58 protein-coding genes (1 of these 58 running past the window's edge) are annotated in these 115,343 nt (G+C 70.8%); 40 read left to right on the forward strand and 18 right to left on the reverse strand.

Features of this window, described 5'->3' with window-relative positions:
* Positions 1-372: 372 nt before the first annotated feature.
* The 7 genes from IE302_RS00005 to IE302_RS00035 are packed head-to-tail and all read right to left on the reverse strand — an operon-like array spanning position 373 to position 7,077.
* Positions 373-1,326: an NAD(P)H-dependent flavin oxidoreductase gene (locus tag IE302_RS00005; RefSeq protein WP_191250449.1), complete on the reverse strand. Its 954-nt coding sequence runs from the start codon at positions 1,324-1,326 to the stop codon at positions 373-375.
* On the reverse strand, positions 1,323-2,924 hold the full coding sequence (locus IE302_RS00010; protein ID WP_191250451.1) for an AMP-binding protein: 1,602 nt from the start codon (positions 2,922-2,924) through the stop codon (positions 1,323-1,325). Before IE302_RS00010 ends, IE302_RS00005 begins: the two co-directional genes overlap by 4 nt.
* Positions 2,924-3,688 carry an enoyl-CoA hydratase/isomerase family protein gene (locus tag IE302_RS00015; RefSeq protein WP_191250453.1) on the reverse strand — a complete coding sequence of 255 codons (765 nt, stop codon included), beginning with the start codon at positions 3,686-3,688 and terminating at the stop codon, positions 2,924-2,926. The genes IE302_RS00010 and IE302_RS00015 overlap by 1 nt, the downstream gene beginning before the upstream one ends.
* Entirely contained in the window at positions 3,689-4,876 is a 1,188-nt protein-coding gene (locus IE302_RS00020) for a CaiB/BaiF CoA transferase family protein (RefSeq protein WP_191250455.1), read from the reverse strand.
* Positions 4,873-5,598, reverse strand: a complete 726-nt coding sequence (locus IE302_RS00025) for an enoyl-CoA hydratase/isomerase family protein (protein ID WP_191250457.1) — start codon at positions 5,596-5,598, stop codon at positions 4,873-4,875. The genes IE302_RS00020 and IE302_RS00025 overlap by 4 nt, the downstream gene beginning before the upstream one ends.
* The gene (locus IE302_RS00030; protein WP_191250459.1) at positions 5,595-6,533 is read right to left on the reverse strand and encodes a hydroxymethylglutaryl-CoA lyase; all 939 of its coding nucleotides are present in this window, start codon (positions 6,531-6,533) and stop codon (positions 5,595-5,597) included. Before IE302_RS00030 ends, IE302_RS00025 begins: the two co-directional genes overlap by 4 nt.
* A 58-nt stretch (positions 6,534-6,591) precedes the next feature.
* A complete protein-coding gene (locus tag IE302_RS00035; RefSeq protein WP_191250461.1) occupies positions 6,592-7,077 on the reverse strand; it encodes a MarR family winged helix-turn-helix transcriptional regulator in 486 nt (161 codons plus the stop codon).
* 97 nt (positions 7,078-7,174) lie between these two features.
* On the opposite strand from IE302_RS00035, the gene IE302_RS00040 reads away from it, so the two are divergent.
* The 3 genes from IE302_RS00040 to IE302_RS00050 all read left to right on the forward strand — a co-directional run bounded on the left by IE302_RS00040 (position 7,175) and on the right by IE302_RS00050 (position 11,459).
* Positions 7,175-8,512, forward strand: coding sequence for an MFS transporter (locus IE302_RS00040; protein WP_191250463.1), 1,338 nt, complete (start codon positions 7,175-7,177; stop codon positions 8,510-8,512).
* Positions 8,513-8,617: 105 nt separating this feature from the next.
* The gene (locus IE302_RS00045) at positions 8,618-9,451 is read left to right on the forward strand and encodes a class I SAM-dependent methyltransferase (RefSeq protein WP_191250465.1); all 834 of its coding nucleotides are present in this window, start codon (positions 8,618-8,620) and stop codon (positions 9,449-9,451) included.
* A 49-nt stretch (positions 9,452-9,500) separates the two neighbouring features.
* Complete coding sequence (locus IE302_RS00050) at positions 9,501-11,459, forward strand: S9 family peptidase (protein WP_191250467.1); 1,959 nt, start codon at positions 9,501-9,503, stop codon at positions 11,457-11,459.
* Between the two features lie 117 nt (positions 11,460-11,576).
* On the opposite strand, the gene IE302_RS00055 is transcribed toward IE302_RS00050, so the two are convergent.
* Entirely contained in the window at positions 11,577-12,386 is an 810-nt protein-coding gene (locus IE302_RS00055; RefSeq protein ID WP_191250469.1) for an SDR family NAD(P)-dependent oxidoreductase, read from the reverse strand.
* A 304-nt stretch (positions 12,387-12,690) separates the two neighbouring features.
* Between IE302_RS00055 and IE302_RS42590 the strand changes: the two genes are divergently transcribed.
* The 6 genes from IE302_RS42590 to IE302_RS00125 are packed head-to-tail and all read left to right on the forward strand — an operon-like array spanning position 12,691 to position 51,250.
* Complete coding sequence (locus IE302_RS42590) at positions 12,691-27,480, forward strand: type I polyketide synthase (RefSeq protein ID WP_229907513.1); 14,790 nt, start codon at positions 12,691-12,693, stop codon at positions 27,478-27,480.
* Positions 27,477-32,633, forward strand: coding sequence for an SDR family NAD(P)-dependent oxidoreductase (locus tag IE302_RS00105; protein WP_373307916.1), 5,157 nt, complete (start codon positions 27,477-27,479; stop codon positions 32,631-32,633). Before IE302_RS42590 ends, IE302_RS00105 begins: the two co-directional genes overlap by 4 nt.
* On the forward strand, positions 32,630-37,288 hold the full coding sequence (locus IE302_RS43300) for a type I polyketide synthase (protein ID WP_191250473.1): 4,659 nt from the start codon (positions 32,630-32,632) through the stop codon (positions 37,286-37,288). The genes IE302_RS00105 and IE302_RS43300 overlap by 4 nt, the downstream gene beginning before the upstream one ends.
* Positions 37,289-37,343: 55 nt before the next feature.
* On the forward strand, positions 37,344-42,617 hold the full coding sequence (locus IE302_RS43305) for a type I polyketide synthase (RefSeq protein ID WP_444541935.1): 5,274 nt from the start codon (positions 37,344-37,346) through the stop codon (positions 42,615-42,617).
* Complete coding sequence (locus IE302_RS00120) at positions 42,614-50,413, forward strand: type I polyketide synthase (RefSeq protein ID WP_191250477.1); 7,800 nt, start codon at positions 42,614-42,616, stop codon at positions 50,411-50,413. The genes IE302_RS43305 and IE302_RS00120 overlap by 4 nt, the downstream gene beginning before the upstream one ends.
* A 15-nt stretch (positions 50,414-50,428) precedes the next feature.
* The gene (locus IE302_RS00125; RefSeq protein WP_191250479.1) at positions 50,429-51,250 is read left to right on the forward strand and encodes a glycoside hydrolase family 16 protein; all 822 of its coding nucleotides are present in this window, start codon (positions 50,429-50,431) and stop codon (positions 51,248-51,250) included.
* 572 nt (positions 51,251-51,822) lie between these two features.
* Here IE302_RS00125 and IE302_RS00130 read toward each other — a convergent pair.
* Positions 51,823-52,395, reverse strand: coding sequence for a PadR family transcriptional regulator (locus tag IE302_RS00130; protein WP_191250480.1), 573 nt, complete (start codon positions 52,393-52,395; stop codon positions 51,823-51,825).
* 78 nt (positions 52,396-52,473) lie between these two features.
* Here IE302_RS00130 and IE302_RS00135 point away from each other — a divergent pair, with 78 nt between their 5' ends.
* From IE302_RS00135 to IE302_RS00175, 9 genes are all read left to right on the forward strand, one after another.
* A complete protein-coding gene (locus IE302_RS00135) occupies positions 52,474-54,624 on the forward strand; it encodes a HelD family protein (RefSeq protein WP_229907514.1) in 2,151 nt (716 codons plus the stop codon).
* A gap of 153 nt (positions 54,625-54,777) precedes the next feature.
* A complete protein-coding gene (locus tag IE302_RS00140) occupies positions 54,778-56,295 on the forward strand; it encodes an FAD-dependent oxidoreductase (RefSeq protein ID WP_191250482.1) in 1,518 nt (505 codons plus the stop codon).
* Positions 56,295-56,936: an FMN-binding negative transcriptional regulator gene (locus tag IE302_RS00145; RefSeq protein ID WP_191250484.1), complete on the forward strand. Its 642-nt coding sequence runs from the start codon at positions 56,295-56,297 to the stop codon at positions 56,934-56,936. The genes IE302_RS00140 and IE302_RS00145 overlap by 1 nt, the downstream gene beginning before the upstream one ends.
* Before the next feature lie 280 nt (positions 56,937-57,216).
* Positions 57,217-59,922: a helix-turn-helix transcriptional regulator gene (locus IE302_RS00150; RefSeq protein ID WP_191250486.1), complete on the forward strand. Its 2,706-nt coding sequence runs from the start codon at positions 57,217-57,219 to the stop codon at positions 59,920-59,922.
* A 152-nt stretch (positions 59,923-60,074) separates the two neighbouring features.
* Positions 60,075-61,322, forward strand: a complete 1,248-nt coding sequence (locus IE302_RS00155) for a cytochrome P450 (RefSeq protein ID WP_229907516.1) — start codon at positions 60,075-60,077, stop codon at positions 61,320-61,322.
* Entirely contained in the window at positions 61,316-62,182 is an 867-nt protein-coding gene (locus IE302_RS00160) for a class I SAM-dependent methyltransferase (RefSeq protein ID WP_191250488.1), read from the forward strand. The genes IE302_RS00155 and IE302_RS00160 overlap by 7 nt, the downstream gene beginning before the upstream one ends.
* Positions 62,179-62,994: a hypothetical protein gene (locus tag IE302_RS00165; RefSeq protein ID WP_191250490.1), complete on the forward strand. Its 816-nt coding sequence runs from the start codon at positions 62,179-62,181 to the stop codon at positions 62,992-62,994. The genes IE302_RS00160 and IE302_RS00165 overlap by 4 nt, the downstream gene beginning before the upstream one ends.
* A complete protein-coding gene (locus IE302_RS00170) occupies positions 62,991-64,445 on the forward strand; it encodes a prenyltransferase/squalene oxidase repeat-containing protein (RefSeq protein ID WP_191250492.1) in 1,455 nt (484 codons plus the stop codon). Before IE302_RS00165 ends, IE302_RS00170 begins: the two co-directional genes overlap by 4 nt.
* Positions 64,442-65,641 carry a cytochrome P450 gene (locus IE302_RS00175; RefSeq protein ID WP_191250494.1) on the forward strand — a complete coding sequence of 400 codons (1,200 nt, stop codon included), beginning with the start codon at positions 64,442-64,444 and terminating at the stop codon, positions 65,639-65,641. Before IE302_RS00170 ends, IE302_RS00175 begins: the two co-directional genes overlap by 4 nt.
* Before the next feature lie 10 nt (positions 65,642-65,651).
* Here IE302_RS00175 and IE302_RS00180 read toward each other — a convergent pair whose 3' ends face one another.
* From IE302_RS00180 to IE302_RS00190, 3 genes are read right to left on the reverse strand one after another with little or no spacing between them, the layout of a single operon-like run.
* Complete coding sequence (locus tag IE302_RS00180; RefSeq protein ID WP_191250496.1) at positions 65,652-66,830, reverse strand: cytochrome P450; 1,179 nt, start codon at positions 66,828-66,830, stop codon at positions 65,652-65,654.
* Positions 66,827-68,464, reverse strand: coding sequence for a DHA2 family efflux MFS transporter permease subunit (locus IE302_RS00185; RefSeq protein WP_191250498.1), 1,638 nt, complete (start codon positions 68,462-68,464; stop codon positions 66,827-66,829). Before IE302_RS00185 ends, IE302_RS00180 begins: the two co-directional genes overlap by 4 nt.
* Positions 68,461-69,054, reverse strand: a complete 594-nt coding sequence (locus tag IE302_RS00190; RefSeq protein WP_191250499.1) for a PadR family transcriptional regulator — start codon at positions 69,052-69,054, stop codon at positions 68,461-68,463. Before IE302_RS00190 ends, IE302_RS00185 begins: the two co-directional genes overlap by 4 nt.
* A gap of 219 nt (positions 69,055-69,273) precedes the next feature.
* Here IE302_RS00190 and IE302_RS00195 point away from each other — a divergent pair, with 219 nt between their 5' ends.
* From IE302_RS00195 to IE302_RS00215, 5 genes are all read left to right on the forward strand, one after another.
* The gene (locus IE302_RS00195; protein ID WP_229907517.1) at positions 69,274-70,536 is read left to right on the forward strand and encodes a cytochrome P450 family protein; all 1,263 of its coding nucleotides are present in this window, start codon (positions 69,274-69,276) and stop codon (positions 70,534-70,536) included.
* Positions 70,533-70,898 carry a VOC family protein gene (locus IE302_RS00200; RefSeq protein WP_191250501.1) on the forward strand — a complete coding sequence of 122 codons (366 nt, stop codon included), beginning with the start codon at positions 70,533-70,535 and terminating at the stop codon, positions 70,896-70,898. The genes IE302_RS00195 and IE302_RS00200 overlap by 4 nt, the downstream gene beginning before the upstream one ends.
* A gap of 32 nt (positions 70,899-70,930) precedes the next feature.
* Positions 70,931-73,990 (forward strand): non-ribosomal peptide synthetase, encoded by a 3,060-nt coding sequence (locus tag IE302_RS00205; protein WP_191250503.1) that lies wholly within the window; start codon positions 70,931-70,933, stop codon positions 73,988-73,990.
* Between the two features lie 174 nt (positions 73,991-74,164).
* Positions 74,165-78,757 (forward strand): DUF6531 domain-containing protein, encoded by a 4,593-nt coding sequence (locus IE302_RS00210; protein ID WP_191250505.1) that lies wholly within the window; start codon positions 74,165-74,167, stop codon positions 78,755-78,757.
* Positions 78,758-78,768: 11 nt separating this feature from the next.
* Entirely contained in the window at positions 78,769-79,140 is a 372-nt protein-coding gene (locus IE302_RS00215; protein WP_191250507.1) for a hypothetical protein, read from the forward strand.
* Between the two features lie 500 nt (positions 79,141-79,640).
* Here the strand turns inward: IE302_RS00215 and IE302_RS00220 are convergent, their stop codons facing one another.
* Positions 79,641-80,261 carry a carbonic anhydrase gene (locus IE302_RS00220; RefSeq protein ID WP_191250509.1) on the reverse strand — a complete coding sequence of 207 codons (621 nt, stop codon included), beginning with the start codon at positions 80,259-80,261 and terminating at the stop codon, positions 79,641-79,643.
* 125 nt (positions 80,262-80,386) lie between these two features.
* On the opposite strand from IE302_RS00220, the gene IE302_RS00225 reads away from it, so the two are divergent.
* Genes IE302_RS00225 through IE302_RS00240 form a run of 4 tightly spaced genes read left to right on the forward strand, consistent with a single transcriptional unit; the run spans position 80,387 to position 82,668 of the window.
* Entirely contained in the window at positions 80,387-80,716 is a 330-nt protein-coding gene (locus tag IE302_RS00225) for a PadR family transcriptional regulator (RefSeq protein ID WP_191250511.1), read from the forward strand.
* Between the two features lie 2 nt (positions 80,717-80,718).
* Positions 80,719-81,105, forward strand: a complete 387-nt coding sequence (locus IE302_RS00230; protein ID WP_191250513.1) for a DUF1048 domain-containing protein — start codon at positions 80,719-80,721, stop codon at positions 81,103-81,105.
* The gene (locus IE302_RS00235) at positions 81,105-81,896 is read left to right on the forward strand and encodes an ABC transporter ATP-binding protein (protein WP_191250515.1); all 792 of its coding nucleotides are present in this window, start codon (positions 81,105-81,107) and stop codon (positions 81,894-81,896) included. Before IE302_RS00230 ends, IE302_RS00235 begins: the two co-directional genes overlap by 1 nt.
* 10 nt (positions 81,897-81,906) lie before the next feature.
* Positions 81,907-82,668, forward strand: coding sequence for an ABC transporter permease (locus IE302_RS00240; protein WP_191250517.1), 762 nt, complete (start codon positions 81,907-81,909; stop codon positions 82,666-82,668).
* A 16-nt stretch (positions 82,669-82,684) separates the two neighbouring features.
* On the opposite strand, the gene IE302_RS00245 is transcribed toward IE302_RS00240, so the two are convergent.
* Entirely contained in the window at positions 82,685-83,884 is a 1,200-nt protein-coding gene (locus IE302_RS00245; protein ID WP_191250519.1) for an agmatine deiminase family protein, read from the reverse strand.
* 461 nt (positions 83,885-84,345) lie between these two features.
* On the opposite strand from IE302_RS00245, the gene IE302_RS00250 reads away from it, so the two are divergent.
* The gene (locus IE302_RS00250) at positions 84,346-86,214 is read left to right on the forward strand and encodes a hypothetical protein (protein ID WP_191250521.1); all 1,869 of its coding nucleotides are present in this window, start codon (positions 84,346-84,348) and stop codon (positions 86,212-86,214) included.
* A 171-nt stretch (positions 86,215-86,385) separates the two neighbouring features.
* Complete coding sequence (locus IE302_RS00255; RefSeq protein ID WP_191250523.1) at positions 86,386-88,125, forward strand: pyruvate dehydrogenase; 1,740 nt, start codon at positions 86,386-86,388, stop codon at positions 88,123-88,125.
* 34 nt (positions 88,126-88,159) lie between these two features.
* Here the strand turns inward: IE302_RS00255 and IE302_RS00260 are convergent, their stop codons facing one another.
* On the reverse strand, positions 88,160-88,387 hold the full coding sequence (locus IE302_RS00260) for a hypothetical protein (protein WP_191250525.1): 228 nt from the start codon (positions 88,385-88,387) through the stop codon (positions 88,160-88,162).
* Between the two features lie 191 nt (positions 88,388-88,578).
* On the opposite strand from IE302_RS00260, the gene IE302_RS00265 reads away from it, so the two are divergent.
* Positions 88,579-89,727 carry a PucR family transcriptional regulator gene (locus tag IE302_RS00265; RefSeq protein WP_191250527.1) on the forward strand — a complete coding sequence of 383 codons (1,149 nt, stop codon included), beginning with the start codon at positions 88,579-88,581 and terminating at the stop codon, positions 89,725-89,727.
* Positions 89,724-90,860, forward strand: coding sequence for a PucR family transcriptional regulator (locus tag IE302_RS00270; RefSeq protein WP_191250529.1), 1,137 nt, complete (start codon positions 89,724-89,726; stop codon positions 90,858-90,860). Before IE302_RS00265 ends, IE302_RS00270 begins: the two co-directional genes overlap by 4 nt.
* Before the next feature lie 47 nt (positions 90,861-90,907).
* On the opposite strand, the gene IE302_RS00275 is transcribed toward IE302_RS00270, so the two are convergent.
* Entirely contained in the window at positions 90,908-91,402 is a 495-nt protein-coding gene (locus IE302_RS00275; protein WP_229907518.1) for a hypothetical protein, read from the reverse strand.
* A 413-nt stretch (positions 91,403-91,815) separates the two neighbouring features.
* On the opposite strand from IE302_RS00275, the gene IE302_RS00280 reads away from it, so the two are divergent.
* Positions 91,816-92,583: a dioxygenase family protein gene (locus IE302_RS00280; RefSeq protein ID WP_191250533.1), complete on the forward strand. Its 768-nt coding sequence runs from the start codon at positions 91,816-91,818 to the stop codon at positions 92,581-92,583.
* A gap of 246 nt (positions 92,584-92,829) precedes the next feature.
* On the forward strand, positions 92,830-93,627 hold the full coding sequence (locus tag IE302_RS00285) for a S1 family peptidase (protein ID WP_191250535.1): 798 nt from the start codon (positions 92,830-92,832) through the stop codon (positions 93,625-93,627).
* Between the two features lie 161 nt (positions 93,628-93,788).
* On the opposite strand, the gene IE302_RS00290 is transcribed toward IE302_RS00285, so the two are convergent.
* Positions 93,789-94,445 carry a DUF4231 domain-containing protein gene (locus IE302_RS00290; protein ID WP_191250537.1) on the reverse strand — a complete coding sequence of 219 codons (657 nt, stop codon included), beginning with the start codon at positions 94,443-94,445 and terminating at the stop codon, positions 93,789-93,791.
* Positions 94,446-94,586: 141 nt separating this feature from the next.
* A complete protein-coding gene (locus IE302_RS00295) occupies positions 94,587-95,930 on the reverse strand; it encodes an MFS transporter (protein ID WP_191250539.1) in 1,344 nt (447 codons plus the stop codon).
* A 46-nt stretch (positions 95,931-95,976) separates the two neighbouring features.
* On the opposite strand from IE302_RS00295, the gene IE302_RS00300 reads away from it, so the two are divergent.
* The 7 genes from IE302_RS00300 to IE302_RS00330 form a co-directional block, all read left to right on the forward strand.
* Entirely contained in the window at positions 95,977-96,327 is a 351-nt protein-coding gene (locus IE302_RS00300) for an ArsR/SmtB family transcription factor (RefSeq protein WP_191250540.1), read from the forward strand.
* A gap of 85 nt (positions 96,328-96,412) precedes the next feature.
* On the forward strand, positions 96,413-97,021 hold the full coding sequence (locus IE302_RS00305; RefSeq protein ID WP_191250542.1) for a DUF1345 domain-containing protein: 609 nt from the start codon (positions 96,413-96,415) through the stop codon (positions 97,019-97,021).
* Positions 97,022-97,404: 383 nt separating this feature from the next.
* Positions 97,405-100,842, forward strand: coding sequence for a beta-ketoacyl synthase N-terminal-like domain-containing protein (locus tag IE302_RS00310; RefSeq protein ID WP_191250544.1), 3,438 nt, complete (start codon positions 97,405-97,407; stop codon positions 100,840-100,842).
* Positions 100,839-104,300 (forward strand): non-ribosomal peptide synthetase, encoded by a 3,462-nt coding sequence (locus IE302_RS00315; RefSeq protein WP_191250546.1) that lies wholly within the window; start codon positions 100,839-100,841, stop codon positions 104,298-104,300. Before IE302_RS00310 ends, IE302_RS00315 begins: the two co-directional genes overlap by 4 nt.
* Positions 104,301-104,310: 10 nt before the next feature.
* Positions 104,311-109,656 (forward strand): type I polyketide synthase, encoded by a 5,346-nt coding sequence (locus tag IE302_RS00320; RefSeq protein WP_191250548.1) that lies wholly within the window; start codon positions 104,311-104,313, stop codon positions 109,654-109,656.
* A 224-nt stretch (positions 109,657-109,880) separates the two neighbouring features.
* Positions 109,881-112,919: a non-ribosomal peptide synthetase gene (locus IE302_RS00325; RefSeq protein WP_191250550.1), complete on the forward strand. Its 3,039-nt coding sequence runs from the start codon at positions 109,881-109,883 to the stop codon at positions 112,917-112,919.
* A protein-coding gene (locus tag IE302_RS00330) for a non-ribosomal peptide synthetase/MFS transporter (protein ID WP_191250552.1) crosses the window boundary here: on the forward strand, positions 112,916-115,343 show its 5' end (the start). Its footprint extends 3,008 nt past the window's final position; the window shows 2,428 of its 5,436 coding nt (coding positions 1-2,428); the start codon lies at positions 112,916-112,918; its stop codon lies off the right edge, out of view. The genes IE302_RS00325 and IE302_RS00330 overlap by 4 nt, the downstream gene beginning before the upstream one ends.

The following is a 115,343-nucleotide window of genomic DNA, read 5'->3' on the forward strand; positions in this document are numbered from 1 at the left end:
GGTCTCGCAAAACCCAGGCCTCACGAGTGCTCACCCGCCAGCAGCCACCACATCCAAGCCTGCCAAACCCGACTCGAACACACCCCATTAGGCCTCCTTGAGGGACCCAGGGTCCCTCAAGGAGGCCTTCACGGACTGCGGTGATCGCCACAATCGCCCCAGTCGCACCGGGAGTCACAACAGGCACAGGCGAGCCGCGTGAAGGCCCCCTTCCCTCGGCTCAGCCGAGGAAACTCGACCTTCACGCCTTGCCGCGGTAGCCGAAGTACATGAAGGCCCCCTTCCTTGCGATAGGCGCAAGGAAGGGGGCCTTCATGTACTTCAAGCCGCAGTGGACGCATTTAGAGGACGAAATGCGGGAAGCGGGGAGCGTCAGGGGCGGAGCCGGGCGACGGCGGCGTCGTACTCCTCGACGATCCGCCGCACGATGTCGGCCGCGGGCCGGATGTCGGTCACCAGCCCGGCCGACTGTCCCGCTTCGACCTTGCCGTTCTTCAGGTCGCCGTCGAGGGCGGCGTCTCGCAGGCTGGACGCCGTGAACGTGTCGCGGCGCCGTTCGAGGTCGGCCGCCGAGTTCTCGAGTTCGGTCATCCGGTCGGTGAAGTCGTTGGCCAGTGCGCGGATCAGGCCGAGGTCCCGGCCGACGGTGCGGGTCGACTCGATGCCGGCGGCGACGACAGCGGCCTTGTAGTCCGGATGGACGGTGGCTTCGGCGCTGGCGAGGAACCGGGTGCCGAACTGGGCGGCGCCCGCGCCGAGCGCGAGCATCGCGGCGAGACCGGCGCCGTCGGCGAGGCCTCCGGACGCCACGATCGCGGTGTCCGGCACCGCGGTGGCGACGGCGCGGGTGAGGATCAGCGTCGTCACCAGACCGGGCGGCGGATGCCCGCCGGCCTCGGCGCCGACCACGACGAGCCCGTCGACACCGGCGTCGACGGCCTTCTTCGCGTGCTCGGTTCCGGCGACCACGTGCAGGCAGGTGGTCCCGGCATCGTGGAAGCGGTCGAGGTAGCGCCGCGGGCCGCCCTGCGACGCGATCAGCACCGGCGGGCGGCGCTCGATGAGCAGATCGATCACCTCGTCGGCGCCCGCCCGGTACAGCGGCAGGTTCACCGCCCAGGGTGACTCGGTTCCGTCGGCCATTTCGTCGAGGGCGCGAGCGAGGTCCGGCAGTCGCATCGGCCCCGCGGCGACGACGCCCAGCCCGCCGGCGTTGCTCACCGCGAGCGGCAGGGCCGAACACGACGAGGCCCACGACATCCCCGCCTGCACGATCGGCAGATCGATGTCCAGCAGCGTGGTGACCGGGGTCGCGATCCGCCTCATCGGACGGTCCCGAGCAGGGTACGGGCGTGCTCCGCGAGCTGGTTCTTCCGTACCTTCGAACTCGCGGTCATGCCGATGTCTTCGAAGCCGTCGACGATGCGGAGATGGTGCGGCACCTTGAAACCCGCCATATTGTCCTTCGCCCACCGCAGCAATTCCTCTTCGGTGACCGCGCCGGGTTCGCGCAGCACGACGAACGCGAACGGGACCTCGACCAGCCGCTCGTGCGGCACCCCGACCACGGCGGCCTGCCGGACCGCGGAATGGCTGTGCAGGACGTCCTCGACGTCGGCCGGGGCGACGTTCTCGCCGCCGACGCGGATGATGTCCTTGGTACGCCCGCCGAAATGGAGCCTGCCGGAGTCGTCGAGGAGACCGATGTCCCCTGTGGACAGCCAGCCGTCGGCGTCGATCGCGGCGGCGGTCTGCCCGGGGTCGTCCAGGTAGCCCCGCATGACGTTCCAGCCGCGGACGAGGATCGCGCCCGCGATACCCGGCGCGCAGTCGTGGTCGGCATCGAGCGCGCGGATGCGGACCTCCACCCCGGGCTCGACGGCCATCGCGCCGGACGCCCGGAGCTCTTCGGGTTCCCACCAACACGACTGCGCGACGTTCGGCGAGGCCTCCGACAAGCCGTATCCGGCGACGCATTCGCGGGCGCCGAGTTCGTCGATCACCCGCCGGATCACCGTCGGTGACGCCGCGACCCAGGCGCCGCGCAGGTGGAGTTCCCGCGTCGCGCGATCGGGATGGTTGAGCAACATCATCGCGATGGTGTCATTGCCCGAAAAATGGGTGCAGCGTTCCTCTTCCAGGAGACGCAAGGCCTCCGCCGCCTCGAATTTCGCCATGGCCACCAACGTGATGGCGTGCTGCAGGCTCGCGAGCACCGACAGCGTGCTCCCGGCGACGTGGAAGAAAGGACGGGCGCTGAGGAATCGGTCGGCGGGGCGGAATCCGAGCCGGGCGCCCGAAAAGTACGCGTTGGCGCACATGCTCCGATGGGTGAGCAAAACGCCTTTGGGGCGGGAGGTCGTGCCCGAGGTGTACTGCACGAGCAGGACGTCGTCCGGTTCCGCGATGGCGGGGACGTCGGCACCGGCGGCGGCGAGGAAAGCGGACCAGGGCGTCACCCCGTCCGGCACCTCGGCGCCCAGCACCACCACCGAGGTCAGGTCGGGCAGCGAGGCACAGCGCCCGTCGGTGCCGAGGCCCAGCTCGCGCAGCATCGCGATGAAGTCGACGCGTAGCACACGGTCCGCGACGAAGAGCGTGGAAACCTTCGCCTTGGCCAGCATGTAGTGCACTTCGCTCGCGGTGCACCGGGTGTTGACGGGCACGGTGACGGCACCGAGCGAGCCGATCGCGACGAACAGCGCGACCCAGTCGGGGCCGTTGCCGAGGCAGACGCCGACGCGGTCGCCCCGCCCGACGCCGTGCGCGGCGAGCGCGGCCCTGATCCGCGCGACGTTCCCGGCGAGTTCGCCGTAGGTGACACGGGATCCGGCGGCGACGACGGCCTCGACGTCCGGCGCGGTCAGCGCGGCCCGCTCCAGCGCCTCGTGCGCGGTGAGCGGGCAGACGGTGCGCAGGTCCATCACTCTGCCTCCTCGGGAGTCGCGGCGGCGCGGAAGCGGTCGACGCCTTCACGCCAGTCGCCGGTGCCCAGATTCTGCTCGATCGCGGCCATTTCGATGCGGATGCCGCGGTCGAGGTCGGTCTCGGTGCCGAGATCCACCGCGCGTTTCGTCAGCGCGATGGCCCCGGGCGGCGCCTTGGCGATGTCCTGGGCGGTGGCGTCCCCGGCGTCGGTCAGCTCCGCCGCGGGAACGACGCGGACGACGAGCCCGAGATCGCGGGCTTCCTCCGCGCCGACGGGGCGATTGGTGAACAGCAGTTCCTTGGCGCGGCGCGGCCCGATCGCCCTCGGCAGCCGCTGGGTGGCGCCGATCGTGCCCCAATGCGGCTCGGGGAAACGGAACGTGGTGCCCTCGGCGGCGATCGCGAAGTCGGCGGCGAGGGTGATCTCGCCGCCCGAGCCGACGACGGCGCCGTGCACCAGCGCGACCACCGGACGGCGGCAGGCCGCGATCGCGGCGTAGGCGGCGAACGAGGCCGCACGCCGGCGGCGTACCCATGACGCGTCCTTGCCCGTGCGCTCCTTGAGGTCGGCGCCTGCGCAGAAGACCGGGCCCTGCCCGGAAAGCAGGACGACGCGGACCGACTCGTCGGCGTCGATCTCGTCGAACGCCTCACGCAACTGAAGGCACAGGGGCAGGTCCACGGCGTTGCGCGAGTCCGGGCGGGCGAGCTCCACCCGGGCGATCCCGGCGGTGACGTCGAGCCGGATCCGTTCGTCCACTCAGATCACTCCTTCACCGCGCAGGGCGGCGATCTCCGCGGGGCCGAAGCCCACCTCCGCGAGCATGGTCTCGGTGTCGGCGCCCAGCAACGGCGGGCTCGCCAGGTCGCCCGGCTCCGCCCCGGTGTCCCGCAGCGGCGTGCGGATCGCGGGGAACGCGCCCTCGGTCGGATGGGAGAAGGTGCCGACGACGCCGCGTGCTCGCGCGTGCGGGTCGGCCAGCGCGTCGCGGACTCCGCGCACCTCGCCCACCGGGACGTCGGCCGCGCGCAGTTCCTCGACCAGGCCGCCGCTTTCGCGTCCGGCGATCGCCGCGCGCAGCGCGTTCATCACCCGATCCCGGTGGGCGACCCGCCCGGCGTTGTGCCGGAGCGCGGGGTCGGAACCGAGTTCGTCGAGACGGAGCACCCGGCACAGCGGTGCCCAGTGCTGGTCGCTGCAGCTGACGTGCACCCAGCGGCCGTCCGCGGCTTCGAAGGCCGCCGACGGGACGCGGCCGGGGTGCTGGCTGCCGGTCCGCGCCGGATCCTCGTCGAGGGCGAACAGCCGGGCGGCGTTGAGCGCGTGCAGGCTGAGCTGGACGTCCATCATCGACACGTCCAGATGGCGGCCACGTCCGCCGGTGCCCCGGCCCGCCAGCCCGGTCAGCACGGCGATGACCACCCAGAGCCCCGAGGTCAGATCCGCCACCGGGACGCCGGTCTTGACCGGCGGGCCGTCCGGTTCGCCGGTCATCGCCATGATCCCGGACAGGGCTTGGAAGACGGTGTCGTACCCCTTGCGGGCACGGTCCGGGCCGGTCTGCCCGAACCCGGTGGCGGACACGTACACCAGACCGGGGTTGCCCTCGGCCAGATCCTCGTAGCCGAGGCCGAGCCGGTCCATGGTGCCGGGCAGGAAGTTCTCCACGACGACGTCGGAGCGGGCGGCGAGACGGCGGGCGGCGTCGCGGCCGCGCGGGTCCTTCAGATCGAGGGTCACCGAGCGTTTCCCCCGGTTGACGGCGAAGAAGTAGGCACTCTCCCCGGCGGGGAGCCGGGGTTCGAAGCCCCGGGTCTCGTCGCCGGTACCCGGCCGTTCGACCTTGATCACCGTCGCGCCCAGTTCGCCGAGGATCTGCGTGGCCATCGGCGCGGCCAGCACCCGGGAGAAGTCGAGCACGGTGAGGCCTTCGAGGGGCGGCGTCACGCGCGGAACCCCCGCATCAGGGCGTTCACGTCCTGGCCGGCACGCATGGCGGCGTCGGTCGGCAGGTCGGCGACCCGGTAGAACAGGTCTTTGGCGGCGCTCAGGGCCCGCGGCTCCACCGCAGTCCACTTGGTGGCGATCTCCAACGCGGCCGGGAGGACGTTTTCGGCCTCGACGACTTGGTTGATCAGCCCGTGTTCGAACGCTTCGGCCGCGGTGAGCAGCCTGCCGGTACTGATCAGCTCGAAGGCGAGTTTGCGGCCCAGGTGCCGCACGAGGCCGGTCATCACCAGGGCCGGGACGAGGGAGTGCCGGAGTTCCGGGTAGCCGAAGCGCAGGTCGGCGCCGGCGACGACCATGTCGGCGCCGATCGCGAGGCCCGCGCCGCCGCCGACCGCCGCGCCGCGGACCGCGGCGACGACCGGGGTGCCCATCCGCTGCATCCGGGTCTGGACCGCGGCGGTCAGCGCCGCCCGCTCCAGCACGGCACCGGGGTTTTCCGGGGTGAGGTCGGAGAACTCGGAAAGATCCGCGCCCGCGCAGAAGCCGCGGCCGTTGCCGGTCAGCACCACGGCGCGGACGCCGGGATCGAGGTCGGCGTCGTCGAGCGCGTCCCGCAGTGCCCGGGTCAGGGTGGTGTCGAGCGCGTTGAGCTTGGCCGGCCGGTTGAGGGTGAGGACCCGGACGCGGTCGTGGTCCTCGGTGAGCAGGGTTCCGGTCATCGTCGGCTTTCTCCTTGTGTGCGGGCGAAACCGGCTCGCGCGACCATGCTGTGCAGCGGGCGGCCGAGCGCTTTCTCGCAGGCGGCGGACGACTCGGCGAGCGCGTCGGGGTCCAGTCCGGTTCGGACACCCATCGCGTGGAAGAGGTCGACGAGGTCTTCGGTGCAGACGTTGCCGGTCAGCCCGGCGCCGTAGCCGATCGACGCCGGGTGGCCGCCGACCCCGCCCATCGCGCTGTCGAAATGGCGGCAGCCCGCGTCCAGCGCGGCCACCGCGTTGGCGATGCCCGCGCCCCGCGAATTGTGGAAGTGCGCGATCAACGGCAACCCCGGAAGCTCCCGGCCGAGCCGCTCGAACAGGGCGGCCACGGACTTCGGCGTCGCCACGCCGGTGGTGTCTCCCAGGGTGACCGCGTCGGCGCCGAGGTCGGCGAACCGCGCGACGTCCTCGGCGACCCGTCCCGGGTCGACAGCGCCTTCGAACGGGCAGCCGAACGCGACCGACACCACGCCGATCAGGCGGAAACGCTTGTCCGCCAACCGGATCATCTCGGCGATCCGCTCCCATTGGGCGGCGCGGGTGGTGCGCAGATTCCGTTCGGTGTGGCTCTCACTGGCCGAGACCAGCAGGCTCAGCTCTTGAGCCCCGGCGCCGCGATCCAGGTCGGCCAGCGCCCGTGTCACGGCACGGGGATTGGGGCACGTCGCCTTGAACGCCACGCCGGGCCGGCGGCCGAGTGAGGCGAGCACGTCGCTCGCGTCGGCGAACGCCGGGACCCGCTCCGGGTGGCTGTAGCTCGTGGCCTCGACGCGGGTGAAGCCCGCGCGCACGAAACCTTCCAGCAGGGCGACTTTCGTCGCGGTGGGGACGAACGACGGCTCGTGCTGCAGCCCGTCCCTGGCGAAGCACTCACAAATCGTGACCTCGTCGGTCATCGAGTCACCTCCTCCGGTGACTCCAGAACTACTAGCCGAGCGTTGATAATGTCAACACTTAGGGTTTCGTGTCACGTTCACGCTCCTCCTGTTCGATGACGAGTGCGGCGTCGGCGAGCTTGTCCAGGGCGCGTTCGAGGATCTCGGCCTCCGTGGAGCTCAGGAGGCCGAGGAAGGCGGCGTCGCGCTCGTTCGCCGCGACGATGAGACCGCGGTACACGGTGAGCCCGTCCTCGGTCAGTGCGAGGCGGGAAGTGCGTCCCGAGGCGGCCGTGCGGTTCACCAAGCCGCGCTCGACCAGCTTCGCCACCACCCGGCTCATCTGCGCTTTGTCCAAGCCGGCGCGGCGGGCGAGCCGGTTGAGCGTGAGCGTCGGGTCGGCGGCGATGAGGGCGATGGCCCGCCATTCGCCGAGGCTCACGTCGAACTCCCGGCGATAGCGCAACGCCGCCGAACGCGACAGCGCGGCCGACGTGCGGGAGAGTCGGTAGGAGAGCAGCTGGGAGATCGGGACGAGCTCGTGTCCGTCCGGCCGTTCGGTCATGCCGGGCATCCTACCCATCGAAACCCAAGTGTTGACACTATCAACACTAAAGCGCATGCTCGCGTGGTCCCCGCCGCCGACAAGGGAGTCGAAGCCCGTGGCCGATCCCAGCCCCGCCATCGAGCAGTCCGCCGTGCCGGTCGACCGCCCCGCCACCTACCGGACGATCGCGCTGCGGGTCATGCCCTTGCTCGTGATCTGCTACATCGTCAGCTTCATCGACCGGACGAACATCGGCATCGCGCAGGAGGGCCTCAAACGCGATCTCGGTTTCGGTCCCGCGGTCTACGGCCTCGGCGTGACGGTGTTCTTCGTCGGGTTCATCCTCTTCGAGGTACCGAGCAACGCGCTGATGGCGCGGATCGGCGCACGCAAGTCCCTGGTGCGGATCATGGCCTCCTGGGGTGTCGTGACCGTGGTGACGATGTTCGTCCGGGACGAGTACACCTTCTACGTGGCGAGGTTCCTGCTCGGCGTCGCCGAGGCGGGGTTCTTCCCCGGCGCGTTGTTCTATCTGTCGCGCTGGTTCCCCTCGGCGCGCCGGACCCGGATGACGGCGATCTTCTTCATCGGGGTGCCGATCTCCGGGATCGCGGGTTCGGTGATCTCCGGCGGCATCATGCACGGCCTCGGCGGTGTCGCGGGCCTGGCGGACTGGCAATGGCTGTTCCTCGTCGAGGGGATCCCGCCGATCCTGCTCGCCCTCGCCGTGCTGTTCTGGCTCGCCGACGAGCCCGAGCAGGTCCGCTGGCTGACTCCCGCGCAGAAGGCCGCGGTCCGGGCCGACCTCGACGCCGATCAGCGGCTCAAGGGAGGCGCGGGCGGTAAGCGGACCCACGTCGGCCTTCGCGAGGCGCTGAGCGATCCCAAGGTCTGGATCCTCGGGCTGTGCGCGTGCGGCGCGTACACCCTCGCGAACGCGGTTTCCTTCTGGGCGCCCAGGATCATCGCCGACGCCGGGGTGGGCGACGTGCTGAACCTCGGCCTGTTCTCGGCCGTGCCGCCGCTGGCCGGGATCGTCGCCATGCTGATCGTCGGACGGCATTCCGACCGCACCCTCGAACGGCGCTGGCACGCCGCGACGGCGTGGATCGTCGCGGCGCTCGCGATGTTCGCGATCTCCCTTTCCCACGGCAGCGTCTTCGCGGTCGTGGTGCTGCTCGCCGTCCTCGCGGCGGCGCACTACTCGGGGCTGACGGTGTTCTACTCGATTCCGTCGATCTACCTTTCGGACCGCGCTGCCGCGACCGGGATCGCCGTCGTGACCTCGATGGGCTCCTTCGCGGCCGCCGCGTCGCCTTCGCTGCTCGGGTTCATCCAATCCGCCACCGGGAGTCTCGCCCTCGGACTGCAGATCAGCAGCGGGATCGTGCTGCTGGCGGTGGTCGTCCTCCTCGTCGGGGTGCGGGCAGGCGACCTCAAGGAAAAGAAGTGAGGGGTGGGTCTTTTACGCCTTCCTGTACTTCAAGCGGGCAAGCGCCGGTGCCGAGGCCGGGATATTCCGGTGCGTCCACTGGAAAACGGCCGTAGTGTTCGTGCGGTGAACGAGCTACCGAGCGAGATCGTCGAGCATTACCGGTCGACCGACGAGGGAGCACGACTCACCGACGCGGCCGGCCGTCTCGAGTTCTCCCGGACCCAGGAGATCGTGCGACGACATCTGCCCGCCGAATCCCTGCGCGTGCTCGATATCGGTGGTGCCACCGGAGTGCACGCCGCCTGGCTGGCCGCGGACGGCCATCAGGTGACGTTGTTCGACATCGTCCCGGAACATGTCGTCGCTGCCCGGCGACTGGCCGAAAGGACACCGGGAATGACCGTGTCCATGGCCGACGCCCGCGCGTTGCCGGTGCCGGACGCGAGCTTCGACGCCGCGCTGCTGCTCGGCCCCCTTTATCACCTCACCGACCGCCAAGACCGTCTCGCGGCCTTGCGCGAAGCCGGCCGCGCGGTTCGCGCCGGCGGCTGGATATTCGTCGCCGCGATCTCGCGTTTCGCTTCGCTTTTCGACGGCCTCGCCCACGGCTTTCTTTCCGATCCGGAGTTCCGGCGAATGGTGGACGCCGATCTGGCCACCGGTCAGCATCGCAACGAAACCGACCGCCTCCAGTGGTTCACCACCGCTTATTTCCACCATCCCGAAGAACTGCGCCGGGAATGCCTCGACGCGGGACTCGGCGTGCGTGAAGTCGTGGGTGTCGAGGGACTCGCGGGCTGGCTGCCGGATCTCGCCGACCGCTGGGACCTGCCCGCGAACCGTGACGTGATTCTCCACTCCGCCAGAGCCGTCGAAAGCGAACCCGCCTTGCTCGGGCTGAGCAGCCATGTGATCGCGGTCGCCCGAACCCGTGGTGATGTCGTCGACGACGAGTGAGGTGGCGCGGTGTACCGGTCATGACCGCCGTCGGCAGGAGGAGAACACCATGGACGACACAACCGCCCACCGCGAGGTCACCGAACATCTGCGTGCCCTGCACGAACCCGCTTTCGGCCGTCCGCACGGTCTTCGCGAGCCCCACGTGACCCGGGACGGCGAACGTGTGGCGGTGACCGGCTCGGTCCTCGACGACCTCACCGGCCCGGTCAGGACCGCGCTGTACACCGCGGAGGACGGGGAACTGCGCGCGGTGTCGGCCGGGCCGGGATCGGCGCGGTGGGCGCGGTTCTCCCCGGACGGCGACGGGCTCGCGTTCCTCTCTGATCGCCACGAGGCCGGTGTGTTCCAGCTGCACCTGCTTTCGAGCGGCCTCGGTGAGGCGTCGCCCGCGCCGGAGGTGCCCGGCTCGGTTGAGTACGCCCAGTGGTCGCCGGACGGGCGCCGGATCCTGCTCGGGGTCGCCGGCCCTGGCGCGGACCTGTCCGGTGGCCAGGGCTCGGGTTCGGCCAGGCGGACGGAGCAGGATCGGCCGTCGTGGTTCCCCGAAGTGGAGGACGGCGGCGTGGACGAGGCCGCCTGGCGCACCCTCTGGATCTACACCCTTGCCACCGGCGGCCTGACCCGGTTGTCCCCGGACGGCCTCAACTGCTGGGAAGCCGGGTGGTGCGGGCCGGACCGGGTCGTCACGATCTCGTCCGGCGAGCCGGGAGAGGACGCGTGGTACGCCGCGCACCTGACCCTGCTCGACCTCGCGGGCGAGGCGCGCAAGCTGCTGGACAGCCTCGTGCAGCTGGCCCTGCCCGCCGGTTCGCCCGACGGGGCGCGGGTCGCGGTCGTCGAAGCCGCGTGCAGCGATCGCGGGGTGGTCGCCGGCGACCTGCTGCTGGTCGATCCGGACACCGGTGCGGTGCGGCGGATCGACACCGCGGGCACCGACGTCAGCCAGGTCGAATGGCTCGACGCGGACCGCCTCGGCTACTTCGGGCAGCGTCGGCTCGCCTCGGTCGCCGGGATCCTCGACGTGCCGGGTGGCTCGGTCCGGGAGGTGCTCGACACGGAATTGTCCTGTGGCGGCGGCACCTTCTACCCCGCGGGCGCGTTCACCGCGGACGGCCGGGTGCTGACCGTGCAGGACTCCTACACCGTGGCGCCCCGGCTCGTGCTCACCGGGGAGAGCGGCGACCGGGTGCTCGCCTCGACCGCCCATCCGGGTACCGACCACCTCCTCACCGTCGCGGGCGGGGCCGAGACGGTCACCTGGACCGCACCCGACGGCCTCGACATCGACGGGATCCTGTGCCGTCCGGCGGGGGAGGGGCCGTTCCCGCTGGTGGTCAACATCCACGGCGGACCCATCTGGGCGTTCCGGAACTCCTGGTCGATGCGCTACCCCTGGGTCCCGCTCCTGGTCGCGCGGGGCTACGCCGTGCTGAACCCCAACCCTCGCGGCAGCGGCGGCCGGGGACAGGAGTTCGCCGCCCGCGTGATCGGCGACATGGGCGGCGCCGACGCCCACGACCTCCTGTCCGGCATCGACGCGCTGGTCGGACGCGGGCTCGCCGACGAGGACCGGATCGGGCTGATCGGCGGCAGCTACGGCGGGTTCATGTCGTCCTGGCTTGTCACCCAGGACCGCCGCTTCGTCGCCGCGGTCCCGATCTCCCCGGTCACCGACTGGTACAGCCAGAGCTTCACGAGCAACATCGGGAGCTGGGGCACCAGCTACCTCGACGCCGACCCGGAAGACCCGGGCACCCTGGTGCACACCCGCAGCCCGGTCCTGCACGCGAGCAAGGCCCGCACCCCGTGCCTGAACGTCGCGGGCGCGCTCGACCGCGCCACGCCGCCGGGGCAGGCCCGGGAATTCCACCAGGCCCTGCGTGCCCATGGCGTGCCCTCGGCGCTGGTGATCTATCCGGAAGAAGGCCACGGCGTGCGGGCGTTCCCCGCGCAGATCGACCTCCTCACCAGGATCCTGCGGTGGTTCGACCACTACCTGCGCTGACGGGAGCGGTGCCAAGTCCGTGAAGGACTCCTTGAGGGACCCAGAGTCCCTCAAGGAGTCCTTCACGGACCGGTGCTCCGCGGGCGTGAGTCCATTGTGGACGCGGTTGGGGCGGTGCTAGCGGGTCGGTGCGGAAAGTAGCGCGCTGAAGTCGCTTTCCAGTGCCGGGAGGAAGTCGGCGAGGTTGGGCAGCACGTAGAACTGGTCCTCCTGGATGGCCGTGACCGCCATCCGGGCGACGTGCTCGGCCGCCATGCCCTCGTGATGCGATTCGCGCGCGTGCCGGGCCAGCGCGGCCGGGCCGTCGGCCAGCCGCTCGACCTCGCCCGGCCGTGGCGTGTGCGGGTCCATGTTGCTCACCACCGGGCCGGGGCACAGCAGGCTCACTCCCACCGCCGTCTCGGCGAGCTCGGCCCGGAGTGACCTCGTCAGCCCGACGACCGCGTGCTTGGCGGCGGTGTAGGGGGCGATGTAGGGCACTTGGGTCAGGCCGCCGACGGAGGAAGTGTTGATCAGGTGGCCCGGCTCCTCGTGCGCGAGCAGCCGGGGCACGAAGGCGCGGATCCCGTGCACCACGCCCCAGAACGCGACGTCGAGCACCCACTGCCAGTCCTCCAGTGGGACCTCCCAGGACAGGCCCATCCGTGAGACGCCCGCGTTGTTGCAGACCACGTGCACCGCGCCGAACTCGGTCTCCGTCGCCTCGGCGAACCGCTCCACGGCCTCGGGGTCCCGGACGTCGGTGGGCACGACCAGCGCCTGCCCGCCGAGGGCGCGCACCGCGTCGGCGGTGCCCGCGAGACCGGCGGTGTCCACGTCGGCGATCGCCACGCGCATCCCCTGTGCCGCGAGCTCGACGGCCAGTGCCCGCCCGATGCCGCTCGCCGCGCCGGTGACGGCGGCAATTCTTCCTCGCAATTCCCGCATGATTTCTCCCTGTATTGGCGCGAAGTCCCCGAGTGGCGATCCTGCCACAAGTGGCGAGGTGAAGTAATGGTTCGGCGGACCGAGGGGGTGGGGTTCCCGGTGACCGTTCCCTGGGGTGAAAGTGCTGGTAAGGGCGCTATGAGGGGGTCTTGTAGGGGCGCTCCAGCGGCGCTCTAGGGGTGCTTTGGGGGTGACGTTGGGGTGATTCCTCCCCCTTGTGCGCCAGTAGCCTCGAAATTCGGGAGCCGTGCGAGGACGCCTGGTGGCGGCATTTTCGCCAATTCGTTCCGAAAGACTGGGGAAGATGGACTTTCTGACGCAGGTCGGTGTCGGTACTGATGATTCGATCGCCCTTGTCGGCCTGTCCTGCCGGTTGCCCGGCGCGGCCGGGGTGAACGAGTTCTGGCAGCTGCTCCGCGACGGCGGGGACGCGATCTCCGAGGCGCCCGAGGACCGCCGGGCCGCCGATCCGGCCTCGGCGGGCCGTCGGGGCGGTTTCCTCGACCGGGTCGACGAATTCGACCCGGCGTTCTTCGGTATCTCGCCACGGGAAGCCGCGGCGATGGACCCCCAGCAGCGGCTCATGCTCGAACTGAGCTGGGAGGCGCTCGAGGACGCGGGCATCGTGCCTGCCGGGCTGGCGGGCACGAAGACCGGCGTGTTCGTCGGCGCCACCGCGAGCGACTACGCCACCCTGGGAAACCTGCGCGGCGCGGAAGCCATTGGACCGCACACCCTGACGGGGCTCAATCGCGGGATCCTCGCCAACCGGATCTCCTTCACCCTCGGCGTGAACGGCCCGAGCCTGACCGTCGACACCGCCCAGTCCTCCTCGCTCGTCGCCGTGCACCTGGCCTGCGAGAGCCTGCGGCGCGGTGAGTCCACTGTGGCCATCGCGGGCGGGGTGAACCTGAACCTGGCGCCGGAGAGCACGATCGGCGCCGCGAAGTTCGGTGCGCTGTCGCCGGACGGCCGGTGCTTCACCTTCGACGCCAGGGCCAACGGCTACGTCCGCGGCGAGGGCGGCGCCGTCGTCGTGCTCAAGCCGTTGTCCGCCGCGATCGCCGACGGCGACGAAGTCCACTGTGTCATCCGGGGGAGCGCGGTCAACAACGACGGCGCCACCCCTGGCCTCACCGTGCCTGATGCCGCCGCCCAGGAGGAGGCCGTCCGCCTCGCCTGCGAGCACGCGGGCGTGCGCCCGGAAGAGGTCCAGTACGTCGAGCTGCACGGGACCGGGACCCGTCTCGGCGACCCGATCGAGGCCTCGGCGCTCGGCGCGGCGCTGGGACGGCACCGCCCCGCCGGATCGCCGCTGCTGGTCGGCTCGGCGAAGACGAACGTGGGCCATCTGGAGGCGGGTGCGGGCATCACCGGGCTGGTGAAGACCGCGCTGAGCATCAGACACCGGGAACTGCCCGCCAGCCTGAACTTCGAGACGCCGAACCCCGAGATCCCGCTGGATCGGCTCAATCTGTCCGTGCAATCGTCGCTGTCCGCCTGGCCCCGGCCCGACGCGCCCCTGGTGGCGGGGGTCTCGTCGTTCGGCATGGGCGGCACGAACTGCCACGTGGTGCTGTCCGACGCTTCGCTGCCCCAGCGCCCCGACGAGCCGAGGACCGGGCTGGACGTCGTGCCCTGGCTGGTTTCCGGGGTCGGGGACCAGGCACTCAAGGCGCAGGCCGAGCGGTTGCGGGAGCACGTCGAGGCGCTCGATCCCGTGGACGTCGGGCTTTCCCTGGCCACCACCCGTTCGGCGCACAGCCACCGGGCCGTGGTCCTCGGTACTGAACAGTCTGAATTGGACAGTGGCTTGGCGGCGATCGTCGCCGGGACACCGTCTGCTCAGGTCGTGCGCGGCCGGGTCGTCGCGGGTGGCCAGGTGGGTTTCCTGTTCGCTGGTCAGGGTTCGCAGCGTGTGGGTATGGGTCGTGAGCTCGCCGCCCGGTTCCCGGTGTTCGCCGCGGCTTTCGATGAGGTGTGTGCTCAGTTCGGGTCGTTGCGGGAGTTGGTTTTCACTGACGACAGGCTGCATCGGACCGAGTTCACGCAGCCGGGGTTGTTCGCGTTCGAGATCGCGCTCTACCGGCTTCTGGAGTCGTGGGGTGTCGCGGCGGATGTGTTGGTGGGGCATTCGATCGGTGAGCTGGTGGCGGCGTATGTCGCCGGGGTGTGGTCGTTGGAGGACGCCTGCAAGGTGGTGGGCGCGCGTGGCCGGTTGATGCAGGCGCTGCCGTACGGCGGGGCGATGATGGCCGTGCAGGCCTCGGAGGCGGAAGTGATTCCGCTGCTGCCCGACGGTGCGGGTATCGCGGCCGTGAACGGCCCGTCGTCGGTGGTGGTCTCCGGTGAGGAGAGCGCTGTTGTCGGTGTCGGTGCGGAGTTCGCCGAGCTCGGCCGCAAGGTGAAGCGCTTGCGGGTGAGTCACGCGTTCCATTCGGTGTTGATGGAGCCGATGCTGGCGGAGTTTCGGCGGGTGCTTGAGGAAGTCGAGTTCCGGGCGCCGTCGAAGGTCGTGGTCTCCAACCTGTCGGGTGAGGTGGCGGGGGAGGAGCTGTGCGCGCCGGAGTATTGGGTGCGGCATGTGCGTGAACCGGTCCGGTTCGCCGACGGCGTCGCCACGGCGGAAGCCCGTGGTGTCAAGACATTCCTGGAGATCGGCCCGGACGGCGCGCTGAGCTCGATGGCCCGCGAGAGCCTCGCCGACGCCGCGATCCAGACCGGCCTGCGCGCGGACCGGCCGGAAGTGCGGACGCTGATCACCGCGGTCGCCGGGCTGCACGTCCGCGGTGTCACCGTCGAGTGGGCGAAGCTGTTCGACGGCAGCGGCGCCCGGCGGGTGGCTCTGCCGACCTACGGCTTCCAGCGGCAGCGGTACTGGCTCGACAGTCCGGTCACGGCCGCGCCTTCGCCCGCCGAGGACCGCTCACCGCTGCGCGAGCGGCTCGCCGGAATGTCGGGACCCGAACAGGACCTGTTGCTGCTCGACCAGGTGCACACCCACGTCGCCGCGGTGCTCGGCCACGCCGCGACGGACACCGTGGACACCGAGCTGACGTTCAAGGACCTGGGTTTCGATTCGCTGACCGCGGTCGAACTCCGCGACGCGCTGGCCGAGATGACCGGCCTGTCGCTGCCCGCCGCGCTGCTGTTCAACCACCCCACACCGGCCGCGCTCGTCGGCCATCTTCGGGCCGAGCTCACCCGGACCTCGCGCGACACCGGCACGGTGGTGCGCCTGCCCGCGGACGAGCCGATCGCCATCGTGGGGATGGGCTGCCGGTTCCCCGGCGGGGTCACCACCCCGGACGAGCTGTGGCAGCTCGTGCTCGACGGCCGGGACGCGATCGGGGGCTTCCCCGCCGACCGCGGCTGGGACCTCGACGGCCTGTACGACCCGGATCCGGAGAACAGCGGCACGACCTACACCCGCGAAGGCGGTTTCCTTTACGACGCAGGGGATTTCGATCCGGCCTTCTTCGGGATCAGCCCGCGCGAAGCCACCGCGATGGATCCCCAGCAGCGGCTGCTGCTGGAAACCTCCTGGGAAGCACTGGAACGGGCGGGCATCGACCCGCGGACGCTGCGCGGCAGTGACACTGGTGTCTTCGTCGGCGCGATGACCCAGGACTACGGCCCCCGGCTGCACGAGGGGCTCGAAGGGTACGAGGGTTACTCGTTGACGGGCAGCACGGTCAGCGTCGCTTCGGGCCGGATCTCTTACACACTGGGGTTTTCCGGTCCGGCGATGACCGTCGACACGGCGTGCTCCTCCTCGCTGGTCGCCCTGCACCTGGCGGCCAAGGCGCTGCGTGACGGCGAATGCTCGCTCGCGGTCACCGGCGGCGTGGCGGTGCTCGCCACCCCCGGCATGTTCGTCGAGTTCAGCAGGCAGCGCGGGCTCGCCGCGGACGGCCGCTGCAAGGCGTTCGCCGCCGCGGCGGACGGCACCGCCTGGTCCGAGGGCGCCGGCATGGTCGTGCTGGAACGGCTTTCGGACGCGCGGCGGAACGGCCACCCGGTGCTGGCGGTCATCCGCGGTTCCGCCGTCAACCAGGACGGCACGAGCAACGGGCTGACCGCGCCCAACGGACCCGCGCAGGAACAGGTGATCCGGCAGGCGCTCGCCCGCTCGGGCGTCACCGCCGCCGACGTCGACGTCGTCGAAGCGCACGGCACGGGAACCGCGCTCGGTGACCCGATCGAGGCGCAGGCGCTGCTGGCCACCTACGGCCGCGAGCGGGAAACCCCGCTGTGGCTCGGCTCGCTGAAGTCCAACATCGGCCACACGCAGGCGGCCGCCGGGGTCGGCGGCGTGATCAAGATGGTGATGGCGCTGCGGGCAGGCACCCTGCCGAAGACCCTGCACGTGGAGGAGCCTTCGCCGCACGTGGACTGGTCGGCGGGCGCGGTGTCGCTGCTGACCGAAAACCGCGACTGGGCCGATGCGGGCCGCGGCCGCCGGGCCGCCGTCTCGTCGTTCGGCATCAGCGGCACCAACGCCCACCTCATCCTCGAAGCCGCTCCGGAGCCCCCGGCTCCGCTGCCGCGGACGGACGGCCCGCTGGCGTGGCCGATCTCCGCACGCACCGGCCAGGCTCTTCGCGATCAGGCCGCGCGGCTGCTCGCCGCGACCGGCGCCCACCCGGCGGACGTCGCGGTGTCGCTGGCGGCCCGGCCGGGGTTCGACACGCGAGCGGTGATCGTCGGTGACCGCGACGAACTCGAATCCGGATTGCGCGGGCTCGCCGCCGGTGAACCCGGCGGCCCGGTCGTCGAAGGCGTCGCGGGCCGTCGCGACCGGCCGGTGTTCGTCTTCCCCGGCCAGGGCTCGCAATGGTGCGGCATGGCCGTCGAGCTGATGGAGACCTCGCCGGTCTTCGCGGACAAGCTGCGGGACTGCGAGGCGGCGTTCGAGCCGTACGTGGACTGGCGGCTCACCGAGGCGCTGGGCAGTGCCGAGGCATTGGAACGGGTCGACGTCGTACAGCCCGCGCTGTTCGCGGTCATGGTGTCGCTCGCCGAACTGTGGCGCTCGCTCGGGATCCACCCGGCCGCGGTGGTCGGGCATTCCCAGGGTGAGATCGCGGCCGCGTACGTGGCGGGTGCGCTGAGCCTGGCGGACGCGGCCAAGATCGTGACCCTGCGCAGCCAGGCGCTGTCCGCGCTGGCGGGCAAGGGCGGCATGGTCTCGGTTCCGCTCCCGGTCGACGAGGTGCGCGCCCGGATCGAGGACAAGGGCGACCGGGTCTGCGTCGCGACGGTCAACGGACCGGCCTCGACCGTGATCGCGGGCGAGCGGGATGCGCTGGCCGAGGTGCTCGCCGAATGCGCCCGCGACGGTGTCCAGGCCAAGTCGATCCCGGTGGATTACGCCTCGCACTCGCCGCAGGTCGACGCCATCCACGACACGCTCATGGCCGCGCTGGCCGGCGTCACGCCGATGCCCGGCGAGATCCCCTTCTACTCCACCGTCACCGGCGCCCGGATCGACACCGCCGAGCTGGACACCGGGTACTGGTTCCGCAACCTGCGGCACACCGTCCGTTTCGAGCAGACCGTCCGCGCGCTGCTGGACGACGGACACGACGCGTTCATCGAGGTCAGCCCGCATCCGGTGCTCACCGTCGGGGTGCAGGAGACGATCGGCGACCACGGCGCGCCCGCCGTCGTCCTCGGCTCGCTGCGCCGTGACGACGGTGGCAGGCGGCGGTTGCTGACCTCGATGGCCGAAGCGCACGTCGCCGGTCTCGCGGTCGACTGGACCGCGGTGCTGTCCGGCAACCGGGTCGAACTGCCCACCTACGCTTTCCAGCACGAGCGGTACTGGCTCGAAGCGCCCGCCCCGGCAGCCGCCAACGGCGAGCTGTGGGACGCGGTCGACAACGAGGACCTCGACGCGCTGGCCGCCGTCGTCCGCCACGAGGACCGGGACGAGCTCGCGGCCGCGCTGCCCGTGCTGTCGGCCTGGCGCCGTCGCGCCCGCAGCCGGTCCACGACCGACGCGTGGCGCTATGTGGTGACCTGGAAGCCGGTCACCGAGCTCGCGGCCGCGGCACTGCCGGGCACCTGGCTGGTCGTGGCGCCGCCCGGGCGCACCACTTCGCCCCTCGACGGCGCCGAGGTCGTGATCGTGGAGCCCGGCGCGGGCCGGGAGTCGCTGGCCCTGCGGCTCGCCGGACGCGAGGTGACCGGTGTGCTGTCCCTGCTCGACGACCTCGCCGACACCGTGGCGCTGGTCCAGGCACTCGGCGACAGCGGCGTCTCCGCGCCACTCTGGTGCGTGACCACGGGCGCGGTGTCCACCGGCCCTGGCGACGCGGTGACCGACCCGGCGCAAGCTCGGCTCTGGGGGCTCGGCCAGGTCGTCGCCCAGGAACACCCGGAACGCTGGGGTGGCTTGATCGACCTGCCGTCGGAAACCGACGACAAGCTCTGGCGCCGGGTGCGCTCGGTGCTGGCCTCCGGCCGTGAGGACCAGGTCGCGCTGCGCCGCTCCGGGCTGTTCGCCAGGCGGCTCACGCACGCGACGACACCGGCCGCGGCGAAGGCCTGGGTCCCGCGTGGCACGGTGCTCGTCACCGGCGGCACCGGCGCGCTGGGCGGCCACGTCGCGCGGTGGCTGGCCGCGTCCGGCGCCGAGCACATCGTGCTGGTGGGCAGGCGGGGACCGGACGCGCCCGGCGCGGAAGAGCTGCGCGACGAACTGACCGGGCTCGGCGCCCGGGTGACACTGGCTGCCTGCGACGTGGCCGACCGCGACGCGCTCGCCGCGCTGCTCGACACCGTCACCCCGAACGCGGTCGTCCACACCGCGGGCGTGCTGGACGACGGCATCATCGAAACCCTGACCCCGGAACGGCTCGCCGGGGTCGCCCGGCCGAAGGTCACCGCGGCCGAGAACCTGCACGAGCTCACCGCGCATCTCGACCTGGACGCGTTCGTGCTGTTCTCATCCGTCATCGGGGTGCTGGGCAACGGTGGCCAAGCCGCCTACGCGGCCGCCAACGCCTATCTCGACGCCCTCGCGAAGCACCGCCGCGGCCTCGGCCTCCCCGCGCTGTCGGTCGCCTGGGGCATCTGGGCGGGCGGCGGCATGGTGGGCGGCTCCGTCGAAGACCGGATGAGCGGTCGCGGAATCCCCGGCATGGCGCCCGAAAGCGCGATCGCCGGACTGCAGGACGCGCTGAGCCGCGACGACGACTGCGTGGTCATCGCCGACGTGCGCTGGGACCGCTTCGCTCCCGCGTTCACCGCGGCCAGGCCGAGCGCGCTGATCGGCGACCTGCCCGAGGTGGCCTCCCGGCCGGACGGGAAGCAGCAGGCTGGGTTGCCGGACCAGCTGGCCGGGCTCGGCGAAGCGGACCAGCTCCGGATCCTGGTCGACCTGGTCCGCGCGCACGCGGCGTCGACACTGCGGCATCAGGACGCCGGGTCCGTCGACACCACCCGCGCGTTCCGGGAGATCGGGTTCGACTCCCTGACCGTGGTCGAGATGCGCAACCGGCTGGCCGCCGCCACCGGGCTGAGCCTGCCCTCGACCGTCCTGTTCGACCACCCGACGGTGACCGCGCTGGCCGGGTACCTCCGCGACGAACTCGTGGGCGCCGAGCCCGCCGCCGCGCCGGTCACGGTCAGCCGGGGGCCCGCCGACGAGCCGATCGCGATCATCGGGATGGGCTGCCGGTTCCCCGGCGGCGTGACCACCCCCGAAGAGCTCTGGGAACTGCTGGTCGCCGAACGCGACGTCGTCGGCGACCTGCCGGACGACCGCGGCTGGGACGTGGCCGGGCTGTACGACCCGGACCCGGACGAGCAGGGCAAGTCCTATGTCCGCGAAGGCGGGTTCCTCTACGACGCGGCCGACTTCGACGCCGAGTTCTTCGGGATCTCCCCGCGCGAGGCACTCACGATCGACCCGCAGCAGCGGTTGCTGCTGGAGACGTCCTGGGAGACGATCGAGCGGTCCGGGATCGACCCGGTTTCGTTGCGCGGCAGCCGTACCGGGGTCTTCGCCGGGATGGTGTACCAGGACTACGGCTCCCGTTTGCACGAGGCACCCGAGGGCCTGGAAGGCTTCCTCGTCACCGGCAAGTCGTCCAGCGTCGTCTCCGGCCGGGTCGCCTACAGCCTCGGCCTGGAGGGACCCGCGGTCACGGTCGACACCGCCTGTTCGTCTTCGCTGGTCACCATCCACCTGGCCGCCCAGGCCTTGCGGCAGGGCGACTGCTCGCTCGCGCTGGCCGGCGGTACGACGGTGATGGCCGCGCCCGGCATGTTCATCGAGTTCAGCAGGCAGCGCGGGCTCGCCCCCGACGGCCGCTGCAAGGCTTTCGCCGGCGCGGCCGACGGAACGGCGTGGGGCGAGGGCGCGGGCATGGTCCTGCTGGAGCGGCTGTCCGACGCGCGTCGCAACGGGCATCCGGTGCTGGCGGTACTGCGCGGATCGGCGATCAACCAGGACGGTGCGTCCAACGGGCTGACCGCACCGAACGGCGGTTCCCAGCAGCGGGTGATCAGGGACGCGCTGGCGAACGCCGGTCTGTCCACAAAGGACGTCGACGCGGTGGAGGCGCACGGCACCGGTACCACGCTGGGCGACCCGATCGAGGCGCAGGCCCTGCTGGCCACCTACGGGCAGGACCGCGACCGACCGCTGTGGCTCGGTTCGCTGAAGTCGAACATCGCCCACCCGCAGGCGGCCGCCGGGGTGGCCGGGGTCATCAAGACGGTGCTGGCACTGCGCCACGGCGTCCTGCCGAAGACCTTGCACGTCGACGAGCCTTCGTCGCATGTGGACTGGTCGGCGGGGAAGGTGTCGCTGCTGACCGAGACGCGCCCGTGGCCGGAGACCGGCCGTGCCCGCCGCGCGGGAGTGTCGGCTTTCGGGGTCAGCGGCACCAACGCGCACGCCATCATCGAGCAAGCGCCCGTCGAAGAACTTGAGCCCTCCGAAGGCGACGCGATGGTCCCGTGGCTGCTCTCCGCCAAGAGCGAAGCCGCGCTCCAGGAGCAGGCGGCCCGGCTCGGCGCGTCGGTACGCGGTGAGCGCGTGCTGGACGTCGGCTGGTCACTGGTCACCGGCAGGCCGGACTTCGAGTACCGCGCTGCCGTCGTGGCGAACGACCAGGACGGGTTCCTCGCCGGGATGCGTGCCCTCGCCGACGGTGTGGGCGCGCCGGGAGTGGTGCGGGGTGTGGCGTCCGATCCGGGCCGGGTCGTGTTCGTGTTCCCTGGTCAGGGTTCGCAGTGGGCTGGGATGGGTTTGGCGTTGTATGAGTCGTCCCCGGTGTTCGCGGCTCGGCTCGACGAGTGTGCGCAAGCGCTTTCGTCCTTTGTGGACTGGTCGTTGCTGGATGTTTTGGGTGACGAGGTCGCGTTGGCGCGGGTTGATGTGGTTCAGCCGGTGTTGTGGGCGGTGATGGTGTCGCTGGCCGCGGTGTGGGAATTGTATGGAGTTGTTCCCGATGCCGTTGTGGGTCATTCGCAGGGTGAGATCGCGGCGGCGTGTGTGAGTGGTGCGTTGTCTCTGGCTGATGGTGCGCGGGTGGTGGCGTTGCGGAGTAGGGCGATCACGGCGCTGGCGGGCAAGGGCGGGATGGTTTCTGTTGCCTTGCCTGTCGATCAGGTGCGTGCCCGGCTCGGGTCCGCTCTGTCGATCGCCGCGGTGAACGGTCCTGGCGCGACGGTGGTGTCGGGAGACCCCGGTGCGCTGGACGAACTGATGGCCGCGTGTGAGCGTGATGGTGTTCGGGCTAAGCGGATTCCGGTGGACTATGCGTCGCATTCGGTGCAGGTGGAGCGGATCCGTGCCGAGTTGCTGGAGGTGTTGAGCGCGGTTCGTCCGGTGGTGGGCAGGGTTCCGTTGTTCTCCACGGTTACCGGTGAGCTGGTCGATGGTGCGGGCTTGGACGCTGAGTACTGGTATCGGAATTTGCGGCAGACGGTGGAGTTCGAGCACGCGGTCAGGTCGTTGTCGGAGCAGGGTTTCGGCGTGTTCGTGGAAACCAGCGCCCATCCGGTCTTGACGATGAGCATTCAGCAGACCGCCGAGGACGTCGTCGCGGTCGGAACTCTCCGCCGCGACGAAGGCGACCTGGACCGGCTGCTGCTGTCACTGAGCGAAGCGCACGCGCACGGCGTCCGGGTCGATTGGGCGGACACGTTCGACGGCGGACGCAGGGTGGATCTGCCCACCTACCCGTTCCAGCGCGAGCGGTTCTGGCTGGAGACCTCGTCCGCCACCCCGACGGCCGTCCCGCGGATGAACAGGCCCGAGACGGCGCTCCCGCCGGTCGCACGACAGCTGGCCGGGGTCTCGGACGCCGACCGGGATCGCCGCCTGCTGCACCTGGTCCGCACCGAGGTCGCCGCGATCCTCGGGCACGCCGGGCCGGAGGCGGTCCGGTCCACGCGAGCCTTCGCGGAGGCGGGCTTCGATTCCTTGATGGCTCTGGAACTGCGTAACCGGCTCAGCGCCGCCGTCGGCCTCAAACTGCCCACGTCGGCGGTCTTCGACCACTCCACCCCCGCCGCGATGGCGGCGTTCCTCGCCACCGAACTGGCGGGCGGCGCGGCGGACCCGGCCGCCACCACGGCCGGCGCCGCCACCGACGAGCCGATCGCGCTGGTCGCGATGAGCTGCCGGTACCCGGGCGGCGTGCGGTCCCCGGAGGACCTGTGGCAACTGGTGCTCGACGGCCGCGACGCCATCTCGGAGTTCCCCGTCGACCGCGGCTGGGACGTGGCCGGACTGTACGACCCCGACCCGGACCGGGCGGGCCGGTCCTACGTCCGGCACGGCGGCTTCCTGCACGACGCGGCCGAGTTCGATCCCGAGTTCTTCGGCATCTCGCCCCGGGAAGCGCTCGCCATGGATCCCCAGCAGCGGCTGCTCATGGAGACCGCGTGGGAGGTGCTGGAGCGGGCGGGGATCGACCCCGGAACGGTGCGGGGCAGCCACTCCGGCGTGTTCGTGGGCACCGTCGGCCAGGACTACGGGCCGCGGATGCACGAGGCCGCCGACGGCGTCGAGGGCTACCTGATGACCGGCAACCTGTCGGCCGTCGCCTCCGGGCGGATCGCCTACACCTTCGGCCTGGAGGGGCCCGCGGTCACGATCGACACCGCCTGTTCGTCGTCACTGGTGGCGTTGCACTACGCCGCCCAGTCGCTGCGGCAGGGTGAATGCTCGCTGGCGCTGGCGGGCGGGGCGGCGGTGATGGCGACGCCGGGCGTGTTCGTCGAGTTCAGCAGGCAGCGCGGCCTGGCACCGGACGGGCGCAGCAAATCGTTCGGGGCCGGCAGCGACGGCACGAGCTGGGCCGAGGGCGTCGGCATGGTCCTGCTGGAGCGGCTGTCCGACGCGCGCCGCAACGGGCATCCGGTACTGGCGGTACTGCGCGGGTCCGCGATCAACCAGGACGGTGCGTCCAACGGGCTGACCGCACCGAACGGCGGATCCCAGCAGCGGGTGATCCGCCAGGCGCTGGCCGCCGCCGGGCTGTCCGCGAACGACGTCGACGCGGTCGAGGCGCACGGCACCGGCACCACCCTGGGCGACCCGATCGAGGCCGAGGCGATCATCGCCACCTACGGCCAGGACCGCGAACGCCCGCTGTGGCTGGGTTCGCTCAAGTCCAATATCGGGCACACCCAGTCGGCGTCCGGCATCGGCGGCGTGATCAAGATGGTGCAGGCGATGCGGCACGGTGTCCTGCCCAGGACCCTGCACGCCGACGAGCCGACCCCGCATGTCGACTGGTCCCGCGGTGACGTCCGGCTGCTGACCGCCGCCGAGGACTGGCCGGAGACCGGCAGGCCGCGCCGGGCGGGCATCTCCTCCTTCGGGGTGAGCGGGACGAACGCGCACGCGATCATCGAGTCGGTCGAGACCGCCGAGGAGGTTCCCGCACCGCATGCCGGTGCGGTGCCGCTGCTGGTGTCCGGCGCGGACGCGGGAGCGTTGCGGGAGCAGGCGGACCGGTTCCGCGCCCACCTCGGCGAGGGGCTGACCGACGCGGCGTTTTCGGCCGCGACGACCAGGGCGGCGCTGGAACACCGGGCGGTCGTCGTCGCGGATTCGGCGGACCTGGCGCGCGAGGCGTTGCGGTCGATCGGACGCGGTGAGCAGCATCCTGCGGTCGTGACCGGCACCGCGACCGGAAACGAGCACCGGATCGGGTTCCTGTTCGCCGGTCAGGGTTCGCAGCGTGTGGGCATGGGTCGTGAGCTGGCGGCGCGGTTCCCGGTGTTCGCCGCGGCTTTCGACGAGGTGTGTGCTCACTTCGGATCGTTGCGAGAGCTGGTTTTCACCGACGACAGGTTGCATCGGACCGAGTTCACGCAGCCGGGGTTGTTCGCGTTCGAGGTCGCGCTCTACCGGCTTCTGGAGTCGTGGGGCGTCACGGCCGACGTACTGGCCGGGCATTCGATCGGCGAGCTGGTGGCGGCGTACGTCGCCGGGGTGTGGTCGCTGGAGGACGCCTGCAAGATCGTGGGTGCGCGCGGCCGGTTGATGCAGGCGCTGCCCGAAGGCGGCGCGATGGTCGCCGTGCAGGCATCGGAGGACGAGGTCGCGCCGCTGCTGATCGGCGCTGTCGACATCGCGGCGGTGAACGGCCCCGACTCGGTGGTCGTCTCCGGCGACGAGGAGGCGGTGCTCGCGGTGGCCGCGGCGCTCGAAACGTCGGGCCGCAAGACCAAACGGTTGCGGGTGAGCCACGCGTTCCACTCCCGGTTGATGGAACCGATGCTCGACGACTTCCGCGCGGTGCTCGACCAGGTCGAGTTCCACGCACCCGGCAAGGTGATCGTGTCGAACCTGACCGGACGCGTGGCCGGAGAAGACCTGTGCACCGCCGAGTACTGGCTCCGCCACGTTCGCGAGGCGGTCCGGTTCGGCGAAGGGATCGCGGCGGCGGAAGCCGACGGCGTCACGGTGTTGGTCGAGATCGGCCCTGGAGGCGTCCTGGGCGGCGTCGCGACGGAGGCGGACGTGATCACCGTGTCGCGTGACGGCCGCCCCGAGGTCGAGACGCTGCTGGCCGCGCTGGGCAGGCTGCACGTACGAGGCGTCCCCGTCGCGTGGGACCGGTTCTTCGACGGCACCGGCGCCCACCGGGTCGACCTGCCCACCTATGCCTTCCAGCGCAAGCACTATTGGCTCACGGCCGGGCCGTCCGACCGGGTGACCGCCGGCGACTGGACCCACCGCGTGGCCTGGAAACCACTGGCCGAACCGGTGGATCGCGATCCGGCCGGGGCGTGGTTGCTGGTCGTGCCGGACGGGCACACCGGCGATCCGGCCGTGACGGGACTGCGGCGCGCGTTCGGCGGCGACCGGCTCACCGAGGTGGTGCTCACCGCCGCGGACATCGAACGCGAATCGGTCGCGGCCAAGATCGCGGCGGCCGGGACCGGCGTCGACGGCGTGGTCTCACTGCTCGCGCTGGCGGGGGAGACCCTGCCGGGCCACCGGGCGCTGTCCATCGGACTCGCCCTCACCACGGCACTGGTCCAGGCGCTGAGCGCGACCGGCGCCGAGATCCCGCTCTGGTGCGTCACGAGCGGGGCGACGGCGGCGGGCTCGCAAGCGCCGCTTCACCCGGTCCAGGCGGAGGTCTGGGGTCTCGGCAGTGTCCTCGCGCTGGAGCACCCGGAACTCTGGGGCGGCCTGATCGACCTGCCGGAGCAGCCGGACGAGCGGACCTGGGGCCGGGTGCGTGCCGTCGTCGTCGCGGGCGAGGAGGACCAGGTCGCGATCCGGTCGTCGGTGCTGGCCAAACGTCTCGTCCCCGGTTCGCCCCCGAAGAGCGAGAGCTGGCGGCCGCACGGCACCGTCCTGGTCACCGGCGGCACGGGTGCGCTCGGCGCGCACGTCGCCAGGTCACTGGCCGCCCACGGCGCCGGACATCTCGTCCTGACCAGCAGGCAAGGGCCGGACGCGCCCGGCGCGGCGGAACTGGCGGCCGAACTCGGCGATCTCGGCGTCCGGGTCACCGTCGCCGCGTGCGACGTCACCGACCATGACTCGCTGGCCGCGCTCGTCGCGCGGCTCCCGGAACTCGACGCTGTCGTGCACACGGCGGGCGTGCTCGACGACGGCGTCCTCGACGCGCTGTCACCCGCCCGGCTCGACGAGGTGCTCGCGCCCAAGGTCGCCGCGACGATCGAGTTGCACGAGCTGACCCGCGGTTTCGATCTGTCCGCGTTCGTGCTGTTCTCTTCGGCCGCGGGCACGCTGGGCAACGCGGGACAGGGTAATTACGCCGCCGCGAACGCCTTCCTGGACGCTTTCGCCCAGTATCGGCGCGGACTGGGGCTGCCGGCGACCACCGTGGCGTGGGGCGCGTGGGCCGGGGCGGGCATGGCGGCCGACGCCACCGCGGCCGAGCGGCTGCGGCGCGACGGCGTGTCCCCGATGGACGCGGACCGGGCGCTCGACGCGCTGTGGCGCGCCGTCGGGCAGGACGACCCGTTCGCCGTCATCGCCGACATCGACTGGGCGCGGTTCGCCGACGGCTTGCCCCGCCCGAACCGGCTGCTGCTGGATCTGCCGCACGTGCGGCAGCTCCACGGCGACGGTGAGAAGACGGAGTCATTGCTCGACCGGCTCATCGCGGCCGGAGCGGCGGACCGGCAGGCGATCCTGGTGCGGTTCGTCACCGAGAGCGCGGCCACCGTGCTCGGCCACACGCCGGATTCGGTGCGTGCCGAGCGGGCGTTCAAGGACCTCGGTTTCGACTCGCTCACCGCCGTCGAACTCCGCAACCGGCTGGCCACCGCGACCGGGCTGCGGCTCCCGGCCACGCTCGTCTTCGACCATCCGACGGCGGAAGCGCTCGCGGACCACCTGCGGGCCACGCTGCTGCCGGACGAGGACGGCGGGCGGCCCGACCCGTTCACCGAACTGGACCGGCTGGAAGCCGCGATGGCCGCCGCGGGCGACGAGGTCCGCGCGGGCGTGACCACCCGCCTCAACGGCCTGCTCGCCCGGTGGTCGGGGACGCCGGTGGCCACGAGCGACGTGTGGGCCGCCGACCGGGACGAACTGCTCGACCTCATCGACAACGAACTCGGAGTGTCGGACTGATGGAAGACCCGAAGCTGCTCGACTACCTCCGGCGGGTCACCGCCGAACTGCAGTCGGCGAAGGAACGCCTGCGCGCGGCCGAGGCCGCCGACCACGAGCCGATCGCGATCATCGGGATGAGCTGCCGGTTCCCCGGTGGCGTGCGGTCCCCGGAAGACCTGTGGCGCCTGCTCGCCGACGAGGTGGACGCCGTCGGCGACTTCCCGGCCGACCGCGGCTGGGACACCGCCTCGCTCCACCACCCCGACCCGGATCGCCGGGGCACTTCCTATGTGCGAGAGGGCGGTTTCCTCGACGACGTGGCGGGTTTCGACGCCGCGTTCTTCGAGATCTCGCCCCGCGAAGCGCTCGCCATGGACCCCCAGCAGCGGCTGCTGCTGACCGCGGGCTGGGAGGCGATCGAGCGGGCCGGGATCGACCCGCGGTCGCTGCGCGGCAGCCGGACCGGTGTCTTCGCGGGAACCAACGGCCAGGACTATCCGGCCTTGCTGGACGGGGTCGCGCAGGACGTCGAGGGATACGCCGGCACGGGCAACGCGGCGAGCGTGTTCTCCGGCAGGGTCGCCTACAGCCTCGGACTGGAGGGGCCGGCCCTCAGCGTCGACACCGCGTGCTCGTCCTCGCTGGTGGCGCTGCACCTCGGGTGCCAGTCGCTGCGGCAGCGGGAGTGTTCGCTCGCGCTGACGGGCGGTGCGACGGTGATGGCCACCCCCGGCACGTTCGTCGAGTTCAGCCGTCAGCGCGGGCTGGCCGAGGACGGGCGCTGCAAGGCGTTCGCGGACGCCGCCGACGGCACCGGCTGGGGCGAAGGCGTGGGCGTGTTGGTGCTGGAGCGGTTGTCGGACGCGCGCCGTAATGGGCACCGGGTGCTGGCGGTGGTGCGTGGTTCGGCGGTGAATCAGGACGGTGCGTCGAATGGTTTGACGGCGCCGAACGGTCCGTCTCAGCGTCGGGTGATCGGTGCCGCGCTGGCCAATGCGGGTCTTTCCGCGGCTGAAGTCGACGCGGTGGAAGCGCATGGCACGGGCACCACGCTGGGTGATCCGATCGAGGCACAGGCGTTGCTGGCGACGTACGGGCAGGGTCGTGAGATGCCTTTGTGGCTGGGGTCGATCAAGTCGAATCTCGGTCATACGCAGGCCGCGGCGGGTGTCGCCGGGGTGATGAAGATGGTGCTGGCGATGCGGAACGGCTTGCTACCGAAGACGTTGCATGTGGATGAGCCTTCGTCGCATGTGGACTGGTCGGCGGGGAAGGTGTCGTTGCTGACCGAGGCTCGGGCTTGGCCTGAGGTGGATCGTCCGCGTCGAGCCGGTGTGTCGTCGTTCGGCGTGAGTGGCACGAATGCCCACGTGATCCTGGAGCAGGTCCCGACGGAAGAGGATGCGAAGTCCACTGTGGACTCTTTCGCGCCGCTGGTGTTGTCGGCGAAATCCGAAGCGGCGCTCCGGGACGCTGCACGGCAGCTCGTCCCTGCCCTTGGTGCCGGTGTGGCGGATGTCGGCCTCTCGCTCGTCTCGACCCGATCGGAGTGGGACCACCGGGCGGTCTTGGTGACCGACGGCCCGTCCGTGACCGAGGGGCTCACGGCACTGGCGTCGGGGCAGGAAACGCCGGGCGTGGTGCGCGGGCTCGCGGGCAAGCGGGGCAAGGTCGCGTTCGTCTTTCCCGGTCAGGGGTCGCAGTGGACCGGGATGGGCTTGGCGTTGTACGAGTCGTCCCCGGTGTTCGCGGCTCGGTTGGATGAGTGTGCGCAAGCGCTTTCGTCCTTTGTGGACTGGTCGTTGCTGGATGTTTTGGGTGACGAGGTCGCGTTGGCGCGGGTTGATGTCGTGCAGCCTGTTTTGTGGGCGGTGATGGTGTCGCTGGCCGCGGTGTGGGAATCGTATGGAGTCCTCCCCGATGCCGTTGTCGGGCATTCCCAGGGTGAGATCGCGGCCGCGTGTGTGAGCGGCGCGTTGTCTCTGCTCGATGGTGCGCGGGTGGTCGCGTTGCGGAGTAAGGCGATCACGGCGCTGGCGGGCAAGGGTGGCATGGTTTCCGTTGCCTTGCCTGTCGATCAGGTGCGCGAGCGGCTCGGTTCCGCGTTGTCGATCGCCGCGGTGAACGGGTCCGGCGCGACGGTGGTGTCGGGTGACGTCGCCGCACTGGACGAGTTCATGGCGGTGTGTGAGCGCGATGAGGTTCGCGCGAAGCGGATTCCGGTGGATTACGCGTCGCATTCGGTGCAGGTGGAGCAGATCCGGGACGAGCTGCTGGAACTTCTCGGCGCGGTACGGCCGGCCGAAGGCAGGGTTCCGCTGTTCTCCACGGTCACCGGTGAGCTGGTCGACGGTGCGGGCTTGGACGCTGAGTACTGGTACCGGAATCTGCGTCAGACGGTGGAGTTCGAGCACGCGGTCAAGTCGTTGTCCGAGCAGGATTTCGGCGTATTCGTGGAAGCGAGCGCCCATCCGGTGCTGACCATGGCGATCCAGCAGACCGCCGAAGACGCTGTCGCGGTCGGAACTCTCCGCCGCGACGAAGGCGACTTGGACCGCGTGCTGTTGTCGCTCGGTGAGGCCTACGTTCACGGCGCCGGAGTCGACTGGGCACGGGCCTTCCCCGGCGCGCACCGTGTCGATCTGCCCACCTATCCGTTCCAGAGCGAGCGTTTCTGGCCGACCGGCTCGGGCGGTGACGTGGACGGCCTCGACGTGCTCGCCGAGCTGCCCGACGGCGGTGTCGTGCTGGCCTGTCACCTGGGCGTCCAGGCCTGGTACGCCGAGCACGTGCTCGGCGGCTCGGTCGTGCTGCCCGGAACGGCGTTCCTCGAACTGGCGGTGCGGGCCGGTGACGCCGCCGGCTGCGACCGGGTCGACGAGCTCACCCTGGAGACCCCGCTCGTGCTGCCCGAGTACGGCGCCGTCGAACTCCAGGTCGTGGTCGGCCCGGAAAGCGAGACCAGGCGGATCGAGGTCCGCTCCCGGAGGTCGGACCTCGACGGCTGGACCCGGCACGCCACCGGTGTGCTCGGCCGGGGCGGATCGGACCGCCCGGCGTCCGAGCCCTGGCCGCCGCCCGGAGCGGACAGGCTGCCGGTCGACGCCGCGCCCGCCGGCGTGCGCGCGCTGTGGCAGCGCGGGGACGAGTTGTTCGCCGAGGTGTCCCTGGCGGGCGAGGAACGGGCGGCCGCGGAGCGGTTCGGCCTGCATCCCGCCCTGCTCGACGCCGCCCTGGGGGCGATGGCCGTGGTCAACGGCCACGAGGACCGGCGCCCCTTCGAATGGAACGGTTTCACCCTGCACGCCACGGGCGCGTCGACGCTGCGCCTGCGGCTGAGCCCGGCGGGAGTGGACAAACTGGCCATCGTCGCCACTGATGTCACCGGTGCGCCGGTCGCCACGGTCGACTCGCTGGTGTCCCGGCCGGTCTCGACCGGCGGGACGGTCGAGACGAACACGCTGTTCGCCCTCGAATGGACCGAACTCGCCGACCCGGACTCGATCGCGCCCCTTCCGGCGGAGATCACCCTCGCCTCCTGCGACCAGCCACCCGGCGACCTCGGCCTGGTGACGCACCAGGTGGCCCGGCAGGCGTTGGGGCTGCTTCAGGACTGGCTCGCCGCGGACCGCCCGGGAACGCTCGCCGTCGTCACCCGAGGCGCCGTGATGGACGCGCCCGCCCCCGCCGCGGCGACGGTGTGGGGTCTGGTCCGCTCCGCCCAGCGGGAACACCCCGGGCGGTTCGTGCTGGTCGACACCGACGGCCACGAGGACTCGCTCCGGATGCTGCCCACCGCGGCCGCGCTGGGCGAACCCGAGATCGCGCTGCGGGCAGGCGCGGTGTTCCGGCCCAGGCTGGTCAACGCCGAGCCGTCCGCCGAGGCGGCCCCGTCGATCACCGGCACGGTGCTGGTGACCGGCTCCGCCGAAGGCCTCGGCGGGCTCGTCGCCCGCCACCTGGTCGCCGAGCACGGAGTGCGGCGCCTGGTGTTCACCAGCCGCCGGGGCGAGGACGCCGACGGCGCGGCCGCGTTGCGGCAGGAGCTCACCGGCTCGGGCGCGCACGTGACGGTCGCCACCTGCGACGTCGCGGACCGCGCCGCGCTGGCCGCGCTGCTCGACCGGACCGGACCGCTGAGTGCCGTGGTGCATACGGCGGCCGTGCTCGAGGACGGCATGCTCACCTCGCTCACCGCCGACGGCCTCGACCGGGTGCTGCGCGCCAAGGTCGACGCCGTGCTCAATTTCCATGAGCTGGCAGGCGATCTCGACGCCTTCATCGTCTTCTCCTCCGCTGCGGGCACCCTCGGCGGACCGGGCATGGGCAGCTACGCGGCGGCCAATGCCTTCCTCGACGCGTTCATGCGCCACCGCCGCGCCGCCGGACTGCCCGGCCAGTCCCTGGCGTGGGGGCTGTGGGAGCGGACCGGCGGGATGGCGGGCAGGCTCGGCGCGGCCGACCTCGCCCGGATGGGCCGCGACGGTGTCGCGGCGATGTCCGAGGCCGAAGGGCTCGCGCTCTTCGACGCGGCTCGCCGGTCGGGCGCGGACGTGGTGCTGCCGATGCGGCTGGACACCGCGGTGCTGCGCGAGCGGACGGACGAACTGCCCCTGCTGCTGCGCGGGCTGGCCCCGCGCCGGACGCGGCGGGCGGAAGCGGCCGGAGCGGACGACCCCGGGTTCGCCCGGCGGCTGGCCGGGATGACCGGACCGGAACAGGAAAGCCTGCTGCTCGACCTGGTCCGGCGGCACGCCTCGGCAGTGCTCGGGCACGCGAATCCCCGCGCGATCGCCGCGGACCAGGCGTTCAAGGAGCTGGGATTCGATTCGCTCACCGGCATCGACCTGCGCAACCGGCTCGCAGCCGCGACCGGGGTGCGGCTGACGGCGACGCTGGTCTTCGACCATCCCACGCCACGGGCGCTGGCCGAGCAGCTCCGCGCGGAACTGGTCGCCGACGAACCCGCCCGGCTGACCGAGCTGCTCGACCAGCTCGAAAGCGCGCTCGCGGCCGTCGAGCTGAGCGCCGCCGAGCGGGACGACGTCGCCGCCAGGTTGCGTGGCGCCGCGTCGGCCTTCGCCGGGGCTTCCCCGGAGGCGGGCCGGATCGAAGAGGCCACCGACGACGAGTTGTTCGATCTCATCGACCGGAAGTTGGGCGCGCTGTGACGGCGAACGAAAGCAGGCTGCGGGACTACCTCAAGCGGGTCACGACCGAGCTGGACGACGCGCACGACCGGATCCGCGCCCAGGAGCGGCGAGACAAGGAACCGATCGCGATCATCGGGATGAGCTGCCGGTTCCCCGGCGGGGTGCGCTCTCCCGAGGACCTGTGGGAGCTGCTGGCGCAGGGCCGCGACGTGGTGTCCGGCTTCCCGGACAACCGGGGCTGGGACCTGGCGTCGCTGTACGACCCGGATCCGGACAAGCCCGGCAAATGCTCTGTCCAGGACGGCGGTTTCCTGTACGACGCCGACCAGTTCGACCCCGGGTTCTTCGGGATCAGCCCGCGCGAGGCACTCGCCATGGACCCGCAGCACCGGTTGCTGCTGGAGACGACCTGGGAGGCGTTCGAACGTGCCGGCGTCGCCCCCGCCGCGCTGCGCGGCAGCCGGACCGGTGTCTACGTCGGCGGCAACGGGACCGACTACTCCGACGTCCTGCAGGAGACACCGGACGGTGTCGCCGGGTATCTCGGCATCGGCAGCGCCGCCTCGGTCGCGTCCGGCAGGCTCGCGTACACCTTCGGGCTGGAAGGCCCGGCCCTCACGATCGACACCGCGTGCTCGGCTTCCCTGGTCGCGCTGCACCTCGCGTGCCAGGGCCTGCGCCACGGGGACTGCACCCTGGCACTGGCGGCCGGGGTGACGGTCATGTCCACACCGGGATTCCTCGTCGAGTTCAGCCGCCAGCGCGGGCTGGCCGGAGACGGACGCTGCAAGGCGTTCGCGGACGCCGCCGACGGCACCGGCCTGGCCGAAGGCGCGGGCGTGCTGGTGCTGGAGCGCTTGTCGGACGCGCGCCGGAACGGGCATCCGGTGTTGGCGGTGGTGCGTGGTTCGGCGGTGAATCAGGACGGTGCGTCGAACGGTCTGACAGCGCCGAACGGTCCGTCTCAGCGTCGGGTGATCAGTGCGGCGCTGGCCAACGCCGGTCTCGCGCCGGCCGAGGTCGACGCCGTGGAAGCGCATGGCACGGGCACCACGCTGGGCGATCCGATCGAGGCACAGGCGTTGCTCGCGACGTATGGCCAAGGTCGTGAGAAGCCTTTGTGGCTGGGGTCGATCAAGTCGAATCTTGGTCATACACAGGCCGCGGCCGGCATCGCCGGGGTGATGAAGATGGTGCTGGCGATGCGGAATGGCTTGCTGCCGAAGACTTTGCACATCGACGAGCCTTCGTCGCATGTGGACTGGTCGGCCGGGAAGGTGTCACTGCTGACCGAGGCTCAGGCCTGGCCGGAGTCGGATCGTCCGCGTCGTGCCGGTGTGTCCTCGTTCGGGGTCAGCGGTACCAACGCCCACGTGATCCTGGAACAGGTTCCCGCGGAGACTATTGAATCGTCTACTGTGGACTCTGTAGTTCCGTTGGTGTTCTCGGCCAAGAGTGAAGCGGCGCTCCGGGAGACGGCGCGGCAGCTCGTCCCCACGCTCGACGCCGGTGTGGCGGACGTCGGTTTCTCGCTGGCCGCCGCTCGTTCGGCGTGGGAGTATCGCGCGGCGCTGGTGGCGGCCGACCGTGAGGCCTATGCCGCCGGTCTCACCGCTCTCGCCTCCGGTCAGGAGATCGCCGGACTGGTCCAGGGCGTGGCGTCCGATCCGGGCAAGGTCGCTTTCGTCTTTCCCGGTCAGGGTTCGCAGTGGGCCGGGATGGGGCTCCGGTTGTATGAGTCGTCTCCGGTGTTCGCGGCTCGGCTCGACGAGTGTGCGCAAGCGCTTTCGTCCTTTGTGGACTGGTCGCTGGTGGAGGTTCTCGGCGACGAGGTCGCACTGGCGCGGGTTGATGTGGTGCAGCCGGTGTTGTGGGCGGTGATGGTGTCGCTCGCGGCGGTGTGGGAATCGTATGGAGTTGTTCCCGAAGCGGTTGTGGGTCATTCGCAAGGTGAGATCGCGGCGGCGTGTGTGAGCGGCGCGTTGTCTCTGGCTGACGGTGCTCGGGTGGTCGCGTTGCGGAGCAAGGCGATCACGGCGCTGGCGGGCAAGGGTGGGATGGTTTCTGTTGCCTTGCCTGTCGATCAGGTGCGCGAGCGACTCGGGTCAGCGCTCTCGATCGCCGCGGTGAACGGTGCCTCGGCGACGGTCGTATCGGGAGATCCCGCGGCGCTGGAGGAGCTGGTGGCTGCGTGTGAGCGCGACGGGGTTCGGGCGAAGCGGATTCCGGTGGACTATGCGTCACATTCGGTGCAGGTGGAGGAGATCCGGGACGAGTTGCTGGAGGTGTTGAGCGCGGTTCGTCCGGTGGCGGGCAGGGTTCCCTTGTTCTCCACAGTTACGGGTGAGTTGGTCGATGGTGCGGGTCTGGATGCCGAGTACTGGTATCGGAATCTGCGGCAGACGGTGGAGTTCGAGCACGCGGTCCGATCCATGTCCGAGCAGGGTTTCGGGGTGTTCGTGGAAACGAGCGCCCATCCGGTGCTGACCATGGCCATTCAGCAGACCGCCGAAGACGCCGTGGCCGTTGGAACTCTCCGGCGGGATGAAGGCGATCTGGATCGGGTGCTCCTGTCGCTCGGCGAGGCCTACGTCCAGGGTGTCGACGTCGACTGGGCACCGGCTTTCGCGGGCGCGCACCGCGTCGACCTGCCCGCGTATCCCTTCCAGCGACAGCGGTTCTGGCTGCCGCGGACGACCGTCGGCAAGACCGCGGACCCGCTCGACGACATCCGGTACCGGGTGACCTGGAAGACGATCGCCGACCTCCCCGAGCCGTCGTTGACGGGGGAGTGGCTGGTCGCCGTTCCCGAGGGCGCCGGCTGCGACCTCGTGGACCCGGTCGTCCGGAGTCTCGAAGCCCACGGCGCGCGGACCCGGGTGCTGCCCGTCGGCTCCGGCCGGACCGCCCTCGCGGACCGGCTCCGCGGACTCGGCGCGCCCGGTGGCGTGGTGAGCCTGCTGGCACTCGACGAACGGCCGGACACCGGCACCCCGGCGCTGGCCGACGGCCTCGCCAGGACCGTCCAGCTGGTCCAGGCACTCGGCGACGCCGCGCACGAGGCCCCGCTGTGGATCCTCACCCGCGGCGCCGTGACCACCGGGCCTCGGGACCGGCTGACCAACCCGGTCCAGGCCCAGACTTGGGGCGTCGGGCGCGTCGTCGGACTCGAACACGCGAGCCGCTGGGGCGGCCTGATCGACCTGCCCGCCGACTTCGACGCGCCGGCCGCCGACCGCCTGTGCTCGGTGCTGGCGGGCGCGGGCACCGAAGATCAGCTCGCGATCAGGCAGAGCGGGGTCCTCGTCCGCCGCTTGGTCAGGGCGAGCCGGACGGGCAAACCATCGCGGACCTGGCAGCCGCGGGACACCGTCCTGCTCACCGGCGGGACCGGCGTCCTGGGCACGCATATCGTGCGGTGGCTCGCCGGGAACGGCGCCACCCGCATCGTGCTGCCGTCCAGGCGCGGACCGGCCGCGCCCGGCATGTCCGAGCTGACCGCGGAACTGGCCGAGCGGGGTGTCGAGCTGATCCCGGCCGCCTGCGACGTGGCCGACCGGGCGGCGCTGGAGGACCTCGTGTCGCGGGTACGGAGCAGCGGCCCGCCGATTCGCGGCGTCATCCACGCCGCGGCCCAGATCGGCCTCGGTTCGCTCGCCGAGACGACCCTCGCGGATTTCGCCGACGTCGTCGCCGCGAAGGCGGACGGTGCCGGGCATCTCGACGAGCTCTTCCGTGACGACGACCTCGACGCGTTCGTGCTGTTCTCCTCCATCGCCGGAGTGTGGGGAAGCGGCGACCACGGCGCCTACGCCGCGGCCAACGCCTTCCTCGACGCGCTCGCGGCGCGGCGCCGGGCGGACGGGCGGACCGCGACCTCGATCGCCTGGGGCGTCTGGGCCGCGGCGAACCCGTGGGACACCGACCGTGCCATCGAAGGCATCGACAACGACCAGCTGCGCCGACGCGGCTTGCCGCTGATGGATCCGGAGCTCGCCTTCACCGCGCTCCAGCACGCGCTCGACCACGACGAGACCACCGTGACCGTCGCGCACGTGGACTGGGCGAAGTTCGTCCCGGTCTTCACCTCGACCAGGGAACGGCCACTGTTCGACGACCTGCCCGACGCGCGCGGCGCCGTCCAGGCCGACACCGTGCCCGAGACGGCCGGGTCCGACCTCGTGCGCCGGGTGGCCGCCTCGGCCGACGGCGAACGCGTCGTCCTCGACCTCGTCCGCGCCCAGGTGACGGTCGTGCTCGGACACGACGCGCCCGACGCCGTCGCTCCCGGCCGCCCGTTCAAGGAGATGGGGTTCGACTCGCTGACCGCGGTCGAACTGCGCAACAAACTGGCCGCGGCGACCGGGATCCGGCTGCCCGCGACGATGGTCTTCGACCACCCGAGCCCGGCGGCGCTGGCCCGCCATGTCCACGAGCGGCTCGTCCCGCGCACCACTCCCGTACTCGACGAGCTCGACCGGATCGAGGCGGCGCTGTTCGGCGCGGAGACCGGGGACGAGACGGGCGCCACGATCGTCGCCCGGCTGCGGTCGATGGTGTGGAAGTGGAACGACCTCGCCGGTACGGCGGACCCGACGGCCGACGACGGCCTCGACGTCGCCACCGACGACGAGATATTCGACCTGATCGACGCCGAGTTCGGCAGTGCCTGACAGGGGATCCGCGTAAATGGCTGAGGAACAGAAACTCCGGGACTACCTCAAGCGGGTGACCGCGGAGCTGCGGCAGACCCGCCGCAGGCTGGCCGAGGTGCAGGACCGGGCACCCGACCCGGTCGCGGTGGTCGCCATGGGCTGCCGCTTCCCCGGCGGGGTGCGCTCGCCGGAGGAACTCTGGCAACTGCTGGTGGCCGAGGCCGATCTGATCTCCGGGTTCCCGGAGGACCGGGGCTGGGACACCGACGCGCTCTACGACCCGGACCCCGACACACCGGGCCGGACCTACGTGCGCGAGGGCGGTTTCCTGTCCGATGTGGACGACTTCGACGCGGGATTCTTCGGGATCTCCCCGCGGGAAGCGGCTGCCACCGACCCGCAGCAGCGGTTGCTGCTGGAGACCGCGTGGGAAACCCTCGAACGCGCGGGCATCGACCCGCTGTCGCTCAAGGGAAGCCGCACCGGGGTCTACGTCGGCTGCCACTACCAGGACCACGGTGTGCTGCTGAAGCAGGCGCCGGACAGCTACGAGGGCTACGTGGTCACCGCGAGCAATCCCAGCGTGGTGTCCGGCCGGATCGCTTACACGCTGGGCCTCGAAGGCCCGGCGGTCACCATCGACACGGCGTGCTCGTCGTCGCTGACCGCGCTGCACCTCGCGGTCCAGGCGGTGCGCGACGGCGAATGCGAGCGCGCGCTGGCGGGCGGGGTCGCGGTGATGGCCACCCCGGCTTCGTTCACCGGGTTCAGCAGGCAGCGCGGACTCGCCCACGACGGGCGCTGCAAGGCGTTCGCCGACGCCGCCGACGGGATGGGCCTGGCCGAGGGCGTCGGCCTCGTGCTCGTCGAACGGCTGTCGGAAGCGCGTCGCCTAGGGCATCCGGTCCTGGCGGTCGTCCGTGGTTCGGCGATCAACCAGGACGGCGCTTCGAACGGGCTGACCGCGCCGAACGGCACCTCCCAGCAGGACGTCATCCGGCAGGCGCTCGTCAGCGCCCGGCTCTCGGCCGACCAGGTCGACGCCGTGGAAGCGCACGGTACGGGCACCACACTGGGCGATCCGATCGAGGCGCAGGCGTTGCTCGCGACGTACGGGCAGGGCCGTGAGAAGCCGTTGTGGCTGGGGTCGATCAAATCCAATATCGGCCACGCGCAGACCGCCTCCGGCATCGCCGGGGTGATCAAGATGGTGCTGGCCATGCGGAACGGCCTGCTGCCGAAGACCTTGCACATCGACGAGCCCTCGTCTCATGTGGACTGGACGGCGGGCAAGGTGTCGTTGCTGACCGAGGCTCAGGCTTGGCCTGAGGTGGACCGTCCGCGTCGCGCCGGTGTGTCCTCGTTCGGCGTGAGCGGCACCAATGCCCATGTGATCCTTGAGCACGTTCCGGCGGAGGACCCTGCTCCGTCTACTGTGGACTCCGCTATGCCGCTGGTGTTCTCGGCCAAGACCGAGCCCGCGCTGCGCGAAGTGGCCGGGCAGCTCGCTTCTCTTGTGGACACTGGGCTGCCCGACGTGGGCTTCTCGCTCGCCGCCACCCGCTCCGGCTTCGATCATCGTGCCGTTCTGGTGGCCCATGACGAGAGCGCGGCCGAGAAGGGGCTCCGGGCACTGGCCGGCGGCGAGGAGGTCGCCGGTCTGGTGCGGGGTGTGGCGGCGGATCCGGGTCGGGTCGTGTTCGTGTTCCCTGGTCAGGGTTCGCAGTGGGCTGGGATGGGCTTGGCGTTGTACGAGTCGTCCCCGGTGTTCGCGGCTCGGCTTGACGAGTGTGCGCAAGCGCTTTCGTCCTTTGTGGACTGGTCGCTGGTGGATGTTTTGGGCGATGAGGCTGCGTTGGCGCGGGTTGATGTGGTGCAGCCGGTGTTGTGGGCGGTGATGGTGTCGCTCGCGGCGGTGTGGGAATCCTATGGTGTGCGGCCTGATGCGGTCGTCGGGCATTCGCAGGGTGAGATCGCCGCCGCGTGTGTGAGCGGCGCGCTGTCTCTGGCCGATGGTGCGCGGGTGGTCGCGTTGCGGAGTAAGGCGATCACAGCCTTGGCGGGCAAGGGCGGGATGGTTTCCGTCGCACTGCCTGTCGATCAGGTGCGTGTTCGTTTGGTCGAGGGATTGTCTGTCGCTGCCGTGAACGGGTCCGCGGCGACGGTGGTGTCGGGTGATCCTGGCGCGTTGGACGAACTGATGGCTGCGTGTGAACGCGACGGGGTTCGGGCGAAGCGGATTCCGGTGGACTATGCGTCGCATTCGGTTCAGGTGGAGCGGATCCGGGACGAATTGTTGGAAGTTCTCGGCGCGGTCCGTCCGGTGGCGGGCAGGGTTCCCTTGTTCTCCACGGTTACCGGTGAGCTGGTCGACGGTGCGGGTCTGGATGCCGAGTACTGGTACCGGAATCTGCGGCAGACGGTGGAGTTCGAGCACGCGGTCCGATCCATGTCCGAGCAGGGTTTCGGGGTGTTCGTGGAAACGAGCGCCCATCCGGTGCTGACCATGGCGATCCAGCAGACCGCCGAAGACGCTGTCGCGGTCGGAACTCTCCGCCGCGACGAAGGCGATCTGGACCGGGTGCTCCTGTCGCTCGGCGAGGCCTACGTCCAGGGTGTCGACGTCGACTGGGCACCGGCCTTCCCGGGCGCGCACCGCGTCGACCTGCCCACCTACCCGTTCCAACGGCAGCGCCACCGGCTCCCGCTGTCGGGATCGACGGGCGCGGATCTCGCGTCGGCCGGGTTGCGCCCGGCGGACCACCCGCTCCTGGGCGCGGCCGTCGAGACGCCGGAAGGCGCACTGCTCCTCACCGGCCGGATCTCCCTGCGCGACCACGGCTGGCTGGCCGACCACCGGGTCTTCGACTCGGTTCTGTTGCCCGGCACCGGGTTCGTCGAGCTCGCCGTGCGCGCGGCCGACCTCGCCGGCTGCGGTCAGGTCGACGAACTGGTGCTGGAGACCCCGCTGGTGCTCCCGGAACGCGACGGGGTCCAGGTCCAGGTGATGGCCGAACCCGAGGGCGACGACGGCGCCCGGGCGTTCCGGGTGCACTCCCGGACCGGCGACACGGGCGAATGGGTCCGCAACGCCACCGGCGTGATGAGCCCCGACCCCGGCGAACCCGGCTTCGACACGGCCGCGGCCTGGCCACCGCCGGGCGCGGAACCCGTTGCGGTAGAAGGCTTCTATACCGCTTTCGCCGAGCGGGGCTACGGCCACGGACCCGCGTTCCAGGGCCTGCGCGCCGCGTGGCGCCATGGCGACGAGGTGTTCGCCGAGGTCCGCCTGCCCGAGGAACACACGGGACAGGCCGGGCACTACGGCCTGCATCCGGCACTGCTCGACGCGGCGTCGCACGCGGTCGCGCTCACCGCGTCCCGGCAGGGTCAGGCGCATCTGCCGTTCTCGTGGCAGGGCGTCACCTTGCACGCCGGCGGGGCGGCCGCGGTCCGGGTGCGGGTCGCGGCGACCGGACCCGAGACCTACCGGGTGGCGCTGACCGACGAAAGCGGCGCTCCGGTGCTGACCGTCGAGTCGCTGACGGTCCGCCCGGTGACGAAAGAACAACTGCACACCGGCCACGACTCGCTGTTCCACGTCGCCTGGAAACCGATCCGGCCGGGCACCGCGCCCCACGATCAGGCGGTCGGCGTGCTCCGCGACGACCTCGGGCTCGCCGCCGCACTCGGCCCACGCGTCGAGCGCTACGGCTCACCGGCGGAGCTGACCGCGTCCCCGCCCGCCATCGTGCTCGCCACGCTGGCGGGCGGGACCGGGGACCTGCCCGCCGAGGCCCGCGCGGTGACCGGCCGGGCGCTGGAACTGGTCCAGCACTGGCTGGCCGACGACCGCCTCGCCGAGAGCACGCTGGTGCTCTGCACCCGCGGCGGGGTCCTCGCCGGAACCGGCGACCCGGAGCAGGACGTGGCGGCGGCAGCGGTATGGGGCCTGGTCAGGTCCGCCCAGACCGAGCACCCCGGCCGGTTCGTCCTGCTCGACATCGACGAGCATCCGGCGTCCGCCCGGGCGTTCCCGGCCGCACTGGCGACGGGCGAGCCCCAGCTGGCGATCCGCGCGGGGGAGACGCACACCCCGCGCCTGGCCCGCGCGACCCCGTCCGGCCAGGACACCCCCGTCGACCTCACCGGGACGGTGCTGGTCACCGGCGGGACCGGGACCCTGGGCAGGGTCGTCACCCGGCACCTCGTCGAGGCGCACGGCGTGCGGAGCCTCGTGCTGCTCAGCCGTCGCGGCGAGGCCGCCGAGGGGGCCGCGGAATGGGCCGAGGAACTCGAACGGCTCGGGGCGAAGACCCGGATCCGCGCGGGAGACGCCGGTGATCGCGCGGCGCTGGCGGAGGTGCTGTCCGGGCTGGAGGGGCGGCTGTCCGCGGTGGTGCACATCGCCGGTGTCCTGGACGACGGCGTCCTCACCGCCCAGTCCCCGGAGCGGGTGGACCGCGTGTTCACCCCGAAGGTCGACGCCGTGGTCAACCTGCACGAGCTCACCAAGGACGCCGGGCTCTCGGCGTTCGTGGTGTTCTCCTCGGCGGCCGGCACGTTCGGCAGCGTGGGGCAGGCGAACTACGCCGCCGCCAACGCTTTCCTCGACGCCTTCGCCTGCCACCGCCGCGCACAGGGCCTCCCGGCCGTTTCCCTGGCGTGGGCACTGTGGTCGCAACGCAGCGCCATGACCGAGCACCTCGGCGAAACCGACGTCGCGCGGATGACCAGGGGCGGCATGATCCCGCTGGCTTCGCGGGACGGGCTGACGTTGTTCGACGCGTCCTTGAACGCGGCCCACCCGGTGCTGGTGCCGGTGAAGTTCGACACCGCCAAGCTGCGCGCCCACCCGGACACCGTCCCGCCGCTGCTGCGCGACCTCGTCCGGGGACCGGTACGCCGGGCCGCGGCGGGCGTGCCCGTCGACGGCGGCCTCAAGCAGCGGCTCGCCGCGCTTCCCGCGGCAGAGCGGGAATGGGCACTTGTCGACCTGGTCCGCGGCCACGTCGCGAGCGTGCTCGGTCACTCGTCGCCGCAGGAGATCGACTCCGGGCGCGCCTTCATGGACCTGGGCTTCGAGTCGCTCACCGCCGTCGAACTGCGCAACCGGCTCAGCGCGGTCACCGGACTGCGCCTGCCTGCGACCGTCGTGTTCGACCACCCGACCTCGGCGGCCCTGGCCGGGTCGCTGCGGGACCGGCTGTTCCCGCCGGACGAACACCCCGGTGAGCCCGTCCCCGGCAGGCAAGACGACGCGGACCTCAAGGCCGCGGCGGAGATCGACGAGCTGGACGTCGCCGGTCTGGTCGACCTGGCACTGGAAGCGGGAGCGGACCGATGACCACATCGCAGGAGAAGGTCGTCGAGGCCCTGCGAGCTTCGCTCAAGGAGGCCGAACGCCTCAGGCAGCAGAACCGGCAGCTCACCGCCGCGGCGGAGGAGCCCATCGCGATCGTGGCGATGAGCTGCCGGTTTCCCGGCGGCGTGCGTACCCCGGAGCAGTTCTGGGACCTGCTGGCCGGGGGCACCGACGCGATCTCGGAGTTCCCGGACGACCGCGGCTGGGAAAGCGACGAGCGCGGCATCGGCGAGGTCCGCCACGGCGGTTTCCTGTACGACGCGGCCGATTTCGACCCCGCCTTCTTCGAGATCTCCCCACGCGAAGCGCTCGCGATGGACCCTCAGCAGCGGCTGCTGCTGGAGACGTCCTGGGAGGTGCTCGAACGCGCCGCCCTCGATCCCCGCACCCTGCGCGGCAGCCGGACCGGGGTGTTCGCGGGCGTGCTGAACAACGAGTACGGCTCCCGGCTGCGGTCGATCCCGCCCGGTGTGGCCGGGTACGTCGGCAACGGCAGCGCGGGCAGCATCGCCTCGGGCCGGGTCTCCTACACCTTCGGCTTCGAAGGCCCGTCCCTCACCGTCGACACCGCGTGCTCGTCTTCGCTGATCGCACTGCACCTCGCGTGCCGGTCCCTGCGGCAGGACGAATGCACTCTCGCGCTGGCCGCCGGGGTGACCGTGATGGCGACGGCGGGCACGTTCGCCGAGTTCGGCCGCCAGCAGGCGCTCGCCCCCGACGGCCGGTGCAAGACGTTCGCCGACTCCGCCGACGGCACCAGTCTCGCCGAGGGCGCGGGTGTGCTGCTGCTGGAACGCCTTTCCGACGCCCGGCGCAACGGGCATCCGGTGCTGGCGGTCGTCCGGGGTTCGGCGATCAACTCCGATGGCGCGTCGAACGGGCTGACCGCGCCCAACGGCCCGTCGCAGCAGCGGATGATCCGGCAGGCGCTCGCGAACGCGCGGGTGACCGCCGATCAGGTCGACGCGGTCGAGGCGCACGGGACCGGCACGACCCTCGGCGACCCGATCGAGGCGCAGGCCATCCTCGACACCTACGGGCAGGGGCGCGAACGGCCGCTGTGGCTGGGTTCGGTGAAGTCCAACATCGGCCACACGCAGGCCGCCGCCGGGATGGCGGGCGTGATGAAGATGGTGCTCGCCATGCGGCACGGCGTGCTGCCGAAGACGTTGCACGTGGACCGGCCCTCCACCCACGTGGACTGGTCGGCCGGGGACGTCCGGCTGCTCACCGAAGCACGCGACTGGCCGGAGACCGCCGAGCCGCGCCGGGCCGGTGTGTCGTCGTTCGGCGTGAGTGGCGCCAACGCGCACGTGATCCTCGAAGCCGTCGAAGAGCCCGCGCCGGAGCCGAGGGAACCAGTGTCCGCGGTGCCGCTCCCGGTGGTCCTGTCCGGTCGCGACGTCGAGGCCGTCCGGGCGTCGGCCCGGCGGCTGCGTGCGGCCGCGCGGGATCTGGAGCCCGCCGACCTGGCCTTCTCCTTGGCGACCACGAGGGCGGGCTTGGAACGCCGGGCGGCGTTCGTCGCCAGTGACCGGGAAGAACTGCTGCGAGGCCTCGACGCCATCGCCGACGGCGGGCCGATCGGCACCGCGATCGCGGACGGCCGGACGGGGTTCTTGTTCGCCGGTCAGGGTTCCCAACGGGTCGGTATGGGTCGTGAGCTCGCCGCCCGGTTCCCGGTGTTCGCCGCTGCCTTCGACGAGGTGTGTGCTCAGTTCGGGTCGTTGCGGGAGCTGGTTTTCACTGACGACAGGCTGCATCGGACCGAGTTCACGCAGCCGGGGTTGTTCGCGTTCGAGGTCGCGCTCTACCGGCTTCTGGAGTCGTGGGGTGTCAAGGCCGACGTGTTGGTGGGGCATTCGATCGGTGAGCTGGTCGCGGCGTATGTCGCTGGTGTGTGGTCGTTGGAGGACGCCTGTCGGGTCGTGTCCGCGCGTGGCCGTTTGATGCAGGCCCTGCCTGACGGCGGGGCGATGGTGGCGGTGGAGGCTTCGGAGGCGGAAGTCGTTCCGCTGCTGTCCGAGGGCGTGGGTATCGCGGCCGTGAACGGCCCGTCGTCGGTGGTGGTCTCCGGGGTGGAGGACGCGGCGCTGGCGGTCGGTGCGGAGCTGGCCGGACGTGGTCGCAAGGTGAAGCGGCTGCGGGTGAGCCACGCGTTCCATTCGGTCTTGATGGAGCCGATGCTGGCGGAGTTTCGGCGGGTGCTTGAGGAAGTCGAGTTCCGGGCGCCGTCGAAGGTCGTGGTCTCCAACCTGTCGGGTGAGGTGGCGGGGGAGGAGCTGTGCACGCCGGAGTATTGGGTGCGGCATGTGCGTGAACCGGTCCGGTTCGCCGACGGCGTCGCCACGGCCAGGTCTCGCGGTGTCACCACGTTCCTGGAAATCGGGCCGGGCGGCGCGCTGACGGCGATGGCCGACGAAGGCGCCGTCGCGGCACTGCGCGCGGATCGCCCGGAGGAGCCCGCCCTGATGGCCGCGCTGGGACGGCTGTACGTCCGCGGGGTGCCGATCGACTGGGCACCGTTGTTCGACGGCGCCCGCCGGGAAGACCTGCCGACGTATCCGTTCCAGCGCGAGCGTTACTGGCTGCGGGACAGCTCGGCCGAACCCGCCACCCTCATCTCGGTGACGGAGATCGCCGGCCGCGATCACTTCGTGTGCGCCGGTGAACTCGCCGTCGCCGCGCAGCCCTGGTTGCGCGATCACACCGTGCACGGAGCGGTCGTCGCTCCCGGCACGGCACTCGTCGACTTCGCGCTGCAGGCCGCGGCCCGGATCGGTACGGGACATCTGCACGACCTCGTGCTCGAAGCCCCGCTCGTCGTGCCCGCCGAGGGCGCGGTCGAGCTCCAGCTGACCGCGGACGAGCCGGACGGATCGGGACGCCGCGAGCTGAACCTCTTCTCGCGCCAAAACGACGGGCCCTGGACCCGCCACGCGACCGGTTCGCTGACGGAGACGGGCGAACCCTCGTCCTTCGACGCGGTGCCCTCCGGCCAGGAATGGCCGCCGTCCGGGGCGGAACCCGCGGACATCGACGAGTTGTACGCCCGGTTCGCCGACCACGGCATCGGATACGGGACCGCGTTCCGCGGCGCGGAAGCGGTGTGGACGCGGGGCGACGAGGTCTTCGCCGAAGTCCGGTTGAGGGGCGGGCACAGCGGCGGCCAGGGCCTGCACCCGGCGCTGTTCGACGCCGCGCTGCACGCCGCGGCGCTGGCGGAGTACGCGGGCAGCGGGCTGCCGTTCGCCTGGCGCGGGGTGTCCCTGCACTCGACCGGCGCCACCGCGCTCCGGGTCCGGATCTCGCCGTCGGCACCGGAAGGGATCGCGCTGCTCGCCACCGACGAGAGCGGGCGTCCGGTGCTGTCGATCGAGTCCCTGGTCCCGCGTCCGCTCCCCGCGGGGCACGACTCGCTGTACGCGCTCGATTGGAAGCCCGCCCAGCCCGGCGAAGCGGCGGATCAGGATGCCGTCGTCGAAGAGTTCCCGGCAGGCGGTGGCACCGTCGAGGAGATCCACGCGGCGACCCGCCGCGCGCTGGGCCTGATCCAGGACTGGGTGGCCGAGGACCGGCCCGGGCGGCTCGTGTTCGCGACCCGCGGCGCGGTCGCCGCCGGACCGGGCGACGAGCCGGACCTGACGAACGCCGCGGTCTGGGGCCTGGTCCGCTCGGCGCAGACCGAGCACCCCGGCCGCTTCCGGCTCGTCGACCTCGACGAGCGCGGGACGGTGCCCGCCTCGGCCGAACCGCAGCTGGCGGTCCGCGGCGACACGGTCCTGGTGCCACGGCTGACCAGGGCCGCTGTACCCGTCCGGTCGGCCGATAGCGAGCAGAGCGGCGCCGTGCTGATCACCGGTGGCACCGGCGGCCTCGGCCTGCTGGTGGCCCGGCATCTGGCCGCCGAGCACGGGATCCGTGACCTCGTCCTGCTCAGCCGCACGGGCACGGTGCCGGAGGGGCTCGACGCCGGCGTCCGGGTCATCGCCTGCGACGTCGCCGACCGGGCAGGCCTGGCCGACGCGCTGTCCCGGGTCGGACGCGTCGGCATGGTGGTGCACGCGGCCGGGATCCTGGACGACGGCGTCGTCGACGGCCTGTCCGCCGACCAGGTCGACAGGGTGCTTCGTGCGAAGGTCGACGGCGCCCTGCACCTTCAGGAGCTCACCGACGACGACACCGAGTTCGTGGTGTTCTCTTCGGCCGCCGGTGTCTTCGGCGGCGCGGGCCAGGCGGGTTACGCCGCGGCCAACGCCTTCCTCGACGCGTTCGCGCAGTCCCGCCGCGCCCGCGGCCTCCCGGCGACGTCGCTGGCATGGGGGTTGTGGGAGCAGGGCGGGATGGCGGGCGGTCTCGGGGCGAACGACCTCGCCAGGATGACCAGAGGGGGCACCGCCGCGCTGACGGCCGAGGAAGGCCTCGCGTTGTTCGACGCCGCGCTCGGCGCGGCCCGGCCCGCCCTCGTCCCGATCAAGCTCGACCTCACCGTCCTGCGCGGCCAGTCCGATCCCCATCCGCTGCTGCGGGACCTGGTCCGGGTCCCGGCCCGGACCCAGGCGCCCCGCGCCACCGGCGTTCCCGGCGAAGCCGAGCTGCTGGACCTGGTACTGGCCGAAGTCGCGGCGGTACTCGGCCACGGCGGCGCCGGCGCCATCGACCCGGACCGGGCGTTCAAGGAACTCGGTTTCGACTCGCTGACCGCCGTCGAACTGCGCAACCAGCTCAACGCCGCCCTCGACCTGCGGCTGACCGCGACCCTGGTCTTCGACCATCCGACGCCGGCCGCGCTGGCCGAGCACCTGCGCCGGGAACTGCGCGGCGACTCGCCGGAGCGCGCCGTGCGGGTGCGGCAGGCACCCACCGGCGACGACCCGGTCGTCATCGTGGCGATGAGCTGCCGTTACCCGGGCGGTGTCACGTCGCCGTCGGAGCTGTGGGACCTCGTCTCGGCGGGCCGGGACGCGATCACGCCCTTCCCGGCGGACCGCGGGTGGGACGTCGAAGGGCTCTACGACCCGGATCCGGACCGCCGGGGCCGGTCCTACGTCCGCGAAGGCGGCTTCCTGCACGACGCCGCCGAGTTCGACGCCGCGTTCTTCGGCATCTCGCCGCGCGAGGCCGTCGCGATGGACCCCCAGCAGCGGCTGCTGCTGGAGATCACCTGGGAGCTGTACGAACGCGCCGGGATCGACCCGCGTTCGGTGCGCGGCAGCCGGACCGGCGTGTTCACCGGGATGATGTACCACGACTACGCCGCCCGCCTGACGGTCGTCCCCGAGGACGTCGAGGGCTACCTGGGCAGTGGCAACGCGGGCAGCGTCGCCTCCGGCAGGCTCGCCTACACGCTGGGCCTCGAAGGCCCCGTGGTCACCATCGACACGGCTTGCTCGTCGTCGCTGGTGGCACTGCACCTGGCGGCGCAGGCCGTCCGGCAGGGGGAGTGCGACGCCGCCATCGCCTCCGGCGTGACGGTCATGGCGACGCCCGCGGCGTTCGTCGACTTCAGCCGCCAGCGAGGACTCGCGGCGGACGGCCGGTGCAAGTCCTTCGCCGAAGCCGCCGACGGGACAGCCTGGGGCGAAGGCGCCGGCGCCGTGCTGGTGGAACGGCTGTCGGACGCCCGGCGCCTCGGTCACCCGGTGCTGGCGGTCGTGCGGGGGAGCGCAGTCAACTCCGACGGCGCATCGAACGGCCTCACCGCCCCGAACGGCCCGTCCCAGCAGCGGGTCATCCGGCAGGCGCTCGACAGCGCGGGCCTGGCCGCCCGCGACGTCGACGCCGTGGAAGCGCACGGGACCGGCACCACACTGGGCGACCCGATCGAAGCACAGGCACTGCTCGCCGCCTACGGCCAGGATCGCGAACACCCGCTGTGGCTGGGTTCGGTGAAGTCGAACCTCGGCCACACCCAGGCGGCGGCCGGTCTCGCCGGGGTCATCAAGATGGTGGAGGCCATGCGGCACGGCGTGCTGCCGCGGACGCTGCACGTGGACAAGCCCTCCTCGCACGTCGACTGGACGGCCGGGGCAGTCGCCCTGCTCACCCGGCGGCAGGAGTGGCCACAGGTGGGCCGGGCGCGTCGAGCCGCGGTGTCGTCCTTCGGCATCAGCGGTACCAACGCCCACGTCATCCTCGAAGCCCCGCCCGCCGAACCTGTCGCGGCACCGGAGCCCGGCCACGACGGTGCCGTCCCGGTGCTGCTGTCCGCGAAGACCGAGCAGGCACTGCGCGCGCAGGCCGAGAACTTCCGGCTCGTCGCGGACCAGGACCTGGCGAGCGTCGCGTGGTCGGCGGCGACCACCCGGGCCGTCTTCGACCACCGGGCGGTGGTGCTCGCCCGGGACCGGGCGGACCTGGAACGCGGCCTGACCGCGATCGCGACCGGCACCCCGGCCGCGCAGGTCAGCGTCGGCGTGCCCGAACCCGGCGCGGTCTGTTTTCTGTTCTCCGGTCAGGGTTCCCAGCGGGCCGGGATGGGCAGGGAGCTGGCCGCCCGGTACCCCGTGTTCGCCCGGACCTTCGACGAGATCCGCGGCAGGTTCGGTGCACTGGACGACGCCGTGTGGGAGAAACCGGAGCTGCTCGACCGCACCGAGTTCGCGCAGCCGGCGCTGTTCGCGTTCGAGGTGGCGCTGCACCGGCTGCTCGAATCGTGGGGCGTGACGGCGAAAGTGCTGGCCGGGCACTCGATCGGTGAGCTCGTGGCGGCGCACGCCGCCGGGCTCTGGTCGACGGCCGACGCCTGCAAGGTGGTGGCGGCGCGCGGCAGGCTGATGCAGGCCTTGCCGGAAGGCGGCGCGATGGTCGCGGTCGAGGCCACCGAAGCCGAGGTGGCGCCCCTGCTCGGCGAGTCGGTGAGCCTCGCCGCGGTGAACCGGTCGACGGCGGTGGTCGTCTCCGGAGCGGACGAGGCGGTCACCCGGATCGCCGAGACCGTCCGCGGCTGGGGCCGCCGGATCAAGCGGCTGCGGGTGAGCCACGCGTTCCACTCGCCGCTGATGGAACCCATGCTGGCCGACTTCCGCCGCGTGCTCGACGAGGTCGAGTTCCACGAGCCGTCGCTGCCCATCGTGTCGAACCTGACCGGCAAGCTGGGCGGCGAGGAAATGCGCTCGCCCGAGTACTGGGTCCGCCACGTGCGCGAGACGGTCCGCTTCGCCGACGGCGTGGCCGCGGCCCGTGCCGCGGGTGCCGGGACCTTCGTGGAGATCGGCCCCGACGGGGTGCTCTCCGCGCAGACGCCGGGCGCGATCGCGCTGCTGCGGGTGGATCGGCCCGAGCCGGAGTCGGTGCTGGCCGCGCTCGGCGCCCTGCATGTCCGCGGCGTCGGCGTCGAGTGGCCCGCGGTACTCGAAGGGACCGCCTCTCGGCGGCTCGAGCTGCCCACTTATCCGTTCCAGCGCAAGCGTTTCTGGCTGGACGCCGCACCGGCCCCGGTCGGCGTGACCGCCGCGCTGCCCGCCGAGCGGGACGAAGAAGTACCCGTCGCCGACCTCCGCCAGGAGCTCGACGCGCTGGACCAGACCGGCCGGGACAAGGCGGTGCTGGATCTGCTGCGGGCCGCCATCGCGGCCGTGCTGGGCCACGACTCACCGGACGAGGTGCCGCCGGAGGCCGACCTGCTCGACCTCGGATTCGCGTCGCTGACCGCGGTCGAGCTGAGCAACCGGCTGGCCACGGCGACCGGCCTGGAACTGGCACCGACGCTGGTCTTCGACCACGCGACCCCCATCGAGCTCATGCGCTACCTGCGCGCGGAGCTGGCCACACCGTAAGAAGGAAGAGGAACCATGGACACGCTGAACTCGCCCGGTCCGCAGCTCACCTCGCCGGACTGGCAGGTCCTGTGGCAGGACGACTTCGACGGCCCGGAGGGCACACCGCTCGACCACGACCGGTGGAAGGTGATCACCGGCAAGCCGTGGGCGTCGGGGATCGAGTCCTACGCCGACGACACCGACCACCTGAGCCTGGACGGCGAAGGGCACCTGCGGATGACCGTCACGCACAGCGAGCAGGACGGCTACGTCTCGTCCTGGATCGAGACGGCACGCGAGGACTTCGTGCCGTCGCCGGGCGGCGCGCTCAAGATCGAGTCCGTGGTCAAGACCGCGCCGGGACTGGGCCTCGACTGCGCGATGTTCGCGTGGGCCAACCGGATGCGCCACCTCGGGGAAACCGAGCCGCTGCAGGGCTGGTACCTCTCCGGCGAGCTGGACATCTTCGAAGTGATCAACACCGCGCCCGCCGACGTCTACGGCGTCGTGCACTCGCCGGAGTGCCACCAGCTGAAGTCACTGGGGATGGGCACCGCCACCACCACGCCGGACGGACGGCCGCTGAGCGAGGACTTCCACACCTACTCCGTCGTGTGGACCCGCGACCCGGACTCGATCACCTGGTACCTCGACGGCCGCGAGTACCTGCGGCTCACCCCGGCGGATACCACCCCCAAGGGCTGGCTGTTCAACCAGGAGGTCTTCGTCGGCCTGCTGGTGGTGGTCGGCAGCCCCGGCGGACCGATCATGCCCGGTGACCCCGATCCCGCCGCCTTCCCGACGACGATGCTCGTCGACCGCGTCACCGTCGCCGAGCTGGCGCCGCCCGCCTGACCCGCTCGGCTGCCCTTCGTCGCCTCTGTGCGCTCCTTCGGCAAGTAGGTGACTAAACGCGAGTCCTGGGTCCGGATGTTGTGAAAGCCACCTTCGCAACCTTCAACGTTGCGAAGGTGGCTTTCACAACGCCACTGACCCACTAGGCCGTGCCGGGCCGGGTGGTCGTGAGTGGCAAGTGGGTTTTGTTGAGGGGTAAGGCAAAGGTGTCGTGTTGGGTGCCAAGTCCGTGAAGGACTCCTTGAGGGACTCTGGGTCCCTCAAGGAGTCCTTCACGGACGCTTGAACGCACCTGTGGCCCCAGGGACACCAGCAGCCACAGTGATGTCGCGTGATGGCCCCCTTCATTGCGTCTAGCGCAGTGAAGGGGGCCATCACGCGGGGTCGCCCGGGCTCGGACCTTGATCAACGGAAGATCCGGGACACTCAACGTCCCCAATCCTCCGTTGATCAAGGTCGTGCCGGTCATACTCGATCGCCGGCCACACCGGTGGGCAGGTAGAGAGAACGACACTGACCACTCACAACGCACCCGACCCACTAGGCCGCTCACGACCGCTCCGACCGTGCCGTCACGGCGTCGTGGAGCCGCTGAGTTCCAGCCGCCCGCTGCGGATCTCGTCGACGAGGGCCCGGGTGAGGTCGAGGTCCGCCCGCAGATGGGCGCGCAGATGCCTCGTCTCGACCAGCGCGACCCGCGGCATCTCGCGCCCGGTCAACGCGTCGTACTCGGCCTGCGACGCGGCCAGCCTGCCCTCCAGCAGCACACACCGGCGTTCGAGCCTGCTCGCGGCGTCCTCCGCGGTCAGCAGCGACATGAACGCCAGCGCGGCGCAGTAGGCGGGGTACTCCGGGGTGAGGGTGGCCATCAGCTCGCGCAGCCGGTCGCGGGCGAGCTCGCTGCCCGCCGCGGTGATCGAGTAGACGGTGCGTTCGGGCCGCCGTCCGTCGCGGGTCGTTTCGACCTGTTCGATCAGCCCGGCCTTCGCCAGCGAGTCCACCGTGTTGTACAGCGCGCCGTGCGTGACCTTGACGATCTGGTCGAGGCCCTGTTCCCGCATCCGCTGGTGCAGCTCGTACGCGTGCTGCGGCCGATCGGTGAGCTCACGCAGGACGGCGAGGCCCAGCGCAGTGAGAGTCCGCACTCCTGCTCCTCCGACTTGGTTCGGCAAGTATAGTCTGATTGTACTATTACGTACGGACGACTTCAGGGGGCGACGAACATGACTGCGCAGGACGTGAAGATCGCCGCCGCGCGCCAGGAGGACGGGGATCACGCCGAGCCGGAGATCCTCGTCGAGCGCGAGTTCATGGAGCACTGCCGCGCGAAGCTGATCCGCATGCGCGGTGAGGTCAGCGCGATGCTCGACAGCGGCGCGGCGGAAGGCGACGCCGTCACGGACAAGTACTTCAACCACGCCCTGCGCGAGTTCCGCAAACAGGTGGTCAAGGATCTGTCCGGCTTCGACGACGTGCCGCTCTTCTTCGGGCGCCTCGACTACCCGGCGGGGGACGTCTTCGACATCAACGCCGACGTGGTCCGCGGCGGTGACTCCCACACGCGCACCGACGACAGCGACCTCGTCTACGTCGGCCGTCGCGGTGTCCGCGACGAAGACGGCGAGCCCATCGTGATCGATTGGCGCGCCATGCTTTCCCGCGCCTTCTACGAAGCGTCCTCTGTGGACTCGATGGGGGTGCGCGTCCGCCGCCGGTACGGCTTCGACCAGCACGGCGTGCTGAGCGCCTTCGAAGACGAACCGTTCACCGGCGAGAGCCGCTCCGGCGACGGCGGCGGCTTGCTGGCGGCCGAGATCGAACGTCCCCGCCAGGGGCCGATGCGCGACATCGTGGCCACGATCCAGCCCGAGCAGATGCGCCTGGTGCGCGCCTCGGCCGACCAGACGCTGTGCATCCAGGGCGCGCCGGGCACCGGCAAGACCGCGGTGGGCCTGCACCGGCTGGCGTACCTGCTCTTCTCCGAGCGGGACAGGCTGCGCAAGGAGGGCGGCGTCGCCGTCATCGGCCCCAACAGCTCGTTCCTCGCCTACATCCGCAACGTCCTGCCCGCGCTCGGCGAGATCGAGGTCTCCCAGGCCACCATCGACGACCTCACCGGCCAGGGCCGTACGGCGGGCCGCGTCGACGACCCGGAGGCGGCGCACATCAAGGGCGGCCTGGAGATGGCCGAGGTGCTCCGGCGCCACCTGTGGTCGCAGATCAGCGAGCCGGAAGAGGCGCTCGAACTCAAACATCAGCATCGCACCTGGCGGGTGTCCGTCGAGGAGCAAGCCGACGAACTCGCGGACGTGCTCAGCAGGGGAACCGGCTACGGCGCCGGCCGTGAACTGCTGGTCCAGCGCCTGGCGCACCGCGTGCTGCGCCAGATGGAACGGGTCGGCCGGGCGGGGACCACGCTGTCCCAGCTCTGCCGCAACCGGGCGATCGGCCAGGCGGTGCGCCGGATGTGGCCCACCATCGACCCGGCCCGGCTGGTCTTCGATCTCCTCACCGACCCGGCCCGCCTGGCCGCCGCGGCCGACGGGATCCTTCCGGCGGACGATCAGCGGGTCATCCTGCTGGATCCCCGTCCGCGCAGCGCCAAGTCGATGGTCTGGTCGACCCTCGACCTGGCCCTGCTCGACGAGGCCGCGGGTCTGGTCGACCGGCCGGACAGGCTGGGGCACATCGTGATCGACGAGGCCCAGGACCTCAGCCCGATGCATTTCCGGGCGATCGCCCGCCGGGTCGCGGGCGCCTGCACGGTGCTGGGAGACCTGGCGCAGGCGACGAGCCCGTCGGCGGTGCGGGACTGGTCGGAAGTGCTCGCCCACCTCGGCCGTCTCCACGGCCGGATCGAAGTCCTCGACCGCGGTTACCGGGTCCCCGCCGAGGTGCTGGACTACGCGGCCCGCCTGCTGCCGCATATCGCCCCGGACCTGACCGGCCCGACCTCGTTCCGGCACAGTGCGGACGCCCTCCACGTGACCCGGACCAGTGAGGAGCGGCGAACCGAAACGATCATCGAAGCCTGCGAGACCGCGCTGGCCCGTGAAGGTTCCGTTTGCCTCATCGCCGCCGACGAGGAGATTCCGGAACTGCGCGAGTCTTTGACCGCCCGGGGCATCGCGCACACGGTCCTCGGTGGCGATGTCCTGGCCGCCGAGCGTGTCACACTGGCCCCGGTGACCCTGGCCAAAGGTCTTGAATACGACACGGTCCTGGTGATCGAGCCGAGCCGCATCGTCGACGCGGAGCCCCGTGGCCTCCAACGGCTTTACGTGGCACTGACCCGCGCGGTGAGCAGGCTGCACGTCGTGCACGCCCGGCCGCTCCCGGCGGCTCTCGCGCCCGAACCCGCGCTGACGGCCTAGACCACAGTGGAATACGCGACGGTGAGGTTTCGGCGACGACCGTAAGGGTCGGTTAGGGGTGGGGGAGGATTCACCGGCTGGATAGCGTGAGGGAATCGTTGAGACGATTTCCCTTGTCGGCGAGATTTCATGAATTCTGGATGTGGAAGAATAATGAATTCTGTCAATGTTCTAGTCGTGGGCGCCGGTCCCACCGGGCTCACCCTGGCCTGCGATCTCGCCCGCCGGGGTGTCTCGGTGCGGATCATCGACCGGGACGTGAAATTCACCACGGCGTCCCGTGGCAAAGCCGGAATCCAGCCACGCACCCAGGAAGTGTTCGACGACTTCGGCGTCGTCGACCGGGTCCTGGGGGTGGGCACCACCCGGCTGCCGTTCCGGCGGTACCACCGCGACCAGATCGTCAGTGAGGCGATCCCTTACGAGGCCAACGATCCGCGACCGGACGCGCCTTACCGGCGGCTGCTGTTCGTCCGGCAGTCACTGGTCGAGGGCATCCTGCGGGACAAACTCGCGGAAACCGGGCACACGGTCGAGACCGGCGTCGAACTGCTGCGGTTCGAGCAGAGCGCCGAAGGAGTGAAAGCGACACTCGGCTCCGCTGAAGGGTCCGAAGAGGTCACCGCCGACTACCTGGTCGGCTGCGACGGCGGGGCGAGCATCGTGCGCAAGTCGCTCGGGCTGGAGTTCCGCGGGTTCACCGAGGAGGACCGCAAACTGCTCGTCGGGGACGTCGAGGTCGACGGACTGGACCCGGACGCCTGGTACCAGTGGTACGACATGGAGCGCGGCATCCTTCTGCTGTGCCCGCTCGCGGACACCGGCACCTGGCAGATCCAGGCGTCGCCGCCGATGGACGCCGACGGCGTCCCGATGGGTCCGTCGCTCGAAGCGTTGCAGTCCGCGGTGGACCGGATCACCGGGATGCCGATCCGGCTCGGCAACCCGACCTGGATGTCGACGATGAAGCGGAACGTGCGGATGGTCGACACCCTGCGCGTCGACCGGGTCTTCCTGGCCGGGGACGCCGCCCACGTGCACCCGGTCACCGCCGCGCTGGGCGCGAACACCGGGGTGCAGGACGCGTACAACCTGAGCTGGAAGCTGGCCCGGGTGCTCGGCGGCGCCGACGACGGGCTGCTCGACACCTACGAGCGCGAACGTGTGCCCATCGCCGAGTGGACCCTCAAGACCGCCTGTGACGCCGGTGACCTGATCTTCGAAGCCATGTTGGCGGGCAAGGGAGGCGCCGAGAAGGGGCTGACCGAGGAATCGCTGCAGCTCGGCCTGCACTACCGGGGCGGTCCGCTGAGCCGCGACCTCGTCGAGGGCGGTGCGCTCCGCGCGGGCGACCGGGCACCCGATTCGCCCTGTCCGGGGGCCGTCGACGGGGCGGCCACGCTGTTCGACGTCTTCCGCGGCCCGCACCTGACGCTGGTGGGTGTCGGCGCGGGTACCGCCGCCGCGCTCGCCGCCGTGGCCGAGAGGCAGCCCGGTGACGTGCGAACGGTCCTGCTGAACGACCATCCCGAGGCGTACGCGGCCGAGGAAGACCGGCTCGTGCTGGTCCGGCCGGACGGCTACATCGGACTCGTCGCGGCCGCCGACGACGCGCAGTCCGTGCTCGACTATCTGGCCGCCCTGGACAGCTTCGCGCTGGTGGAGGACTGATGTACCGGCCCGAATACTTCCGCGCCCCTGACCTGGAGGCGCAGCACGACCTCATCGAGGAATACCCGTTCGGTCTGCTCACCCTGTCCATGTTCGGCTCGCCCGCCGCCGTGCATCTCCCGTTCGTGCTCGACCGGGACTCCTGGCCGTACGGCAAGCTGCGCGGTCACCTGTCCAGGGGTAATCCCATCGCGAAAGCGTTGTCCGAGAACGTCGAAGTGCTGGTCGCCTTCACCGGGCCGAGTTCGTACATTTCGCCCGATCACTACGAAAGCCAGCCGCATTTCCCCACCTGGGCCTACGCGGCGGTGCATGTGAAGGGACGGCCGCGGCTGCTCGACGACGCCAGGACCGTGCGCCAGCTGACCGACCTCATCGCCGATCAGGAAGCCCGCCTTGCCCCCAAGGAGCCTTTCGTCCTGCCTCGCGAGTCCTCGGAGCTGTTCGACGAGTATCTGCAACTCATCCAGGGGTTCGAGATCTTCATCGGCCGGATCGACGGCATATTCAAGCTGGGGCAGAACAAGACACCACGTGACATGTCCGCCCAAGCGAAGGCATTTCGGGCACGCGGAACCGAGAGTTCGCTGCGCATGGCAGAAGCGCTGGAACAGCACAACCCGTTTCCCAAATATTCATGAATGGTGCAAGCGCAAACGTTTGTCGAGCCGGTTCGGGGAGCTGCCGTATATCAATAGATCAAATGGGTGATATGTCGGACTGCTCTGCGTGACCTGACATCCCGGCGTCGCCTCTGGTATCGTGATCAACACGAAGCATCGGGATTGAGTTCATTTCCCGGTTACTGGGGTTGTGCCTGTGGTATCCGGTCGGCATTTATGTCGGCCTGGTTCCGCTGTGCAAAAAAAAGTGCCGTGGGGGTCCTTTGTGATTGCGCTGGTCGAACGTAGTCGGCAATTGATGGCCTTGGAAGGGGTGGTGAATGCCGCCATCGGCGGTGTCGTGACGGTGCGCGGTTTCGTCGGCAGTGGGAAGACCGTGCTGCTGAACGAATTCGCCCGGCTGGCCACCGGCCGCGGAGTCCGCTGTGTCACCGTCACGGCCACCCCGAGCGGGACCGGTCACTGGGACCTGCTGGCCGAGGTCGTCGCCGCGACGGGGCTCCGGGAGGCGGACCCGGCGTCGGCACTGGCCGAGCTGGTCGAACAGGGTCCGCTGGCCGTGCTCGTGGACGATCTGCACCGGGTGGGAGCCGCGCCCGCGGGACTGCCCGCCGCAGCGGCGCGGCTGAGCGCCGCCGGTGTGCTGGTCGTGCTGGCCGGCGATGTCGAAGTCACTCCGTCCTGGGCCGCGACGTACGCGGAACTGTTGCGGCTACCCGGTTTCCGCTCGATCCGGCTGCCCGCGCTGACCCCGTCCGGGGTGGTGGAAGTGCTGTCCGGACACCTGGACGGCCCCGGCGATCCGGAGCTCGTCACCGAGGTGTACGCCATGACCGCCGGCAACCCGCTGCTGGTGCGCGCCCTCGTGGAGGACCTGCTCGCGGTCGAACCGGAGGAGCGGCTGCCGGTCGCGCCGGGACACGCCTTCCGGGAGGTCGTCTCGGTCTGCCTCAGTCGGATCGCGCCGCAGGCGGCCGAGCTCGCGGAGTGCGTCGCCGTACTCGGCGACGGGATGGATCCGGCCGTGCTCGCCACCGTCCTCGGCGTCGACGAGGCGCAGTTGCCCGCACTCGTGCGCACCCTGGCCGGCATCGGCCTGTTCGCTGAAGGGGGGTCCGCGTTCCGGTCGCCGGGGCTGGCCGCCGCCGTGCACTCCGTGATCAGCGCCACTCGCGCCACCGACCTGCGGGTCCGTACGGCCTCCGCGCTGCACTCGCGAGGTGCGGACGCCGGCGAGGTCGCCGCGCTCCTGCTGGAAGCGGGGTGCGCGCCGGACGAATGGGGAGTCACCGCGTTGTTCGACGCGGCGGGACGCTGCCTGGACACGGGAGACGTCGATCTGGCGCGCCGGTACCTGCGCCTGGCGGCCCACCCCCGCCCCGGCCGTGAGCACCTGGGTGTCGATCCGCGCGCGATCTCGCTCGGCTGGCTGCTCGACCCGGTGACCGTGCCGCGCTGGCTCGGCCGCGCCGTCGACGCCGTCGAGAGCGGCGGATTCACCGCCAGCGAAGCGATCGTGCTGGCCGGCCAGCTCCTCTGGCACGGCTGGTACGACGAGGCGGTCCCGATCCTGGGATGGCTGGCCGTGAACGAGGACACCTTCGCCCCGGACGATGCCGCCGATGTGCAGACCCTCTCGCTGCACATCGCGATCACCCACCCGGGGATGGCCGGGCACCTCGCTGCCGTCGATCCCGAGCAGGCCCGCAACGACGTGGTGACCAGGGCCAGCGACGCGTTGCTGCATTCGATGCACGTCCTGCGGGCCGTGATCGTCAACGGCCCGAACGAGGACCTGGTGCGCGAGGCGCTGCGGTTGCTGGAAGTCTGCGCGCTGCGCCGGATGCCGCTGGAACCCTGCCTGTTCGCGCTGCTGTCCCTGGTCTACGCCGACGAGCTGGGCAGCGCCGCGCACTGGTGCGACCGGCTGCTCGAAGAGGCGGAGAAGCGCGGAATCCTTTCCCTGGAGGCGACTTTGCTCGGCTCCCGGGCGCATATCGCGCTGACGGCGGGTGACCTGCCGGCGGCCGAGACGCACGCCCGGCGGGCGCTCGACGTCCTGCCCGCCGAGGGTTGGGGGACCGCCATCGGCGGCCCGCTGAGCGTGCTCGTCGCCGCGCTGGTGGGGATGGGCCGGTTCGAAGACGCGGCCGCCGAACTGGGCAGGCCGGTGCCCGCCGCCATGTTCCGCACCGTATGGGGTCTGCGATACCTGCGCTCGCGCGGCTACTACTACCTCCACACCGGGGGTTTCCGCGCCGCGCTCGGCGACTTCAGGTCGATCGGCTCGCTGATGGCCGAATGGGACCTGGACTGCCCGGTCCTGCTGCCCTGGCGGTCCGACGCCGCGGAAGTCCACTTGCAACTCGGCGAGGGCCGGGAAGTGGTGCGGCTGCTGGACGAGCAGGCGAGCCTGCCGGGCGGTGACAGCGGCAAGCTGCGCGGGGTCGAAGCCCGCATCCGCGCGAGCAACACCGACCGGGGGGACCGGAGCCGCGCCCGGACCGCCGCGGTGGCGGTGGAACACCTGGAGGCGGCGCAGGACCGGCTGGAACTGGCCAAGGCGCTGGCCGTGCTGGGCGACGCCCACCGCGCGTCCGGGGACGGCCGCCGGGCGAGGATGGTGACCCGCCGGGCACTGCACCTGGCCACGTTGTGCCGGGCGGAACCGCTGGTTTCCGGGCTCACCGGGCAGCAACGGCCCTCCCGCGGCGGCGGCACGAGCGCCGAGCAAGGGCTCGAATCGCTCAGCGACGCCGAACGGCTGGTGGCGGAGCTCGCCTCCTGGGGCAACACCAACCGGGAGATCGCCCGCAGCCTGCACGTCACGGTCAGCACGGTCGAGCAGCACCTCACCCGGGTCTACCGCAAGCTCAACGTGAGCCGGAGTGATCTGCCCGCCGACCTCGGCCTGCCGACACAGGCGGGCCCGGCCACCCGGCGTGATCTGCAGAGCCGGGTGGAGGACTATGCCCGTTCCGCCGCGTCACCACAGGACCGATAGGAGTGGTTTAGGGGTCGCGTAGGGGCCGCCGGAATGGTGACTGCGACGCGGTGACGGCTACATAATCATTCCCGGGAACGACCGGACCGCGGCCGTTTCCTGCGAATGAAAATCTGCCACCCTTCGTTTCCCGGAATTGGGGGCCTTGCCTCGTGAGCACGACCGATGACGTCGATCCGGCGGAATTCCCCGCTTATCCGATGGCCCGGGGTTGTCCGTTGCACCCGCCAGCGGAATACGCGGACCTGAGCACGCGGCGGCCGGTCAGCAGAGCGGTTCTCCCCTCGGGAAAACCGGTGTGGCTGGTCGCCAGCCACGAGCTGGTCAAGGAGATCCTGACCGATCCCCGGGTCAGTGCCAACCGTTTCCACGCCGGATTCCCGCATCAGTTCCGCCGGGTGCAGACAGCGGCGCAGCATTCCGAGCAGTTCAAGAAGAGTTCGGCCGTCATCGGACGGGCGTTCGGAGTGGACGGCGCCGAACACGCCGAACGCAAAAAGCTGGTCGTACCGGAATTCACCGTGCGCAAGGTGCAGGCGTTCCGGCCGCGGATCCAGGAGATCGTGGACGAGGTACTGGACGAGATGCTGGCGGCGGGCAGCCCGGCCGAGCTGATGTCGGCGCTCGCGCTGCCGGTGCCGTCGCGGGTGATCTGCGAACTGCTCGACGTCCCCCAGGAGGACCGGCAGTACTTCCTCGACCGGACGACCACCATGGTGGACCAGTCCTCCACGGTCGAGCAGCGCCAGCAGGCCAACCTCGACGTGCTCGCCAAGCTCGACGGGCTGATCAGGGCCAAGGAGGAAGACCCGGCCGACGACCTGCTCGGCCGCATCGTGCGGCGCAACGTCGAGCTGGGCGTGCTCAGCCATGACGAGATCGTCGGTGTGGCGGCGTTCCTGCTCATTTCCGGGTTCGAGACCACCGCCAACATGATCTCGATGGGCACACTCGGGCTGCTGGAGAACCCCGACCAGCTCGGGCTGCTGATCGAGGACCCCGGCCTGGCCGGGAACGCGGTCGACGAACTGCTGCGCTACTTCAGCGTCTCCGACCCGGCCGGTTCCCGGGTCGCCGTCGAGGACATCGAACTCGGCGGCGAGACGATCCCCGCCGGCGAAGGCGTGATCGCGCTGGCCGGGGCCGCCAACTGGGACCCGGAGGTGTTCGAGGAGCCGGAACGCCTGGACATCCGGCGCAAGGCCCGCGGTCATCTGGCCTTCGGGCACGGCGCCCACCAGTGCATCGGGCTGCACCTGGCCAGGCTGGAGCTGGAAGTCGTGTTCGGCACGCTGTTCCGGCGGCTGCCCGGCCTGCGGGTGACCACGCCGGTCGACGACCTGCGCTACAAGGTCGGCGCGAACATCTACGGCGTGCACGAGGTGCCGGTCGCATGGTGAAGTCCACGGAACGCACCATCGTTTTCGACGAGCTGGCCGGGCAGTACGACAACACCGGCGTCGAGTTCTTCGGCCCGATCGCGCACAAACTGCTCGAACTGCTCGGCCCGCGGCCGGGGGAGCACGTGCTCGACGTGGGGTGCGGCCGGGGCGCCGTGCTGTTCCCCGCCGCGGCCGCCGTCGGCCCGGAAGGCCGGGTGCTCGGGATCGACATCGCGGCGGCGATGGTCACCGCGACCGCCGCCGACGTGGCGGCCCGCGCACTCGAACACGTCGAGGTCCGGGTGCTCGACGGCATCGCCCCCGACCTGCCCGCGGAGTCGTTCGACCTGGTCACGGCGAGTATGAGCGCCGCGCATTTCCCGGATCCGTTCGCCACGGCGGAGCACTACGCGGGGCTGCTCCGGCCGGGCGGCCGGATCGGGATCACCGGTCCGGTGCCGCCTCCCGCGCTGTCCGAATGGGACCTCGGCGCGCTGCGGGTGGACCGGATCATCGCCGCGGCCGACCCGGCCGCGCTCGCCGCCGCGCATCCCAGGGTCGCCGCGCTCTACGGCGAGTTCCCCTTCGGCAGGCCCGGCCGGATCTGCGACGCGCTGCGTGCCGCCGGATTCACCGAGGTCGCCGAACAACGCCACGACGTCGTGCTCACGGCGCCGACGGCGCAGGCGCTGATCGACTGGACCTGGTCCAACGGGTTGCGCGTGTACTGGGAACTGGTGCCTGCCGGACGGCGGGAAGAGGTCGCCGCGGAACTGGCCGCCGAGCTGACCCGGCACGCCGGCGACGGGCCGGTGACCGCGGTCTATCCCGTCTGCCACTACCTCGGGCGGCTGCCCGGGACCGGAGGAACGAAATGACCACGATGCCGGTATGGCGGAGCCTCGGGCCCGACCCCGGCGGGCCGATCGTGCTCGCGGTGGACTACGCGGCCACCGGCCGCCCGGAGGCCGCGTTCGGCGATCTCGCCGTCGGTCACCCGGTGTGGGAGACGGTGCAGCCGCCACTGGGCGCGGAAGAGGGCTTCGGGCTCGCCGACTACGTGGACGGCTGGCTCGCGCGGATCCCGGACCGCCCCGTCGAGGCCGTGCTCGGATACTGCGCGGGCGCCGCGTTCGCCGGTGAGCTGGTCGCCCGGCTGTCCGAACGCACCGGCCGGCCGGTGCCGCTGCTGCTGTTCGATCCCGAGTCGCCGACGCCGCTGACGATGTACTACCAGTACCGCAAGGTGGTGGAGAGCCTGGCCGGGATCCTCGGCGCCGAGCGGACGGCGGCCGCCGTCGCGGACGGCGACCGGGTCATGGCCGACGCCGACGGCATCGAGCAGACGGGCGCGGCCTTCGTCCGGATCTTCTGCGGTGCCGCGCGGGAGGCTTGCGTCGAGGCGGGCCTGGAGGACGAGTACGTCGAGGAGCTCACCGGCACCTACCGCTCGTTCGTCCGCTACCTCACCGCGGCCTCGCAGGCCGATCACCGCGAGCGCTGGGCGGGTGCGTACGTGTTCAGTTCGGCCACGCCCACCAGCGGCCTGAACCCGCTGGACCCCGTCGCGCGGGCGGAACTCACCGACCGGGAACTGCGCTTCGACGTCGAGCACGCCGACCTGTTGCGGGCACCGGCGGTCGCGGCCGCCGCCACCGAGGTCCTCGTGAAAGAGAAGGTGTCGCGGTGACCGGGGTCGAAGCGCTGAACGACACCGTCGAGCGGGTGGTCGCGGACCTCGTGGCCGATCCCGCCGGTGGCCTGTACCCCTCGGTGTACGAGACGGGGCGGCTGGTTTCGCTGGCGCCCTGGCTGGCCGGGCACGACCGGCGGCTCGAATTCCTGTGCTCCGCGCAACAGCCGGACGGGGCGTGGAGCGGGCCCGGCACGGTCGCGCTGGTCCCGACGCTCAGCGCGGTGGAGGCACTGCTCGCCGCGGGGCGGACCGGCGACGTCGTCGACCGGGGACTGTCCGCCGCCACCCGGCTGCTGGCCGAGGCAGAGCGGAACGGCCTGCCGGAGACGCTGATCCCGTTCCTGATCGTGCCCGCGCTGGTCGCCGACATCAACACGCGTCTCGGCCACGAACGCCTCGCCCTGCCCGAAGGCCTCGACCCGGCGGCGCTGACCGCGCTGCGCACCGACGGCTGGCGGAATCCGGTGTCGGCGTTCTATCTGGAGATCGTCGGCCCCGCCGCGGTGGGCTCGGCCGCGGTGACCCCGGTGGACGGCGTGATCGGCTGCTCGGCCGCGGCCACCGCCGCCTGGCTGGGCCCCGAAGCCCCCGCGCCGGACAGCTCCGGCGACGCGTCCGCGGACTTCCTGGTCCGCACACAGTCCATTTTGGACGGTCCGGTCGCCGGGCTGACCTCGATGACGTACTTCGAGCGCGCGTGGTCCTACCGGGTGCTGGCCGCGGCGGGCGCGGAACCGGCGGACATCGCGCCGCTGCTGGCCGGGCTGCCCGGCGACGTGGGCCGGACGGGCGCGCCCTCGGCACCGGGGGCGGCGGCCGACTCCGAATCCGCGGCGCTGCTGCTGCTCGCCGAGGCCGATCGCACCGGCACCGTGGCCGAACCGCACTGCCTGTGGGAGTACGACCGGGACACGCATTTCCTCACCACCGTGCCGGTCGGCGCGCCGTCGGTGATCAGCAATGCCCGGGTGCTGGAGGTGCTCGACCGGTACCGGCGGCAGAACCCGCCGGACGCGGACCGCTACGCCGATGCCGTGGAGCGCGTCGCCCGCTATCTGGCGGACAAGCAGCTACCCGACGGTGGCTGGCACGACCGCTGGCACGTTTCGCCTTACTACGCAACGCTTTCCTGCGGAGCGGCGCTGTCCGCCGCCGGTATCGGTGAACCGCTGGACCGGGCCGTGGCGATGGTGCGGGCGGGGCAGCACGCGGACGGGTCGTGGGGGCTGCGCGGCGGTACGGCCGAGGAGACCGCGTACGCCGTGCTGCTGCTGGCCGCGGCGCCCGGGGACCACCAGGACGCGATCGCGGGCGGCGTCGCCCATCTCGAACGGGCCGGAACGACGGACGCGCATCCGGCGCTGTGGGTCGGCAAGGACCTGTACGCGCCGGTGAACCTGATCCGGGCCGCGATCCTGGCGGCGATGAAGGCGGGCGGCCGGTGACCGGGAAGAGCGGCGCCTGCCCGTATCCGTTCCAGCCGGCGGAGGGGCTCGAACCCGATCCTCGGGCCGCCGCGTTGCGCCGTGAGGCTCCGGTCAGCCCGGTCACCCTGCCCTACGGCGGCGAAGGATGGCTGGTGGTCGGGCACCACGAGGTGAGGACCGTGCTGACCGACCGCCGGTTCAGCCGGGCCGCCCTGGTCGGTGCCGACGTGCCGAGGGTGACCCCGCGGGTGCTGACGAAGACGACCATCCTGACCATGGACCCGCCGGATCACACGCGACTGCGGCGGCTGGTCGCCCCCGCGTTCAGCCCCCGCGGCATCGAGGCGCTCCGTCCCCGCGCCACGGTGCTCGCGGGGGAGCTGGTGGACCGCATGCTGGCCGGGGGGCCACCCGCCGACCTGATGCGCGATCTGGCCAAACCGCTGCCGAGCGCGCTCATGTCGGACCTGCTCGGTTTGCCCGCCGCCGATCAGGAGAAGTTCTTCGGCTGGGCCGAGATCATGGTCAGCGGCGCGGGATTGGCCCCGGCCGAGATCATCGCGACCATCGGCGAGCTGGACAGCTACCTGACCGGGCTGGTCGCCGAGCGTCGCCGGGAACCGCGCGACGACCTGCTCAGCGTCCTGATCGCCGCGCGCGACGAGCAGGACCGGCTCAGCGAGCAGGAACTGGTCGGGATCAGCGTGACCCTGCTGCTGGCCGGCCTGGAGACGACGACCAACCAGATCGGCAACTTCGCCTGGCACCTGCTCAGCCGTCCCGACCGGATGACCTGGCTGCGCGAAGACCTCACCAGGCTGCCTGCCGCGGTCGAGGAGATGCTGCGGTTCACCCCGATCGCGTCCAGCGCCGGGTTCACCAGGGTGGCCACCGAGGACGTGCGGCTCGGCGGCGTCACCGTCCGCGCGGGCGACGCGGTGCTGATCGACCTGGACTCGGCCAACCGCGACGAGGCGGTCTACTCCGACACCGACGAGCTACGGCTGGACCGGGAAGGCCAGCCGCATCTGGCCTTCGGTCACGGCCCGCACTTCTGCCTCGGCGCGCAGCTGGCCCGGATGGAGCTCACGGTGGCGCTGTCCGCGCTGCTGGAGCGGGCACCCGGCCTGCGGCTGGCCGTCCCGCCCGAAGAACTGCGCTGGCACATCGATCGGGTCGTCCGCGGCCTGCGGGAGCTGCCGGTGCGGTGGTGACCAGCGTTGTTCACCACCGCACCGGCAGCGCTTTGAGCCCGTTCACCAGAGGAGACGACTTCACGGGCAGCTCGGCTGCCGGGATCGCCACCCGCAATCCCGGCAGCCGTTCGAAAAGCACGGTCAAGGCCACTTCGAGTTCTTGACGCGCCAGGTTCTGCCCGAGGCACTGGTGCACCCCGAACCCGAAAGCGACGTGCCTCCGGTGGCCGTCGCTCAGGTCGAGCCGGTCGGGATCGGGGTTCTCCCGGTGATCGCGATTGGCGACCGCGGTGGAGAAGACCAGCGCGTCCCCGGCCTCGATCCGGACGCCGCCGATCTCGATGTCCGCGGTCGCCACCCGGTTGACGACCGTGTCGGTCACGGAGGTGTGCCGCACCAGCGCTTCGACCGCCGCCTCGGGCGCGGTGCGAAGGGCGGCCAGCCGCTCCTCGTCACCGGCCAGCAGCGCGGCGCTAAGCGCGATGCTGCTCGACAGGGTCTCGTGCCCGGCCCCGAGCAGCAGCACCGTCGTGTTGACCAGCTGCGCCACCGTCATCCGGCCGGGCACGACCTGTTCGGCCAGCAGATAACTGATCAGATCCGGGCCGGGGTCTTCGGCCTTCTCCGCGGTCAGCCCGGTGAGATAGCCGATCAGCTCCGTCGCGGCCCGCACCACCTCACCCTGGTCGTCGGCGGTGATCATCGTGCGGGTGCGGAGCTGGAAGAACTCGTGGTCCGCGTAGGGCACCCCGAGCAGCTCGCAGATCACCATCGACGGCAACGGCAGGCAGTAGGCGGACACCAGGTCGGCGGACCGGCCCTCGTCCGTCATCCGGTCGACGAGTGACTCCGCCAGCCGCCGCAACGCCGGGCGCATCTCCCGCACCCGCCGGACGGTGAACCAGGAGGTCACCATCCGGCGGAAACGGTGGTGCTCCGGGTCGTCCATCCCGGCCAGCGTCCGCAGCGGCGTGCCCTCGGCGGGGGAGGGGAGCAGCGCGGGGAAACCCGGCCTGGTCCGGTCCGCCGAGATCCGCCGATCCGCCAGCAGGTCACGGGTTTCGGCGAAACCCGTGACCAGCCAGGCGGTTTCACCCTGGGGGAGGGTGACTCGCGAGACGGGCCGTCGAGCGTGCAGCTCGCGATAGGCCGTCGGCGGACTGTAGGGACAGGTCCTCGGCTGGGGCAGCCGGAGCGGCTCTGTCATGCCTCGGACGCCACGGGCCGCTCCTCGGCCACCGGCGCGGCCGGTGCCGGTGGCCGCCTCCGCTTGGCCAGCAGCCCGCAGGCCGCGCCGAGCAGCACGGCGGTGATCGGCAGGACCATCGCGCCGTGCATGGCCGCGACATAGCCGCCGGCGAACACCTCGTTCGCCGCCGCCGTGATCTGCTGGGCGACGGCCGGGGCGGTGCCGCTCGGGACCGGTACCGCGGTGCCCGCCTGCAGCTCGGCGAAGTCGAGGCCGCTGCCGGTGGCGCGCCGCACGCCCTCGACGAAGTCGCCGCGGACCTCGGGGGGCAGTGACGCGGCGGCCGACTCGGCGCGCGTCATCAGGGCGCCGACCAGCTGGTTCTGCAGCAGCACACCGAAACCGGCGGTACCCAGCACCGCGCCGATCTGCCTCGTCGCGTTCAGCACGCCTGCCGCCGAACCCGCCATCATCGGCTGCACGTCGTACATGGCCACCGTGGTCAGCGGTGCGAAGGTGGCGCCGAGTCCCAGTCCCATCACCACCATCGCGGGCAGCAGTGTCCACACCGTACTGTCCACAGTGGACGTCAGGGTGAAGAGCAGCAGGCCGAGACCGAACAACAGCAGGCCGGTGACGACGATCGGCTTGCCGCCGACCTTGTCGCTGAGCCGCCCGGCGTACGGGCCGAGCACCACCGAGATCGCCGACATCGGCAGGCTGATCATTCCCGCGGCCAGCGCCGAGAAGCCCAGCACCGACTGCGCGTAGAGCTGGAAACCGATCGCCATGCTCATGATGCCGACCGACAGCCCGATGGCGCCGGCGTTCATCAGGCTGAAGTTGCGGTTGGTCAGCAGCGTGAACGGCACCATGGGGGTGCGGCCGCCGGGCCTGCGCTGGCTGAAGCCGAACGCGATCAGCAGCAGCACACCCACTACCAGCAACAGCGGGATGCTCACGAACGACCAGATCGTGCCCCAGCCGTAGCGTTGTCCTTCCTGCAGGCCGAAAGCCAGGCAGGACAGGCCGAGGATCACCAGGATCGCGCCGGGCACGTCGAAGCGGCCGGTCCGCGGCGGCTTGGCCCCCGCCGGGATGATCATCGGCGCGAACACGAGGACCAGGATCCCCAGCGGCACGTTGATGGTGAAGATCCAGCGCCAGTCGAACACGCCGACGAGGAAGCCGCCCAGCGGCGGCCCGGCGATGGTGGCGACACCGGCCACCGCGCCCCAGACGCCCAGCGCGGCTCCGCGCCGTTCCGGCGGGAAGACGCTCATGATGATCGACATCGTCTGGGGGATCAGCAGTGCGGCGCCGAGGCCCTGCACCGTGCGGGCCGCGATGAGCTGGCCGGGATCCTGCGCCAGCGCGCACAGCAGGGACGCCACCGTGAACACCACGACGCCTGCCAGATAGACGCCGCGTTTCCCGAGCAGGTCACCGAGCCTGCCGCCGGTGATCAGGAATACGGCCAGCACCAGCACATAGGAGTTGCTGACCCAGAGCACCTCGTTGTAGGAGGTGCCCAGTTTTTCGACGATGTTCGGGATGGCGACACCGACGACCGTCGTGTCGAGCAGGGTCATGAAGAACCCGAGACAAAGGGCCACCAACACGGCCCAGGGATTCCCCCGCAGTTTTTTCATCCGTCCGTTTTCCCCTCGTTCGACTGTTCGCCGGATCGCCACTCCAGGCGTCCCTCGTGGATGTCCTCGACGATCGCGCGCGTCAGGTCCAGGTCCGCGCGCAGATGTGCCTGCAGGTGCCGGATCTCGACGATGTCGATCGCCGCCACCCCTCGTTTGACCAGCGCGTCGCTCCCGGTCGTCGCCGACGCGAGCGCGGCCTCCAGCAGAACCGCCCGCTGCTCCAGCTGTGCGACCGCGTCCTGCTTGGGGAGCAGGGACATGAAGGCCAGCGCGGCGCAGTACGTCGGGTACTCCGGCTGGAGCGTGGAAAGCAGTTCCCGCAGCCGTTCGAGGGCGACTTCGAGCCCCTCGTCGGTGATCGCGTAGACCGTCCGCTCCGGGCGCTTTCCCTCCCGGGTGGTCTCGACCATTTCGATCAAGGCGGCCTTGGTGAGTACGTCGAACGTGTGGTAGAGCGCGCCGTGGGTGACTTTGATCAAGTGATCCAGCCCTTGTTCTCGCAGACGCTGCCGGACTTCGTACGGGTGCTGGGGCTGCTGGCTGAGCAGTCGCAGCACGGCCAGTCCGAGGATGGTGAGGGTTCGCATAGGCACTTCTCCGATCAAGTCCAATCAGTATAGTCCAAAAAGACTATTTGGCCTCGACGGGGCCGGTGCCGGGGCGCAGCCGGTCGCGGTAAGGGCACGTTAGGGGTGCCTCCCTGCCGTCGGCCGCTGTTAGCGTCGAGCCGTTCTCTGGGGCTCTGAGCTGTGCAAACGCGCTGGGGACGGACACGCATACGCGGCTGAGGAAGGTGGTTCCCGACTGTGTCGGCACTCGATGGGCGTCCCCCCGAAGAGGCCCTGCGCCTGGACGACTCGCTGTCCCAGCGGCCGCACGAGCTATACCGGAGCCTGCACGCGTCGGGTGCCGGGGTGCAGCGCGTGATCATGCCGCCCGGGGCGGGACCCTGGAGCGGGCTGCCGGTATGGCTGGTCACCGGCTACCGCGAGGCACGCGCCGCGCTCGCCGACTCCCGGCTGAGCAACGATCTGCAGCGCACCGCCCGTTTCTTCGGCGGCGGGGGCGGGGCGGGAACCAGCCGGGGAGCGTTCTCCGTCGCGTTGTCCCGCAACCTGCTGCACGCCGATCCGCCCGACCACACCCGGCTGCGCAAACTGGTCAACAAGGCGTTCACCTCGCGCGCGGTGCAGCGGCTGGAACCCCGGATCGAACAGATCACTACGGACCTGCTCGACCGGCTGGACGGCGTCGAAGAGACCGACCTGCTGGTCTCCTACGCCTCGCCGCTGCCGATCATCGTCATCTGCGAGCTGCTGGGCATCCCGGCCACCGACGAGGACGCCATCAGGGCCTGGACGAAGAACCTCGTCTCCGGTGCGTCACCGGCCGAGATGGCCACCGCCTCGGAGGAGATCGGCGCCTACCTGACCGACCTGGTCGCCAGGAAGCGCGCGAACCCCGGTGACGACCTGCTCTCCGAGCTTATCCGGGCCAACGAGAACGGTGACCAGCTCGCCGACGCGGAACTGGTGCCGATCACCTTCGTCCTGCTCATCGCGGGGCACGAGACGACGATCAACCTGATCGGCAACGGCGTGTACGCCCTGCTGCGTGATCGTCCCCAGCTGGAGCTCCTCCGCGCCGACAGCTCCCTGCTCCCGCGGGCCGTCGACGAGCTGCTGCGCCACGAGAGTCCCAGCAGCCACGGCACCTTCCGGACGACCACGGCGGAACTCCCGCTGGGCGACGTGGTGATCCCGGCGGACGAGCTGGTCCTCGTCTCGCTGATCGCCGCCAACCGCGACCCCGCCCAGTTCGACCGGCCCCACGAACTCGACTGGTCCCGGTCGCAGACCTCCAATCTCGCCTTCGGGCACGGCATCCACCATTGCGTCGGGGCGCCGCTGGCCAGGATGGAGGGGCGCATCGCGCTCGGCAGGTTGCTGGAGCGCTTCCCCGACATCTCCCTGGCGGTCGACGAGGACGAACTCGCCTGGACCAGGAGCACCCTCATCCACGGACTCCGGTCGTTGCCGGTCCGGTTGACCGGAAAGGTCGAACAGTGATCACCAAGGCGGCCTCCATCGGAATCCCGGTCACCGATCAGGACGTGGCCGTCGACTTCTTCGTCGGCGTCCTCGGCTTCGAGAAGCGGGTGGACATCCCGGTCGAGCGGGGCAGGTGGATCGAGGTCGCGCCGCCGGGCGCGGAAACCGTGCTGACGCCCTACACCTGGCTGGACCACCATGACGACAAGGCGGGGGTCTTCACGCGCGTCGTCCTGGAATGCCAGGACCTGCCGGCCTTGCACGAAGAACTGGTGGCCAAGGGCGTCGAGTTCGAACTGGAGCCGACCGAGTCGGCGGGCGGCCGGTTCGCGCATTTCAAGGATCCGTTCGGCAACCTGTTCGTGCTGGCCGAGCTCTGAGCGTCCCACCCACCACCGTGAAGGAACCCGTGATGCGATCGGCCACCCGCAAGGAAGAGGCTCTCTGGCTGCTCGAGCGGCTGGTGCCGGGCAGCGGGGTCAACAACCTGCACCTGGCCTTCCGGGTGTCCGGCGAACCGGACCTCGCGCTGCTCGACCGGACGCTGTCGGTGCTGGTGCGCAGGCATCCGGCGCTGCGCACCGTCTTCCGCGCGGGCGAGACCGGTCTGTCGAAGGAGGTCCGCGAGGACCTGCCGGTCGCCTTCGAAGACCGGGAGTGCCCCGCGGACGAGGCGGACGCGCGGCTCGCGGCCTTCGTCGCCGAGCCCTTCGAGCTCGACGGCGGTGCCCTGCTGCGGGCGCTGCGGCTGCGATCCCCGGGCCAGGACGTGTGCTGCGTCGTCGTGCATCACCTGAACTTCGACACGGTGTCCGCCGGGGTGCTGCACGAGGAATTCGTCGCGGTGTACAACGCTTTCGCCGCCGGCGACGTCGTTCCGGCGGAACTCGAGGGCATCGCGGTGACCCTCGACGAGGTGGAGCCGAAGCCCGAGAGCCTGGCCTTCTGGCGCGATCAGTTGCGCGACGTCCGGCCCGATGAGCTCGAACTTTCCTGTGGCAAACCGGACGTGGCAGAACCGAATCTGGCGGGATCGCAGGTGACGTGGTCGTTCTCCGCGGAGACCGTCCAGGTGGTGAAGGAGCTTCAGAAAGCCTTGCGGGCGCCGGAAGCCGTGGTGCTGCTGGCCGCGTACTACCTGCTGCTGAACGCGCACGGCGCCGGTCCCGATCTCGTCGTGGGCTCGCCGATGAACGTCCGAGGACGGGAGACGGCCAGAGCGGTCGGCTACCACGTCAACGTGACGCCGCTGCGGTTGCGGGTCGATCCGGCGGAGGACTTCCGCGGGCTGGTCCGGCGGGTCAGGGACGTGTTCTTCGGCGCGCTCACGCATCTGGACGTCCCGGTGGACAACCTGCTCGCCGAGATCCCGCGGACGGGCTCGTCGTGGCGGCACACCGTGTTCCGGCACGTGTTCAACTACATCCCCGAGACCGGCACGCCGTCGTTCCGGCTGGGCGGCCTCCCCGCGGAGCCGCTCGCAGCCGAGCCGGGCTTCAGCAAGTTCGACCTGGAGTTCTTCCTGCTGCCGACCGCCGACGGCATCCGGGTGCGTGCCGCGTACTACACGGAGGTGCTCCGCGAGGCGGACGTGCAGGCGTTCGTGCGGCGCTACGAAGCGCTGTTGTTGTCGCTGGCGGAGGATCTCGATCGCCCGGTCGGTGACGTCCGGGTGTTCAGCGCCGAAGACGAGGCGGTGATCGGGAAGGCGAACCGTACCGGCAAACCGGTCGCGTGGCCTTCGGTGCCGTCGGCCATCGCCGCGGTCGTCGAGGCGCGGCCGGAGGCGATCGCGGTCGAGGACGGCGACCGCGAGGTGACCTACCGGCAGCTGTGGGACACCGCGGCCGCGACCTGTGAGCGGCTGCTCGACGCCGGCGTCGAGCCGGGCGAGGTCGTCGCGCTGATCGCGCCGCGGAGCGCGGAACTGGCGGCGGCCGCGCTCGGCGTCTGGCTGGCAGGCGCCACGTACCTGCCGCTCGACCCGGACCACCCGGACCAGCGCATCGCTTACCAGCTCGCGGATTCCGGCGCCAAGGTCGCGCTCGCGGAGGCGGCGCTCCCGGCGGAAGCGGGCTGCCGCGCACTCACGCCGACCCCGATCGGCTCGGTCCCTTCCCGTGCCACGCCCACACTTCCCGGCACCGGAGCGCCGGCCTACCTCATCTACACGTCCGGCTCCACCGGGCGTCCTAAAGGGACGGTCGTCGGCCATCCGGCGCTGGTCAATCTGATCAGCCATTTCGCCGACGAACTGGGCCACCACGGCCAGGCCGGAACGCTGTGGCTGACCACGTTCTCCTTCGACATCTCGGCACTGGAGCTGTTCCTGCCGCTGGCCACCGGCGGGCGGCTCGTCGTCGCGCCGGACGAAGCGCGTATCGACGGCGGTGTGCTGAAAGGGCTGCTCGGCCGCCACGACGTGTCGACACTGCAGGCGACCCCGACCACCTGGCGCCTGGTCGTCGACGAAGTGGCCGGTGAGCTGGCGGGCCGGACCGTGCTGTGCGGCGGTGAACCGCTGCCTTCGGCGCTGGCGCGGCAGCTGGTGGACACCGGATGCGAGCTGTGGAACGTGTACGGCCCGACGGAGACGACGATCTGGTCCGCGGCGGGACGGGTGCACGACGGCGCCACCGGCCGGATCACCGCGGGCGGCCCGATCGGCAACACGACGGTGTTCCTGGCCGACCCGGACGGCCGGGAACTGCCTGTCGGCGTGACCGGTGAGCTGTGCATCGCGGGCGCGGGGCTGGCCGTGGGCTATCACGACCGGCCGGAGCTCACCGGCGCGCGTTTCGCCACTCACGCCCGACACGGGCGCTTCTACCGGACCGGCGACCTGGCCCGCTGGCTGGAGGACGGCACCCTGGAACTGCTCGGCCGGGCCGATCGTCAGGTCAAGCTGCGGGGCAACCGGATCGAGCTGGCCGAGATCGAGTCGGTGCTGCAGGCCCACGACGAGGTCGCGGGCGCGGCGGTGGTCGTGGCCGGTGACCCGAGTGACGACGCGGTCCTGGTCGCCTACGTCGAGGCCGACGAGAAAACCGGTCTGGTGGACCGGCTCTGGGAGCACGCGGGCGCGCTGCTGCCGAAGTCCGCGATGCCGCAGGAGTTCGTCGTGATCGACCGGATCCCCCTCACCGGCAACGACAAGGTGGACTATCCCGAACTCGCGCGGCGGGCGGCGGACCGGGCCGCGTCGCGCGCCACCGAGCCGGAGGAGGAGCAGGAGCTCGATCCGCTGACCGCCGACGTGGTCGCGCTGTTCCGGGAGCTGCTCGACCGCGGCGACATCCGGCCGGGCACGAACTTCTTCTCGCACGGTGGCCATTCGCTGCTGGCGGCCAAACTGGCCCAGCGGGTCAAACACCTGACCGGCGTCCGGGTCCGCCTGACCGACGTCTTCGCCCAGCCGACCCCGGCGGCACTCGCGGACTTCGTGCTGGCGAGTACGGCGGACGAGAACTGAAGTCCTGCCCCGTTTCCTCGCCGAGTAGACGACAACGCTTCCAGAGCCTTTCGGGCAATTCCCGGACACCGTTCGGGCAAGGATCCGAGGTCCCGTGCCGGCCCTCGAACGGGAGTCACTACCGTCAGCTGACGAACCTGGGCATGATCAAGTTCGTAGGGGGTTGTTCGCTGCATGGCTAATCCGCTGGTCGCACCGGTGAAGGAGACTTCGGCGGTGGCGGGGGTTCCGTTGCTGGAGGACGCGACGGGGCTCAAGGAGGCGATCGAGAGCAAGAACTGGGCGGCGGTCGCGATCGGCGCCGTCGGCACCGCTCTGGACGTGCTGACCGCGGTGATGGACCCGTTCGGCGCGGTCTTCGCCGCCGGTGTCGGCTGGCTGATGGAGCACGTCGGCCCGCTCAAGGAGGCCCTCGACGCGCTCACCGGCAACGCCGACGAGATCAAGGCGCAGTCCCAGACCTGGACCAACGTCGCCAAAGAGCTGGAGAGTGTCTCGGCGGAGCTGACGGACCTGGTCAAGAAGGATCTTCAGAGCTGGAAGGGCGACGCCGCCGACGCCTACCGCGCACGGGCCGACGACACCTCCGCCCTGATCGCCAGTGCCCAGAAGGGCTCCGAAGGCGCCGCCGACGGCGTCAAGACCGCCGGTGAGATCGTCGCGGCCGTGCGGTCGCTGGTGCGCGACACCATCGCGGACCTGATCGGCCACCTGATCTCCTGGGCGTTGCAGGTCGTGTTCACCCTCGGCATCGGGTTGACCTGGGTCGTGCCGCAGGTCGTGTCCGCGGTGGCCAAGACCGCGTCGAAGATCACCCAGGTCACCACCAAGCTGGTCAAAGCCCTCAAGGCCCTGATGCCGCTGCTGAAGAAGGCCGGGAACCTGTTCGACGACGCCGCGAAGGCGCTCAAGGGGATCAAGGGCGGCAAGCCCAAGCCGTCGGCCAAGCCCAAGGGCATCGACGACCCGAAGGGCGGCAATGGCGGTAAAGGCGGCAAGGACGGGGACGACGGGGTCACCCCCTCCGGCTCCCCGCCGCCGGGCAAGGGCGGCGGCAATGACGGCACCTCGTCGAGCAGCGCCTCCGGCGGCGGGAACCATGGCGGCGGTAAGGACGGGCAGGGCGGGGGACAGGGCGGCGGCCAGTCTTCCGGCGGTCACGACTCCCCGCCCGCGGGCGGCGGCTCCCATGGAGGCGGTGGTTCTCGCGGCGGGGGCGGTTCCCGCGGCGGCACCGGTCCGTCGGGCTCGCGCGGTGGCGACGGACTGCGTGGCGAGAAGCCGAACCCGCGTTCTCCGGACAACACGCGGTGCGTGACCGACCCGATCGACGTGTCGACCGGGCAGATGGTGCTCGACCAGACCGACGCCGAGTTCCTCGGCGTGCTCCCGCTGGTCTTCGAGCGCACGCACTTCTCGAACCACCGGGCCGGACGGTGGTTCGGGACGAGCTGGGTGTCCACAGTGGACCAACGGCTGGAGGTGGACGATTCCGGCGTCAGCTTCGCCGCCTCGGACGGGACCCTGCAGCACTTTCCGCTGCCCGCCCCCGGTTCCGCGGTGTCCAGCGACCAGGGACCGGCACGCACGCTACGTCGCGGCGAAGACGGCGGTTACCTGATCGAGGACAGCTCCCAAGCGCTGACCCTGTCCTTCGAGCCGGGTGCGGCGGTGCTTCCGCTGGCCTCGATCGCCGACCGCAACGGCAACCGGATCGACTTCGGCTACGACGAGCGGGGAGTGCCGCGGGAGATCACGCACAGCGGCGGGTACCGCATTCGCGTCGAGACCTCCGGCGACCTGGTCACGGCCCTGCACGCGATCGCCGCCGACGGCGGTGAAACCGAACTCATGCGGTACGGCTACACGGCGGGCCGGCTCACCGAAGTGATCAATTCCTCCGGGCTGCCCCTTCGCTTCGACTACGACGCCGAGGGCCGGATCGTCGGGTGGACCGACCGCAACGACAAGTGGTACCGCTACGTCTACGACGGCGCGGGCCGGTGCGTGCGCACCGAGGGATCGGGCGGGTTCCTGTCCAGCAACCTGGAGTACGACACCGAGAACCGCATCACGTATTTCACGGATTCGCTGGGTCACCGCAGCGTTTTCCAGATGAACGAAGCCGGCCAGGTGGTCCGCGAGGCCGATCCGCTCGGCGCGGCGATCGTGTCCGAGTGGGACCGCTTCGACCGCCTGCTCCGGCGGACGGACCCGCTGGGCCGCACGAGCCGCTTCGACTACGACGACGCGGGCAACCCCACCGTCGTGACCCGGCCCGACGGTTCGCAGACCCGGTTCGAGTACGGCGATCTCGGGCTGCCGGTCACCATCGTCCAACCGGACGGCGCGGTGATCCGCCGCGAGTACGACGAGCACGGCAACCTCGCCCGGCTCACCGACGCGGCCGGGGCGGTGACGACCTTCGGCCACGACGAGCGGGGCAGGCTCGGCACCGTCACCGACGCGCTGGGGCACGTCTGGCGGATGAGCACCGACGACGCCGGACTCCCGGTCGCCCTCACCGACCCGCTCGGCGCGACCATCCGGTACGAGCGCGACCGGTTCGGCCGGGTCAGCTCCGTCACCGACCCGCTGGGCGAGCGGACCCGGCTCGGCTGGACCACGGACGGCAAACCGGCCTGGCGCGAATGGGCGGACGGCACCAGCGAGCGGTGGACCTACGACGGCGAGGGAAACCTGCGCGAGTACACCGACAGGCAGGCGCGGACGACCAGGATCGAGGTCACGCACTTCGACCTGCCGTCCATGCAGACAAGTCCGGACGGCAGCACGCTGAGCTTCGGCTACGACACCGAGCGGCAGCTGGTGAGCGTCACGAACGAGCAGGGGCTGGTCTGGCGCTACGAGTACGACCCGGCCGGGAACACGATCGCCGAGACGGATTTCAACAACCGCACGATCCGGTACCGGCACGACGCGGCCGGTCAGCTCGTCGAGCGCACCAACGGTGCCGGGGAAGTCACCCGGCTCGCCTACGATCCGCTGGGCAACATCGCCGAACGGACCAACGCCACGACGAGCGCGGCCTTCCGGTACGACCCAATGGGCAGGCTCGTCGAAGCCCGCGATGCCGAGACCCACGTAGCGATCCAGCGGGACGCGCTCGGCCAGGTCGTCTCCGAGAGCATCAACGGCCGGGCCGTGCTCTCGGGTTACGACGCGGTGGGACGGCGGGTGCGGCGGCAGACCCCGTCGGGCGTGGCGTCGGCGTGGGAGTTCGACGCCGCCGGTCATCCGACGGCGCTGCGGTCGGCCGGCAGGCTGATGCGCTTCGGCCACGACGCCGCGGGGCAGGAGATCCAGCGCAGCTTCGGCGATCAGGTCTTCCTGTCCCAGGGTTGGGACGAGCAGCACCGGCTGAGCACTCAGGTGCTCACCGCGACCGGCGGGAACGTGCTGCAGCAACGGTCCTACGAGTACGCCGCCGGTGCCGAGGCGACCGCCGTGCACGACCGGCTCACCGGGTCCCGCGTGTTCACCCACGACCGGGCCGACCGGGTCACCCAGGTGAGCGGGGCGAACTGGACCGAGCGCTACGTCTACGACGCGGCGGGCAACCTGACCGCCGCGGTGTGGCCACAGGCCCCTGGCGGGGTACCGGCGGAGGAGACCGGCGAACGGGAGTACCGCGGCAGTCTGCTGCTGCGGGCGGGCGGCGTCCGCTACGGCTACGACGGTCAGGGCCGTCTCGTGCTGCGTCAGCGGAAACGCTTGTCGCACAAGCCCGACACCTGGCAGTACACCTGGGATTCCGAGGACCGGCTGACCGGGGTGCGCACACCGGACGGCACCCAGTGGCGGTACCGGTACGACCCGATGGGCAGGCGGGTGGCCAAGCAGCGGCTGAACCCGGACGGTTCGGTCGCCGAGCAGGTCGACTTCGCCTGGGACGGCGCCGTGGTGACGGAACAGGCGCACAGCGTCCCGTCGGGTCAGGTGCGGGTGACCGCGTGGGAGTACGAGCCGGAGTCGTTCCGGCCGCTGCTGCAGCACGAGCGTTCGTTCCTGCGCAACGCTCCGCAGCAGTGGGTGGACGAGCAGTTCTACGGGATCGTGACCGATCTGGCGGGCACCCCCGCCGAACTCGTCGGCGAGCGGGGCGGGATCGCCTGGCATCGGCGGGCCACGCTGTGGGGCGAGACGATCGAGCAGAGCGGCACCGGGGTGTCCACCCCGCTGCGGTTCGCCGGCCAGTACCACGACCGGGAAACCGGGTTCGACTACAACTTCTTTCGCCACTACGACCCTTCGACCGGGCGATACGGCAGCGCGGACCCGCTGGGGCTGGGCGGAGGTTTCCAGCCGCACAGCTACGTTCCGAACCCGCAGGTGCTCGTCGACCCGTTCGGTCTCGCCACCTGCCCGGAGGGACGGCTCAACAACGCCGTGAACAAGTACGGCGGTCAGCCGCACACCTCCGGGGCGAAAGCCGGCGGCTACATGTTCCCCAGCCGGAAGGCCGCGCGTCAGGCGGCTGCCGAGTATGTCGGGGACATGGGCCACGGTACGCAGGCGATCCGCATGAGCGATTTCCGCGGGGACAAGTGGATGAGCCCGAACGGAGTCATCGGACGCCAGAGCCACGACGGCAATATCGGCTGGCGCGACGACCGGATGGGGCACGACTTCGGGGGTAACGACGGAAAGGTCGGACCGCACGTCAACGTCTGGGGGAACGGGACCAATCACAAGCTCCACTTCTTCTATCCCGACCTGCCCCGCACGTCGTACATCGGTCGATAAGGTAGGCGGCCATGTGGTGGATGATGCAGTGCGAGGACAGCCACGTGTGGTGGCGGCTGGTCGAGGAAGGACTTTCCGAGCCGCCGTCCGAAGATCTTCGGTGCCCGGAAGACGGCACCGAAGCCATCGTAGCCATGCGCCATCCCCTGGCCGACCGGGTCACGGTCGCCCTCGTCCCGGCAGCGTGGGAACGCGAAGGGAAGATCGGTTTCCGCGACCAGTATTTCCTGGAGATCTCCAGCAGCCGGTCCTCGCGGACCTTGCGCTCGGCCCGGACCTACTCATGGGACAAAGCCGTCGAGCGCCTTTCCTGGTTCAAGGACATCGACTGGGAATCCGCCGAACGCCGCTGGACCCGGGGCGACTTCACCAAACCGGAGTAGGCCCCCGCCGGACGGCTCCTCGGTGTCACCCAGGAGGCCGTCCGGTGGCGTATTTCAGGAACGGCATTCATACAGGGTCTGTGCCAGGTTCATCGGCCCGGCCTGCTCGTCCCGCTGTGGGGGCCCGCCCGCCGTAGGCCGCGGGGTCGACGGCCGTGCAGTGCCGCTCGATCCGTTGCCTTCACCGCCGAAGACCCGCCCGAAGCCGTAGTAGCCGAAGATCAAGTTCTACGCCGTGCCGTCGGTGCTGGCGCCCATGTACGGCTTGGCGCCGGGCCACCACGGACTTGGGATCGTCACGGTCGCCCCATATGCACCGGCAGTCACGGCGACCGCGCGTGAAGGACCCCTTCCCTCGGCTCAGCCGAGGAAACTCGACCTTCACACCTTCCCTTCCCAAGTACATGAAGGCCCCCTTCCTTGCGATAGGTGCAAGGAAGGGGGCCTTCATGTACTTCGGACGTTGTGAAAGTGGCTTTCACAACGCCGCCGGCCTCAGTTCAAGAGATCTTTCCGCGGGTGGTGACGACGCGGGCACTGCCGTCGGCCAGGCGGTAGGACAGTCCGGCGATCGCGGTTTCCCCGGCTTCGATCTTGTCGGCGAGCAGGCGGGAGCGGTCGGCCAGGAGGTCGACGGTGTGGCGGATGTGCTCGTCGATGATGTCGTCGTCGGTGGTGAGCCCGGCGGCGCGGGCGGCGAGGATGCTCGGGGTGACCCGTTCGATGACGTCGCGGACGAAGCTGTTGGTGCCGAGTCCTTCGGTCAGCGCCGCGCGGGTCGCGGCGACGGCGCCACAGGAGTCGTGACCCAGCACGACGACGAGGGGGCATTCGAGGACGCTGACGGCGTACTCGATGCTGCCCAGCACCTCCGAACCGGCGACGTGGCCCGCGGTGCGGACGACGAACAGGTCGCCCAGCCCACGGTCGAAGATGATCTCGGCGGCCAGCCGCGAGTCGGAACAGCCGAAGAGGACGGCGAAGGGGCGCTGTCCTGGGGCTGTTTCGGCGCGGCGGGTGGCGTCCTGGTTCGGGTGCTCGGGTGTTCCGGCGATGAACCGCCGGTTGCCGGTGAGCAGAAGGTCGAAGGCCTCGGAAGGGGTCGGCGGCGCGTCGCTCATGAAGCGGACATTACCGGCGACGGCCAAGATCAGCATCCTGGTCGGGATCGACATCACTTGTGGCGCCGCTATTCAGTGTTACTATGTAGCGGTAGTAAGTAGTGTTGAGTACCAGGAGGCGGCCGGTGGGCAGGCAGATGACGGAGATGCTCAAGGGCGTGCTGGAGGGGGTCGTCCTGGCGATCCTGTCCGGCCGGTCCGCGTACGGCTACGAGATCACGGCGTGGCTGCGCGACCTGGGTTTCGCCGATATCGCCGAGGGCACCGTCTACGCGCTGCTGGTCAGGTTCGAGCGGCGCGGGCTGGTCGACGTGGAGAAGGTCCCGTCGGAGAAGGGCCCGCCGCGCAAGGTGTATTCGCTCAACGCTCAAGGACGGCACTACCTCGACGAGTTCTGGAAGACCTGGGGCTTCCTCGTCGAGCGACTGGAACACCTTCGCGAAGGGGAAAAGTGACCATGCCTGATACGGAAGAGGGCAACTTCATCTCGAAGTTCCTTTCACTGGTGATCGGCGACAAACGGCGGTGGCGGCAGTACAAGGCCCGCGTGCGGCAGCTTCCGCCGAACTACCGCACGGCGGTCGAGGGGATCGAGCGGTACCTGATGCACTTCGGGCCGATGGACGGTGGCAACGCGGCTTCGCTGTTCGAGGACGTCGCCGATCTGTTCGAGCGGGCCGCGGCGGACGGAACCCCGATCCGCGAGATCGTCGGGAACGACCCGGTCGAGTTCGTCGAGGAGCTGATCCGGAACTACGGGAAGGGCGGATACGTCGCGCGGGAACAGGAAAGACTGGTCAGCGCCATCGATCGGGCCGTCGGGAAAGAAAGCGGGACCGCCTGATGACGGCACGGCAAGCCCCGGCGATCGAGGTGCGGGGACTGGAGAAGTCGTACGGGAAGTCGCGGGTGCTGCGCGGGGTGGACTTCAGCGTGGCGCGGGGCGGTATCTTCGCTTTGCTCGGCTCCAACGGGGCGGGCAAGACCACGGTCGTGAGGATCCTGTCCACCTTGCTCAAAGCGGATGGGGGAGTGGCCAGCGTCGGCGGGTTCGACCTCGCGACGCAACCGGCGAACGTCCGGGAATCCATCAGCCTCACCGGGCAGTTCGCCGCCGTCGACGAAATCCTCAGTGGCCGGGAGAACCTGGTGCTGGTGGCCAGGCTGCGGCACCTGAGCCGCCCGGGCAAGATCGCGGACGACCTGCTGGAGCGCTTCTCTCTGACCGACGCGGCCGCGCGGAAGGTGTCCACGTATTCCGGGGGCATGCGCCGCCGGCTGGACATCGCCATGAGCCTCATCGGGAATCCGCCGGTGATCTTCCTGGACGAGCCGACCACCGGACTCGATCCGCAGGCGCGCGTCGAGGTGTGGCAGGCGGTCAAGGAACTCGCCGGGCGGGGCACGACGGTGCTGCTCACCACGCAGTACCTGGAGGAGGCCGAACAGCTCGCGGACAGGATCGCGATCCTCCACGAAGGCAGGATCATCGTGAACGGCACCCTCGCTGAACTCAAACGGCTTCTCCCGCCCGCCGAAGTCGAGTACGTCGAGAAGCAACCGACCCTCGAGGACGTCTTCTTCGCCATCGTCGGCGGCGAACGCAAGAGCGCCTCAGTCCGCACGGAAAAGTGAGGAAACGACGATGGCCACTCATGTCCTCGGTGACACCACTGTCCTGACAGGACGGTCGCTGCGCCATGTCACCCGCAGCCCGGACACCATCATCACGACCGCGATCATGCCGGTCGCCATGATGCTGATGTTCGTCTACGTGTTCGGCGGCGCGATCGACACCGGTCCGGGCTCGTACGTGAACTACATGCTGCCCGGCATCCTGCTGATCACGATCGCGTCGGGCGTCGCCTACACCTCGGTCCGGCTCTTCACCGACCTGAAAAGCGGGATCTTCGAGCGTTTCCAGTCCCTGCCGATCGCACGATCCGGTGTGCTGTGGGCGCACGTGCTGACCTCGATGGTCTCGAACCTGATCTCGCTCGTGATCGTCGTGGGTGTCGCCCTCCTCATGGGGTTCCGGTCGAGCGCGGGAGCGGGGCCCTGGTTCGCGGTCACCGGCATCCTGCTTCTGTTCACCCTGGCGCTGACCTGGATCGCCGTGATCGCCGGCCTCACCGCGAAGTCGGCCGAAGGCGGAAGCGCGTTCTCCTACCCGCTCATCTTCTTGCCGTTCCTCAGTTCCGCCTTCGTTCCCACCGGCACCATGCCCGGCCCGGTGCGCTGGTTCGCCGAGCACCAGCCGGTGACCTCCATCGTCGACACGATCCGCGACCTGCTCGGCGGGCAGCCGGTCGGCACCGGCATCTGGACCGCTCTCGCCTGGTGCGCCGGGATCCTCGTGGTCGCGTACGTGTTCGCGACGGCCGCGTACCGTCGCAAGGCGGCCTGACGCCCGCAGCCCGGCCTTACGCGGGGGGAAGGTCGGGCTGGTCGTGGGTGGCGCAGTGAATGCCGCCGCCGCCCGCGGCGATGGCGTCGATCGAGACCTGGACGACTTCGCGACCGGGGAAGGTGTCCCGCATGATCTGGGCCGCTTTGCCGTCGGCGGAGGGGTCGCCGAACTTCGGGATGACGACGGCCTTGTTGGCGACGTAGAAATTGAGGTACGTGGAGACGAACGCGTCCCCGCGGCCGGTGATCTTGTCCGGGTCGGGCTGGAAGAGCTCGACCACCTTCAGCGGCTGGTCCTGCGCGTCCGTGCTGCCTTCCAGTACCTGCTTGGCCTGATCGGCGGAACGTGACCAATGATCGGGTTCACTTCCGGGGAAGGCACGGTCGAGCAGGACCACGCCGGGGGAGGCGAAGCGGACCAGGCAGTCGATGTGGGCGTCGGTGATGTCCTTGCCTCGGACACCCTCGAACCAGATGACCTTGCGGACGCCGAGGACTTTCTTGAGCTCGGCCTCGATCTGGTCGCGCGTCTTGCCCGGGTTGCGATTGTCGTTCACGACCGAGCTCTCGGTCACGAGCAGTGTGCCCTTGCCGTCGGTCTCGAACGAGCCGCCCTCGGCCACGAGCCAGGTCCGCACGCCCGGGATCCCGTATTTCTCCAGCAGCGCCGCCGCCGCGGCCGCGTCCTTGTCGTGCGGGTTCTGCTTGTTGCCCCAACCGCTGAAGTTGAAGTTCACGCCCCTGAGCTTGCCGGCCTGCTCGACGAACACCGGGAGCGTGTCACGGGCCCACAGGTCGTCCACCGGGATGGGCACGACTTCGACCTCGCCGCCGCAGGCGCGCCGAGCGTCCTCGGCCAACTCCGGCCGCGCGAACATCACCACGGGCTGATGGCCCCTGATCGCCCGCGCGAGTCCCGCGATGTCGTTCTGCACCGCGGCGGTCTGGTCGTCCCAGATCGCCGAGGTGGGCCACGACATGAACGTCCGGGCCTGAGGTTCCCACTCCGCGCCGAACCTGACCTCGCCGGCAGGCGTGGCGGACGGCCCCACGCTCGGTGTCGCTGTCACGTCCGCCGGGCCTTCCTCCGCCCCCGAACATGCCGCGGCGCTCGCGGCCAAGGCGGCGACCCCGGCCACGGATCGCAACGCGGTTCGGCGGGACACGGGCACGGTGACCTCCAGGCAGGGCGAATTGAGCACATGGTGCGTCATCGCCGTACCTCCCGCTCGCCGAACACGTTCACCCTTTCGGCGGGTCGAGGCGACTGTTGCGGCAAGTCCTGCCGATAGACCGGAGCAGGGCATCGAGCCCGAGAGGGGGACTTTGCCCGAGATCCAGGGCAAGCGAACCACTGTGGGACGAATCCTGAACATCTGATGCGGCACCTGCATCGTTGGGCGGCCGAGAGCCTGCCGTTACGCCGGTGGAGAGCGGCCGCAGGGTTCTGAAATAGAGACGGCTACAACCGCCAGAGCTTCTGAAGGACGGATTGTCCACACAGGAACATGACAAAAAGTAGCCAAAGAATGGTCACATATCCCCTGCTCAGCGCGGAAAATGCCGTTTGCCGACCAGTGGCGACCGCTGAGCGTGACGATCTTAAGTTGATCTCTTCCTAGTGTGAACCTTGTTGCATCAGGTAATTGTTCTACCTGTCGGGTGGTGACTGGCCATGACGAACGAATTCAACACCACGATCGACGAGATGCCGTGGAACGAGCTCAAGCCGTTCATGTCGGTCATCGTGCTTCAGTGCGTCGGCGACCCTGCACTCGCGTTCGGTGCTCTGGTCCGCCTTCTGAAAAAGCCAGGTCGTGCTCGGCAGGGGACGACCGTCCGGACCGTGGCCGAGAGCGAACTGAGCCTCGCAAGTGACGAAGTCGTACCTGGTGTGGGCTCGTTGGAGTCGCTGCGGGTCGACCAGCTCTTCGGCTCTGTCCGGCAACAGCAGAGTCGGCCGGGATGGGTGCTGGCGACTTCCGACTACTTCAACGTGTCTCATGAGCTGCTCGTCGCCCTGCGCCGGGATGAGCTGATTGCCGTGCGCGCGGACCGCACTGTGCTCGACCGGCTCCAGAAAGAGCTGGACAAGACGCCCCGGCCACCGCTGAGACGACTCGCTTCCGGCGTTCTTGAGGAAGCCTTCATGCAAGGTGCGGCCAAAAACATCTGGATGAGGTCGATCCAGCGCCGGAGTACGCTTCGGCCGGCGAGCAAAGCGATCGGAGGCGACAACCTGGGCGTCGCGCTCGACCCGGTGGAGGACGCGTTCTTCGCCTGGGACGCGGCACGGTGCGAGATGCCGGACAGTCCCGAGGTTGTCTATCTCAAAGGCAAGGTCGGTGTCACGGTCAGCAACTCGCAGATCTGGTTCAAGGATTCGCCCGACTTCCACACCTACGTCCTCACGATGGGCGAGATTCTCGGCATCACCGCTGAGGTCATCGAGGCACCCACGGGGTTCTCGGCTTTCCCGGTCACCGCACGCGAGGTTTTCGACCTCACCGAGGTGTCCGAAGCTTACGAGGTGCTTCCCCTCGATCTGGACTCCTTGCCGGAGTCACTGCGGGGTGGCGATGAGATCGAGGACGCCGCTGTCTTGCTTGAACGCGCTGTCCTCAGTGTCCAGGAAGGTGCGAGGGGAACCAAGTTCAAACTCGATGTCGGAACCGATGGCGTGATCGGCGGCCAGCTGGCCGCGAGCCTCACCCGACTCGACGACCGGTTCGAACTCGACGTTGGGTTCGACAGGAACGCCCGCGAGCCACTGCCCGCAGCCCGCGAAGTCTGTGCGGCTTTGAACACCGGGCAGCTGCTCGAGGTCTACTTCGCTTCCGGCCACAAGTACTCGTCAGGGCGCCTCTGGAAGGAAGACTATTCGCCTACGCCGTTCTCGGGCTGGGCGTGGGAGGACTTCGCCGGTTTCGACATCACCAAAGAGAAGCCGAAGAGGTTGCAGTCGACCACGCAGATTCACGCCGCGATCGCCGAAGCGGGTGACGATTCACTGTTCGCCTGGATGGTGGAATACTGTAGCGAAGGCTGGTTGATCTGTGATGACAGTTCGGGCGAAGCCGCCGACTTCTTCCATATCGACGAGGAAAACCTGTTGCGCGTATTTCACGTAAAGGCTTCGAGTAATGGGGCCGCCACTCGGGGCGTGAAGGTCATCGATTACGACGTCGTACTCGCTCAAGCGCAGAAGAACATGCTTTACCTGGACAAGGAGCGGCTTGCGAGCCGGCTGGCGAGCACCAATCTCAAGGCACCCGCCTGCTGGTTCGACGGAGTGCGTGTCGACGATCGTCGGCAAGGCTTTCTGTCGAAGCTGAAGGCGAGTCGAGCCAAAGGGACCACCGAGGTCGTGGTCGTCCAGCCGAACCTCAGTCGGACGCTTTACGACAAGCTGTCTGAGGATATCGCCGACGGCGTCGTCAGCCAGAACACACTTCGTCTCCAGCTTCTGGAGATGCAGCTGAAGATGGCGCGAATCGCTGCGGTCAAGTACGTGACCGACCTGACAGTGATCGGTAGCGGCTAGAGGGTCCGGCAGATGCGGTGCCCCGGATCCGTCGGTGAGCCTGGTGTGCACGGGTCACCGAGGGGTACGAAGTGGTGCGGTCGTCACCCGCCCGCGCGCAGAACCTGCGCCGTACGCTCGTCGCGTGGATCATGAAGGTGTTCCCTCCTCCGCCGCATCGAAGGGGTCTTGATGGCCAAGCCCAATGTCGCCGAGCAGTTCGTCCAGGTCCTGGTGCAGGCCGGGGTGGAACGGATCTACGGCGTGGTCGGTGACAGTCTGAATCCGGTCGTCGACGCGATCCGGCGTACCCCGGGTATCGAGTGGGTGCACGTGCGCAACGAGGAGGCGGGCGCGTTCGCGGCGGCCGCCGAGGCTCAGCTGACCGGACGGCTCGCGGTGTGCGCGGGCAGCTGCGGGCCCGGCAACACGCACCTGGTGCAGGGCCTCTACGACGCGCACCGCACGGGCGCCCCGGTCCTCGCGCTCGCCTCGCACATCCCGTCCGGGCAGATCGGGACCGGGTTCTTCCAGGAGACCCATCCGGAGCGGTTGTTCGTCGACTGCAGCGGGTATTGCGAGCAGATCAGCGGGCCCGGCCAGATGCCCAGGGTGCTGCGGATCGCCATGCAGCACGCGCTGGCCCGCGGCGAGGTGTCGGTGCTGGTGCTGCCGGGCGACGTCGCGCAGCTCGCGGCCACCTCGCCCACCGGGAGCGGGGCGCCGGTCACCGAGCACGGGAAGGTCGTGCCTCCCGAGCCGCAGGTGGCGCGGCTCGCCGAGCTGATCAACGAGGCCGAGACCGTCACCCTGTTCGCCGGTGCCGGGGTGCGCGGCGCGCACGCCGAGGTGATGGAACTCGCCGGGGCGGTCCAGGCACCGGTCGGCCACAGTCTGCGCGGCAAGGAGTGGATCCAGTACGACAATCCCTACGACGTCGGGATGAGCGGCCTGCTCGGCTACGGCGCCTGCTACCGGGCCATGCACGACGCGGACCTGCTTCTTCTGCTGGGCACCGACTTTCCTTACGACTCCTTCCTGCCGCAGGCCCGGACCGTGCAGATCGACCACGACGCGACCCGGCTCGGCAGGCGCACCCCCTTGGAACTGGCCGTGCACGGCGATGTGCGCGAGACCCTGCGAGCCGTGCTGCCGCTCCTGCGGCGCAAGACCGACAGGGCGTTCCTGGATCGCATGCTGCGTGAGCACTGCAAATCACTCGAACAGGTCGTCGATGCCTACACCCGCAACGTCGAACGGCACGTGCCGATCCATCCCGAGTTCGCCGCCGATCTTCTCGACGAACTCGCCGCCGACGACGCGATCTTCACCGTGGACACCGGCATGTGCAACGTCTGGGCCGCCCGCTACCTCACACCCAACGGGCGGCGGCGGGTCATCGGCTCGTTCCTGCACGGCACGATGGCGAACGCCCTGCCGCACGCCATCGGCGCGCAGTTCGCCTACCCGGGACGACAGGTCGTGTCGATGTCCGGCGACGGGGGACTGGGCATGCTGCTCGGCGAGCTGCTGACGGTCGCCCTGCACGATCTGCCGGTCAAGATCGTGACGTTCAACAACTCCTCACTGGGCATGGTCAAGCTGGAGATGCTGGTCGACGGCCTGCCCGACTACCAGACCGACCACCGCCAGGTCGACTTCGCCGCCATCGCCCGCGGCGCCGGCCTGCGTTCGGAGCGGGTGACCGATCCGACGCGGCTGCGTGCCGCCCTCAAGGAGGCGTTGAGTCACGACGGTCCCGCGCTGGTGGACGTCGTGACGGACCCGAACGCGCTGTCCGTCCCTCCGCACATCACCGCCGGTCAGCTCGGCGGATTCGCGCTGGCCGCGAGCAAAGTCGTCCTCGAAGGCGGTGTCGGCCGGATGATCGACCTCGCCAGGGCCAACCTCCGCAACATTCCCCGGCCATGAAAGCCCCCTGAGTACTCCGGCGCGTGCCGGACGCCTAGTCCGGTCCGCGCAAGGTCAGGACCACCCGGAGGACGTGTTCGACAGCGGCGGGGAACGCGGCCCCGCGCAGTTCTCCGCGGCTGGCGAGAGTGAGCCCGGCGAAATCCAGCATCCTGTCCTCGCCGAGACGCCGCACGGTCAGGGTGGCCACTTCCTCGAGGTCGAGGTCTGGATGGTCCAGGCGGGTCAGGGCGAATTCGATGAGCAGCTGTTCATCCGTCACTTCATCACCTCCGCGCTCGTCGAGCGTAAGGCATACGTCGAAGTCCCCGCGAGCAACTGCCGTCAGCGGTGATCTTGGCATTTCGGGCGCCACAACATTTCCCCAACAGTTTCGGATCGGGCGCCGGGTCAGAATCCGCGGACCGGTTGGCGGTGCCCGTGCCCCACCCGGCGACCCAGGGAGGGGAAGCCATGGGGGACCTCTTCGCGAGCTGGCGCGACCGCATCGACGCGAACAGCGAGCGTGCAGTCGATCTCTACGTCCGGGAGCTGGCGGGTTTCCGCGAGATCGCGATCACCGCGAAGGCACGTGCGGCGATGCTGGACTTCGCCGTGTTCCTCCGGCGCCGCACGATCTCGCTGATCGCCGAGGACCTGCCGTTCACGGAAGCCGACCTGTCGTCCATCGCCGCGATCGGGCGGGACCGCGCGGCCAGTGGGATCTCGTTCGCCGCGCAACGTGACGTCCTGCGGATGCACCACTCGCTGATGCTGCGGGAGGTGGACGAGGCCGCGGGCCGGCACGATCTCGACGACGTGATGCGTACGCTCGCCTGGTGGCCGACGCGGGGCCTGACCGCGCCGGCCGCCTACACCCGCGGCTATCTCCTCGGGCAGGGAACGGTTCTGCCCGAGGTCGAGCGCGTGCGGCAGCTGACGAGGCTGATCGTCGCCGACGATCCCGCGGCCGCCGAACTGGCCGGGATCCTGGCGGTGCCCGTGCCCGACCGGCCCCTGGTCGTCGTATGCCGGGTGCCCGGTGAATCGCGGATACCGGACGACCGGTTCCGGGCGGAAGCGTTGCGGCATCTGCTGTCCCGGCAGCGGATCCCACTGTCCTGGGAGGAGCCGGGAGAGTTCGTGGCGGTGGTCGCCGACGCGGCGGCCGCCGCGCGGATGGTCCGGGATTTCGTCGAGAGCACAGGACTTCCGGTCGCGGTCGGCGCGAGCCATGCGACAGGTGGCAGGGTCGCGGCGGCGTTCGCCGGCGCCCGGGAACTCAGCCGGGTGGCGCCGGTCCGGCCGGCACCGGGAACCGTGCACTACCTGACCGACCTGTTCGCCGAGGTCGGGGCGAACAGATTGCCTCCGGTCGACGGCTGGTTGCGCGAGGTGTCCGGCAGGCTCGCCACCGGCCCGCGGTTGGTCGGCACCCTGGATGCCTTCTACCGCAACGACATGAGCCGGTCGCGGACCGCGGCGTCGCTGAACATCCATCCGAGGACCCTGGACTACCGGCTGAGCCGGGTGCGTGACCTCACCGGCCTCGATCCGGTGTCCGTCCGCGGCGTCCGGATCCTGAGCACGGTGGTGAACCGGGCGCTGGCCGCACCGTCATGAGCGATCTGTTGCGGCAGTTGAGAAGCCGGGCGGAGGCCAACGCCAAGAGGTACGTGGACCTGTGTCTGGAAGAGCTTCCGGAGTGCGCCGCGGCCGCCCGGGATTCCCGCAAGCACCAAGAGATGCTCGACTTCGCGGTGTTCACCAGGACCCGGACGGTGGAGCTGGGCGCCGAGGGCGGCCCGCTGACGGCCGACGACCTCGCGGTGGTCGAGTCCATGGGCCTGCGCCGGGGCGAGGACGGCATGTCGTTCGAGACCGTGCGCCGTCTGCTCACCCTGCACACCACCGCGACACTGCGCGAGATCGGGGAGGCGTCCGGTCCCCGCGACATGGACGCCGGGATGCGGTTGCTCGGCTGGTTGAGCCCGCAGATGGCGGTGGCCCAACGGGTCTACACCCTCGGCTATACGACCGGTGTCCGGAGACATCTTCCGATCTTGGCGCGCGTGCGGCGGTTCGCCGAACTGGCGCTCGAAGCCGACCCGGACGCGCCGGTCTGCGCGGATTCCTGCGGCATCCGCCTGCCCGACCGCTACCTCGTGATCGTGGTGCGGCCGTCGGCCCCGCCCGTCGCGCCGTCCGACCTCGTGCACGCGGCGTGGGATCGGCACGGGATCCCGGCCACCTGGCGTGAACCGGACGAGTTCGTCGCGCTCGTCCCGGCCGGCGAACGGGAGGTGGCGGGTGCCCTGATCCGGGAAGTCGCCGAGATCGCCGGGCAGCCGTGTTCCGTCGGCGTGGCCACCGGTCCACCCGGCACGCTGGACGAAGCGTTCGCGCTGGCCGTGCGGATCAGCAGGGTGACACCGGCCGAACGGTCCCCGAGCCACCTCCATACCGTCGGTGACGTGTTCCTGGAGCTGGGGGCGGCGGAACTGCCGGAGATCGGCAGCTGGTTGCACGACCTCGCCCGGCTGCTGGACGGCGGTCCCGACTTGGTGAGCACTCTGGACGCCTACTACCGCTACGACCTGAGCCGGCCCCGCGCCGCCGCGTCGCTGCACATCCACGCCAGGACGCTGGATTTCCGGTTACGCCGGATCCGGGAACTGACCGGGATCGACCCGGGAACCGCGCACGGCATCCGGGTGCTCAGCACCGTCGTGTCGTGGGCCGCGGCGGGCAGGTGAGTGGCGGACAACCCGGATGTCTCCAGGTTGCCCGCCGAATCAGGTGGTCAGAACAAAAGCGCTTCACCGACGGCACCGATGCACGGGCCGTTCGGAGTGGTGACCGCGACGGTCAGGAATGCCGCTGGTGCCGACGGGATCCCGGTGAACACCGTGGTCGAGGTCTGGAAATCCGCGGTGTTCGGGGAACCCGAGTCGCCGAAAACGCCGCTGAGCCGGGTGGGAATGTTCACGTACACACCGTTCAGCTTGTGTGAACTCACCGGTCCCTGAGTGCTCTTGTAGCCGTAGGTGATCTGTGTCTCCCTGACGCTCGCGAGCTTGAGATTGAGAAAGATCGAGCCGCAGGTGCCGGTCACGGTGGCGTTGGTGGTCACGTCGTCTTTACCCTGCAGGTTCAGCGGCACGGTGATGGATTTGGTCGTCCCCACGGGGACGGGCGACGCGGGCGAACCGGCTTGTGCCGGACCCGCGCCGATCACCAACCCGAGCACGGCGAGCAGCGCCAGGAGAGCCGCCATGCCGGGGCGGGCGAGCCGCACCGGCCGAACAGATTCATGGTTCATGAGAATTCTCCTTGAGAGGTTCCCTGTTGGTGCGGCAAGCGTGTCAGGACGTCGTCGGACCCAACTATGTGAATCCGCGTGAACCGGCGCTCGAAGTCAAGATCGGCTTGTCACATCCCGAAAAACACCCGGCGCCGGGCCGCAATTACCCGGTAGCGGTGACCGGGCTTTCTCAAGCCGGACTTCGAAAGTCGTAGGCGAAATGCCGTAACAGCGTCGAGAATTCGGCCCATCAAAGGCACTGCTCGCTTCGAAGTATGATGCGCGAGAGTGAACTTTCTCGACAATGGACGAGTCGCGGCGGACACTCGTTGGCGCGCAGCACCCTGCGAGCAAAAGCACTGTTGCGCTCAGTTCCCCGCTCCCATCATTTGGCGAAAAGGAACCTCATGCATGACGATGATGAGCCGGTAGGCCAGGTTCTCGGCAGGCGGCAGGCGTTGATTCTGCTCGGCGCCGCCGGTGTGACCCTCGGTGTCGCCGGATCCGCCACGGCGAATGCCGCCACCTCCACCTCGGGTTCGCCCGAGATCTGCACGCTGGACTGTGTGGTCAAGCCAGAGCAAATGGAGGGCCCGTATTTCGTAGACGAACGGCTCAATCGCTCCGATATCCGCACTGAACCAGCCACTGGAAGACCGGTAGCCGGCACCGCGCTGGCGATCAATTTCACCGTTCAGCAAATTCGTCAGCAGCAGTGCACGCCACTACCGGGAGCGATGGTCGACCTCTGGCAGTGTGACGCGCTCGGGCTGTACTCCGACATTCCGTCCCAGGGAAGCTCCGGCCGTCGATTCCTGCGCGGTTACCAGAACACCGACCAAGCGGGGGTGGCCCGGTTCACCACCATTCTTCCTGGTTGGTACACGGGGCGTACGCTGCATATCCACATCAAAATACGCACCGTCGGAACCAACGGCAGGCCCTACGAGTTCACCTCGCAGCTTTACTTCACGCCCGAATTCGGCGCGGCCTATCTGCGGACCGACCCGTACCGGCGGAAAGGCCCGGCCGACACGACCAACAGCCGGGACGCGATCTACCGCAGCGGCGGGGCCCAAATGCTGCTGCGTCCGCAGCAGGCAGGAACCGGCTACACTGCGGACTTCGCGATCGGCCTCGACCTGTCCAACACCCAAGTCGGCCGTCCCGACTAGCGGCATTCCTGCCCCTGCCGGTGCTTGGTCCGTGAAGGCCTCCTTGAGGGACTCTGGGGCCCTCAAGGAGGCCTTCACGGACTGGCGCTCCGGGGGCGATCAGCGAGGAGAAGGGACTTCTCTCATCGGACGTCGCATCGGCCATCTGGCCGATGCGTGCCCGGCCGATGAGCCGATCCCGAGGTGATCTTCACCCCATAGCGTGACGACTGTCAGCAATTCGTCATCTACGGGGAGATCGCGAGAATGTTTCGCAAGACAGGGATACTGGCGGCCGGGATGGCCGCGCTGGGAGCGGTGCTGGTACCGGGGATCGCCGCGGCGGCCGAAGGGCCGACGCCCTACGTCATCGGCGGGCACGACGCCACCGAGGACTACTCGTTCATGGTGTCGTTGCAGCAGGGCGGGAGGCATTTTTGCGGCGGCTCGCTGATCAGCGAGGACTGGGTGGTGACAGCGGCGCACTGCGTGCAGGGAGCGCGGCCGGAGCAGATCAGGACCAGGATCGGGGCGCGGCAGCACAACAGCGGGGGCACCGAGACCGGCGTCAGCCGGATCATCGTGCATCCGGACTTCGGCGGGGAGAAGCCGTCGGGCGGGGACATCGCGCTGGTGCGGTTGGACAAACCCGTGACCGAGCAGCCGATCAAGATCGCCGAGGCCCTGGGCGACGCGGGAACGGCGACTCGGATCCTCGGCTGGGGTGAGCACTGCGTCGAGCAGAATTGCGGGGCGCCGGAGATCCTCCAGGAACTGGACACCAAGGTCATGCCGGCGGAGAAATGCCGCGATGTGGCCACGGGCAAGGAGATCTGCACCGGTTCCGACACACCGGACGCGATGGGCTGCTACGGGGACTCGGGCGGGCCGCAGATCAAGGGCAGGCCGGGTGAATGGGAACTGGTCGGTGCCACGAGCCGCGATGGTGACACGGACCCGAAGTGCGCCAGCGGCCTGGGTATTTGGACCGATGTGACGGTGTACCGGGACTGGATCGCCGAGCAGCAGGCGAGCTCTTCGAACCAGGGATCAACCGTGGCGTGATGCCGGGATGTGCCGCGAAAGCCACTTCCGCGACGTTCACCGTCGCGGAAGTGGCTTTCGCACTACCTTCGGGGCGGGTTCAGCTGCACATCGCAGATGTTCGCGCCGGACTTCGCGGCTGCGGTCGCCCCTTTGGCGTGGATCAGCGGTAGCTGTCGGACTCAAGACGTGCCTCCTGCTCCTTGGGTGGCAGACGCCGCGGCTGAACGGCGCTGCTTCAAGATCTCTTCGGGCAGCCGAACCGAACCCGTGATGGTGTCCTGCTCGTACTCCAACACCTGGTTCAGATCGTCGATCGCCTGCTTCGTCTCTTCGTGAGCCCGTACCCGATCCGGCTTGGGCGCAAGCGTCAACTCCAGCAGCGCCAACTCCCAGCGTCGGACAATGATCTCCACGGCGAGCCGCTGGGTCCGATACAACCGCCAGTTCTCATTCCACGAGTAGAACGCTCGCACCGAACCCACCAAGGCGATGCCGACGCTGATGCCGGTCAAAATCAGGTTCTGGTAGCTCGACTCCACGGTGACAGTGGGCAGGAACGTGACCATGAAGGGAAAAGTCACGCTCAAGACGATCTCGATGAACCCGGTCAGGCGAAACCAGTTCATATGCCAGGTGCCGTACCGGCGATACCGTCGTCCTTCGCGTGCCACCGCTCGATCGACCAGGTCGGCGTGTACCGGAAAGACTTCGGTCACCGTCTCGCTCCACGGATACTTCGAGCGGCGTTTGCGGACTTTCCGCTCGCGCCGTCGAGCCGACCGCGACGGATCTTCCTCTGCTGCTGTCAGCGTCCCGATATCCGACGGTTCGTCCATGGCCTCCGGCCCCCTGCCGTTCGACTTGCGTCGCGGTCTTGAGCGGCGCATGGCCAATCAGTCGGTCTCCGCTGCTGTGAGCGTTTCGACCTGCGCTTTGTCGCGACGGAATCGTGACCACGAATTCGGCCGATCGCCGGGCTAGCGGATGTTCGCCGGCCAGCGGGGGTGCTCGGCGTCGATGACGAAGTCGTGGCTGTGCCGCCAGACGCCGTCGTCGCCCCGCACCGCGTCCGCGAGATGCTCGGCGTCGACGGGGTGCTGGTGGGTGTGTTCGAGTCGCGGCGGGTCGTGTCGCGGCCAGGCGCGGACGGCGACGGCGAGGCCGAGTAGTGCGAGGGTGCCGAGAGCGAGCCAGGTGATGGTGAAGCCGGCTGTGGTGGCGAGCCATCCCGCGATGGGGTAAGCGAGCAGCCAGCAGGCGTGGGAGAGGGAGAACTGGGCGGCGAAGATCGCGGGCCGGTCGCCGGGGTGGCTGGATCTGCGCAGGACCCGGCCGATGGGGGTGAGGACCAGCCCGGTGCCGAGTCCGATGACCGCCCACACGGCCAGTGCGGCGTCCCAACGCCGGTCGCCGGTGTCCGCAGTGGACAGTGCGATCGCCCCGAGGATTCCCGCGAGGAGGGTGCCGCCGCCGGTGAGCATGACGGTGCGTTCGGGGATCCGGCCGAGGACGCGGGGGAGCAGGAGCGCGACCAGGATGGTGCCGACGCCGTTCCCGGCCAGCAGCAGTGCGACGTCAGCTTGGGACCGGCCCAAAGTGTCCTGGACGTAGTTCACGGTGTTGACCATGACTACCGAGCCGACCGCGGCGACGACCAGGTCGAGGCCGAGTGTTCCCCGTAGGCGCGGGGTCGCGGCGAACACCTTGATCCCGGCCACCGTGCGGTCCCAGGCCCCGCCACGATGGCTGCGCGTCGCGTCGGGGATGCGGGTGCTCAGGACCAGGGCGGCTGAGGCGACGAAGCCGATCGAGGTGCCGGTGAACAGCCAGTGGAAGGACACGAGGCTGAGTACGGCGGCGGCCAGGAGCGGGCTGAGCAGGCTTTCCATCGTCGAGGCCAGCTGGGACAGCGACAGCGCCTTCGTGTAGTCGCGCTCGCCGGGCAGGATGTCGGGGAGGACGGCCTGGAAGGTCGGGGTGAACGCCGCCGAGGCGGACTGCAGGACGACGATGAGGACGTAGATCTGCCAGACCTGGTCGACGAACGGCAGCGCGAGGACCACGAGCGCACGGGCCGCGTCCAGGGAGACGAGGAACAGGCGGCGCGGTACCCGGTCGGCGTAGGCGCCTGCGAGTGGCGCGATCGTGACGTAGGTGATCATCTTGATGGCCAGCGCGGTGCCCAGGACGGCCCCGGCGCCGGCCCCGGCCAAGTCGTAGGCCAGCAGGCCGAGCGCTACGGTCGTCAATCCAGTGCCGAACAGCGCGACCAGCTGCGCCCCGAACAGATGCCGGTAGTCCCGATGCCCGAGCAAGGACACGTTTCACCACTCCTCGTGCTCGACGCCCCTTCCATGATAGGTGCTCATGTACGCACATGACGAATCCGGTGACCAGTGGACCCGGTTGCCGCCGGATGACCAGGTCGAAGCCGCCTCCACGGCGCTGCGGATGCTGGCCGATCCGACCAGGATGCGAATGCTGTGGCTGCTCAGCGGGGAGGAGTACGACGTCGCGTCGCTGGCGGCCGCGGTCGCGATCGCGCGTCCGGCGGTGTCCCAGCACCTGGCCAAGCTCAAGCTGGCCGGGCTGGTCTCCCAGCGCCGGGACGGCCGCCGGATCCTCTACCGCGCCCGCGGCGGGCACGTCCGGCGGCTGCTGGCCGAGGTTATGAACGCCGCCGACCATCACCTGCACGGGATCCCCGACCACGACTGAGCCGAGCGTCATCGACGCCGGCCGAATCCTTGCGCCGACGCCCCGTGCTTTCGCCCTCGGTGTCGGGCTGGGAGACGATGACGGCGTGACCCGGAAGCTGATGTTGCTGCTCGAACTGGTCCTCGCCGTCCTCGGTGTGGTCTGGCTGGTCTTGTTCCTCCGGGACAAGACGTCGCTCGTCCCGTTGCTGGCGTGGGACTTGGTCGCGATCGGGTACCTGGTCACGGGCTGGGTGGAGATGCGCCGCGAGCTGCCCGCCCGCGACCCCGAGGATCTGCGCTCGCTCGCCGGCCCGCGCTGGTACACGCAGCTTTTCGCCCTGATGATCAGTTGCTCCGGGCTGGCCGGTGGTCTCATGGTGATCGCGAACCGCGGCGAGGACGACATCAGCCAGGCCGCTCAGGCGGTCGCCGCGGTGACGATCCTGTTGTCCTGGTTGCTGTTGCATTCGGCGTTCGCGCAGCTCTACGCGCGGGAGTACGCCGCCGACGGCGGGCTGGACTTCCCGGAGTGCCCGGTGCCGCAGTTCACCGAGTTCCTCTACTTCGCCATCACGATCGGGACGTCCTTCGCGGTCTCCGACGTCACCGTCACCACCCGGCCGATGCGGCGCCGCGTCATCGCCCACAGTGTCGTCAGCTTCTTCTTCAACGCCGTCCTCATCGCCATCGCCATCGATTGGCTCAAAGGATGACTGGCGTGGGGATGCCGGGCTCGTATTTCTGAATCGATTTCGGCGAATTTTTCGACGGTTTTCTGTACGCGTATTCCGGTATGGTGTCGGTTAATATCCGACAATTACCGAGCGTAATCGATCGAATGTCCATAGTGGCCAGAGGTCGGGTGAAAAATACTGACTTTGCTGCCACTTTGCCGGGAACGCCTGGGTTGCTGCATCGTATGGTCCAAGATCGATAGGCCATTCGAACCAAATCGAAGGAACTCGTATTCCTCCGCGAGGCCGGTCGTCTTAACCTTGCGTAATTCTTCGCCTGAATGGTCACTGGGGAGCAAGATGAAGTCCACGTCGTTGTTGTCGCGCGCCCGAAAAACCTCGGAGCGAGTGCTCGACGCCCGATGACACAAGCTGGCTGCATCAGCCGATTCGACGTGCACGCCCGGCACTCGCCCGACCGGATCGCGGTGTTCGAGCATGGCACCGGGCTCACCTACGCCCGGCTCGCCGGGCTCGCGGGTGGGCGCGCGCTGCGGTTGCGCGACGCCGGTGTCCGGCCGGGGGATCGGGTCGGGCTCGTCACCGGGCACGGCAGCGCCGCGATCGCGGCGATCTTCGGCACCCTCGCCGCGGGCTGCACTTACGTCCCGCTGGACCCGACCTTTCCCCGGGAGCGTCTCGAGTACCAGCTCGCGGCCGCGCGGGTGACCGCCGTGCTCGCGGACCCGGAGTACGTCGAGCTGGCGGAGTCCTTGTGCCGCAACGGATCCGCGCGGCTCGTGCGCTCGGGCACGGAGACCGCGCCGCTCCCGGTGTCCGAATCCGATCCGGACAGCCCGGCGTACGTGCTCTTCACCTCCGGGTCCACCGGCTGGCCGAAGGCCGTCGCGCAGACCCACCGCAACCTCCTGCACGTCGTCGACAACCAGATCGCCGCGCTCGGCATCACCGCGGCCGATCGGCTCAGCCTGCTCGCGTCGTTCGGCTTCGACGCGGCGATCCCGGACCTCTACCCGGCCCTGCTCAGCGGAGCCGCGCTCGTACCGATCGACCTGCGCGCGCACGGCCTCGCCCACGCCGCGCGCGAGCTGGCCCGGCACGAGGTGACCGTCTACCACTCGACGCCCACGGTCTACCGGCACCTGCTCGACGTCCTCGGCGAGACCGGCCTCCCGTCCGTGCGGACCGTGCTGCTCGGCGGCGAGCAGGCGACCCACGCCGACGTCCGCCGCGGCCGGTTCGCGCCGGAGTGCGTGTTCGTCAACGGCTACGGCGCCACCGAGGTGACCTTCGCCGCGCACTACCGGACGACCGCCGCCGAACTGGGCCCGGACGCCGACGGGCCCCTGCCGATCGGGCGCGCGCTGCCCGGGTTCACGCTCACGGTGCTGGACAGCGGCGAACTCGAAGTGCGCGGGCGGCACCTCGTCGACGGCTACCTCGACCAGCCGAGCCCGGCGTTCGGGGTGACCGCCGACGGCGATCGTCGTTACCGGACCGGCGACCTCGGCCGGCTGCTGCCGGACGGGAACCTCGTCTGCCTCGGCAGGCTCGACCGGCAGGTCAAGATCCGCGGCTTCCGGGTGGAGCCTGCCGAGATCGAGGCCCGGCTCGCCGAACAGACCGGCGTGGCCGAAGCCCGCGCGATCGTGCGCGACGGCGACCTGCTCGCCTACGTGACCGCCGCCGGCCCGCGTCCGGACGGCCGGGTGCTGCGGGCCGCGCTGGCGGACGTCCTGCCCGGCCACTCGGTACCCGTGGCCGTCGCGGTGCTGGACGGTTTTCCGCTGACCGTCACCGGAAAACTCGACGAACTGGCGCTCCCGGACCCGCGGGCGACGACGACCGTCCCGGCCGAGCGGCTGACCCCGGCCGAGGAACGCGTGCACCGGATCTGGTGCGAGGTGCTGGGCCGTGACCGGGTCGGGCGCAGCGAGGCGTTCTTCGACACCGGCGGCGACTCGCTGCGGCTCGGGCAGGTGCAGGTACGGCTGGCCGACGAGTTCGAGCTGGACGTCCCGCTGCTCGCGCTGTTCGAGCGCACGACGATCGCCGGGCAGGCCGCCTGGCTCACGGAGTCCACTTCGGACACTCAGCTGCCTGGTGCCGCCGAGGAGCAGACCGGGGATCTCATCGCCGTCGTCGGGCTTGCCTGCCGGTTCCCCGGCGCGCCGGACGCCGCCTCGTTCTGGTGGAACCTCTGCGCGGGCGTCGACTCGATCCACGACTACGCCGACGACGAGCTGGCCGCGCTGGGCATCGGGCCGGGCCTGCGTGCCGATCCGGCGTACGTGCGGGCGGGTGGCCGGATCGAAGGCGTCGAGGAGTTCGACGCCGGGTTCTTCGGGTTCACCGCCGACGAAGCCGCGCGGACCGACCCGCAGCACCGGCTGTTCCTCGAAACGGCGTGGCAGGCACTGGAGGACGCGGGACGCGACCCCGCCGCCGAGACCGGGCCGGTCGGGGTGTTCACGGCCGCCTCGGTGAATCGCTACTTCCTGTTCCACCTGTTCGGCAACCCGGCGGTGACCGGCGACGTCGACCCGGACGACTGGGAGGGGCGGCTGACCGGCCGCCAGCTCACCGACCACCTGCCCGGCCAGGTCGCCTACCGGCTCGGGCTGACCGGGCCGGCGGTGGCCGTGCAGAGCGCGTGCTCCAGCTCGCTCGCGGCGGTGGCGCTGGCCGCGCAGAGCCTCGCGGACTATCGGTGCGACGTCGCGCTGGCCGGCGGGGCGAGCGTGACGTGGCCGCGATACCGCGGCGGCGGGCTCGTCTCGCCGGACGGCCGGTGCCGCGCGTTCGACGTCGCCGCGGCGGGCGCCGGGTTCAGCTCGGGCGCCGGGGTGCTCGTGCTGCGGCGCCTGTCGGACGCACTCGCCGACCGCGACCACGTCTACGCCGTGCTGCCCGGCTGGGCGATCACGAACGACGGCCCGGACCGCGCGGGCTACGCCGTGCCGGGACCGGCCGGACAGGCGGCCGCCGTGGCCGAGGCGATGGCCGTCGCCGAGGTCGCCCCGGACGAGGTCGCGCTGCTCGAAGCCCACGGCAGCGGCACCCCGCTGGGTGACGCGATCGAGGTGGCCGCGCTCAACCGCGTCTACGGGGACACGCTGCCCGAAACGTGTGCGCTGGGCTCGGTGAAGACGAACATCGGGCACCTCGACGCGGCGGCGGGCATCGCCGGGCTGATCAAGGCCGTGTTGTCCGTGCGGCACGGCGTCATCCCGCCGAGCCCGCACTTCACGGCCCCGCATCCGGAGGTCGATCTGGCGGGCGGCCCCTGGTACGTCCCGGCGAAGGCCACCGACTGGCCTGTCCGCGAGCGGCGGGTGGCCGGGGTCAGCTCGTTCGGCATGGGCGGCACGAACGTGCACGTGATCGTGGAAGAGGCCCCGGCCGTCCCACCACGGCAGGCGGTGAGCGGCCCGTTCGTCCTGCCGGTGTCCGCGCGTGACGCGAAAGCGTTGCGCGAGGCGGTGTCCCGGCTGCGTGACCGGCTCGCCACCGACGCGCCGGACCTCGGGGACGCGGCGTACACGCTTTCGGTCCGGCGGACGTTCGCGTGCCGGGCCGCCGTGGTGGCGGACTCGGTCGCGTCGGCGGTCGCCGCGCTCGACGCGTTGCTGGCGAACGGAACCGACGTCGAGGGACCCGCCGGGGCGATGCGAGACCTGGCCGTCCACTGGGCCGGGGGCGGCGAGGCCGAGTGGGCCGCGCGGTTCGCGGGCGGGGAACCGGGCCGCGTCCCGTTGCCGGGTTATCCGTTCCAGCGGGAGCGGCACTGGATCGACCCACCGCTTCACCACACATCAGATCAGGAGAGCCCTCGGTGACCGACACCTTGCCCGTCGCGGGTGGCCACGGCCCGCCACTGTCCTATCCGGACACCACGCTCACCGGGCTGATCCTCGCCCAGGCCGCGCGCACCCCGGACGCCGTCGCCGTCCGGCAGGGCGACGCCCGGCTCACCTATGGCGAACTGGTCGCGTCGGCGACCGGCGTCGCCCGGCTGCTGTGGTCCCGGGGTGCCGGGCCCGGCACCCGTGTCGGCGTCTGCGCCGACCGGCGGCCGGAGCTGATCTCGACCGTCGTGGGCGTGCTGCTGTCCGGGGCCGCCTACGTGCCGCTCGAACCCGGCGGCCCGAAGGCCCGGCTGGCCGAAATCGCCGCGGACGCCGGGATCTCCTTCGTCGTCGGCGACTGTGCGAAAGCCGAGTTCGGGGCCACGGAAGGCATCGAGGCTCTCGACGTTCCCCCGCCCGCGGACGGGCCCGCCGAGTGCCCCGCCGGGCCGGACGACCTCGTCCACCTCCTCTACACCTCCGGCTCCACCGGCCGCCCCAAGGGCGTGCTGACCAGCCACCGCAACGTGGTCGCGTTCGTCACCGGATTCGCCGCCGCCCTCGGGATCCGGCCCGGCGCCCGGGCGCTCGGCATCTCCTCACTCGCCTTCGACGCCTTCACCATGGACGTGTTCGTCCCGCTGGCGCACGGCGGATCGGTCCAGCTCGCCGGCGCCGCCGACCGGGCCGATCCCGAACGGCTGCGGCGGTTCCTCGTCGAGCACGACGTCGAGTGGGGCTTCGTCACGCCGACCCTGCTGTCCATGGTGGACCCCGCGGCCGTCCCCGGCTGGCGCGTCGTCGCCTGCGGTGGCGAGCCGGTGCCCGCGGACCTCGCCGCGCGCTGGCTGCCCGGCAGACGGTTCTTCAACGCCTACGGCCCGACCGAGACCACCGTGGTGGTCGTCACCGACGAGGTCACCGGCATCCCCGCCGACCCCTTGCCGCTCGGCCGTCCCACGCCGAATCACCGGGCGTACGTCGTGGACGCCGAGCTGCGGCCGGTCGCGCCCGGCGAGATCGGCGAACTGCTCATCGGCGGTCCGGGCCTCGCGCTCGGCTACCTCGGCAGCCCGGAACTGACCGCCGCGAAGTTCGTCGAAGACCCGATCGTGCCGGGGGAGCGGCTCTACCGCACCGGCGACCTGGCCCGCGAGCTGCCCGACGGCCGTCTCGAGTTCGCCGGGCGCGCCGACCGGCAGGTGAAGGTCCGCGGCCAGCGGATCGAGCTGGGCGAGGTGGAGGCCGCGCTCATGACTCACCCGGACGTCGAGGCCGCCGCCGTGACGGCCGTCCCCGGGCCGGCGGGCACCCGGCTGGTGGCCTTCCTGGCACCGGCGTCCGCACCGTCCGATGTGGACGAACTCGGCCGGGACCGGCTCACCGCGGCGATGTGCCCGGCCGCGGTCCGGGTGCTCGACCGCCTGCCGGTCAACCCGGTCACCGGCAAGATCGACCGGCCCGCGCTGCGCGACCTGGCCGAAGCGGCGCTGGCGGGACAACGGGAGGACCTCGGCCCGCTCGGCACCCCGGCCGAACGCGCGGTCGCGGCGATCTGGCGGCGGGTGCTCGGCGATGGCGCGGGGACGGATTTCCTGGCCTCCGGCGGGAATTCGATCGCCGCGATGCGCCTGGTCGCGGCGCTGCGGGCGGAGCTGGCCGCGGACGTCGCCACGGAGGACGTCCTCGCGGGCGGCACTCTCGACGGGCTCACCCGGCGGGTCGCGGCCGCGACGCCGCTGACCGGGCCGGGGCTGACCACCGGGCACGCGCCCGCGCTGTCCCCGCCGCAGCGGCGGCTGTGGTTCCTCGACCAGCTCGCCCCGGACGCGGCGCCGTACAACATCGCGATGGCGTTCCGGCTGACCGGCGCGCTGGACGTCGACGCGCTGCGCCACGCCTTGCGCGCGGTCACCGAGCGGCACGACGTGCTCCGCTGGCGGATCCGGGCCGTCGACGGCGTGCCGCTGGCGGATCGCCTGCCGACGGCGGACGTTCCGCTGCCGGTGGCGCCGGTGACCGAGGACGGGCTGCGGGCCCGGCTGGCCGCCGACGCCGCGACGCCGGTGCACCTCGACCGGGAGGCTCCCTGGCGCGTGCGGCTCTACCGGCTCGGCGAGACGGAGCACGTGCTCGGCTTCACGCTGCATCACGCGGTGTTCGACGGCTGGTCGCAGGACCTGCTCTGCGCCGACCTGTCGGCGGCCTACCGGGGCGAGCCGCTGCCACCGCCGGTGGCGTCCTACGCGGACTACGCGGTGTGGCGGGCCGGACGTGACGAACGCCGGGAGGCCGTCGACGTCGCCTGGTGGACCGGACATCTCGCCGGTGCGCCATCCACAGTGGACATTCCGCGCGACCGGCCGCGCCCGGCCGTGCAGACCTACCGGGGCGCGAGCCTGCGTCAGTCCTTTCCGGACGGTGCCGCCGAGTCGGTCCGGGCGCTGGCCGCCCGCACCGGCACGACGCGCGCCGGGGTGCTGCTCGCCGCGTTCGGCCAGCTGCTGCGACGGCTCACCGGCGCGACCGACCACCTGGTCGCCACGGTCGTCGCGGACCGGCAGCTCGCCGAGTGCCAGGAGATCGCGGGGTTCTTCGTGGACATCGTGCCGGTGCGGTTGCGGGCCGACGACACCGCGGACTTCGCCACGCAAGTCCGCGACGGCGGCGCGGAACTCCTCGCCGCGACCGCGCATCCGGCCGCGCCGGTCGAGCGGCTCGTCGAGGCACTCGGTGTGCCCCGCGATCCCGCGCACGCCCCGCTGGTGCAGGTGATGTTCAACGTCCTGAACTTCGCCGAGCCGCGGCTGGACCTGCCCGGCGTGGCCTCGGCGTGGCTGCCGGTCGACAAGCCGGGGTCACCGTTCGACCTGACGGTGTACGTCCACGACGACGGCGTCGAACTGCTGTACAACCCGGACCTGTTCGACCACGCCCGGATGGCCGGGCTCGCCGAGGACTACGTCGCTCTGCTCGGCGCGCTGGCCGCGGCGCCGGACGCGCCGGTCGGGACGAGCGTGCCGGAGCTGCCGCGGGCGGCTGTCCGCACGGCCGCGCCCGCCGCGACGATCCGCGTGCTGGCACAGCCGCCGTCGGTGACCGCGGACCCGGCGGCGCTCGCCACGACCGAGGCCGTGATCGCCCGTGCCTGGTGCGACGTCCTCGGCGTCGCCGAAGTCGGGCACACCGACAACTTCTTCGACGTGGGCGGGCATTCGCTCGCCCTGGCCCGGGTGCACGCCCAGATCACCGCCCGGCTCGCCCGCCGGATCCCGATGGTCGACCTGTTCAGCCACCCCACCGTCCGTGCCCTCGCCGCGCACCTGCACTCCGGCGGCGGTGGCGCCGTTCCGGAGCTGGCCCGCGCCGCCGAACGCGTCGCGGCCCGCCGCGGCCGCATCCAGACCAGAAGACCCCGTCGCACCGCCGGCCCGGCCGGTCCCGAATAGGAGCACCACCGTGACCCACCTTCCCGAAACCGGCACCGGCGATCCCGGAGCCGAACCGATCGCGATCGTCGGACTGGACGTACGCGTGCCCGGCGCGCGTGACGCGTGGCAGTTCTGGCGCAACCTCGTCGACGGCGTCGAGTCGATCGTGCCCGCCACCCGCGAGGAGATGATCGCCCGCGGCGCCGCACCGGACACCGTGGACGATCCGAGCTGGGTGAACGCCACCGCCGTGGTCGACGGCTTCGACGAGTTCGACGCGGAGCTGTTCGGCATGACCAGCCGCGAGGCCGAGATCACCGACCCGCAGCATCGGCTGTTCCTCCAGTCGTGCCACGCCGCGCTGACCGACGCTGGCTACGACCCGGCCCGCTTCGACGGCGCGATCGGCGTCTACGGCGGGTCAGGGGGCACCGGCTACCTGAAGGAGAACCTGCTGCGCAACGAGCGGATCCTCGCCTCGCAGCACGGCGGCATCGGCATCTCGACCGGCAATCAGCCGAGCTACCTGACGACCTCGGTGTCGTACAAGCTCAACCTGCGCGGCCCGAGCCTCGCGGTGTTCACCGCCTGCTCGACGTCCCTGGTCGCGGTGCACCTGGCCTGCGAGGCGCTGCGCAACGGCGAGTGCGACATGGCGCTGGCCGGCGGGGTCAACATCGAGATGCCGCACGGCATCGGCTACATGGGCGTCGAAGGCTTCACCTCACCGGACGGCCACGTGCGCGCGTTCGACGCGGACGCCAACGGCACGGTCTGGAGCAGCGGCGTCGGGGTCGTGCTGGTGAAGCGGCTGTCGCAGGCGATCGAGGACGGCGACCACATCCGGGGTGTCGTGCTGGGCAACGCGATCAACAACGACGGCGCCACCAAGGTCGGCTTCTCCGCGCCCAGTGTGTCCGGGCAGACGGAGGCGGTCGCGCAGGCCGTCGGCATGGCCGGTGTCGATCCGCGCACCATCGGCTACGTCGAGGCGCACGGCACCGGCACCGCGCTGGGCGATCCGATCGAGATCACCGCACTGTCCACTGTGTACGGAAACGGGGTCGCGGACACCGGCTGGTGCGCGATCGGCTCGGTGAAGTCGAACATCGGCCACCTGTCCCAGGCGGCGGGCGTGGTGTCGTTGATCAAGGCCGTGCTCGTCATGGAACACGGGCTGATCCCGCCGACCGTCAACTACCACGAACCCAACCCGGGTATCGACTTCCCGGCGAGTCCGTTCTACCCGGCGCGTGAGGTGAAGAAGTGGGAGGCGGGCCCGGCGCCGCGGCGGGCGGGCGTCAGCTCGTTCGGCGTCGGCGGCACCAACGCGCACGTCGTGCTGGAGGAGGCGCCGGTCCCTCAGCGGCGCCGGACGCCGCACCCGGCGCACCTGTTGCGGGTGTCGGCCAACACCGCGGAAGCACTCTCGGCCGCGGTCGACCGGCTGGCCGAGCGGCTGGCCGGGGACGTCGACCTCGACCTCGCCGACGTGGCCCACACCCTGGCCGCCGGGCGCACCGAGTACCCGCACCGCGCGGTCGTCGTCGCACGTGACCCGGAGGACGCGGTCGACGGGCTGCGTGACTCCCGGCGCCTAGTGTCCGCGCAGGCCGGGGAGACGAACGTGGCGTTCCTCTTCCCCGGACAGGGTTCCCAGTACGGCGGGATGGGCGCCGAGCTGTACGAGGCCGAGCCGGTGTTCGCCGCGGCCGTCGACGAGTGCCTGCGGCTGCTCGAACCCGGGCTGCCCGAGCTGCGCGACCTGATCTTCCGACCCGGTGGCGAGCAGGCGCTGCGGGAAACCCGCGTGACCCAGCCCGCGCTGTTCGTCGTCGAGTACGCGCTGGCGAAGCTGTGGCAGAGCTGGGGCGTGCGGCCCGCGACGATGATCGGCCACTCGGTCGGCGAGTACGTCGCCGCCACCGTCGCCGGGGTCTTCACCCTGCCGGACGCGCTGAACCTGGTCGCCACGCGCGGCCGCCTGATGCAGTCGATGCCCGCCGGGGCGATGCTGGCCGTCCAGCTCGACGAGGAGAGCGTCGCCACGCGGCTGCCGGGCAGCCTCGCGATAGCCGGGGTGAACGGACCCGGCACGTGCGTCGTGGCCGGGCCGTCGGACGCGGTCGCGGACTTCGCGGCAACGCTCAAGGCCAGCGGCGTGCAGTGCCGCGAGCTGGTGACCTCGCACGCGTTCCACTCGCCGATGATGGACCCGGTCCTCGCCGAGTTCACCGAAGCCGTCGCCGCCGTCACCCGCACCGCGCCCGCGCTGCCGTTCCTGTCGAACGTCACCGGCGACTGGATCACCGACGCCCAGGCCGCCGACCCCGCCTACTGGGCCTCCCACCTGCGTCAGGCCGTCCGGTTCGGGGACTGCGTCAAGACGCTGTTCGCGCGCGGCGGCCGCTGGGCGCTCCTCGAATGCGGCCCGGGTCATCAGCTGGCCGGGCTCGCCCGCGGCCAGGTCCCGAAGGGGATGCCCGCGCCGCAGCCGAGCCTGCCGGGCCGCACCGAGCGCATCGGCGACGTCGAAACACTGTATGGCGCCGCCGGTCTCTTGTGGACGAACGGGGTTTCCCTGGAACCGCGGACTTTCGGCGCTTCCGGCCACCGGGTACCGCTGCCCGGCTACCCGTACGCGCGCACCCGGTACTGGGTCGATCCGGATCCGGTCACGGACGCCCGGCCCGCGCGGTCGAGCGGTCCGCTGCCCCTGTCCGAGTGGTTCGCGGTCCCGGCGTGGCGGCAGGCCGAACCGGATCTGAGACACGAGGCCTTCTCGAACGCGCTCGTCTTCACCGCCGACGGAGTCCTGCCCGGACTGCTGCGCGACGCGGGTGTGACGGTCACCGAGGTGCGTCCCGGTGACGGGTTCACCGCGGCGGAGACCGGATTCACCGTGCGTCCCGGGGTACGCGAGGACTACGACGCGCTCGTGGCCGCGCTGCCCGCCCGGCCCGAGCGGGTCGTGCACGCCTGGACGCTGGCCGGGGACGAGCGCGGCATGGCCGCCCAGGACCACGGGTTCTTCAGTGTGCTCAACCTCGTGCAGGCATGGGGCGAGCCGGTGCGGATCGACGTGCTGAGCACCGGCACCGCAGACGTCACCGGCACCGACCTGACCCGCCCCGAGCACGCCACGCTCGCCGGTATCGCCCGGGTGGTGCCGCTGGAGGCGCCGGGCACGGTGGTGCGCCGGATCGACGTGGTCGACGCTGACGCGGCCCGCCTGCAGGACGCGGTCGCCGAGCTGTTCCGCCCGGCCGACGCGGCGGCCGAGGTCGCGCTGCGGGCCGGCCGTCGCTGGGTGCTGGACCACACCCAGCTCGAACTGCCCGCGACCGCCGAGCCGGTGCTGGCCGACGGCGGCCGGTATCTGATCACGGGCGGGACCGGCGGCATCGGCATCACACTCGCGGAGGACCTTGCCCGCCGGTTGCGGGCGAAGCTCGTGCTGCTCGCCCGCACCGGGTTGCCGCCGAGGCTGGAGTGGGACGGGCACCTGGCCGCGCACGGCGGCACCGACCGCGTCGGGCGCACGATGCTCGCCGTGCGGCGGATGGAGGCCGCGGGCGCGGTGGTGCACGTCGTCGCCGCCGACGTCACCGACGCGGCGCGCCTGCGCGAGGTGCGTGAGCTGGCCGAGCGCGAGTTCGGCGGCCTGGACGGGATCGTGCACGCCGCCGGGATGCCCGGCGGAGGTGTCGCCGAGGTGAAGGAGCGGGCCGCGGCCGAGGCCGTGCTGGCCCCGAAGATCGCCGGGACACTGGCTCTCGCCGAGGCGTTCGCCGACCTGCCGATGGACTTCGTCGCGCTGTGCTCGTCGATCACCGCGGTGGTCGGTGGCATCGGGCAGGTCGACTACTGCGCCGCCAACAACTTCCTCGACGCCTACGCGCGGGGCGGCCACGGCTGGCGGGCGCGGCTGGTCTCGCATGCCTGGGGTGGCTGGGACGAGGTCGGCATGGCCGCGGAGGTGGCCGCGCCGGCCACGATCCGCACCGCCCGGTCGCGGGCACTCGGCCCGGTCGAGCACCCCGTGCTGACCACACGCAGCGAGGACGGCGCGCACGGCCTCGTCTCGGCGGCCACGCACTGGCTGCTCGACGAGCACCGGATCGCCGGGGTGCCGGTGGTACCGGGCACGGGACACCTGGAGACCGTCCGCGCGGCGGTGGCCGCGGCGCTGCCGAAGCCCGGTGACGGGCACGTCGTCGAGCTGCGGGACGTCGCGTTCCTGGAGCCGTTCGGCGTCCCGGACGGCGCCACCGCGGAGTACCGCGTGGAGTTCGACGGCGACGATTTCACCGTGACCAGCCACGTCGCCGGTGCGAGCCGGACCCACGTGCGCGGATCCGCCGGATGGGTCACGGCCGAGGCGGCGTCCACTGTGGACATAGAGGCGGTGACCGGGCGGACCGAGCCGATCGACGACGGGAACGGCTTCGGCACCGGCCGCACCAGCATGGTCACCTTCGGCCCGCGCTGGGCCGCGCTGCGCGAACACCGCATCGGCGCACTGGAGGAGCTGGCCACGATCACGGCTCCCGAGGCGGCGGCGGGTGACGCCGGCGCGTGGGGGCTGCACCCGGCACTGCTGGACGTCGCGACCGCGTTCGGCCGCGGCCGGGGGAGCGGCACCTACCTGCCGATGAGCTACGGCCGGATCGTCGTGCACGACGTGCTCCCGGCGAGTTTCCGCAGTCACCTGCGCTACCGCGACTCCGGTGGCGACCAGGTGGTGGCGGCCGACCTCTCGCTGTGCGACGACAGCGGCCGGGTGCTCGTCACGATCGAGGACTTCGTGCTGCGCCAGGTCGATCAGGACGCCGTCGGCGGCGGTCTGACTTCGGCGTCCGCTGCGTCCACTTCGTCCACTGTGGACACGGCGGCGACGTCGACCGGGATCCGGCCGGTGGACGGCGCCGAGGCGTTCGTCCGGGCGCTGACCCCGGGCCTCGGCGGGCAGGTGATCATCAGCACCCTCCCGGTGCGGGAGCTGATCGAGCGCCGGGTCAGCGCCGAGGAGCTCGACGAACCCGGCGAAGCGCCGGTGAAGGTGTCGGAGGACGACTACGTCGCCCCTCGCACCGACCTGGAGGCCGAGATCGCCCGCCAGTGGACCGAGCTGCTCGGTGTGGAGAAGATCGGCGTGCACGACGACTTCTTCGCCCTCGGCGGCAACTCGCTGGTCGCGATCCAGCTCATCGCCCAGGTGCGCAAGGCCACCGGCACGCGGCTGGCGATGAAGACGCTGTTCGAAGCGTCCACAGTGGCCACTCTGGCCGAGCGGATCGAGGAACTGCGCGCCGGCAAGGCCGAGGCGCCCGCAGAACCCGCCCGGACCACCATCCCCAAGCTCGAGCGCTGAGCCGAGATGTGTCCGGAAAGCGTCCGTACCCCAGCGAACACGCGTGCTTGGAGCCCGAACACGCGTGCTTGGAGCCCGAACACGCGTGCTTGGAGTCCGAACACACGTGAGGCCGGATTCCGCGCCGTGATCCGGCTGGACGCACGCGTGATCCGGCTCGGCGCACGCGTGATCCGGCTGGGCGCACGCGTGGACAGACCAACAGACACTGAGAACAGGAAATCATGAGCGACACGAAGGAATGGACGTTTCCGGCCTCGTTCGGGCAGGAGCGGATCTGGTTGTCCGGCCAGCTCGACCCGGCGTCCCCGGTGTACAACCTGCACTGCCAGGCCCGGCTGGACCGCCCGCTGACCGCGGCGCAGTGGCGCACCGCGCTCGGCGTCATCGTCGGACGGCACGAGGCGCTGCGCACGTCGTTCCGCATGGACGGCGGCGCGCTCGTGCAAGTGGTGCACGCCGAGGTGCCGATCGAGCCCGAGGTGCACGATCTGCGGGACCTGCCCGCCGACGCCCGCGGTGACCGGCTCGCCGAACTCGTCGGCGCGGTCTCCCACGCGGCCATCCCGCTCGACTCGCCGCCGCCGTGGCGGGCGCAGGTGTGCCGCGTGGCCGACGACGAGTGGGTGCTCACGTTCGTCGTGCACCACACGGTGTTCGACGCCGGCTCGGTGCGGGTGCTGGGGGCCGAGCTGGGCGAGGCGTGCGACGCCGTGTTCGAGGGCCGCGAGCCGAAGCTGCCCGAGCTGGCCATCCAGTACCCGGACTACTCGGCCTGGCAGCGCGGGCAGCTCGAAGCGTCCAGTGAACAGCTGGACTACTGGCGGACGCAGCTCGCCGGGCTGCCGCCGGTGCATTGCCTGCCCACCGACCGGCCGCGGCCGTCGGAGCTGACGTTCGCCGGTGATCAGGTGGACTTCGCCCTCCCGGAGGGACTGATCGACCGGGTCGGCGAGCTGGGCCGGGAGCTCTCGGCGTCGCCGTTCATGGTGCTGCTGGCCGGTTACGCGGCACTCCTGTCGCGACTGTCCAGAGTGGACGATGTCGTCGTCGGTGTCCCGGTCGCCGGCCGAGACCTGCCCGAGCTGGCCGACCTGATCGGCATGTTCGTCAACCAGATGGCCGTACGCGTCGACTGTTCGGGCGCGCCCGCGTTCACCGAACTGGTCGGCCGGGTCCGGACCACGCTGCTGGAAGCGATCGATCACAGCCAGGTGCCGTTCCAGACGGTCGCCGAGGCGGCCGGGATCGAGCGCGACCCCGGCGTGCAGGCGCTGTACCAGCTCGGCTTCAACTTCCTGCCCGACTCGGGGCTGGAGCCGATCCGCTCGGCCACCGCGAAGGACGACATCGCGATCGACCTGAGCGCCGTGGACGGCAGGCTCGTCTACCGCACCGACCTGTTCGACCGCGAGACCGCCGAAGCCGTGGCCGAGCGGTACCTGCGGCTGCTCGTCGCGGCGCTGGCCGATCCGGCCCGGTCGATCGCGGACCTTCCGCTGCTGTCGGACGCCGAGCGCGAACTCGTCCTGACCGGGTGGAACCCGGCAGAACTGTCCACTTCGGACGCGACACCCGTGCACGCCCGGTTCGAGGCCCAGGTGCGGCGGACCCCGGACGCGCCCGCCGTCGACTTCGGCGGGGTTCGCCTGACGTACGCCGAGTTGAACGCGCGGGCCAATCGCGTCGCACACCGGCTGCGTGAACTGGGCGCCGGTCCCGGCACCGTCGTCGGCGTGTGCGTGCCGAACTCGGCGGACCTGCTGACCGGTGTGCTCGGGGTGCTGAAGAGCGGCGCGGCCTACGTCCCGCTCGACCCGGCCAACCCGGCCCCGCGGCAAGCGCTGATCCTCGCGGACGCGAGCGTGCCGTTCGCGCTGGTCACCGGAGAGTCCACACTGGACACCAAGACGCTGGCCCTGGACGACCCGGCCGAGTGGTCCGCCGCGGCCACCGAGGACCCGGAACCGGCGGCCGGGCCGGGCGACGTCGCCTATGTGATCTACACGTCGGGTTCGACCGGGCGGCCCAAGGGCGTCGACGTCGAGCATCGGGCCGTCGACACGTACCTTGCGTGGGCGCGTGAGGCGTACCCCGGGTTGGCCGGACGGGCGTTGCTGCACACGTCGCCGTCGTTCGACCTCACCGTGACGACGCTGCTCGGCACCCTCACCGCCGGGGGCGCGGTGGTCGACGGAGGCAGGCCGACGTTCGTCAAGGCGACCCCGACACACCTCGCCGTCCTCTCCGAGGAGCTGTTCCCGACGGGTGAGCTGGTGCTCGGCGGCGAGGCGCTGACCGCCGAGGCCGTCCAGCCGTGGCGGGAGCGGCACCCCGGCACGCTCGTCGTCAACGAGTACGGCCCGACCGAGGCCACGGTCGGCTGCGTCGTGCACCGGATCGAACCCGGGGACGAACTGCCGTCCGGTCCGGTCCTGATCGGCCGTCCGGTGACCGGCACCCGCGTGTACGTCCTCGACGAGCGACGGCAGCCGGTGCCGCCGGGCGTCCCGGGCGAACTGTATGTCGCCGGGCCGCAGCTCGCCCGCGGCTACCGCGGGCTGCCGGACTCGACCGCGGGCAAGTTCATCGAGGGACCGTCCGGCCGGATGTACGCGACCGGCGACCTCGTCCGCTGGCGTCGCGACGGCACGCTCGACTACCTCGGCCGCGCCGACGAGCAGGTGAAGCTGCGCGGCTACCGTATCGAGCCCGGCGAGGTCGAAGCGGCGCTGCGCGAGCTGCCGGAGGTACGGGACGCGGCCGTGGCGGTGCGCGGCGACACGCTCGTCGGCTACGTCGTCGGCAGCACCGAGGGGGCGGCCGACGCCCTGCGGAAGACCTTGCCGGACTACCTGGTGCCGACCCGGTTCGTGACGCTCGACGCGCTGCCGATGGCGGCCAGCGGCAAGCTCGACCGGGCCGCGCTGCCGGACCCCGAACCCGGCGAGGCGCCGGCGTACGTCGCGCCCCGGACCGCGGCCGAAGAACTCGTCGCCGAGGTGCTCGGCGAGCTGCTCGGCGTCGACGACCTCGGCGCGCACGACGACTTCTTCGCCCGTGGCGGCAACTCGCTGCTGGCGATCCGCGCGATGGCCCGGCTCCGCAAACAGCTTGAGGTCGACATCCCGGTGCGGGGGCTGTTCACGCTCACCACCGTCGCCGGGCTCGCCGCCGAAATCGAGCGGCGGCTCGCCGAGGACCTCGACCAGCTCAGCGACGAAGAGGTCCAGCGCCAGCTGGCCGAAGGCGAGCTCTCATGACCACGATCGACGAAACCAGCGCGGCCGCGCGCCGCGCGCTGCTCGAACGGCGGCTGCGACGGCGCACGGAGCCCGCTGCGACCATCACGCCGCGCCCCGGCGACGCCGTCGTCCCGCTGTCGTATCAGCAGGAACGCGTCTGGTTCATGGAGCAGTTCGCGCCGGGCACCGGGTCCTACCACATTCCGGTGCCGATCCGGCTGACCGGCAGGCTCGACGTCGCCGCGCTCCAGTCCGCTTTGGACACTCTTCCGGTACGACACGAAGCGCTGCGGATGCGGTTCCCGGCCGGGGAAGACGGACAGCCGACCGTCCACATCGAACCGTCGGTCAAGGTCGCACTGTCCATCGTGGACACGGGAAGCGAGGAAGCCGCTCGCGCCGCCGTCGACGCCGCCGCGGCCGAGACCTTCGACCTGGCCACGGGCCCGCTGCTGCGGGCGACGCTGGCCCGGGTGTCCGACGAGGAGCACCTGCTGGTCTTGTGCACGCACCACATCGTGGGCGACGGCTGGTCGGTCGACCTGCTGCTGCGTGACCTCGCCGCGCAGTACCACGCCCTGAGCACCGGTGGCACGGCCGAGCTGCCCGCGCTGAGCATCGGGTACGGCGACTTCGCGCACTGGCAACGCCGCACGCTCACCGGTGGCGAACTCGACCGGCAGCTGGATCACTGGCGGGCTCAGCTCAACGGGGTCGAGCCCCTGGAGCTGCCCACCGACCGGCCCCGGCCCGCCAAGCAGAGCTTCGACGGCGAGATCCACGAGTTCTTCGTCGAGCGCGACCTCGTCCAGGCCCTCGGCGAGCTGAGCCGCGAGCACGGAGTCACGCTCTTCATGACCCTGCTGGCCGCGTACCAGGTGCTGCTGGCGCGGTACTCGGGTCAGGAGGACTTCGCGATCGGCTCGTCGTCGGCCGGGCGCGGCCTGCCCGAGCTGGAGGGCGTGGCGGGCATGTTCATCAACATGCTGCCCCTGCGTGCCCAGCTGGCGGGCGACCCGTCGTTCGCCGAGCTGCTCGAACGCACCCGGCGGCACGTGCTGGACGCGTTCGAGCACGCCGACGTCCCGTTCGAGCGGCTGGTGAACGCGCTCGGCGTGCCCCGCGACGTCAGCCGCTCGCCGGTGTTCCAGGCGATGTTCGTGCTGCAGAACTACGAGATGGGCCGGATGGGTGCGGCCGGAGAGTCCGCTGTGGACTTCCGCTGGCTGCCGATGGACCTGCCCGCGACCCGGTTCGACTTCGAGTTCCACGCGATCGAGGTCGAGCGCGGGCTGATCGGCAAGTTCGTGCACAACACGGCGCTGTTCACCGAGGACACGGTCGCCGGGATGGCCGGGCGGCTGGTCACGCTGCTGCGCTCGATCGTCGACGGCCCGGACCGGCGACTGTCCGAACTGGACATTCTCGACGCCGGGCAGCGCGAACTCGTCCTGGAGCGCTGGAACGCCACGACGGCCGAGTTCCCGCAGACCACGTTGCACGCGCTCGTCGAGGAGCAGGCCGCCCGGACGCCGGACGCGCCCGCGGTGACCTTCCGCGGCGCGTCGCTGACCTACCGCGAGCTGGACGAGCGGGCCAACCGGCTCGCGCACCGGCTGCGTGGTCTCGGCGTCGGGCCGGGCGTGCTCACCGGGGTGTTCGCGGAGCGGTCGTTCGAACTGGTCGTCGCGCTCCTCGGCGTGCTCAAAGCCGGTGGTGCTTACGTCCCGCTCGACCCGGAGTACCCGGCCGACCGGCTGGCGTTCATGCTGCGGGACGCGGCCGCGCCCGTCGTGCTGACGCAGGCGGCGTTGCGCGGAACGCTGCCTCCGGGTGACGCGACCGTCATAGTTCTAGACGACCCCGACGACCCCGACACGGCTGGGCAACCGGGCACCCCGCCCGAAGCGCTCGCCGGACCGGACGACCCGGCGTACGTCATCTACACCTCGGGCTCGACCGGACAGCCGAAAGGCGTGCCCAACGGTCACCGCGGCATCGTCAACCGGCTCGACTGGATGCAGCGCGCGTACCGCCTCGACGGCACCGATTCGGTGCTGCAGAAGACCCCGGCCGGTTTCGACGTGTCGGTCTGGGAGTTCTTCTGGCCGCTGATCACCGGCGCGCGGCTCGTGCTCGCCGAACCCGGTGGCCACAAGGACGCCGCGTACCTGCGTGAGCTGCTCGCGTCGGAAGGCATCACCACCGCGCATTTCGTGCCGTCGATGCTCACGCTGTTCCTGGCCGAACAAGGCGTCGAGACCTGCACGGCGCTGCGGCGGGTCGTGTGCAGCGGCGAGGAACTGCCGCTCGACGCCGCCCGCGAGTTCACCCGGCGGCTGCCGCACTGCGAGCTGCACAACCTCTACGGCCCGACCGAAGCCGCCATCGACGTCACCGCCTGGCACTGCACGCCCGCCGCGCTCGCCGAGGTCGCGTCGG

The organism is Amycolatopsis oliviviridis (assembly GCF_014654365.1).
Lineage (GTDB): Bacteria > Actinomycetota > Actinomycetes > Mycobacteriales > Pseudonocardiaceae > Amycolatopsis > Amycolatopsis oliviviridis.

What these genes read in the sequence shown, in the direction of transcription:
- IE302_RS00300 (WP_191250540.1), top strand. Translation starts at nt 95,977, where the DNA reads ATGTACGCACATGACGAATCCGGTGACCAGTGGACCCGGTTGCCGCCG.
- IE302_RS00135 (WP_229907514.1), top strand. Translation starts at nt 52,474, where the DNA reads ATGACTGCGCAGGACGTGAAGATCGCCGCCGCGCGCCAGGAGGACGGG.
- IE302_RS00025 (WP_191250457.1), bottom strand. Translation starts at nt 5,598, where the DNA reads ATGACCGGAACCCTGCTCACCGAGGACCACGACCGCGTCCGGGTCCTC.
- IE302_RS00145 (WP_191250484.1), top strand. Translation starts at nt 56,295, where the DNA reads ATGTACCGGCCCGAATACTTCCGCGCCCCTGACCTGGAGGCGCAGCAC.
- IE302_RS00240 (WP_191250517.1), top strand. Translation starts at nt 81,907, where the DNA reads ATGGCCACTCATGTCCTCGGTGACACCACTGTCCTGACAGGACGGTCG.
- IE302_RS00235 (WP_191250515.1), top strand. Translation starts at nt 81,105, where the DNA reads ATGACGGCACGGCAAGCCCCGGCGATCGAGGTGCGGGGACTGGAGAAG.
- IE302_RS00050 (WP_191250467.1), top strand. Translation starts at nt 9,501, where the DNA reads ATGGACGACACAACCGCCCACCGCGAGGTCACCGAACATCTGCGTGCC.
- IE302_RS00185 (WP_191250498.1), bottom strand. Translation starts at nt 68,464, where the DNA reads ATGAAAAAACTGCGGGGGAATCCCTGGGCCGTGTTGGTGGCCCTTTGT.
- IE302_RS00190 (WP_191250499.1), bottom strand. Translation starts at nt 69,054, where the DNA reads ATGCGAACCCTCACCATCCTCGGACTGGCCGTGCTGCGACTGCTCAGC.
- IE302_RS00270 (WP_191250529.1), top strand. Translation starts at nt 89,724, where the DNA reads ATGAGCGATCTGTTGCGGCAGTTGAGAAGCCGGGCGGAGGCCAACGCC.
- IE302_RS00010 (WP_191250451.1), bottom strand. Translation starts at nt 2,924, where the DNA reads ATGGACCTGCGCACCGTCTGCCCGCTCACCGCGCACGAGGCGCTGGAG.
- IE302_RS00035 (WP_191250461.1), bottom strand. Translation starts at nt 7,077, where the DNA reads ATGACCGAACGGCCGGACGGACACGAGCTCGTCCCGATCTCCCAGCTG.
- IE302_RS00005 (WP_191250449.1), bottom strand. Translation starts at nt 1,326, where the DNA reads ATGAGGCGGATCGCGACCCCGGTCACCACGCTGCTGGACATCGATCTG.
- IE302_RS00140 (WP_191250482.1), top strand. Translation starts at nt 54,778, where the DNA reads ATGAATTCTGTCAATGTTCTAGTCGTGGGCGCCGGTCCCACCGGGCTC.
- IE302_RS00120 (WP_191250477.1), top strand. Translation starts at nt 42,614, where the DNA reads ATGACCACATCGCAGGAGAAGGTCGTCGAGGCCCTGCGAGCTTCGCTC.
- IE302_RS00205 (WP_191250503.1), top strand. Translation starts at nt 70,931, where the DNA reads ATGCGATCGGCCACCCGCAAGGAAGAGGCTCTCTGGCTGCTCGAGCGG.
- IE302_RS00125 (WP_191250479.1), top strand. Translation starts at nt 50,429, where the DNA reads ATGGACACGCTGAACTCGCCCGGTCCGCAGCTCACCTCGCCGGACTGG.
- IE302_RS00215 (WP_191250507.1), top strand. Translation starts at nt 78,769, where the DNA reads ATGTGGTGGATGATGCAGTGCGAGGACAGCCACGTGTGGTGGCGGCTG.
- IE302_RS00290 (WP_191250537.1), bottom strand. Translation starts at nt 94,445, where the DNA reads ATGGACGAACCGTCGGATATCGGGACGCTGACAGCAGCAGAGGAAGAT.
- IE302_RS00245 (WP_191250519.1), bottom strand. Translation starts at nt 83,884, where the DNA reads ATGACGCACCATGTGCTCAATTCGCCCTGCCTGGAGGTCACCGTGCCC.
- IE302_RS00325 (WP_191250550.1), top strand. Translation starts at nt 109,881, where the DNA reads ATGAGCGACACGAAGGAATGGACGTTTCCGGCCTCGTTCGGGCAGGAG.
- IE302_RS00280 (WP_191250533.1), top strand. Translation starts at nt 91,816, where the DNA reads ATGCATGACGATGATGAGCCGGTAGGCCAGGTTCTCGGCAGGCGGCAG.
- IE302_RS00220 (WP_191250509.1), bottom strand. Translation starts at nt 80,261, where the DNA reads ATGAGCGACGCGCCGCCGACCCCTTCCGAGGCCTTCGACCTTCTGCTC.
- IE302_RS00265 (WP_191250527.1), top strand. Translation starts at nt 88,579, where the DNA reads ATGGGGGACCTCTTCGCGAGCTGGCGCGACCGCATCGACGCGAACAGC.
- IE302_RS00230 (WP_191250513.1), top strand. Translation starts at nt 80,719, where the DNA reads ATGCCTGATACGGAAGAGGGCAACTTCATCTCGAAGTTCCTTTCACTG.
- IE302_RS00150 (WP_191250486.1), top strand. Translation starts at nt 57,217, where the DNA reads ATGGCCTTGGAAGGGGTGGTGAATGCCGCCATCGGCGGTGTCGTGACG.
- IE302_RS00255 (WP_191250523.1), top strand. Translation starts at nt 86,386, where the DNA reads ATGGCCAAGCCCAATGTCGCCGAGCAGTTCGTCCAGGTCCTGGTGCAG.
- IE302_RS00160 (WP_191250488.1), top strand. Translation starts at nt 61,316, where the DNA reads ATGGTGAAGTCCACGGAACGCACCATCGTTTTCGACGAGCTGGCCGGG.
- IE302_RS00165 (WP_191250490.1), top strand. Translation starts at nt 62,179, where the DNA reads ATGACCACGATGCCGGTATGGCGGAGCCTCGGGCCCGACCCCGGCGGG.
- IE302_RS00180 (WP_191250496.1), bottom strand. Translation starts at nt 66,830, where the DNA reads ATGACAGAGCCGCTCCGGCTGCCCCAGCCGAGGACCTGTCCCTACAGT.
- IE302_RS00285 (WP_191250535.1), top strand. Translation starts at nt 92,830, where the DNA reads ATGTTTCGCAAGACAGGGATACTGGCGGCCGGGATGGCCGCGCTGGGA.
- IE302_RS00310 (WP_191250544.1), top strand. Translation starts at nt 97,405, where the DNA reads ATGACACAAGCTGGCTGCATCAGCCGATTCGACGTGCACGCCCGGCAC.
- IE302_RS00030 (WP_191250459.1), bottom strand. Translation starts at nt 6,533, where the DNA reads ATGACCGACGAGGTCACGATTTGTGAGTGCTTCGCCAGGGACGGGCTG.
- IE302_RS42590 (WP_229907513.1), top strand. Translation starts at nt 12,691, where the DNA reads ATGGACTTTCTGACGCAGGTCGGTGTCGGTACTGATGATTCGATCGCC.
- IE302_RS00210 (WP_191250505.1), top strand. Translation starts at nt 74,165, where the DNA reads ATGGCTAATCCGCTGGTCGCACCGGTGAAGGAGACTTCGGCGGTGGCG.
- IE302_RS00250 (WP_191250521.1), top strand. Translation starts at nt 84,346, where the DNA reads ATGACGAACGAATTCAACACCACGATCGACGAGATGCCGTGGAACGAG.
- IE302_RS00055 (WP_191250469.1), bottom strand. Translation starts at nt 12,386, where the DNA reads ATGCGGGAATTGCGAGGAAGAATTGCCGCCGTCACCGGCGCGGCGAGC.